The organism is Halopseudomonas sp. (assembly GCF_047631575.1).
In the GTDB taxonomy this organism is placed as follows: Bacteria; Pseudomonadota; Gammaproteobacteria; order Pseudomonadales; family Pseudomonadaceae; genus Halopseudomonas.
Genome location: NZ_JBLIAB010000002.1, coordinates 461372 through 576714 on the forward strand (window position 1 = coordinate 461372; position 115343 = coordinate 576714).

Below are 115343 nucleotides of genomic sequence, written 5' to 3' on the forward strand. Positions count from 1 at the left end.
AGACCGCGGTCGGCTCCGCGGCGGGATCAGAGGGGGCTCCTGCCCTTCGGACCGATACCGAACAGCCAGTACGTCCGGATGTGAGCGACACAGCCGTCAGCGACTCACCTGCCGGGAAGTCGGAGCAAAATGTCATACACCAAGCGCTTGAACCCGAGCAACAGGCCGCATTGCAACAATGGCTGCGTGAAGTGCCAGATAATCCAGCCGATCTCCTTCGCCGTAAGTTTCTCTATCAACGACTTCAGCAACTGGAAGAACGCTCCCGATGAACAGAATTCTACTCTGGCTTTGCACCCTGGCTTTTTCGACACATGCAGCCGCGGTCCTTGAGGCCAGCGTTGATCGGACCCGCCTGATCGAAGGCGAGACACTGCAGTTGACCCTTGAAACGATGGCGACCGACCGTTTCAGCCAGCCCGATCTGACGCCTCTGGAAGAGCACTTCGAGTTAAAGGATAGTCGCCAGTTGAGTCTGGTCAGTCAGCTCGATGGCAAAACCCAGCCAGTCACTCGCTGGGTGATCAGTCTGCTACCCAAGCGCACCGGCTACGTAGTGATTCCCCCGCTGACGCTGAATGATCTGCGCAGCCAGCCGATCAGCCTGCATGTGTTGACAGCCGCCGAAGCGGCACAGGACAACACAGCCCAGATGGCGCCCGTGTTTATTGATGCCGAGGTGGATACAGAAACGCCTTACGTCCAGGCGCAGGTATTGCTGACCTTGCGCGTCTACCACTCAGTATCGTTGTATGATGATTCAACTCTGACCAGTCTGGACATGCAGGATGCTCGAGTTGAGAGCATGGGTCCTCCGCGCAACTATGAAAGACTGATCAACGGCATTCGTCACGGCGTGATTGAAGTCCGCTACGCCCTATTCCCCCAACGCAGCGGCGAGCTCGAGGTTCCTTCACAGCTCTTCAGTGCCACCACCATGCCCTCGCGGACGGGCGACAACGACCGGACAACCCGCGGCAGACTGGTGCAGGTGCGCTCACCGGGTATCAGCTTGCAAGTGCGCCCAATCCCCGCCGAGTACCCACCGGATACTCCGTGGCTACCGGCCAAAAGCGTCACTCTGTCCCAGCGCTGGCAGCCGGACCCCGGACTAAATCTACTCGCCGGCGAATCACTGACTCGAACCCTGGTAGTACTGGCCGACGGACTGAATGCCTCCCAGTTGCCGGAGCTGAACAGTCTGGGCGATCAAGTGATTCAGGGCCTGCGCGAATATGCGGACCAACCCGAGCTTCAGGACCAGGCATTGGATGACGGAGTCCGTGGCCTGCGCCAGGACAGCGCAGCATTACTGGTCCAGCAGGCGGGCAAGTATCAACTACCACAGCTGCAATTGGTCTGGTGGGACACGGCACAGGATCGCTTGCAGGAAACCACACTAAACGCCATCGACTTGAGTGTCATGAGCACCCAGAGTTTCATATCCGGGACTGAGCCCATCGCAGTGGAAGCCAGCCTTGAATCCTCTATGGTCCTCAGGCTCTGGCCCTGGCAACTCGCCACAGCGTTGCTGGGGCTGGCCTGCTTGGTCTGTCTTTGGTACCTATGGCGCTTCAGTGCGGCGCTGAAAGCAATGAAACAGCCCCTTCAGGACGTGGAAATCTTCGACGAGGTGGTGCAGGGCAATCCCCTTTCCGACCTGCAGACTGCCTGTCGCGGCAATCATCCGAGCGATGCCCGCAAGGCGCTTGAGGCCTGGGCTAGGCAACAGGATAGCGAAGGGCTTATCGGCCTCACCCATCACCACGCCGATCTGGCCGAGGCGCTGGATGAACTAAACGCCTGTCTGTTCGGGCAGGCTGAGCATCAATGGCGCGGCAAGCCGCTCTGGCGAGCAGTGCGAATGGTAGTACAAAGCCGAAAGCGTGAGGCCGAGATACTTGAGCCCGGACTCGAGAGTCTTTACCCCAAGGTCTGATTCGGGAGCAAAAAAAACCGCCCCAAGGGGCGGTTTTAGCATTATGCAATTCAGTTATAGCGTAGTTTCTCCGGTCTGATCAGGAAGCGAGCCAATGCTGGCAGCAACCAAAGCGCGCCAAACATGTTCCAGAGGAACATGAAAGTCAGGAGGATGCCCATGTCAGCCTGAAACTTGATAGCTGAGAATATCCAGGTCGCCACACCAATCGCCAAAGTGAAACCAGTGAATGTCACCGCCTTCCCCGTGGTTTTCAGTGTTTCATAATAGGCTTCCTGCAGCGGCAGACCCTGACGCAAATAGGTCTCCAGACGGCTATAAATATAAATACCGTAATCGACACCAATACCCACACCCAACGCGATCACCGGTAGCGTAGCCACCTTGACCCCAATACCCAGAAAGGCCATCAACGCATTGGCCAGAACCGAGGTGAGAGCCAGTGGAATGATGATACAGAGCACCGCCCGTATCGACCGAAAGGTAATCAGACACATGAAGATCACCACCGCATAAACCGTCAGCAGCATCTTCAACTGGGATTTCTCGATCACGACGTTGGTCGCGGCCTCGATCCCGGCATTACCGGCAGCGAGCTTGAATTCCAGCGTCTCAGTGTTGTACTCCTCGGCAAACGCCTCTACCTCACCCGTCGCGCGGGCTAGCGTATCGGCTTTGTGGTCCTCCAAGTACAACATGACAGGGGCCAGAGAACAGGACGAGTTGAACAAGCCACTGGGCGCACGACTGATCGCGTTATTCAGGTTGTCCTGGTTGCGCGACAGCGTCTGCCACCTCAGACTGCCTTCGTTATTACCCATGATCACCTGTTTGGCCACTGTTACCATGGAAACGACAGACTGCACGCCTTCCAGGTTGGTCATGCGCCATTCCAGCTGATCGATCGCCTCCATCGTTTCGTAAGCCGAACACATTTCGTCGGGCGTACTCACCATAACCACCAGAACGTCAGAACTGGTTGAATAGTTATCGATAATGAAAGCGTTATCCAGATTGTAACGCGAATCGGCCCGCAGCTCGGGCGCGCCAGGATCTAGGTCACCGATCTTGACATTCTGACCGTGGTAGATACCGAACGCGAACGCGGCAATCGCCAGAACAATAGATACCGGTGCCACCTTTGGATGAGCAAATTTGGCTACCGTCAGCCAGAGCTTTTGCGGACGCGACGCCAAGTTGCGATTCCGCTCGACGGCCCGATTGCTGATCCCTATATAGGACATCAACACCGGCAAGAGCACCAGATTAGTGAGAATGATCACACCCACACCAACAGACGCAGCAATACCCAGCTCGCGAATCACCTCGATCTCGATCAGCAACAGTGTGACGAAACCCACTGCATCGGAGATAAGTGCGACGATTCCCGGCACGTAGAGTGCGCGAAAAGCACGGCGTGCCGCCGTGTTCGCATCATCGGCGTTACTGTATTCAATGGCCATGCCATTGATGATCTGCACACCATGGGAAATACCGATAGCAAAGACCAGAAACGGCACCAGAATCGAGTAAGGATCAAGCCCGAATCCAAGTGAACGTAACAGGCCCAACTGCCAGATCACTGCGATAACCGAACAGACCAGAGTGGTTATCGAGCTCTTCAGGCACCGGGTGAACATCAGCAACAGCACGAAGGTAATTAACAACGCGGCAGCAAAGAACATCAATACCTTAATAATACCTTCGATCAAATCACCAACCTTTTTGGCGAAACCGACGATATGAATCTTGATATTGGCATTCTCGGCCTGAAATTTCGACCGAATCTTCTCTTCCAGCTGGCGTGAAAACTGGCCGTAGTCCAGGCGCAACAGTTCACTCTGGTTATCGGGGTTCGGATAGAACTCCTGAAGCGGCACTTCGATGATGGTGGACTTGAAATTGTTCGCCACCAGGCGACCAATCTCTCCGGACTTCAGTACATTACCCCTCAGCTCATCGAGATCCTGCTCGGTGGTATACGCCGGCCTGTTTGCTACCGGGCCTCCGTCGAAACCGTATTCGGTCACTTCGGTCCAACGTACGTTGGGTGTCCACAATGAACGCAGATTGGAGCGATCAACCCCCGGCAGGAAGAATACCTCATCGTTAACGCGCTTGAGGATTTCCATGTACTCGGTGGTGAAGATATCGCCCTCTTCGATGGCGACGGCAATGCGGATGGAGTTACCCAGATTGGCCAGATCGTCTTGATGCTCGATCATATTGACAATGTAGGGGTGTTCGAGAGGAATCATCTTCTCGAAACTGGTCTCCGGCCTGACCTGTGCTGCTTGGTATCCAAGCAGCACAGTCACAATGGCAAAGATCAGCAGGACGACCAGCCTGTTCTTGAAAATCAACCGCTCAACTAACGGAACGGTTTCTTGGTGATTTCTGGACATCCAGATTTCTCCCCGGCTTTAACTGTTAATCTTGGCATTCATCTAGACTTGCGCTGGTTCAAGGCGTTAGCTTCAACCCCTCGGGACCTGCCTTGACGGCGCCATACTGACCCATCAACAGAACACTGTCGTCGTCAAGCAAGGTCGCGCTCGCCAACGCAACACGGTCGGCGCGAACTGCAACATTGAAAGACCGTCCGTGATCGTCACTGGTGAGCACAACGCCACCCACACCGACCACGACCAATTTGCCGTCTGCAGAGAGGTTACCGCTGGAAAGTGTTGCCTGGAGCTCGCCACCATCAGGTGTATTCAAATTGATCTGCTGCCAGCTATCACCAAAATCATCTGATCGATACATGTTGCCGCGCAAACCCCAGATAAGCACCTCTTCAGGTTGGCCGGTACCACTGGTTCCAAATAAAGAACCGTCATAGGGCAGATCTTCGATGGTTTCCCAGCTATCGCCCTGGTCGCGCGAGCGATACATGGTGCCCATTTCTCCAACCAGGAATAGACCGGTATCAGCTACGGACGTCATTGCATTGTAATGGAAGCCGAACTCGTTATTGATCAGATCAGGCAGCTCTTCCCAGTTCTGACCACCATCATCAGTGCGCAGGAACAAGCCGTAAGCACCTACCGCAAAGCCGGTTTTGGCATTACGGAACCAGACATCCATCAACGGACGTTCGAGCAAACCGCCAGCCTGTTCGTCACGAGACTCATCAAGAACAGGATCACGGTATTGCACTTCCCAAGACTCACCACCGTCACTGGTATGCAGGATCAACGAATCATGACCAACAGCCCAGCCGTTGAGATCATCTACAAAGTCGACGGCAGTCAGCATTTGACGCGTCGGCACAGGCACCTGAATCCAGGTATCAGCATTATCGTCAGAGTAAACGATGTGCCCGCGGCTACCGACCGCAACCAGTCGCTTTCCAGCCTTTTCCACGTCAAGCAGCAGGACGTGACTGGCTTTATCGGACATAACGGCGGGCAACGCTTCGCCGGCGATGCTGTCCTGCGCCTGAGCAAAGGCGACAGGCGTAAACGCCAGTGCGACCGACAAGCTCAGGGCAGTTAAAATCTGATTGGATACAGAAAAATTGCGGCTTTTGCCGGACACGTTGCAGGCCGTGCCTGACATTAAAGTGTGCCGTTGGATGGGCTCACGCATACACCATTCCCCTTGTTCTTATAGGTACCTGTCATCAGAGACAGGCAGGGCAACCGCTGTAAAGCGGTCTATTGATAGTAACGGCCTTAGACAGGCCGTGCCACCCGGCCTCGGTTATCGCACGTCAATCAGGATCGTGATCGTGACTGACATTCAGGACCGCGGATCAGCTAACGAAAAGTGCTCCCGGCCTGAGCCGGAAGCACTGGCAGTCTTAGTGCTTTATCTTGCTTGGCGCTGACGCGGCAATCTTCGCCGGGTCGATCAGGAAGCGAGCTAGGGCTGGCAGCAGCAAGAGCGCGCCGATCATGTTCACCAGGAACATGAAGGTCAGCATCAGACCCATATCGGCCTGAAACTTGATTGCCGAGAATACCCAGGTAGCAACACCGATCGCCAGACACAGGCCGGTGAACAGAACTGCCTTACCGGTAGAACGCAGTGTCTCGTAATAGGCTTCCTGAAGTGGCATGCCAGCTCGCAGAAACGTCTCCAGTCGGCTGTATACATAGATACCGTAATCCACACCCACGCCCACACCCAAAGCAATGACCGGCAGCGTAGCTACCTTCATGCCAATACCCAAGTAGGCCATCAGTGCGTTACCCAGTACCGAGGTCAAGACCAGTGGCAACAGAACACAGATAGTCGCTGCGAGCGAACGGAAGGTGAAGTAGCACATGATGCCTACCCAGACATAAACCAATAGCAGGATCAGCAGTTCCGAGCTGGCAATCTCATCGTTGGTGGCCGCTTCGATACCGGCGTTGCCGGCCGCTAGCAGGAACTTCATATCCTCGGTGTCGTACTCTGCTGCGAATGCTTCAACGCCCTCGGTAGCTGTCGTTAGCGTCTCCGCTTTGTGATCATTGAGAAAGACCATGACCGGTGCCAACGAACAACTATTGTTGAACATGCCCTCAGGGGAGCGACTGATCGCATTGTTCAGGTTGTCCTGGTTGCGCGACAGGGTTTGCCATTTGAGGTTGCCCTCGTTGTTGCCCATCAACACCTGCTTGGCGACAGTGACCAAGGATACCGCAGACTGAACGCCCGGCAGATTGGCCATGTGCCACTGCAGCTGGTCAATCGCCTCTAGTGTCTCGTAGGCGGAGCACATCTCAGGCGGCGTTTTGACCATCACCACCAACACATCGGAACTGGTCGAGTAGTTGGAGATGATAAAGTCATTGTCCAGGTTATAACGCGAGTCAGGACGCAACTCCGGGGCACCCGGATCAAGGTCACCTACCTGCAAATTGGCTTTCTGGTAGAAGAACGCCCCCGTACCACCTACAAGAGCAATGATAACCAAAAAAGGCGCTACTTTCGGGTGCGCAGTGTAAGACAATGCCCGCCAGAAGGGATGCTCACGCACCGCGTCACGCTTGCTGCGCTCGATCGCCTTCTTGCTGATACCTAAGTAGGAAATTGTTACCGGCAACATGATCAGGTTGGTAAAGACAATCACGCCGACACCAACCGAAGCACCAATGGCCAGCTCGTGAATAACACCGATATCGATAACCAGTAGCGTAATGAAACCTACTGCGTCGGCAAGAATCGCAATCATGCCGGGCACAAACAACTGACGGAAGGTACGACGGGCAGCGATAAGCGCGTTATCCGCCTCGCCTGACTGCAGCGCGATACCGTTGATTTTCTGCACGCCATGGGAGATACCGATAGCGAAAATCAGGAACGGCACAAGCATCGAATAAGGATCCAGCCCAAAGCCGAGCGAGTAGATCAGTCCCAGCTGCCAGACAACCGCAATCAAGGTGGTCATCAGAACAGAGATGGTGCTGCGCAGACACCAGGTAAACCAGTAGAGCAAAACGAAGGTGATCAACAACGCAACGCCAAAGAACATAACCACGGCGCTCAGACCTTCGATCAGGTCGCCAACCTTCTTAGCGAAACCGACCATGTGAATGCTGATATTGGGGTTTTCTTCCTGGAACTGATCTCGGATTTTCTCCTCAAGCAGCAGGGAGAATTTCCCGTAGTCCATTCGCAACAATTCGGACTGATTTTCCGGATTGGGATAGAACTCCTGTAACGGCACCTCGATAATCGACGATTTGAAGTTATTCGCTACCAGACGTCCGATTTCGCCGGACTTGAGCACATTTATGCGCAGGTCGTCGAGCGACTGCTCATCAAGATAGGCCGGGTGACCTGCAACCGGCCCACCGTCAAAACCGTACTCGGTTACTTCGGTCCAGCGCACGTTTGGCGTCCACAATGACCTCAGACCGGAGCGATCTACACCCGGCAGGAAGAACACCTCATCGTTGATCCGTTTGAGGGTTTCCATGTACTCAGTACTGAAAATATCGCCATCTTCGATTGCAACAGCAATACGAATCGAGTTGCCCAGGTTCGCCAGATCGTCCTGATGCTCGACCATATTGACAATATAGGGATGTTGCAGCGGTATCATCTTGGCAAAACTAGTGTCAGGGCGGATCTGACTCGCTTGATAGCCAAGCACAATAGTGATTATGGTAAAGAGCGCAACAACCATCAAACGGTTATTGAACACCAGCCGTTCCATAAAGGTTTCGGCTTCGTGATCATTATTCGACATCCCGATTCTCCCGGCAGACAAGCCATCTAGTATTTATTGTTAGGTCAGGCACGGCTTTTTCCTGCCCGACTTTAAGGGACAGTATCAGCTCAAACACGGTTAAATCCGACCGGAAAGAACATCCCGTCGGTATGCAGTACGGCTTCCAGGTCCGCAAAGCGACTTGCTGCAAGCTGTATTAAAACTGGATCAAGCGCGCTGTCGTTCGCGACGGACACCCGTATGGGTAGACCGGCAGAAAAAACAGAACAGACACGACCTGTATATGGCTCCCCCATACATCTACCTCTTTATTTTTATTGGATGTCACGCTATCTCTACGAACGAAGTAATATTACAGCGCTTTTGCCGACTTCACTAACTCTTGCAAGTTATCTTTTGTGAACCAACACAAAAAAACCGGAAAGGCTCATAATAGAGCCATTCCGGAGGCATTTTAGAGCTACGCTCACACCTTCCTGAGCGCCTTTTCGCAGCCAAAGCCGTGTTACAGAAGCGACTTGCTGACCACCTCGTATACGTCAGGCGAGAGACTTTCCGCCGCCATAATGCGTGATAGCTCGACTTTCAGCAGCTCCTGCCGCGCGGCATCATATTTACGCCAGCGCGTCAGCGGCGTCAACAATCTGGCCGCCACTTGGGGGTTGAGTGGGTCGAGCTGCAATATGCGTTCAGCAAGGAAACGATATCCCGATCCGTCAGCCGCATGGAAATTCGGCAGATTCTGGTTAGCAAACGCGCCAATTACAGCGCGAATCTTATTCGGGTTACGCATACTGAACAACGGATGCTCAAGCAATTGCTCTACCCTCGCCAAACCACCCGGCTGCGCCACGGCCGCCTGAACACTGAACCACTGGTCCATAACCAGCGGATAATCCTGCCAGCGCTCGGCAAAATCATCCAGAGCAGCCTGTTTCTGCTCCTCAAACTCGGAATTGACCAAGCAGACCAGTGCCGCCTGACGATCGGTCATGTTATTCGCCTCTACATACTGTCGGACGCAGGCATCTATAGCCTCTTTTGAGCCGGTCAGCATCAGATAGCTAAGCAACGTGTTTTTCAGGCTGCGCCGCGCCATCGCAGCCGCATCCGGACTATAGGTCGCACCGTCATCCAGTTTTTTATAGAGCGGCCACATGATATCAGCCAGGGTGTTAGCGAGCTCCGCACGCACCCATTCACGTACGCTGTGGATCGCATCCACATCAGCCACTGCAGACACTTCGACCAGATAGGCCTCCGACGGAAGCCTCAACATCTCGGCGACCATCGCCGGGTCCAGCTCGCTGTCAGTGAGCAGCGTATGAAAAACATCACGCAGTCGCTGATCCAGCAGTAATGGACGACCTGCCCGATGAATATCGATCAAGCCCTGTAACATTTCCAGCGCCAGCCCCTGTCCCGCTTCCCATCGATTAAAGCCATCGGGATCGTGCTTGGCCAGGAAGACTCGATCGTCGCGGCTATAGGGATAACTCATTTTGACCGGCGCAGAGAACCCGCGCAGCAGCGACGGCAACGGCTCCTGGATCAGCCCCACAAAGGTGAATACCTGTTCGGCCTCGGCAACGGCCAGTACGCGTTCGTTACCGACCGGAACGGACTCTCCGTCGAGCTGCAGGGGCATCTCATTACCCTTGCTGTCGAGTAGCGCCATGCGCACAGGAATCACTTGCGGCAACTTGTCGGGCTGACCCGGCGTAGGCGGACAGCTCTGCCGAAACAGCAGAGTGAAAGTGCCCGCACTCGCGTCATAACGGCTTTCTACCGCTAGCCGCGGAGTACCGGCCTGGCTATACCATCGCTTGAAAAGCTCCAGATCAGCGCCATTGGCATCTTCCATCGCCTTGATGAAATCATCGCAGGTAACAGCCTGACCGTCGTGCCGCTCGAAATACAGATCGGAGCCCTGACGGAAACCTTTTTCCCCCAACAGGGTATGCAGCATACGCACAACTTCCGAGCCTTTTTCATACACTGTCAGCGTATAGAAATTGGTGATCTCGATGAACGAATCAGGACGTACCGGGTGCGCCATCGGACCGGCATCCTCGGCAAACTGATTGGCCCGAAGGAAACTGACGTGCTCGATACGGCTGACCGTTGGCGAGTTCATGTCAGCGGAAAACTGCGAGTCGCGAAATACCGTGAAGCCCTCCTTCAGCGACAGCTGAAACCAGTCACGGCAGGTCACCCGATTGCCCGACCAGTTATGGAAATACTCATGGGCAACAACCGATTCGACACGCTGGAATGCCATATCGGTAGCGGTGTCGGGATGGGCCAGAACACAACTGGAGTTGAATATATTGAGCCCTTTGTTCTCCATCGCACCCATATTGAAGTCATTCACCGCGACGATCATGAAGATATCCAGATCGTACTCACGACCATAAACCTCTTCATCCCAGCGCATGGACCGCTTGAGGCTATCCATCGCGTGGCCGCACTGCTCTTTGTTTTCAGGCTCTACATAGATGCGCAGATCAATATTTCGATCGCTCATTGTGGTGAAGCTGTCCTGGATCAGACACAGATCGCCGGCTACCAACGCGAACAAGTAAGCAGGTTTGGGGAAGGGGTCTTCCCAGGTCACCCAGTGGCGATTGCCTTTGTTTTCTCCACTGGCAACCGGATTACCATTGGATAACAGAATCGGATAGTCCGTCGAGGCGATCACCGTGGTGGTAAAACGACTCATCACGTCTGGGCGATCTAGGTAATAGGTAATCTTGCGAAAGCCCTCGGCTTCACACTGGGTACAGAACATCTTGCCCGATTGATACAACCCTTCCAGGGCCGTGTTCAACTGCGGTTGGATACGCGTGGTAATCGCCACGACGAATTCCGCCGCGCCGGGCTGCAGGCTCAGAGTATCTTTATCTAACTGGTAAGCGCTAGCATCCAGCGCCTGTTCGTCCAGTGACACACTGATCAGTTCTAACAATTGGCCATCGAGCACCAAAGGCGGTAGCTGCTTGTCGTTACGCTCCTCGTTGCGCCGCATACTCAGGCGGCTATGCACCAGCGCGTGGTCTTCAAACAACTCAAAGGTCAGATGTGTTTCATCTATCCAGTAATTTGGCTGCTGATAGTCCTTGAGGTAGATGGTCTTGGGCTGTTCGGTACGCATGTTGAGCTCCTCAGTACACACTGACGGACAGCGTGTAGGACGTATATTTACGAATATTGATGACGCCGCTATCGAGCAGCAAATATTGCCCTTTGATGCCCAACAGCGTGCCTTCCAGCACAGGCTGTTTATCGAGATTGACCGACTGGGGTTTGGCACTGTACTCCAGAACCGGATAGCTGATATCGACTACCTCAGCGTCTAGGGGTTGGATCGCCTGCAAACCAAACCGGCCCTGTAGCGCGAGAATACCCTCCTGTGCACCCTCCAGCAGGCGATCCCTGGCGGCCAGCATGTCTACTGGATCAGGCACGCCGCGCAACAATGCGCGCCAGTTGGTCTTGTCGGCAACCTGAGCGCGTAAAAGATCCTCTACCAGACCGGATTGTTGACGGGTGGCGACGCGTAAAATCGGTAGTGCCTGGCTAGCACCTTGATCGATCCAGCGGGTAGGAATCTGGCTTGACCGCGTGATACCGACTTTCAGACCCGACGAGTTTGCCAAATAGACGATGTGGTCGGTCATACAGAACTGCTCGCCCCAGATCGGCTCACGACAGGTTCCAAGATGATAATGACACTTCTCGGGGCTCATGATGCAGGTGTCGCAGCGAGCCAGCTTGGTCATACACGGATAACAGTAGCCCTGACTATAGCTCTTTTTGGTGCGTCTTCCACAGTGGCTGCAATGGATAAGGCCGAGCGACTCCAGACGCACCGTACGGCCCAGCCACTCGTTCATCGGCACCAGATGATCACCGATTGGCAGACTGTAGCGCACAGGCGAATCGTGAACACCAACCAACTTGTTGATACTGCCTTGGCCCTGAATAGGTTCAATCAATGCAAAGTGTCCGACTTGGTAGAGAAGAGAATGTTGGGGATAGGTTTCACTTCGGATTTACAATTCTGCGCTCCCATGTAGCCGGTGCGCTCTTCCTCCGGCACGTTCTCCAGTTCCCAGCCGATCATCGCCTGCATGCAGAGCTCTTTCTGTTCCTGAGTCAGGCGTCGCCCATCCGGCCATTTACCGATTTCCAATGCCAGCTTCAGACTGGCATAGACCTCAGGGGTGATATTGCGCAACATTTCGACGAAGGTAGTCATCATAGTCTCCAGAAATTTATCTCGCCAAACCGAACCGCTGAGCTGCTCCGGCTACCAGCCCGGCGGCACAACCCACCAACAAGCCACTGACATGCGCCGCATTGGCTATCGCGCCAAATCCGAGCAAGGTCACCAGCCCCGAAAGACACACAACCAGCCAGACCAGCATCAGCACTACGACGCCTTTGGGCAGATCGAAAAAAACATTGGGCGCCAGCCATTGATATATCCAGCAATAGCCAAGCAGCCCATACAAAACACCGGAAAGACCACCGAAAAACGGCTGACCGGAAATCCACCACTGCACACTGTTGGACACCACAGCAAACAACAAGGTCAAACCCAGCAGCCAGAAAGAACCCGAACGCAGCTCAATCCGCCTTCCGAGCTCCCAGTACCACAGCGCATTGAACACCAGGTGCATCAGGCCGAAGTGCAGAAGCATCGGAGTGATCAGACGCCACCATTGACCACCATCGAATTGGGTAGCCATAAATTCCGCAGACTGCGGCGGCACAAAAGTAAAAAGCACCACGCTGTCAGGCTGACTGCCCAACCCTGTTATCAAGGCTACCACAGCAGTGACTAGCAATACCGCCAGGGTCAGTGGGACACGCCTGAGCGTGACTTGCCAAGTTGCCATCTCGCTCACACGCACTTGCGGCGCCGGCCCAGCGCTGACGGCCTCAGGCGTGCCCTCCTGATAATAATGCCTGACGGCTCGGGCACCAGCTTCGTCCCGTGTCCAGACAACCTGCTGGCCAGACTCTTCAGTCACTCGGTGCACCACGCCCTGACTGCTCAGATAACGGGTAAAGCCAGAAAGATCTTCTTCCAGAGGGCACTGCAATGCACGAAACATGATTACCTCATACGGTGCCAGGCGCGCCGAACGCTCACGCCAGTCTGGGCACATCCACCCAGACAAAATGATCACGGTTCAGACGGTGCTCGCCGTCCCAACGGTAGGCAACTAGTTTGCCATACTTCACCGCGCTGTAATCCAGACAGGCCAGATTTGGTCTGATCGGGTGAGGCTCACCCTGTTGCCAGTAATGACCAACAAAAAGGATAGGTTCATTGCTGCCATAGATTAGCAGCTCGGCTTTCTGGCTATCGGTCAAGGGTCTGGCAGCCACATCCTCCGGCAACGCATCCGGTTGAAATACCAGATCTCCGTAAGTCTGCGGCGCTTCTTCCCAGAACTTGGTGCGGAAAGTGTGTCTGACAAGTCCGTCTTTACTGATCATCTTTCCGCCGTGGGGCAAACGCATCTCACTGCCACGCAGCAGCCGCTCTAGTACCTGCGAAGCAAAACCGCCGTATCTGGCTGCCGACTCGAGAAATTCCCGATCAATCCGACCGTCTGGGTACTGGGCCGCAAAAGGTCGGATGAGGCTTTCGTCCCAGCAAGCGTGCACCAGCCGAATATCCCCAAGATCGATGAATAATGGCAGGGTGTAGAACCAGTCGAGAAAATAAGCCCATTCATCGGGCCATGCAGCCATCTGTTCCAGGGTCGCCTGCAATTGCCGACGACTGCGATCAGTATGCTCTCGGATGAACTGCTTGCCGCTGCCCGCTGGCGCCGGTGTCGACCAGGCCAGTGCATTGATCTCATGGTTGCCCATGATGCACTGAGCACTGCCGGCGTCCACCATGTCGTGCACCAGATGCAAGGATTCGCGAATGCGCGGCCCGCGGTCGATTATGTCGCCCAGAAACAATGCCTGACGCTGCGGGTGCCGCCAGACACCCTGTTGTCGGGAATAACCCATGTTTTCAAGCAAACGCTCCAACGTGTGCGCACACCCATGGATATCGCCGATGACATCGTAACCCCGGCCACTGTGCAGTCCGTCCTGAATCATTGGTCCGTCAGCCTGCTACTCCAACCCAGTTTGCTGCGACAGATGGCGTAAAAGTTGTGGTCCAGCGGATGAATCAGTCGCAGTTTCTGAGGCTTCTTGCGAATAGTGATTGAATCCCCGGGCGCGCAGGCAACGTGCACCTGTCCATCGCAGCTGATCTGCGGATAAATACCGCTTTGATTGGAAATGACAATTTTCAGCTCACTGCCGGCGTCGACCACAATCGGGCGGCTGGACAAGGTATGCGGAGACATAGGGACCAATACTATCGCATCAAGCTTTGGATGCATGATGGGCCCACCTGCCGACAACGCATAGGCTGTCGAGCCAGTGGGCGTGGCAACGATTAAACCGTCGGACTTCTGGCTGTAGACAAACTGCCCGTCGACATATAATTCAAACTCGATCATCCGCGCCGACTTGCCTGGGTGCAACACTACTTCGTTGAGTGCCTCGCTGGTGCCCAACTGCTCATTGTCGCGGCGAACAAACGCGTCCAACAGGAAGCGATTCTCGGACATATAATGCCCTGCCAGCACTTCACCGACCCGCGCTTCAAGCTCATCAGGGGATATATCCGTTAAAAACCCAAGTCCGCCCCGGTTTACGCCCAGCACAGGAACGTTGTAACGACACAATGCACGCGCAGCACCCAGCAGACTGCCGTCGCCACCTACAACAATGACGAGGTCGCATATTTCACCCATCATCTTGCGTGAGCAGACCTGCAGATCGTCGCCCGGCAACAGGCCCGCCACAGTATCTTCCAAGATCACGGTGTATCCGCTATCGATCAGGAATCGCTTTAGACGCTGAAGAGTATCGACCACTCTGTCGCTACCCAGCCGCCCGATCAAGCCGATATTGCGGAAATGATCCATACCACCTCACTGTCATGCCGTTATAAAACAATCAGTGATTATCCGCAGCCAGCAGGGCGCTGGCAAATGCGATGTAGTAAAGGAAGGTGTCTGGACACGTTCTGGATGAGAGGAGCTCCCCTATTCGGCGTCGCTAGCCGAGTGTTTCTGCAACTTTGAAAGATCACGTTTCAGGGACCCATTGATCTTCTGTTGCTGTTCGAGCTCTTTCTTGATATCAAGCAACTCGCCCTGAACGATTGCCAGATGGTCCACATGACGCTGCCGCTCAGTAGCCAATTCGTCCTCACGCAGTTGAAGAAGTTCTTCCAACTGGCGCTTGAGCTCGAATATCTGCTCTTCGTGGGAGACACGCTCCTGCTCCAGTATCCTAGAGGCAGTCGCAACTTTTTCAGCGCTCTGCCTAGCGGTTTCGGGCTCAGCATTGTTGGCACGGACCGGCACATCGATCACGCTTCCATCACCATACCAGGCGTCTTCGGCTGCCATCTGCAAACGCTCGGCCTGGATGACAGCCATGGTCTCGCGATCCTCCCCCAAAATACCCAGAGTGTTACGAGTAACCGCTTCTTTGACCAGCAGCAGGTCTGATCGGCCATCCCGTTGGGCCGGTTTCCACAAATTAGGTCTGAATCGACTTTCGCTACAGAAACCGAGGCACGCCAAGCGGATTGGCCCGCCACCCATGTCGGGACCGCGACCAGCTTTCTCTGCCAGCGCACGTAACGGCATGTCCCACAACGGGTTTATATTACCGTCCAGATCGAAGTCGATGGTAAAGAACACAGCAGCACGCACATGCAGTCGATTGTTGATCTGCAGGAAAACAGCCTCGATCGTCTCTTCGGCAAACTCCGGTGTAACCACCATACCTTCGAGCAAGGCTTCAAACTCGGGATAAAGCATTTGTTTGGCGATGCCGCGATCCGAAAAAAACAGGATCGCTTCCGTCAGCAACGGCTGTAGGCTTGAATTCATGATTATCTCCGTACCGCCCTTTCAGCGCACATAATATCCCAACTTTGCGCTTTTTTTTGCATGATTGCACTTGGCTCAAAAGCCAACAGGAAAGCGCTGACAAGGATTGTGACGGAATTGGCAGTACCAACAGGAAGCGCGACAGATGCCACGCTTCCCAGATCGTCAGATAGCAGCAGACAAGCGTGAGCCCTGATCGATAGCGCGCTTGGCATCCAGCTCAGCAGCCACGTCTGCCCCGCCTACCAGATACACCGGCTTGCCGGCTGACTCAAGACCCGCCTGCAATTCGCGCAGCGGATCCTGGCCGGCACAAATAACGATATTATCTACCGCCAGCACCCTAGGCTCGCCATCGGCAATACTCACGTGTAAGCCCTGGTCATCAATCTTCAGATACTGAACTGCATTAAGCATGTGCACCTGACGGGCCTTCAGGCCGGCACGGTGAATCCAGCCTGTAGTCTTGCCAAGCCCATCGCCTACCTTGCTCGCCTTGCGCTGCAGTAGATACACCTCGCGAGCCGGGGGATGCGGATGCGCCTGAATCCCAGCGATGCCGCCTCGGGCTTCAATAGCCGGATCTATGCCCCATTCGTCCCAAAACATCTCGGTATCCAGACTCGCGCTATCACCCAGTTGGGTAATGAACTCCGAGACATCAAAGCCGATACCGCCCGCCCCTATCACCGCCACACGCTTACCAAGCTTACGGCGTTGCATAATGGTATCCAGGTAGCCCACTACCATCGGGTGATCAATGCCAGGGATGTCCGGCGTGCGTGGCACAACACCCGTGGCCAAAATCACTTCATCGAACCCGAGCAGGTCTTCGACTGTGGCACGCTTGCCTAGTACCCGGTGAACGCCGTATTTGGTCATCATCCGATCGAAGTAGCGCAGCGTTTCGAAAAACTCCTCCTTGCCCGGAATGCGCTTGGCAATATTGAACTGGCCGCCAATTTCGTCAGCTGAATCGAATAGGGTTACATCATGCCCGCGTTGAGCTGCAACAGTTGCTGCGGCAAGACCTCCAGGGCCAGCACCGACCACTGCAATCTTTTTCACCGCAACAGTGGGGATATAGTTCAGCTCGGTTTCGTGACAGGCGCGAGGATTGACCAAGCAGCTGGTCAATTTGCCACCGAAGGTGTGATCTAGGCAGGCCTGATTGCAGCCAATACAGGTATTGATCTCTTCAGCCAGACCCGCTGCGGCTTTATTAACGAACTCCGGATCTGCCAGAAATGGCCGAGCCATTGACACCATGTCCGCATCCCCTTCCGCCAGCACCCTTTCTGCGACCTCCGGTGTGTTGATCCGATTGGTAGTGACCAACGGAATGCCAACCACACCCTTGAGCTTGGCCGTCACCTTGGTAAAAGCCGCCCGTGGCACCTTCGTAGCGATGGTGGGGATACGCGCTTCATGCCAACCAATGCCTGTATTGATAATAGTGGCGCCCGCCTTCTCGACGGCCTTGGCCAGCAACACCACCTCGTCCCAAGTACTGCCTCCCTCAATCAGATCAAGCATCGATAGCCGATAGATGATAATAAAATTGGCGCCTACACCCTCACGCACGCGCCGCACAATCTCCACCGGAAGACGCATGCGGTTTGCGTAACTTCCGCCCCAGCGGTCAGTACGCTGGTTCACATGTTTGACCAGGAACTGATTAATGAAATAGCCTTCTGAACCCATGATTTCGACGCCGTCATAACCAGCGCTCTGAGCCAACTGCGAGCAGGTAACAAAATCCTGGATTTGCTTTTCGATACCGGCTTCGTCCAGCTCCCGAGGAGTAAACGGGTTAATCGGCGCCTTGACCGCGCTCGCCGATACCTGCTTGGGGCTGTACGCATACCGCCCGGCGTGCAGAATCTGCATGCATATTTTACCACCTGCTTCATGCACAGCCTGGGTGACTACCTTGTGGTGCTCGGCTTCTTCGGGGGTACTCATCTTGGCCGCACCCTGGGCGACGCTACCCTCTTCATTCGGTCCGATACCACCGGTCACAATCAGGCCAACACCACCAAGCGCACGCTCGGCAAAATAGGCTGCCATGCGCTCGAAGCCATGCGGGCGTTCCTCCAGCCCCGTGTGCATGGACCCCATGAGAGTGCGATTGCGCAACGTGGTAAATCCCAAATCTAGGGGGGCCAGCAAATGGGGATAGAGTGCGTGCTCGGTCATGATCTTGCTCCGGTCTTATCATCATCAGGAAGTGGTCGGATACAGGTCCGACCTTTGTCTGTGACAAGACAATAGGCCTCAGGCCAGACACGCTCAATCACTTAGAATGACATATGTATGACTTTGGATTACATTCATTCCGCCTTTGATCAGTTGAAACCAGCATAAGGTCTTTCCATACATGAAGCTCGGTGACCTTTCGGTCGGCTATCTGTACAGCCTGCAAGCAACCTTGCGCAGCCTGGGGCATGATCCCGCGGTACTACTACAGCGTTTCGGTATCAGCGCCGATATGCTCACTACGCCACAGGCGCGTATCAGTATTCCGCGATTCATGCGCCTGGGCAATGCAGCTATAGCCCTTAGCGGCCGTGCAGATATTGGCCTGTTAATGGGTGACTACAGCCAACCCAGCCATCTGGGTCTGGCGGGTATGGCCGCGCAATGTGCCGGTAGCCTGCAGCAAGCGTTCGACACGCTCGTCAGATATGAGCGACTGTCGAATCAGAACTACCGGGGCCATTCAAGCTTCAATCCACCGGCGCTGCGTTTTTATTCGATCAGCCCTTACAACGCCTTTAACCTCTTCGTCGTGGATTCGGCGCTGGCATCCCGTGCGCACCTTGGCAGAGAGCTGACTGGGGGCGCCGCGCAACTGGAGGCAGTGCACATCGAGTTCCCCGCACCAGACTACGCCGAAAGCTATGAGCAACTGTTCGGTTGTCCGGTTCTATTCGGCCAACAATATAATCAGTTGATATGGCAGTCGAACAGCCTCGGCCTGTCGCTGCAGCAGTCAGCGCCAGCCACCTTCAGACACCTGGAATCCCTGTGCGAGTCTCATTTACAAGAACTCAGTCGCCACCGTCGCTTAAGGGAAAAGGTCGAGGAAATCGTTTCCCCGCAACTGCACCGGCAACTGCCCAGTCTCAGCGCTGTTGCCCGGGATCTCGGCATGGCGTCTTGGACTCTGCGACGCAAGTTGCAGCAACAGGAGCAAACACGATTTCAGGATATCATCGACGACACCCGCCGCGATCTGGCGCTGACGTATGTGCGCGATACAGACCTGGCACTCGGAGAGATCGCTTTTCTGCTCGGCTTTTCGTCGCCAGCGGCGTTTCAAAGGGCGTTCAAACGCTGGACGGCACAACCTCCCGGAGTATTCCGGCGAGAACAGCGGCAAGTGGCTAACTGATACGGCAGCGCAGGACTGCGGATGGCAGCCGAATCATTGATTTGCAACGTGATAGCAGGATAGTGCGGTAATGCGGAGAAAGTCGGTGCAGCAAATAAAGGGTCAGTAGGCCGAAGCAAGTGCGCCGAAGTGATTACATCTCTTCGGCGTCATCTGCTTCCTGATCCCACTCTTGGGCGCGTTGCTCCATCAATTCTTCTATATAGTCGTTCATGGCTCAGTACCTCTTTTTGATGTGTCAATTGCAAGCGGCCAAACAGGCCTGAATCAAATTTATTGTGCTTGCATGACAATCAGATGAAAAAGGGGCGAAAAAGTTCAGCTATATCGCTCAATACGAAACCGATCAGCGCGTCAAATCGGTGCAACATAGTGCTTACGAGTGCATGTATGGTGCAATTAAACAGTGTCAGGAGTGAGCACGGGCGACTTTTCCTTGCAACAAATCAGCATAATCCAGCAGGGTCTGTGCCACGTCGGCGAGCCGCTGACTGCGTTCCATTGCAGCCGTCTGCAGCATTCGGTACGCCTCGTTCTCGCCGAGGCCGTGTTGCAGCATCAGCAATCGCTTTGCGCGATCAACGAGCTTGCGCTCATTAAGCGAACGGCGCGCCTCTTCGAGCTGCACGCTCAGCTCCTGCAACCGCAGGGTCTGGTTGTGCAATACATCCAGAACCGAGCGATTGAGCTGACAGCCAATATTATCAGTCGGTACAACATCCAGATCAGATGCCTGCACATTGAACAAGCGGGTCGCCGGCCTTTGGTCATCGGCATCCATCCTGGCCAGACGGCTGAGCAATGCGCGATGGTTGTCGAGGTCAGCTCGAGCTTGAGTCGTTTTTTGCCGACACAATTGCTGCAGCTGCTCTGTCATTAAGTCTTCGAGCTGCTTCATCACATCGATACGGCGACTGGTCAGCTCAAACCATATCTCGCCGAGGTCGCCGCCTATTCGGGCACTCCCAGCCGATCGAGTGGCGACCTGACGCAAGCGTCCGATCTCAGCCACCAGGTCTTCAGAACACAGAGCGCTCCAGGCACTCAGTAAAGCTGGACTGGCATACTCTTCGAAGCTTTCGAAACAGCGTTGCTGGGCGTCCCAGAGGAATGTCAGACGCTCGAGCTGCTCGCTGTCAAACCGACCCGCGACAAATCCAGTCACCCCGGTGGCGCGCTCCTGTCCAGCCAGCTCCTTGCCCTGCATGAAGTTGAAAAGCGCGACCAGAGAACGGGTTATATCCGGATCCACCGCGGTATCCGCAGCCTCAAACACCACGCTCAACAGCCCGCCAATCGGCCGAGTAAAAGCCAGAGTGGCATCAAGGGATGTCATCGCCTGTTTGCAAACACGCTCGCGAAGCTCTGGCAAACCTTCAAGACAATGGATCACATAGGCAATCCGGTTAAATAGGCGCGCCTTGTCTCCCCCGCATCCGGCGTCGAGGTCCATCCGGTCGAAGCAGCCAGCAACCTCCGTCTCCATGGCCTGGCTGTCAGCAGCCAAACCTTGCAGCGCGGCCAGATAACGTTGGTCGAGGCTACCCAGATAGATATTGGAAAACCCGCGTTCGCGCTGCAATACATGAACCAGACGGCTCACTCCGCTAACCAGCTCACAGGTCAATTCCAACGCCTGCAGCGCTTGCATTTCACTGCGCCTGGCTGCCAGCATGAAATCCAGTGCTCTGCTCATGGTCATCCCCCTGCAATAAAACCGGCTCCCGTGAGCCCGCCTACTCGCAGAGCCCAAAGCAATAGATGTGCCGCATAACAGAATAACAGCAACAAAAAAGCCCCCGGCATTGCTGCTCGGGGGCTTTTCGGGGATATGGCGCAGTGGACGGGACTCGAACCCGCGACCCCCGGCGTGACAGGCCGGTATTCTAACCAACTGAACTACCACTGCGCATCTAACAGCGGACAAGGTCCGTCTGAACAGGCGCGCATTGTAAACATTCGGCCAGGCTAGTCAAGCACTTGCAGCAGCTTTCGCCTGCTCCGATCCCCGACCAAGCGTCAATCGGCAGACGGCGGGGATCACCAGTAACGTTAGCACCGTCGATGCCAGCAAACCGGATATGATCGCCCAGGCCATCGGCGGCCACAATGTTGAGTCCGAGAATGCCAGCGGCAATAGACCGGCAATGGTCGTTGCCGTGGTCAACAAAATCGGCCGGGTACGCCTTTCTATGGCTTCGGATACCGCTGTCTTGATGTCCATTCCCTCCGCCAGCCGCTGATCGACAACGTCGAGCAGAACTATAGCGTTGTTTACCACAATACCCACCAACGCAATGATCCCCAGTACCGACTGGAAGCCGAAGGGAGAACCGGAGAGCACCAGACCCGGAAACACCCCCACACTGGCCAGCGGCACCGTGAGCAAAATGATGCCTACACGGCGAAAGGAGTTGAACTGCAACAGCAGGAAAAATAGCAGTAACAGCATACCCACTGGCGCCGTAGTGAAAATGGCGCTGTTGGCGTCTCCGGAACCCTCGCTGTCTCCGCCCAGCTCCAGACGTACGCCCGCAGGCAGCGGCACATCAGCCAGACCCCTATTCATCTGATCGAGTATCTGGCTAAAACTGTACCCCTCCTCCAGGCCGGCAGTCACCGTATACACCCGCACACCATTACGCTGGCGAATAGCCGCCGGCTGCCAGCCCGGCTGGATACCCGCCAAGGCAGTCAAGGGAATCGACTCGCCGGCCCCATTGAATACACTAGCTGACATCAGCCTCTCCAGCGATTGCCGGGTACCTTCTGGCGAACGCAGGACCAGGGGTAGCGAGTCGCGCTCCTGACGATATTGTTCGACGGTCAGACCCAGGCTACGGGTATTCAACGCCTGAGCTACATCAGCACGAGTCAGGCCATAACGCGCCGCCAAGGCATCGTCGACATCTACTCGGAGCGTAGGCACACCCAAATCGATGTCGTGACGCACATCAACTGCGCCCTGGCTCGCCTTGAGCAATGCAAACACCTGTTCGGCCGCCGCGATGCGAACACTGTCGTCCGGGTGGTAGAGTCGCACCTCGACGGGGGCCACGCGCGGCGGACCCTGCCCCAAGGTACTGGCAACCACAGCCAGCTCCGGCATGGTGCTGGCCACATGATCCCTGACCCAGTGAATGATGCCGGCAGTCGCGGCCAGATTCTCGGCACGAATAACGATACGCGCCCGGTTGGGAGCCTGGGGCGCGCGCGTGAGATTGTAATAGAAGCTGGGGCCTGCAGAACCGGCGAACCGATGCACCTGCATGACCTGGGGCCGCTGACGGATGCGACTCTCAAGCTCGGCAGCCACATCTTCGGTGCGTTGCTGGTCGGTGCCTTCGCGCATGTACAGCTCGATCACGACCAGCGGTCGATCCGCATTGGGAAAGAACTGCAATTTCAGCTGGGGCAGCAAAGCTAGGCTGCCGCAGACCATCAGCGCTCCCAGTAAAATCATCCAGCCTGGCGAGCCGGTACTGAGTCTGGCCAGGCCTTTACCAATGCTATCCATCGCCTGACTGGAGCGTGTATTGGTCGGTTTGAGAAAGCGCCCGGCGAGCAAAGGTGCGACGCCGATTGCCAGCAGGTAGCTGACTGTCAACGTCAGCATGATCATCACTGGAATACCCCGGGTAAAATCAGCAGTGCCGCCCTTGGCCAGCAATAACGGGGTGAATGCGGCCAGCGTAGTAGCTGTCGAGGCGCCTAGCGGCCCGGCCAATTCGCTAATGGCATGACGCACGGCCTCCGCCCGGGGTTCACCCCGATTGAGCCGGTCTTGCACGTTCTCGACCATGACAATCGCATTATCAATCAAAATACCTAACGAGATGACCAGGCCGATCACCGCGATCTGATGCAGTATCCCACCCCCTAGATCGTAGATACCCAAACTGATGAGCGCCACCAGCGGCAGCATGGTCGCGACCAGAAGACCCATGCGCCAGCCCATGCCAATGAACACCACCAATACAATAATCAACACACTACCGAGCAGGTTCATTTCCAGACCGTCGAGACGGTCCTTTACCTGATCCGGCTGAAAGAACATTTCTTCAATCTGCAGCGGAGCAAACTCCGGGCGCAGCAATTCCAGGCGCTCGCGTACCTGCTGACCAAATCGAATTGCATCCAGCTGACCCCGGACTGCGGTCAGGCTGACCAACACGGCCTGTTCGCCATCAAACCAGGCCTTTGGCTGCGCCGGTTCCAGCGGACCACGCCAGATGTCTGCGATCGCTTCCAGCGGTATATAACCCCCCTCCGGCAGCGGGATTTGTGTCGCGCGCAAGTCATCGATACTGACGAACTCGCTATTGGGCAGCAACCCCATGCGCTTGCCACCCGAAACGATAAATCCCCCGGGAATCACCTGATTGCGCTGGGCAAGAATACCCGCCAGATAGCTGGGTGATATCCCCAGTCGGCTCATCTGGGCATCACGCAGGGCGATGGTCACCTGCTCATCCGCCTTACCATCCAACTCGATACGCGACACACCCGCAATATCCACCATCGCCCGTTTCAGGCGCTCGGCCTCGAGCCCCAGATGTATCAGCGAAGCGTCACCGCGGACCGCTAAAATCACCGCTGGTATATCGATCATGCGATCATCCAGCGAAATCTGCGCAACGCCCTGCGGAAATTCCAGCACGGCCCGCGCCATGGCCTGGCGTACCCGATCCCAGGCGGCGTCAGTGGCATAGATTTCATCCTCGAGACTGAGGCTGATCAACGCCACCCCCGTTCGGGCGGTGGCGTTGAAGTATTGCAGTTCCTCGACCTGAGAAAGCTCGTCGGACAAAGGCTCAAGCACCAGTCGCTCTACCGCTTCAGCCGTCGCGCCAGGATAGATCACCGTTACCAGACCGGCGCGCTGCGGAAAGCTCGGATCTTCCTGACGCGCCATGCTCAGGTACGAGGCGATGCCGAGCAGACAGAGCATCACCACAACCAGACCAATCAGACGCGGCCGTAACAGCCCCAGCACATTCATGGCAGCAGCTCCACGGCATCACCGTCAGCCAGGCGTGTCAGCCCCGCATAGACCACCTGATCACCCTGTTTCAACGTACCCTCACCGAGAATGGCCTGCTCTCCCTGCATGGCATACACCGTGATTGCAACGCGTCGAACATTGCCCTCTTCAGTCACCTGGAAGACTGCCAGACCCGCTGCTGAACGCATCACCGCCGCCAATGGAACGCGCAAAGCATTGCCCATATTGCGTTCGACCCCGACCTCGACTGCATCGCCGGTGCGAAAATCAGATGACTCCAGACTGATCACCATTGGGTATAACACTCCAGCCTGTGAGGCACCCTGCCCCAACTCCAATAGCCGGCCCATTTCCTGCCGTCCGGTCAAGCTGGACCAGACCGGCACCGCTTGACCAACAACCAGTTCGCCCATCAGATGGGCAGGTACACTAACCTCCACCTCTAGCCCATCATTGGAAGCCAGGCGCATAACCACCTGACCCGGTGCAACAAACTCGCCCGGTTCAACCAGTAACGTTTCGATACGACCACTGAAAGGCGCGCGCAACTGACTTTCAGCGCTCAGTTGTTCGGTCTGCTTCAACGTGGCCCTAGCACTGCCAACCCCCGCATTCAGGGCATCGACCCGTGACGTTTGCTGCTCAAGCTGCTGAGCAGAAATTACTCCTCGCTCAAACAGCTGGTCCGCTCTCTGGGCCTCCCGCTCCGCCTGGTCGGCCTGCGTTGCCAACTCTTCAAGACGGGCCCGCGCCGCATTGCGGGTGGGCTCCAGTTCGGGATTATAAAGCGTCGCCAGAATCTGTCCCGCCGTAACCGATTGACCAATGTCGACCGCCCGATTGCGCAACACACCACCTACTTGAAAGGTGAGCTGAGCCCGCTGTCTGGCCCGCACTACCCCAGCGAAACGCAGGGGTAGTGCATCTATACCGGCAGTAACCGGAGTAGCCCGAACAGCCACAGAGAGATCGCTGGCAATCACAACTTGCGCGTCATCCTCATTGCTGCAGCCGCTCACTCCCGCCAGGAGCAAGCCAATCAGCGCAAAGGATAAGATACGAGTATGTTGATAGGTAGTGGACATGGCAGGGCTCCGAGCTTCGGAAAAGAGATTCTTAGCATAATGTCATTTATTGACAGATTGTCAATGCTATCCCAAAATAGCTACACAAACTCTTCACCCCAGGACAACCATGAGCCTAGATCAGCGCCGAGAGCAGGAAAAGCAGGATCGCCGCGATAGCATTCTCAATGCTGCAGAACAGGTTTTTTTTGCAAAGGGATTCGAGAAAAGCTCGATGGGTGAGATTGCCCGCACCGCGCAGCTAAGCCGGGCGCTGCTCTATGTCTATTTCAAAGACAAGGCCGCCATCATGCGCGGCCTGATGCTGCGCGCAGCACAAGCTATCCGTGATCGATTCGCTGCAGCCATCGAGCAGGTCGATCAAGGCGTGGAGCAAATCGACCGAATCGGTCATGCCTATTATCGCTTCAGTCTTGAAGAACCCGACTACTTCGATGTATTGACCCAGGCCAGTACATTCGAACACTTGGCTGACGAAGACGAACAGAGTGCCGCACTCAGGACATGCAGCATTGAAGCCATGGATTTAATGGTTGAGGCGCTACGCAAGGGCGTCGCCGATGGCAGTCTGAGCTCCGATCGTGTCGCTGATCCGGTCATGACCGCTTTCTATCTGCGCGGTGCATTACATGGCGTCATCATGCAGTGCGGCAAAGGCACCCAGATGGACCCCGGGCACCCCGATCCAGAGGCACTAATCACCTATACCCTGCAGATGTTGATGCAGTCGATGCGGCCCTAAATTGCAGATGAAGCGCCGAGCCCCACCAGAAATGCCGAGTTCCATCTCGACAAAATATCGCAATCTACCCTCTGACCCAGATGGAACTCAAGAATAGCGATCAGCTCAACTGTAAGCAAAAGTTGCCTTGTGGAGCTGGATTGCGCATGATCAGAACCACACTGACTTTCCCTTAAGGACAACAGCTATGCCCGTTATAGGCTGGATTTTCGTATTTTTCGCCATACTGACTCTCTTCGGCGTACTCTATAAAGTTTACATAACTGCTTACAAAATGCCCATCAGCAAAGACAAGATGCGTCTCATCAAAGCTAGACAGGCCGAGCTCGAAGCACAGGAAAAGCAGGAAAACGACCGCGATTAAGGCTAGAATGGCCGGCACATTTTCAGCCCGTTACAGGTAGTCCCAAGCATGGTCAACTCATTGCAAGCCCAATTGCTCAAGTCCGGACTGGTCGACGAGAAAAAGCTCAAGCAAGCTCAGCGCGCCAAGAAGAAAACCGCTCGCGCCGAGCCGAACAAGGTTCAGGACAGCACCGTTGCCGTCGAAAAAGCCCGTGCCGAAAAAACTGAGCGCGACCGTCAATTGAACCAGCAGCGTCAGGAAGAAACAGCGCGCAAGGAAGGCGAGGCGCAGGCGCGCCAACTAATAGCACAGAGCAAGCTTGAACGCGCCGGCGGCGAAACGCCTTACCAGTTCGCGAGCAAGAACAAGATCAAGAAGATTTATGTGACCGAAGAACAATTCGGCAAGCTCAGTCGTGGCCAGCTTGGCGTAGTCCGCCTGTCAGGCACTTTCGAATTGATCCCGATAGACATTGCAGCCAAGGTCAGCGAACGAGCACCCCAGTGGCCGGTCCATATTGCTAACGTGGAAACGCAGCCCTCGGCAGAAGATGATCCCTACGCCGCTTTCCAGGTGCCCGACGACCTGATGTGGTAAGGCATCAGGTGCGGGAACACGAGTTTACTCTTCGTATTCCTCTTCAGTTTGATCAGGCTTACCCACTTCACTGTCGTCAATGAGGGTCGAGTCACTGCGCATCCGATCCTGCTTGCTGCGCTCATCGCTTTCAGCCGTTTCAGGGCACTCGAGCTCGACCATGAAAGTGCGGGATACATCAATCAAACCGATATGCTCAATAGTCCGGCGTCCAATCAGCACCGGATAAGTCATATCCCCGCGGTCGCGAAGAGAGAACTGCTCCTCGTAGGTCTGATTGCCAATACACATTCTCATCTTGACTACCGGCCGACGGTCCTCTCCCCCTGCGCCGCGCACCAGGATACGGCGATAGACCGGGCGCTCAAACTTCATGTTCACCTGTTTGCCGGTATCAGCGTCTTTCACCGGCACATCGTAGCGCACCCAGGCTTTACCTTTGCGTGTGAAGTTCTCGATATTGACAGCATGCATAGATGACGTCAGCGCCCCGGAATCCACCTTGATCTTCACGGCCGTGTGCTCAGGTAGAATCCGGCCTTTTTCAATCCAACCGACGATCACCTTGGTATTAACTCGAACCGACTTAGAACCTTGCTGATCGCTGGAGGATCCGCTGGCCAGGGCTAGACTGGAAAAAGAAGCGGCTACAACAAGTATAACCAAACAGGTATTTTTCAAAACTGACAGCATTGGGGATCCTTTGAAATACAGCCAAAAATGAAGGCAATAGGGCGCAAAACAGCCCGGCGACGAGTAACCAGACCAGGCGTTAAAGACGCGCTATTCTAGCTCAACTACTGACGTTGCCAAGGGGCAAAAGGTTCCACCGCCATGCTAATCCTCTGTCGTAACGGACAGGTCATGCCGGACGAACAACTTTTGCAGCTCACCCTCGCCCTGCAGCCGCAACATCAATTCAGATAAGTAATCTAACGGTGGATCACTGCCTTCGCGTTTGATCAGTAGGTACTCGTAATACTGATCGGGCTCATCTGAAATAAGTAACTGCGAGCGGTGTTGCGGAAACGCTTTTAAGTAACTGGCAAGGTACGCCCCAGAAATCACCGCCAACTCAACGCGCCCCCGGAGCACCATCTGCACGCTGCTATCCTGCGAGAAAGTAATAATCGCATTATGCTCGCGCTGGAGGTACTGCTTGTCCCGATTGAATCCAGCAAAGCGATAGTGATAACCGTTGAACAACGCAATGCGTTTACCCTTGCGATTGGCAAAGTACGCCTGACCACGCCCTATCTGAGCGGCAGCAATGAATACCTCTGCCCCAATCACCGGCCCACGCAGACTGACAATCGGCTTATCCTGCCACCCCCAGTGCGGACTTTCGAAAACATCAGATCAAAACGGCCATTGGCAAAATCATGATAACGCCGGGGCGCTGCGGTAGGCATGAACTCGAATTGGTAATCTTTCTGGGATACGTTGAGCAAAGCAATAAGATCAATAATCAAGCCAGACCACTCACCCTTCGAATTCTGCTCGGAGAACGGCGGGAAAACATACCCGCCAACCATCACAGGCTGTGGTGCATCAACCGCAATAGCACCAATCTCCTAGGCAAAAACGCCGGTGGCTGTCAGCCAAAGGCAAAATATAAACAACAATGAACGCATATATTTTCTTCTGAAGGCTTATGGTCCCATAGTGGCTAATGGCCCACACCTTCAGTTTAGCCTGCTTTTCACCAGATTACTCGGCTTGAACCAGCATATTCAATGTCTGCTCTGCCAAATCGTCAAGCGTCAGACTTCCTCCCGGGCGGAACCAGGTAACCGTCCAGGATAAGGTTCCCGTCAGCAGCCGGCGCAGAATAAACGGCTCGACCGCAACCAGACCCTGCTGGCAAACCTGCTGCAGAACCTCAAGCCAGATCGACTCGTAAATCTCGCGTAAACCTAGAATAAGCTGCTGCCCTTCAGCAGACAGCGAGCGCCACTCATAAACCAGGACCGACATCGCTTCGCCGCTCACACCGTTGATCGCCTGCAATTCGCAGCGGATCAACGCTCGCAGTCGTTCTCGCGGATCATCCAGCCCAACCAGAACGGCGCGCATGAGCGCCAAGTTGTAATGAATAGTCTCCTCCATCACCGCCCGCAGAATATCGTCCTTGCTTTTGAAGTGATGAAAGATACTCCCTGACTGAATACCCACCATCGCCGCCAGATCCCGAACCGTTGTGCGATCAAAACCACGACTGCTGAACAGATGCGCGGCAGCCTGCAGCAGCTTGCCACGTGGCGTTGTCGGTTCAGAGACCAGTCCCGTAGCTATTAATCGACGAATTTCTGTCTCAGGAAGTAAATGCGGTGACGACATACTTGATCTTCTGTTGAGAAATGGAGAAAACACGGCATTTACGCCAAACGCCAGTGCCAGCATTAAACGCTATTGCAGAACACTTTTCAAACCAAGCGCTTGCTTGGTAAGGTGCTTGCATCGTCAACGGAGAGGCACATGAATAAAACCATCCGTATCGGCTGCGCAAGTGCGTTCTGGGGTGATACCAGCAGCGCCGCGGCTCAACTCGTGGACAGCGCCTGTAATGAGGCCCCGCTCGACTATCTGGTGTTCGATTATCTGGCCGAGATAACCTTGTCGATTATGGCCGGTGCGCGGATGAAAAATCCCGATGCAGGCTACGCCAGGGATTTTATCGAAGTACTCGAACCCTTGCTGGGAACGCTGGCCAGCCAGGGCATCAAGGTCATCAGCAATGCCGGCGGCATCAATCCCCTAGCTTGTGCAACAGCACTCGATGCAGCCTGCACACGGGCCGGAGTCAACCTCAAAATAGCAGTATTACAGGGCGACGATCTACTTCCGCGGCTCAAGCACCTGGCGGCCGACGGTATCCAGGACATGTTTAGCGGCGCGCCCCTTCCACCCATATGCGTTTCGGCCAATGCATATCTAGGCGCGCCAGGCATCGTTGAAGCACTAGCCCAGGGAGCTGATATTGTCATTACCGGCCGCATTGTGGACAGCGCGCTGGTCAGCGCACCGCTGGTGCATGAATTTGGCTGGTCCTGGGATGACCACGATCTGCTGGCTCAAGCGGCGCTCGCAGGCCACCTGATCGAATGCGGAGCTCAGTGCACCGGCGGTAATTTCACCGATTGGGAGGAAGTACCAGACTATGAACATATCGGCTTCCCGATAGCTGAAATCGATAGCTGGGGCAACATTATCATTACTAAACCCGCAGGCAGTGGCGGTCTCGTTACACCGCTGACCGTCGGCGAGCAGATGCTCTATGAGATCGGCAACCCCCATGAATACCTGCTGCCGGACGTCATCTGTGACTTCTCCAATGTGACCCTGGAACAGCAGGCCCCTGACAGGGTGCATGTGCGCGGCGCAAAAGGTCGAGCGCCGGGTGGGCAATACAAGGTCAGCGCGACCTGGCCCGACGGTTTCAAATGTACTGCCAGCTGCCTTATGGCCGGGATTGATGCGGTGGCCAAGGCGCAGCGGGTGAGTCAGGCGATCCTGACCAAAACCCGCGAAATGTTTCGCCAGCGCGGCTGGGAAGATTATCGCGACACCAACGTGGAACTGCTCGGCAGCGAGGCAACTTATGGCCCCCAAGGCAATCGTGCCGATACCCGTGAGGTGGTCATCAAGATTGCCGTGAGCCATCAACGCAAGGAAGCATTGGTGTTATTTTCCCGAGAAATAGCCCAGGCAGCGACCGGTATGGCCCCGGGTCTGACCGGAATTGTCGGCGGTCGGCCGACGGTATACCCGATGATCCGTTTGTTCTCCTTTCTGATCGAAAAGAGCGCCTGTGTACCAAGTGTTAAGATCGAGGGCCGATCCATTCCGGTGGTGCTACCTGCTCTGGCGTCAATATCCAAAGCCGCTGCAACGGTCGACTTGCCGCAATTCTCCGCCAGCGCCGACATGGAAACCCCCTTAATCCGCCTCGCGGTGGCGCGCTCCGGAGACAAAGGGAATCATAGCAACATCGGGGTCATGGCCCGCCACCCAGAGTATCTGCCGTGGATCGCCGCCAGCCTCAACGAAACGGCAGTCGCCGACTGGATGAGTCACACACTCGACTCTACTTCAGGCCGAGTCAGCCGCTGGTATCTGCCCGGCAGTCACAGCTTGAATTTTCTGCTGGAAAACAGCCTGGGCGGCGGCGGCGTCGCAAGCCTGCGCATTGATCCCCAGGGCAAGGCCTTCGCCCAGCAGCTACTGGAAATGCCCATAGCAATTCCCAGCGATTTGCTCTCCCGGATGGAAAAAATCAATGACGTATAACAGCATATTCAAAGCTGATTTATTTGCCGATCAAACCATTATAGTAACCGGTGGCGGTAGTGGCATCGGACGCTGTACTGCCCATGAACTGGCCGCCCTTGGTGCACACGTGGTATTGGTAGGACGCACGCCCGAAAAACTACAGGAAACCGCAGCGGAAATCTCCGCTGACGGCGGACAAGTGATCTGGCGCGCCTGCGATATCCGTGATGAAGACCGGGTGCGCGAGATGGTCGCTGAAATCATCGCCGAGTGCGGCCCCATCCACGGTCTGGTCAACAATGCCGGAGGCCAATATCCTGCGCCTTTGGCAGCCATTACCCAAAAGGGCTTTGAAACCGTAGTACGCACCAATCTGGTTGGCGGCTTTCTGGTCGCCCGCGAAGTATTCAATCAGAGCATGAACCGCACCGGCGGGCGCATCGTCAACATGCTCGCCGACATGTGGGGCGGTATGCCTGGTATGGGCCACTCCGGTGCTGCCCGGGCCGGCATGGATAACTTTACCAAGACAGCTGCATTTGAATGGGCCCATACCGGCGTCACCGTGAACGCGGTGGCCCCCGGCTGGATCGCCTCCAGTGGCATGGATACCTACGACGGCGCGATGAAGGCGATCATCCCGCGCCTCAAGGACAGCGTGCCGCTCAAACGCCTGGGCAGTGAGGCGGAAATTTCCGCCGCCATCGTCTTCTTACTCTCGCCCGCAGCAGCTTTCATCAGTGGCGCCAGCCTGCGTATCGACGGTGCAGCCAGCTTAGGCAGTGGCGCCTGGCCCTTGCCTCCGGCGAAGAACAACATTCCTTTCGAGGGCTTTCACCGGGCAATCACACCCGACATTCTCAAGGCGAAGGACTGAGCATGGCCGTCATCGAATCCATGCTGGCCCCCACCGATAGCGAGTTCGCCACCAACCGCGACGCCATGCTGGCTGCGATCGACAGCTTCCGGGCAGTCGAACAAGGCGTGATGAACAAGGCACGTGAAGCCAAGGCGAAGTTCAATAAACGTGGTCAGTTATTGCCCCGCGAGCGCCTCGGGCTGCTGCTGGATGCCGGCGCACCCTTTATCGAATTGTGCCCGCTGGCTGGCTACAAGTTGCATGACGACAAGGACGGTACACTGGCGGGTGGCGGACTCATTGCCGGCATTGGCTACGTGAGTTCAGTGCGTTGTATGGTCATTGCCAACAACAGCGCGATAAAGGGCGGCACCATCTCCCCCAGCGGCCTGAAAAAATCCCTGCGCCTGCAGCAGATCGCCGCCGAAAATAAACTGCCCATGGTTACCTTGGCCGAAAGCGGCGGTGCTAACCTAGCCTACGCTGCCGATATATTCATCGAAGGCGCGCGTACCTTTGCCAACCAGGCCCGACTCTCGGCGGCCGGCATACCACAAATCACTGTTGTGCATGGCTCAAGCACCGCGGGTGGTGCCTACCAGCCCGGACTGTCGGACTATGTGGTGGTGGTGCGTGGCAAAGCAAAGATGTTTCTTGCCGGCCCGCCCCTGCTCAAGGCGGCGACGGGCGAGATAGCCACCGAAGAGGAGCTGGGCGGCGCCGAGATGCATGCGCGAACCGCCGGCACCGCTGAATATTTGGCCGAAAATGATGCCGATGGCGTGCGCCTGGCCCGCGAGATTCTCGCCAGTCTACCCTGGAACGAACGCCTCCCGGTGTCATCGCAACTGCAATGGGACGAGCCTTTATACCCAACTGAAGAGCTGTTGGGTGTCGTTCCGGCTGAGTCGAAAACCCCATACGATGTACACGAAATCATCGCCCGCATCGCCGACGGTTCCCGTTTTCTCGACTACAAGCAAGAGTTTGATCAGCAGACCGTCTGCGGCCATCTAAGCATTTATGGACGGCGCTGTGGTCTGATCGGCAACAATGGCCCTATTACCCCGCAGGGCGCCGCCAAAGCCGCACAATTCATTCAACTCTGCGATCAAGGCAACATTCCTCTACTGTTCCTGCACAACACCACCGGCTTCATGGTCGGCACCGAGGCGGAGCAACAAGGCGTGATCAAGCATGGCTCAAAGATGATTCAGGCGGTAGCCAATGCCCGCGTACCAAAGCTTACTCTAGTGGTGGGCGGTTCCTACGGCGCTGGAAACTACGCCATGTGCGGACGCGGACTGGACCCCCGCTTCATCTTCGCCTGGCCCAACAGTCGCACCGCCGTCATGGGTGGTGCCCAGGCCGGCAAGGTGCTGCGCATCGTCACCGAGGCCAAGCACGCGCGCGACGGCAAGACGGCAGACCCGAAGATGCTCGACATGCTTGAACAGGTTACCGCCGAGAAACTCAATAGTCAGTCCACTGCTCTCTACGGCACAGCCAGCCTTTGGGATGATGGCCTGATCGACCCGCGTGACACCCGCAAGCTGTTCGGTCTTCTTCTGGATATCTGCGCTGAGGCCGCGGTGCGGCCGCTGAACCCCAACACTTTTGGCGTAGCCCGCCTATAACGGAGAAAATCCCATGCTGCTGACCCAGGAACACGAAGCACTACGCCGTACTGTCCGTCAGTTCATCGATCGGGAGATCAACCCCCACGTGGACGAATGGGAGGAAGCCGGTCACTTTCCCATGCATGAGATCTTCCGCAAGGCTGGCGATCTAGGCCTGCTGGGCATTTCCAAGCCCGAAGCCTACGGCGGTATGGGGCTTGATTACAGTTATTCTATAGTCGCAGCTGAAGAGTTCGGCACTATCCAGTGCGGCGGTATTCCGATGGCGATCGGCGTGCAGACCGATATGTGCACACCCGCCCTGGCGCGCTTTGGCTCCGACACACTGCGCGAGCAGTTTCTGCGCCCAGCCATCAGCGGTGAGATGGTCGGCTGTATCGGCGTATCAGAGGTTGGCGGCGGCTCAGACGTGGCCAGCATCAAGACTCACGCCCGCAAGGACGGTGATGATTATGTGATCAATGGCAGCAAGATGTGGATCACCAACTCACCGTCGGCCGACTTTATTTGCCTCCTGGCAAACACCTCTGAGGGCAAGCCGCACAGCAACAAGTCACTGATCATGGTGCCCATGAATACACCAGGTATCAGCCTAAGCAAGCATCTGGACAAGCTCGGCATGCGCAGCTCGGAGACCGCCCAGGTATTTTTTGACGATGTGCGTGTACCCCAACGCTACCTGCTTGGTCAGGAAGGTGCAGGTTTCATGATGCAGATGGTGCAGTTTCAGGAAGAGCGGTTGTTTGGTGCCTCCAACATCCTCAAGGGTCTAGAATCCTGCGTGAACAACACCATCGAATACTGTCGCGAACGTCAGACCTTCGGCCAGCCATTGATCAACAATCAGGTCATTCACTTTCGCCTCGCCGAACTGCAAACTGAAATCGAGTGTCTGCGCGCGCTCGTTTATAACGCTACCGAGTTATACGTGTCCGGCAAGGATGTAACGAAACTCGCTTCGATGGCTAAGCTCAAGGCTGGTCGCCTGGGACGTGAAGTCACCGATGCATGCCTGCAGTACTGGGGCGGCATGGGCTATATGTGGGACAACCCGGTCGCACGCGCCTACCGCGATGTGCGCCTGGTTTCGATTGGCGGTGGTGCCGACGAGATCATGCTCGGCATCATTTGCAAACTCATGGGCACCCTGCCCGGCAAACCAAAGGGCTGAACAATGAAGCTGCCAGACGCCACGACTATGCTGCTGGAACGCCGGGAAGATGTGTTATTCATCACCTTGAACAGGCCCGACAGTCGCAATGCGATGAACCTCGTCATGCTCGAAGAATTGCATAGTCTGCTGGCCGCAAGCGACAAAGACCGCTCCCTGCGCGCCATCGTACTTCGGGGGGCCGGCGGGCATTTCTGCGCCGGTGGCGATATCAAGGACATGGCCGCTGCGCGCAGCCGCAACAGACAAGGTCAAGCCGAGATCAACCGCAGCTTCGGCCGGCTGCTCGAGGACGCCGCCAAACAACCCCAGGTGCTGATCACCGTACTTGAGGGCGCCGTATTAGGTGGCGGTCTAGGCCTGGTATCAGTATCGGATATTGCTATCTGCCGCAGCGACTGCCATTTCGGCCTTCCCGAAACCAGCCTCGGCGTCATACCGGCGCAGATCGCACCCTTTGTTGTACGCCGGATTGGACTTACCCAGACCCGCCGTCTGGCATTGACTGCTGCTCGTTTTGATGGTCTGGAAGCCCTTCGACTAGGCCTTGTGCATTACTGCGAAACTGACGCAGAGGCTCTGGAGCAGCAACTGACGAAAACCATCCAGCAGGTGCTGCGCTGCGCGCCAGACGCCAATATCCAGACCAAAGCGCTGCTTCTGGCCAGCAATGAGCAGCCTCTCGAGTCGGTACTGGATCTTGCTGCAAATATCTTTGCAAACGCCGTAACAGGCAAGGAAGCAGCTGAAGGCACGCTGGCTTTCGTTCAAAAACGCAAGCCGGGATGGGCGCCTTAAACCGCCAACTGACCGCCACCACTACCCCGCGCTGAGGATCATCGTCATGCCGCGCTTCAATACTCTGCTGATTGCCAACCGCGGTGAAATTGCCTGTCGCATCATGACAACAGCCTCAACGCTGGGCTTGCGTACAGTAGCCATTTACTCCAGCGCCGACGCCGACAGTCGCCACGTCCAGCTAGCCGATCAGGCCATCTGTATTGGTCCCGCCCCGGCTGCCCAGTCCTACCTCAATATCGATGCCATTCTGGATGCTGCCAAGCGCAGTGGCGCCGAAGCCATTCATCCCGGATACGGTTTTTTATCGGAAAACGCCGAATTTGCTGAGCGTTGCCAGGCGTCTGGCCTGATTTTCGTCGGGCCCTCACCCGAAGCTATTCGTCTGATGGGCAGCAAGCGCCTGTCCAAGCTGGCTATGCTGGATGCGGGGATTCCCTGTATTCCCGGCTATCAGGACGGCGCTCAGGATGACGAGACGCTGATCACTGAGGCCATGCAGATTGGCTTTCCGCTGATGATCAAGGCCAGTGCTGGGGGCGGCGGCCGCGGCATGCGACTGGTAGATGATCCTGCACAACTAGCTGACCAGTTAAACAGCGCCCGTGCCGAAGCACAGGGCGCTTTTGGCAGCGCAGAACTGATCCTGGAAAAAGCGCTGATCCGCCCTCGCCACGTGGAAATCCAGATTTTTGGCGATAACCACGGCAATATCCTGCACCTAGGTGAGCGCGACTGCTCGATCCAGCGTAGACATCAAAAGGTCATTGAAGAGTCGCCCTGTCCCGTGATGACGTCAGCATTGCGCGCAGCCATGGGTGCAGCGGCAATCAAGGCAGCCGCAACAGTGAACTATGCTGGCGCCGGGACAGTTGAATTCATGCTCGACGCCGAGGGCCATTTCTATTTCCTCGAAATGAATACACGCCTGCAGGTGGAACACCCGGTTACCGAAATGGTCACCGGTCTTGATCTTGTCGCCTGGCAGCTGGATGTAGCCTGTGACCTACCTCTACCCCTACGCCAGGATCAAATCGAGCTGCAAGGCCATGCGATCGAGGTACGCCTGTACGCCGAGGACAGCAGCCAGAATTTCATGCCACAAACCGGGCGAATCATGCATTGGCAGCCATTGCAGACTGAGGGCGTTCGTATCGACCATGGACTGCGCGAAGGCCAGCTGATAACCCCTTTTTATGATCCGATGCTGGCCAAGGTCATTGCTCACGGCGCCAATCGCGAGCAGGCACGCACCCGCTTGATGAGAGCGCTGAGCGAGTCGGTTTTACTTGGCGTCAACGCCAATCAACGGTTTCTACTGAACCTGCTTGAGCACCCCGAATTCATCGCGGGAAATACCAGCACAGCATTCATCACCGAGCATTTCAGCGCCGACTCAAGTCTCAGCACACAGCCTCTGGCGCCTGCGGACCTGGCTCTGGCAGCCGCGCTGCTTTACCAGAGCTCTGCGCAGCGCTGCAGCCCTTTGCCTGAAATGCATGGCTGGAGCAATAACACATCCATCCCTTTGCGCCTTGTGCTCGCCCACAATAATGATATTCACACTATCGAGGTAGTAGCCAGTCAGGACATCAGATACCTGAATATGTATATCGGCTCGCACAGTCTGCACATACGTCTGCTCGAAAAACACGGTAGCTCATGCGTCATCGAACTGGACGGAATCCGCCAGCAACGTACCTGTCTTCTTGCAGGCTCTACAGTCTGGCTCTACGGCAAAGACGGTAACGTGCAACTGACTGACGTATCTCATCAGCCAACCGCAGCGGCAGCCAACAGTCTTTCCAACCAGGTACTGGCACCGATGGACGGAGCGGTAACTGAGATCATGGTTGAGGCCGGATCACCCGTGCACAAAGGCCAGGTCCTGGTGCGTATGGAAGCGATGAAGATGGAGCACGTCCTGCGCGCACCAAGGGACGGTGTAGTCAGTCTTTTATGTATTGCTGAAGGACAGCAGGTACGTAATCGCCAGATACTCGTGGAGTTAAGCTGAAGCCGCCAGCCCGTGTTTCGCAATACGCGTTGATACGCCTCATTCATATAGAGATTTAACCTCTTGAATACCTGGCCGAATAACGTCAAATTGACATCAGTGCCGCCAACAAAATAACGCTCAGGTTTTCTGTTGCTCGGCCGACATAACAATAAGATGTACATAGCCATATAAGTGCTTGATAAAAATCCGAATGGCCAAGGTGCTCGGGAGAGGTTGTCGATGAAGTTATTGCGCAAGATGAAAATCAGCCAACGAATCTGGTTGATCCTGATAGTAGCACTGGTCAGCATGACCCTTCTGGCACTGGGAGCTCTGACCACCCTACGCGGAGAATACCGTGAAGCAGAGATCACCAAGGCAACCCACCTGGTCGAGTCCGCCCATACATTGATGGGCGTCTATCACGCCAAGGAAGTGTCCGGCGAATTGACCAGCGAACAGGCGCGCACTCAGGCGCTCGAAGCCCTGCGCGCTCTGCGCTACGATGGCGGTGCTGGCTACTACTGGGTCAATGACATGAACAACATCATGATCATGCATCCCATGGCCCCCCAGACTGAAGGCGTCGATCTCACCTATATCAACAGCACTAATGGCGGTAGCAACGTGATTGTCGAGATGGTTGAGTTGGCCCGCACACAAGGCACGGCGCACATCGAATATACCTGGACGCGACCAGGTCAGGAGCCCAGCGAGGATGTCGGCCTCGACAAAATCGCTGCGTTCACTCACTTCAAGCCCTGGGATTACATGATCGGTACGGGCGTGTTCATCGAAGACATGGAAGCCAAGTTCATCGCCGAAAGCATTCGAGTTTTGGCGTACGTGACCGTTTTGACGCTGATCATGATCCTCATCCTGTTCATCATAGGGCGTAGCATCACAAAACCACTCAACAGCGTGGTAGAGGCCATGCGCCACATCGCCAGCGGCGAAGCCGATCTGACCCGCAAGCTTGATGACGATGCCCACGACGAACTCTCTTTGCTTGCCCATCACTTCAACAGCTTTACCGGTAATCTGCGCTCGATCATCCAGCAACTGGGTGACAGCGCTAGCCAACTGACCAGTGCCGGACAGCAGCTGAATCAAATCAGTAATAAAAGCCTGCATGGCATGACCCGTCAGTCCGAAAAGATGGAACTGATGGCGACCGCCATTAATGAGATTACCTACGGCGTGCAAGACGTAGCGCAAAATGCCAATGCAGCGGCCCAGGAAGTCGAAAATGCCAACGAGGGCGCCAACAATGGGCGGACCCAGGTCACCCGTACCATCGAGCAGATTGGCCACTTGTCTGATAGCGTAAAAACCGCTGTCATGCACATGGAAAGCCTGTCCAGCGATGCCCATGAAATCACATCGGTGCTGGATGTGATTCGCAACATTGCCGAACAAACCAACCTGTTAGCACTCAACGCCGCTATCGAAGCTGCTCGTGCCGGAGAAATGGGGAGGGGGTTTGCCGTGGTCGCCGATGAGGTGCGCAACCTAGCCCAGCGCACCCAGAAGTCGACAGAAGAAATTCACAACATGATCAACAAGTTGCAAACCAACACCCAAGCAGTGGTAGAGGTTATTAACGAGAGTGACCGGTATTCCGCGCTCAGTGTTCAGCAGGCTAATGCCGCGGGTGCTGCATTGGACCAGATCGCAGAGTCGATGCAGCAGATGGTCGCGCTGAACGCCTCGATCGCCAGCGCCACCACCCAGCAATCCACCGTAGTTGAAGATGTGAATCGCAGTGTTACCGAAGCCGCCGAACTGGCCCGTGAGACCACTGATGGTGCTCAGCAAACGGCTCAAGCCAGCGAGCACCTGACCCAGCTGGGCAGACAGATTGATGGGCTGGTCAGCCGCTTCCGGATCTGACCTGCGCGCTCGAGCGGCTTGTCGAGAAACGCCTCAGAGCACCATCACCGCCAGCCAAGGCAATCAGCGGCAGATTGTAATGTAGAAAGGTCGGGACCACCGTATCCCAAATATGGTTGTACTGACCGTCTACATTCAAACCCGCAGTCGGCCCCAGGGTTGAATCCGAAGCAGGCGATCCCGCGTTGCCCAACGCCGCAGCCGTTTCCACCAACGCTAAAATAGCCTACGAACTGAAGCCCATCTACAGCGCCAGCGGTACGTAGATGGCAGCAATGATCGGAATGGTCGAGAACGAGGAACCGATTCCCATCGTAATCAGCAAACCGGCCAGTAACATCGACAGGACCGCCAGCGCACAATGCCCGAAAGAGAAACAATAACAAAGCCGGTCAACGCCCCGATAATCATCGAGTTCAGCCATAGCTGCACCACAAAGGCGGCTACTACTGCGGCTAAGGCAACCAGGAGAGATCGTCCACTGCAACCCTTCTCCAAGCGCCAGACATTCGCCACGACCGCCACGTAATGGTCGTTGAAATGTCTATTGAAAAAATCGACGCCACGCCAGCACTGACCATCCGAAGGGCAAGTACTCTGCCGGATCGGTCAGGTGCAGTCAAAAAGGTCAGATAATTATTCGATATATTCAATTATGATTTTGCGCTGTCGGTGGGCCTCCCTTGGCAGTTAGCATACATTGATTGACAACTACCCGGAGCCCCCATGCTAAAAATTGCCATCGTCGCCGGCAGCAGCCGAAGCAACAGCCAAACATCCAAGGTCGCACGGTTCATGCGTCAAAACTTGATCAACCAGCACGGTCTGGACGCTGACGCCGTATCAGTCATCGATCTGGGCACTTATCCGCTACCCCTGTGGCCAGCTGAAGACGAAGGGCCTTGGGGCATGTTTGAAAAACAACTGGCGAAAGCCGATGCGCTGGTGATCTTGGCCCCCGAGTGGCACGGGATGGCCTGCCCTGCAATCAAGAATTTCTTCCTCTTCGCCACCAAGGCGCAACTGGCTCACAAGCCCGCGATGCTCGGCGGAATTTCGGCCGGCATCGGCGGCGCCTATCCGATCAGTGAGCTGCGGGCCTCCAGTTACAAGAACTGCCGGCTGTGCTACATCCCCGAGCATTTGATTGTGCGCAACGTCGAAAAAGTCCTGAACATGCCCCAACCCGTCGACGAAGATGACCGTCGCATACGCGCCCGCATGGATTACAATCTGGATATTCTGTTGCGTTACGCCCAAGCGCTCAAACCCCTGCGCAGCGAAATCGACATGTCCAACCCGGATTTTGCCAACGGCATGTGATCATGCCAACCGCCCTTTTGGCCGACAAATGGGCGGTCCCTGCTAAAGTCTAATAGCCCCCTTGCAGTCGCCCACGATGCTTTCGCCTGAACCCTCCAGGCCGTCAAAAACAATTCTCTTAGCCCTGCGGACATTCGTGGCGTCACGTGCAAGATGCGACCGAAATGATCCACTGCGACGAATGTCTTAGAGTGCATCTCCAGCTTAAGTGCTTTATTTGTCCACGCTTGATCACACTAGGAGAATAATAATGAAGCAGATGACAACTAACACTCTGGCCGCAGCTGTGGCCCTGGCGCTTATGCCCCCTTTCACAGGCCCTGCAATGGCTGCTGGCTTTGCCGACGATGCCAAGGCCACATTGCAACTGCGCAACTTGTATTTTAACCGCGACTTTCGTTCTACCCCTGCCGCCGCGGCGTCCAAGGCCGAAGAGTGGGCACAGGGTTTTATCTTTCGCGCAGATTCAGGATACACCCAAGGAGCGATCGGCTTTGGCCTGGATGTTTATGGCGCAACGGGGGTAAAACTCCACTCGGAGGATGACACTGGCGGTACCGGACTATTGCCCAACGCTTTTGGAAATGAGGGCCCGGACAGTTATGGCCATGCCTCGGCTACGGCCAAAGCCAAGCTATCCAACAGCGTCCTTAAAATCGGCCATCTAGTCCCGGCTATTCCGATTGCCCAGGCCAGCGATATTCGCCTGCTGCCGCAAACCTATACCGGTGGCGCCCTGAGTATGGCCGAGATAGAACATCTGGACGTCCAAGCCGGCCAACTGCGTGAAGTCAGCTACCGCGCAAGCACCAACCGCGAAGATATTGGCTCAACCGTGGGCGGCACCTCTGATCAGTTCAAGTATCTGGGCGGCACCTACAAGCTGACCCAGAGCAACACCACACTGGGCCTGTGGCGTGGCGAACTGGATAATGTTTATGAACAAAATCTGCTCAACCTGATCCAGAGTATTGATCTGGGTAACTGGAAGTTAGGGGGCAATCTGGCCTATTTCGATACCAGCGACAATGGTGATCAGCCTCTGAAAATCGATCATCAGATGAAGTCGGTGTTGTTATCAGCAGGAACCGGCCCGCACGTCTTCCGCGTGGGCTATCAACACAGTGATGGTGAGACTGCGTTCCCGTATCTAAGGGAGAACAATCCTTATATAGCCAACTACATCCAGATTTTGGACTTCGCTCGTGCGGATGAAAAATCCTGGCAGGCCCGTTACGACTTGGACTTTGCACAATATGGTGTACCTGGCTTGAAAGGGCTGGTCCGTTATGTCAATGGCGACAATATCGACAGAGGTGCAGCCGGCAATGGCAGCGAATGGGAGAGGGATATCGACTTTACCTACACCATCCAGACTGGCGCCTTCAAAAACGTGGCGCTGCAATGGCGTAACGCGATGGTTCGTTCCGACGTTGCTGGCAACATCGACGAAAACCGTTTGATCATCAACTACACCATTGCGTTGATGTAAAGGACCGGTGCCATACTAAAAAGCCCGAGTAAATGCTCGGGCTTTTTGCGATCAGTCGTCCGAGACCGCACCAATCTTGTGGATCGCCAGGTCAGCGCCCATGAACTCGTCCTCTTCGCTCAATCGAATGCCAGTAACCGCCTTGATTACGCCATATACCAATATGCCTCCCGCCAGCGCAAAGGCAGCTCCAGCCATTGAACCAACAATCTGCGACATCAGGCTGACACCACCCAGACCGCCCAGCGCCTGGGCGCCGAAAATACCAGCAGCTACCCCACCCCACACGCCACACAGACCGTGCAGAGGCCAGACGCCCAGCACATCATCGATCTTCAACCGGTTCTGCGTCAGGATAAAGGCCCAGACAAACAACCCGCCAGCCACAATACCGGTCGCCAGCGCGCCGATCGGATGCATCAGATCAGATCCAGCACAGACGGCGACCAATCCAGCTAGCGGCCCGTTATGCAGAAAACCAGGATCAAATCGGCCGACAAAGAGCGCTGCCAGCGTGCCACCAACCATTGCCATTAGCGAATTCACCGCCACCAGTCCACTGATGCCATCCAGCGCCTGGGCCGACATGACATTGAAACCGAACCAGCCAATCGTCAAAATCCAGGCCCCGAGGGCAAGAAAGGGAATATTGGACGGCGGCATAGCCACCACATGTCCATCGCGATAACGACCGCGACGTGCGCCGAGCATCAAAACCGCGCCGAGCGCTAACCAGCCACCAACAGCATGCACTACGACCGAGCCAGCGAAATCATGAAACGGTGCCCCAAAGCTCGATTCCATCCAGTCCTGCACACCGTAATTGCCATTCCATACCAGGCCTTCGAAGAAAGGATAGATCAGCCCCACAATGAGCAACGAAGCAATCAGTTGCGGAGCAAAACGAGCGCGCTCGGCAATTCCACCGGAGATAATGGCCGGAATCGCGGCGGCAAAGGTCATCAGAAAGAAAAACTTTACTAGGGAGTAACCATTCTGCTCCGCCAGCGCTTCAGCGCCATGGAAGAAGGTCACTCCATAGGCAATCCAGTAGCCAACAAAAAAATAAGCGATGCCCGATATAGCAAAGTCACTGATGATTTTGGACAACGCATTGACCTGATTCTTCTGCCGCACCGTACCCACTTCCAGGAACGCAAAGCCGGCATGCATGGCCAGAACCATGACCGCACCCATCAGAAGAAACATTGTATTAGCGCCATGCATCAGTGTTTCCACTGCGCTGTGCAGGTTTTCCATTCGCGGAGCCTCTTTTAAAGAAATGCACCAGATAAACACACAATGAGCATGCAATGATCACTATTGGTGCAATACGCACACAGGATCATGACAATACCAAATGACGCAATGTCTACCCGTTACTTTTTTCTCTTTTTATTCAATTAGTTGAAAGGGGTGTACGCACACCTAGGATAAATACGGCACCTATACGGTGCGAATAACCTGTTTGCACTCACCATTGCAGTGCAATTGACATACCAAGATGACGCGTAACGCACCATCACACGACAGAACATCCGCACAAAGTGCACCTCTAAAAGCTGAGGTATCGATACCCAAGTCCTGGAGCCGTTCTCTGGCTATAATCTTGCATACATCAACGACTACACTGCTACGCGAATGGAGCTTATTGTGTTTAATGGTCAACCACTGCCTTTTTTCCAGCCTCTGATCGATACTGCCACCGGACGGATCGCCGGATATGAAGCTCTGGCCAGACTCAAGGACGACCAGGGTCATATCGTCAGCGCCGGCCCCTTGTTTACTGACCCCACGGTTGATCCCGTCGACCTGTTGGAACTCGACCGCACAATCCGGCGGTTGGCATTCGAGGCCTTTCGGGACAATCCCGCAGGATTTATCAGCGTTAATATTTCTCCGCTATGGGTCAGTCAGCTTGAACCAGGCATGCCGTTGCCCAGTCTGCAGTTGCTGGAAGAGATTGGCCTGCCACCCGAGCAGGTGGTCTTCGAAATAACGGAATTGCAAGGCAGTATTCAGGACCTCAGCGAAGCCGTCCGACGCTACAGGGAGGCCGGTATACGGATTGCAATCGATGATTTCGGGACAGGATCATCGATGCTCGACAGGGTGCTCGCGCTCGAACCAGACATTCTTAAACTGGATATTCAGTTATTCCGTCGCGCAGCTAGTGGCATGGGTAACAGTGGCGATTTCGTCAAGGCATTGGCTTTGATGGCAGAAAAAAGTGGCTGTTGGATCATCGCAGAAGGGGTGGAAACTGAAAAGGAACTACACTTTGCCCTGGAGTGTGGCGCGCGCTACGTGCAAGGGTATCTGTTCGGCCGCCCGGCAGAAAATTTTCTGCCCGTGGGCAGCGTCCAGGCAGAGTTTTCGCGTATGCGCGACGACTACGCCCGAGGCAAGCTGGCTGAGCGTAACCGTCTAGCCGACCTGCGTGAGATTTTGAGAACCCTGTTTACTGAATTGCAACAATGGTTGGACAACGGCGGTGAACCCGCCAACCTGCCCTCACCTGTGGCCTATCCCTGGCTGCTGCGTTGTTTTCTTTGCGATGCGCAGGGCACTCAGATTTCGCCCAATTATGAGTGGCTGGACGGAGGCTGGCACACGGACCCGAGCTACCTGGATCACAACTGGTCATGGCGGCCCTACTTCTATCACATCCTGTCGGAAGCCGGTCAGGGCAGTCGGATCATCATATCCAGCCGCTATCGCGATGCCACCAATAACCAGTATTGCATGACGGCGGGCATGTTCATCGACAACAGTCGCCATTTGTTGTTAGTCGATATCGATACGTCGCACATCTGAGCTCAAAGCGTGCTATGCGGCCAGGAAAAACAAGTTGATCCGCAGGCCGCCCATATATTAATCCATCAGCCCCAACCGGCCCTGGTAGGCGTCCAACAAATTCAATACGATCGCGTCTCTATCGATATTCTCAGCGTAGCGATGACTCAGCGCTGCCAATCATCAAAGCGGCTGCACGGGTAACAGCAATACGATTTTTCATTATTTAAGTCTCCGTTCCTTGAGTACGCTTGTATCCTGTAGGCTAAACCTGAATTGAAACTTAGATCGCAGGCAAGCCAAGCCTGGCCACCTACGCAAGGGACACTGCATGGCCGCTATCCACATCCCGATGCCCGCCCTGACCATTCGCGCCGGACACCAAGCCCTAGCGCACATCCGTAAAAATGGCCTCCAACCTGCCGATGTACACATGATTCCCGGTGCCGCCGGTGGGCCCAAGGCGCTGGGTATCCAAGGCCTGGATCTGGCCCTGTTTGGCGACTGGTTACCGCGCGTTGCACAACCGCGCAGTCTGATCGGCGCGTCAATCGGTAGTTGGCGCTTTGCCAGTGCCTGCCTGCCAGACCCGGTGGCTGGTCTGCGCAAGCTGGGCGAGCTGTATACCGCCCAGCGGTTCCCCAAGGGCATAAGCATTAACAGTATCAGTCAGCGCTGCGCAATAATGCTCGATGACTTGCTAAGCGGTCATACCGACAGCATCCTTGCCAACCCGCTGTACCAGCTCAACATTGTCGTAGTGAAAAGTCTTGGACTGCTGCGCCACGACAGCCATGCCCGACTGGGTCTGGGTCTAGGCGGCGTCATCGGCGCAAACATACTCGGCCGACGCCACCTTAAGCGCTTTTTTGAACGGGTTATCCTGCATGACCCAAGGCAACGACCGCCACTAGCCGATTTCAGCGATTTCATCAGTAGTCATGTCAGCCTTACAGCTGAGAACCTGCGCCCCGCCTTGCTCGCCTCAGGTTCGATTCCGATGGTGATGGAAGCCGTGCGCGAGATTCCCGGTGCCAGCGAGGGCGTATACCGTGACGGCGGTCTGCTCGACTATCATCTCGACCTGCCTTATCAGGCACCGGGTATCGTGCTGTATCCGCACTTTGTCGACAAGATAGTGCCTGGCTGGTTTGACAAGACCTTACCATGGCGTCGCGGGGACCCGCACCAGCTCAAAAGCGTGCTCTTGCTCGCACCATCACGGCAGTACCTCGCCAGCCTGCCCCACGGCAAACTCCCGGACCGCAAGGATTTCACTCGATTCGTTGGCAGAGATGCAGAACGAGAAGCCTACTGGCGCAAAGCAATGAGCGAAAGCGAAAGGCTTGGGGACGAATTTCTCGAACTGGTTGAAACTGGACGACTCATTGATCGCCTACAAACCCTTTAGTGACAAACCATACTGATGCACAGCTCAATCGCTCTCCCTGCAACAAGCCGCCACGCGCTGGATGATGCGCTGATCCTGCTACGCCTTGCGGTCGCTTACGCCGGCCTGACTGCAATCAGTCACTGGGTAGCCGGGCAGATCATGCACCGGATTGGAAATTTCTGGCACATCGACACCCAGTTTCTAATACTTGATGCCCTGTTCACTGCTGTCGTTCTGATTGGCAGCCTGGGAGTTGCCTGGCTATTGCAGCCCCGTGAGCCGTTCAGCTGGATGTTCGGGCGCAACCTCACTTTTGCCGGACTAGTGCCGGCCCTGCTGCTGGCAATAGCGATGGTACTGAGCGCCAATCCGCTGGCCGAGTGGTTCGACCTGCGTTGGCCCAAGGCGGAGTTTATGCACGACGTACACGGCCAGCCACAAATACTCACACCCTTGCTTGATCTTCAGGCCTGGCGGCTGGTTGGAGCGGTTGTAGTGGCTACGCTGTGGGTACCGTTGGCGGAAGAGGTCATTTTTCGGGGTTGGTTATTCAAGGCATTGCAACGCACGCGCCCGGGCTTGTGGTTGGCGCTGCCTGCCAGCACGCTGATCTTCGCATTGCTACATAGCTTCTACAGCGCTGGAGGCGTGATCGTAATTGCCCTGCTGGGCGCCGGATTAGGGTGGCTGCGCTGGAAGTATGATCAACTTTGGTTATGCGTCGTTGCGCACGCGACTTATAACGGTTTGACCCTGTGGATGGTCGCCGTTATTTGATCAATCCAGTACGCGGCGAGCACCCTTGAAGGTACGCTGCCAGTAGCTGGCCTGAAGTTCATCGATACGAACTTTGCCGCCGCTGCTGGGCGCATGCAGGAAGCGGCCTTCGCCAACGTAGATACCGGCGTGATCGATACGATTGCCGCTCATCGCAAACAACACCAGATCACCCGGTAGCAAAGCCTTGGCAGGTGCCTGATCCTTCAGCGCATTCAGACCAGCTGTAGTACGCGGCAAACTGACGCCCGCCGCTTCACGATAAACATAATTGATGAGGCCGCTGCAATCAAAGCCGGTGGCCGGTGAACTGCCACCGAACCGATACGGTGTACCAATTAGGCTAAAAGCACGAAAGATGACTTCGTTGTGTGCAGGCAGCCCAGAACTGGACGCGGCGACGGGTAAGGAAGCATTTGAGCCCAGCGCAGAAAAAGCACCGGCAGGCTGATCAGGTGAACTGGCGCAGCCAACAAGGGTCGCCAGCAGACAAGGAATAATCAGCAATTTCAAACGCATGCGTCGGCCTCATGAGTATCTTTATAGAATACTTAAGGCGACAGAGTGCCCTTGGATGCAGGTCAGGTCAAGTACGCAGACGTCTTCAGTGATTGACGGTATAGGCCAGCATCATTGAAAGTTGGCACATCGGGCGGCCACTAGCAGCGTGCAATTGGTTGAAAAAAGCCTGTGTCGCGGCCAGATCACGCTGGCTGGTGGGTACTTTGTCTACCACGCCGCGCGCTTTCAAAGCGGTGGCCACGTCGTCCGTCACGACGAAACTGTCCTTACCCACCATGCGCAAGAAACGCGGCGCGGACAGTCCGCCCAACTGGTTGCCCTGACGCTTCAATAGCAACCACAGACCGGTAATATCAGTCACCGGCCAGTTCGCAATCAGCCCGCCCATGCTGCCGTACTCGGTGCGTATATCGATCACCATCTGGGCGTTACGGGGCACGCTGCGCAATTTACCCAGGTGTCTTATCAAGCTTTTGTCCTGCATCAGACGCTCGATATGCTCCCCGCCCATCAACACGACTTTGTCCGGATCGAAGCCGAAAAAGGCCTTTTCAAAGGCGGGCCACTTCGCATCGACCAGACTGTGCTTGAGTCCAGCGCGAAAAACCCGCAGAGCCACGGCTGACAGATAGCGGTCATCGCCTATGGTTCGTAGCGCCCTGGAGTCACGCGGCACAGGCAGATTAGCTTCCATGGCCGCGCGCGAACCGAAGCGGTTCAGACAATACTCTTCCAGCTGTTTGTAGCCGTTCACCAGGAGCTCCCCTGTATGGCAATACTAGAAAACGCCTATGGTAACCACAAATTATCTCTGTGAAAAAACAAAACCCCCTGCCGGCCAGATGGCCGACAAGGGGCGATGCTCGATTTGGCATCCTGAGTCGAGATAACCCGAGGATCAGGTTTACCCGTTAACGCAGATAGACTGGACCCACTCCCATGCCCCAAAAAATCACCGACGTCGCCATCATCGCAACCAACACGACCAAGCCAACGGCGAGAATGGAGCTGGAAAACATGAAGCCTTCTTCGCTAGGTATGCCCATGAAGATTGGGATGCCTTGATAGAGGAGATAAACGGTGTAGCAAACCGCCGCAGTACCCACCAGCATGCCTAGCCAGAGGCTCGGATACAGCGCAGCTAGCCCAGCAATAAAAAGGGGCGTAGCCGTGTAAGCCGCAAAGATGATGCAGTCAGACAGTGACGGCGTTGAATGATAAGTCCGGGCCATCCAGTGGATAAAAGTACCCATGACCGCCACTCCGACGAGCATGGCGATATAAGACAGAACGGTCATTTGCAAGGCGCTTGTAGCGGTAAGCCGAACCGCGTCGATACTGCCAATAGCCCAGCCGACATGGGTAGTGCCTATATAGGCCGAAACGGCAGGGATTGCAGCGAGCAGCAGCACATGAGTAAGGTACATGTGACCGATGCTTTCTTCTTCGCCCTTGATCTCGCGCCATTCCTGATCGGGATGGGTGAATAATCCCACTACGTGGTGAATCATGGCCTGGTCTCCGAAGCTTTTTATTCATTCCCGCGGTCCTGACGTAACAGCCGGCCGTGGGTGTATGGGTGCGACGCTTTGTCGCAATACCTTGACCGTGACTATAATCAAAAAAACGCATCAAGTGCGCTTCATGCTTAGAGTGATTGGCAACTTCAAGGCTTCCCGTAATAGCGTTGGAGTATTAGCAAGGCTTCGTTAATCTCTTGAACCACTCTTGTTCTGCCCCCCCGGTCAGGATGATGGAGACTCATCAATTCACGGTAACGCAGCTTGATCCCCCGTGGATCAACCGGCTCTTCCAGCCCAAACACATCAAGTGCCGCGCCTACCTCCTTGGGACTCAGCGCAAAGTTGCCCTGCCGAAAGCCGTTGAGCAAGCGCTCCACATCCTCACCTTGGGTCGTCAACCACTGCTCCCAATCCAGATAATAACTGCGGAGCGGATTGCGCTCTTGCAACAGGGAGCCGGACTTATCTGCAACCAAGCGCGGAAGCATCCGGATACTCAAAGCATGTATCTGCAGCTCAAGATGACGCTTAGCCAGGCGATCAGACAGCCGGTAAAGCGCGTGAAAAAGCAGAAAGTGTGTCTGAAAAAGCAGTAGCGGCTCGCGCAGCGCGCCAGGCACGCCAAACACAGTATCGGGAAAGCGTTCGGCAAGGACCTTGATCAACGAAAACTCGTCTACCCCGCCCGGTGCTTCGGTCAGGCAGGCAAGTACGAAATCATCAAAACCTGCGGGTAGCAGATCGTCAGGAGCGGAAGTCGGCATTGCATCAGTCTAGCCCACTTCCCCGCCCAGCCCCAGTTCCAGCCCAGACCTGTGTGAACTGCAATCAACTTGTCATCTGGATCCGGTATTAGTACAGCACAACCGAATAGCAGAGGAACATTGCAATGAACAAATGGATCATGACCGCAGGCCTCGCCGCCGTATTAGCTGGACTGACAGCCTGCAATGCCGATAGCGAAGACGACCAGGCCGCCACGCCCGAGATGACGACACCCGGTAGTGTGTCGCTGAGTCTGCTTGGCCGATACGAATCAGACGAATTCGGCGTCAGCGCAGCCGAAATTCCCGCTTTTGATCCCGCCAATCGACAGATATTTGTCGTCAATGCGCGCAAAGGTGCCGTCGACGTACTGAATGCTGCAGATATCGCCAACCCGGTATTACTACAAAGTCTGATCGTAGAGAGCGTTGCCCCCGGCGCAATCGTCAATAGCATCGCCTATCGTGATGGTTACCTGGCCGTTGCGATCGAAGCCGAAACCAAGACTAACCCCGGCTTTGTTGCATTGTTCGATGCGACTACCCTTCAGCTATTGGGCTCAGTGCAGGTCGGAGCGCAGCCCGATATGCTGACCTTCACACCCGATGGCAAGTACCTGCTGGTAGCCAATGAAGGCGAGCCAAACGATGATTACAGCGTCGACCCAGTGGGCTCGGTCAGTGTTATCACCCTGGATGATCAAGGCCTAGCACAGGTGTCGACTGCCGGATTTACTGCCTTCAATAGCCAGGCAAATGCATTACGTAATGCTGGCGTACGTGTTTACGGGCCGAATGCGAGCGTCGCGCAGGATCTGGAACCGGAATACATTACCGTGACCGATGACAGCCAAATGGCCTGGATCGCCCTGCAGGAAAACAATGCAATAGCCAAACTCGATATAACCAGTGCCACTATCACCGATGTGCTGCCTTTGGGGTTCAAAGATTATGGACTTGCTACGAACGGTATCGATGCCAGTGATAATGACGGCGTTGTCTCGATTCGCCCGCGCCCCGGCGTATCAGGCATGTATCAACCTGATAGCATTGCCAGCTATAGCGCTAGCGGAAGGACCTACATCGTCACCGCAAATGAAGGCGACGCGCGTGCCTGGGGCGAAGACGACCAGACTTATTGGGACGGCGATGCCAACAAGGGCTTTGTTGAAGAATTCCGGGTCAAGCATCTGGTCAACGTTGACGGTTTTGACCGTCGCGCCGGAGACGACCTGCCGCCGCAACTGCGCGCACTGGGTACTGGCGCATTGCTCGATCCTTCAGTGTTTGGCTATTGCGGCGCTATCGCAGGCGATCCCGGCGAATGCCGCAGTGACGCAGAGCTGGGCCGTTTGAACATCACCTGGGTTGACGGCTATCGCCGCAACACCAATGGCGACCCGCTGATGTTCGATGCCACCGGCACGCAGAACGATGCCGGCACCCTACTGATGTACAGCCGTCTGTACTCGTATGGCGCCCGTTCTTTCTCGATCAGGGATGAGAATGGCGTCCTGGTTTGGGATTCAGCAGATCAGTTCGAGCAGTACCTAGCCGGCGAAGACTGCCGCGCAGCCAACGACCGCTCTATCCCCTGCAGGGACTACTTCAACACCGGACACAACGAGGGGAACGCACTGGACAGCCGCAGCGACGCCAAAGGCCCCGAACCAGAGGGTGTGGCACTCGGCAGGCTGGGCACCAAGACCTTCGCCTTCATCGGCCTGGAGCGTATGGGCGGCATCATGGTCTATGACATCACAGATCCCGCAGCACCCACCTTCGTTGACTACTACAACACCCGCGAAGACTTTATCCTAGACCCCGAGACCAATCTCGCCGCCGTGGGAGATTTGGGTCCTGAAGGACTCACCTTCATCTCTGCGGACCAGTCACCCAACGGCGAAGCACTGCTGGTTGTAGGTCATGAAGTCAGCGGCACCACCACCGTGTATCAAATCAACCAAAGCAACTGAGCCTGACTAAAGTAGATCCCCGCGTTCGTCCACGCGCACGCGGAGACCTATTTTGACCTTGGGATTCAAGCTGCATTGGGATTCAGCACCGACGTAAACGCCCAACCAGAGTGATTGCGGCCAGAATAACCACTCCTGCGACGACCCCTGCGCCGGCATTAATCAGGGTTGGCAGTAGACCGCCCAGCACAATGCCTACATAAGGCAGCCCGTTAGCCAGCTCTGCACTGTTTTGAATCCAATGATGCAACACGCCTACCCCGTGGGTCAGGATGCCACCGCCGACCATAAACATGGCCGCGGTGCCAACCACTGACAGCGTGCGCATCAACCAAGGTGCGAACCAGAGAATACCGGCGCCTATCTTCTGTGCTACGGCACTACCGCGTTGAGCCAGTGCCAAACCAGCGTCGTCCAACTTGACAATACCCGCTACCAGCCCGTAGACACCCGCGGTCATCACCAGCGCGATACCCGATACCACTATTACCTGCTGCAAAAATTCCGCATCGGCCACCGTACCCAGGGTAATAGCGATAATTTCAGCCGAAAGAATAAGATCGGTCCGCACTGCCCCTTTTATTTTCTCTTTCTCCCTAGCGACCACCTCGGCCGGCTCGAGGGACAGACTCTTCACCGTCTCTGCATGCTCGGCTTTGGTGTCATGCAAAAACCGGTGTGCCAGCTTTTCCGCACCTTCATAGCAAAGAAAAGCCCCGCCGAGCATCAACACAGGCGTTATTAGCCACGGGACCACAGCGCTGATTAGAAGCGCTGCCGGCACCAAAATCAGCTTGTTGCGAAAGGATCCCTTGGCAACAGCCCATACCACCGGCAACTCACGATCTGCTTTTACCCCAGTGACCTGTTGCGCATTCAGCGCCAGATCATCACCGAGTACGCCAGCGGTCTTTTTGGCAGCTACCTTGGTCATCAAAGAAACGTCATCAAGAATGGACGCAATATCATCAATCAACACGAGCAAACTGGTAGCCAAGGGCGACACTCCTTGTGTACGGCAATAAAAAAGGACAACAAGATGGGGTACTAGTATGTGCATCCTGCGCGCACACGCACACTACTCCAATGGTAGGCAACCAGCGGCAAAACACCAAAGCAGATTAAAGCTTGACCGGGGCATCACCCGCCGATGGAATAGTCGCCCACCATCAATCTCTGGTATTGGACACCCTCGGACGCCGAATGTTGAAGATCAAACTCACTTTCTCAAGCCGACAATAGATCCCCGCGAACGCGGGAACCTATTTTGACCTAGATCTTCATACCGACATCTCACTCCTGCGCAGCCAGATACTCGACCCCCTCCTGACGACTATCACGCACGGACTGCAGAAAATCGTCACCCCAGCGCTTTATATCGTTGTGCTGAACGATAGCGAACATGGCCCGTATCCGCGATTCACGGTCTGCTTGTCCCAGTGTCAAACCAAGGTACAGCGTGTCGCGTAAATCGTGAGGATCATGGGGGTTGGTCAGCAGTGCACCATGCAACTCGGCCGCGGCGCCGGCAAACTCGGACAGCACTAGCACACCCTTGCCATCACATAGCCCCTGCGTGGCCACATACTCCTTGGCAACCAGATTCAAACCATCACGCAATGGCGTGATCCACATCACATCAGCCATCAAATAGTAGGCAATCAAGTCACGGAACGGAAAAGCGCGGTAGAAAAAGTGCACGGGGGTCCAGCCCACCTGGGAAAAGCGACCATTGATGCGCCCTACCGCTTGTTCAATCTGATGCAAAAGCGTGTCGTAGATGGTCATCTCAGCCGCTGCGGGCACACAAATGGTCACCAGCGACACCTTGCCCATCAGCTCCGGATGCGCCTCAATCAAGGCCTCGAAGGCGAGCAACTTAGCCAGAATACCCTTGGTGTAATCCAGTCGCTCCACCGAAAGCACCACCCGTAGACCCTTAAGCTGTTCGCGCAAGGTTTCCATCTGAGCCTGACACTCGGGCTGATCAATCACTTCACGCACCCGTCCGATATCCAGCCCGACAGGATGCGCGCCAAGACCTATGTGCCGCCCGTGCACCGTCACACTGCGGGTCATACGGTCCAGACCTACTGCGCAACCATAGGTCAGGAATCGGGGGGCGCAGTCCTGACTGGTGAGCATCTCGACTGGCGCCACACCACGTATCACGTCAACAAAGTTTTCCGCCTGCCGCGGAATATGAAAACCGACATAATCACATTGCAACAGACTACCGATGATTTCACGACGCCAGGGCAGCACATTGAATACGTCTGCAGACGGAAAGTAGGTGTGGTGAAAAAACGCAATAGTCAGATCTGGCCGCAAAGGCCGCAGGAAAGCTGGCACCATCCACAGATTATAATCATGCAACCAGACCACCGCGCCTTCCGCAGCCTCGGCTGCGGTACGTTCAGCGAACAGACGATTGACCTTGAGGAACACCGACCAGTCCTCTTCGCGAAACACCGCACGCTCCCAGAAGGTATGCAGCGTCGGCCAGAACGCCTCCTTGGAGAAGCGCTTGTAGAAGACATCCACATCGTTCTTGGTCAAGGCAACCCGCGCGGCAACCAGATTTGCGTATCGATCGCTGTCGACTTTGGTATGCACTTCGAATGCGCGATCCTTGCGCGGGTCATGGATTGACCAGGCGACCCAGGAGCCCTGCTGGCCTTGGGCGAAGAAGCTTAGCAGGGTAGGCAGAATACCGTTCGGCGAGGTCGGCGGTCGACGAATCAAATGGCCGTCCTCGATGACCTCTTCATAGGGCAAACGGTGATAGACCATCACCAGATCCGCCTTACCCTTGATACCCAGTCCCGGTAATTCCGAATCAATGCCCATGGGCCCGAGAAAACCGAAATGACACAGCGCTTCAAGAATCCCGCCACAGCCACTAAGCTTGGCATGCAATACCTTGGCACGATCACTGGTGGCCTGCAGCAAACCCTGCTCGGATTCGCCGACACACACGCCTTTGAAACCCTGCTCATACATCGACAAGTCATTCAGCGTATCGCCAGCGACCAATACCTCGTCGAACTCGGCATCCAGATGTTTGATCAACCGCTTGAGCGTGGTGCCTTTGTTGACCCCGCCGGGTAATAGGTCCAGATACATGCCAGCCGAAAACAACACATCGCAGCCAAGCGCCAGGCCCGCTTCGCGGACTTCATCAGTCACCGCCCCAGGCTCGCAAAAGTAGGAGCAACGCCGTTGCTGCGGCACGTTCTGGCGTTCCAATCCGGCAAAACCGGCCATACGTTGCAGGACCACCTGCTCACCCGGCCAGGTCGACTCGATCTCGCTCTGCAGCGGATAGACCGCCTGCAGGGTCTCGCCGTCCACAACCGTAGCGCCAACATCGCAGATGATGTAATCGGGGCGTGGAATAGCCGGATCCGAGAGCAGCGGCACCACCACTTCCAGTCCGCGCCCAGTGACGAAGACCAGCTTGATACCTGGGTGGGCATCAATCAGTTGGTAAAGCCGCTGGCGATTATCCGGATCGCCGCCGAGAAAAGTTCCATCAAGATCAGTGGCCAGAATCATTGGCATTACTCCTGTTATCGGCTAGGCCAGTGTCGGCATCAATATCATTAATATGGTCCTCGACGTGCTCCGAGTCAGTCGACTCGGCGCCATCAAGCATCATGCCCAGAACCTCGGAAGAGGTCCGAACCATGGGAATATAGTGGGCAGCTTCATCGACGATCTTGTCAGCGCCCCGTCGCGATTGCAGCAGTGCATAAAGCCCACAAATCCCGAACATCACAGCAAAGAATATGGGCAGCGCCAGCGGAGCAGTCAGCCCCATCAGCCAACCCGCCAGCGCCGGGCCAACAGCGGCGCCCAATCCGTGCAGCATGAGCAACGAGGCGTTACCAGAAAGAATGTCTTCCTGGTGCAGGTGATCAATCAGGTGCGCTACGGCAGCTGGATAGACAGCAAAAGAACCCGCCCCGAACACCGCTGCCGCCACCAGCAACCATTGGCCCAACTGACCCAGCAGCGCCATCAACAGTCCGCCGGCAACTGCAATCATCGAAATAATCGCCAGCGCCAGACGTCTATCTGTCCGGTCTGACATCAGCCCTAACGGCCACTGGGACGCAGCGCCAGCGATAATGACCATGGAAACAAATGTCGCGATTTGTGGCGTGTCCATACCCATGCGGGCGGCATACACAGCGCCAAGACCCCAGAAGCCGCCCATCGCCAGCCCCGATAGCAATGCGGCGCCACACGCCACCGGCGCGGCTGTCCAAAGTCGGCGCCAGGACAGTCCCGCAGTGGAACCAATAACCGGCTGGGGGAGTCTGGTCGCAACCACTGGCATAAGTGCAGCGGTCACCAGGATAGCGGTCAACGCAAACAGGCCGAAACCCATTGGACTGTCCAGGCGCAGCAGTTGTTGGGCCAGCGCCAGGGAGCCGAGATTGACCGCCATGTATATGGCAAAAATTTGCCCTCGGCGCTCCGGCGGCGCCTGGGTGTTGAGCCAGCTCTCGATGACCGTGTAAATACCCACCAGCGCAGTACCAGTAATAAATCGCAGGACCAGCCACACCGGTGACTCAACCAGCAGTACATGGACCAGCACGGAGATGCCAACGGCCGCAGCAAAAAAAGCAAAGGAGCGCACATGGCCCATGCGCCGAATCAATTTTGGGCACAGCCATCCACCTAGAATGAATCCCGCGAAATAAGCCGAGCCGAGCAGGCCCAATGTCTGGTCAGTAAATCCTTCTCCGCTTCCCCTCAGGGCAAGCAGCGTATTAAGCAGACCGGTACCCAGCAATAGCAGCGCAATACCGCAGAGCAAAGCTGCAATAGGCAGCAGAATCTTGATCATGAAACTGAATCCCTGTGTAACTAAATGGACTCAGGCAGGCGGGTGTCAAAGAACGCAAAAGTGATTGAAGTTAATGTCTTTGTGTAAAAACCATACCCCAGCTGTAGGAAGGTTACCAGCCTTGAAAATTCCTGCCTGATGTAAAACGCACCTTCAATTATGGGCTGCACAACGGCTACACTGAACATCATACGTACAATTCAACTTCCCTTTTGGATCAACCCATGACGACCCCCAGAACGCTCGCCAGAAAGGTGTTTGCCCCGCTTCTTAATGCCCTTGATGGCGGCAACCAGCCACACCGTTATACACCCAAGGCCCGCTTGATACTGTGGATTACCGGTGGATTATTTCTTGCTCTGGCGACTGGCCTGGCGGTCTTTTTGCCAGAAGGAACCGATCCCGCCGTACTGATTCCGATTGGCATTTTTGGCATGGTGGGTCTGTTTGCCGTCATCGTCGCCTGGCTTGGCTCCGAGCGCGCTGTTGCTCGGGTCTGGGGTTCGCGCTAAGCGTCAACGGCAAAACCAGCCACCGCAATAGGAGACACACTGATGACCGAGAAAACCTTGCTTATCGTCGCCCATGCACCGTCAGACAACACCCGTCGCCTGGTCGAATCGATTCTCACCGGGGCCCGGCAGGGCGCCGGCGATACCGTTGAAGTCGTCTACAAACCGCCGTTGGATGCTACCCCTGCCGATGTCCTGGCGGCTGACGCCATTATTCTCGGCACCACTGAGAATCTCGCGTACATGAGTGGCGCCCTTAAGGATTTTTTCGATCGGTGTTACTACCCCGTACTCGAAGAGAAGCAGGGCATGCCCTGTGCAGCCTATATCCGCGCTGGTCAGGATGGCACAGGTACCTGTCGCGCAATCCAGTCCATCGTTACCGGCTTGCGCTGGTCATGGGCTCAGGATCCGCTGATTCTGCGCGGCGACTGGGATGCCGGATTCCTCGACCAGGTAGATGAGCTAGGCAAATACATGGCGGCCGCTTTAGGCGCAGGCATTATCTGATCATATCCACACCCAGCCGCTGGCGCCGGCGATCACTGCCAAAACAAGGATACTGCTCGCCCAGCGCGCCAACGTCCAACCACCGACAAACAAAACAATCGCAGCCTTGACCAGCGTGTTGGTCAGTGACGCCAACAAAATGCCCCGCGCAGCGACCGTATCGGACAACCCCTCTTTCGCCTGATTGGCAAGGGCGACGGTGATGGCGTCGACATCAGCGATTCCGGACAATACCGCCAATGCATAGATACCCTTGTCGCCAAACCAGTCCTGCGCCGCATTCGACATCACAAAAACCGCCGCCAGAGCCGCACTGATCAGCAACGCAGACTTCAGCTCCAACGGATTGCTTATAACCGGCTCGTGTTCCACCTCGCCGCCCTTGAAGCGCCAGAGCACGACACCCATTGCAACCAACGGAATAATTCCGAGTAACACCATTCCCGGCAGCAGTAACATCAACAAATCACGATTAACCACCGCTACCTCTAGCAGCACCCGAGGCGCCATGGTGCCACAGGCCAGCGCAATGCCCGCGCCTAGTACTGCCTGCCGGCGCGTATCATTGGCGGTCATGCGCGAGAAGCTCAAGGTGAGTGCTGTGCTGGATGTCAGACCACCAAGAAAAGCCGTCAACGTCAGGCCCACCCGATCACCGAGAATGCGCACCGCAAAATAGCCAACAAAACCGATTCCCGCGACCAGTAGAACCAACCAACCGATGACACGCGGATTGAGACTGTCCCATGGCCCCATGGATGCGTTCGGCAACAGCGGCAGCACTACCAACATTATTACCAGCAACTGCAGCGTGGCCGTCAACTCATGCCTGGACAGACTCTGTAGTACCCGTGAATCTCCTGTTTAAAGCCCAGCAACACCGCAGCACCCACCGCCGCGATCACCGCTTCGAGCTGCATATCCAGAACCGCCATGGCACCAAGCGCACAGGTCAGTAATGCAGCCACCTCGGTCGTCGTGCCAATATCACCGGTTGTGCGCACTGTTTGCAGATAACCCACCACCAGCATGGCGGCGACACCGACCAACACGGCCGCCAGCACCCATACCGACGTGGCGGCACTCAGCTGACCGGCAACACCGCCAAGCAGACCAAGCAGACCAAGCAGACCAAGCAGGGCAAAGGTTCGAATACCCATGACGGCCATGCCTGGGCCGGTGATAGAGCCCTTCTTGGGGCTCGTCTCAACCTCGTCGCCGTTCTCATTTTGCCAGCCGCGCTCAAAGCCGATAATTAAACCAACGGCCAGAGCCACTAGCAGTCCAGGAATGTCACCTGCGTATTCCATCATCTGCGCATTGTCCTGATGTTGTTAATAGCAAAAACATAGCACAGGCACGCCGTATTATTACTAAGGCGCGCGCCTCTTCTGCATCGCAGCGTAGCCGATTATACTTAGTACATGGATAAGCTGATGGCACGTGTTGAAGAATGTTACCGACTGGCAGAGAATCGTTTCGAGCGCCCTTTCGATCGGCCGCGGGTGGAACTTGATCTGCGCGGCCAGAAAGCCGGAGTGGCTTACCTGGGACGCAATCTACTGCGCTTCAACGGGCAGATGTATCGCGATCACAACGCAGATTTTTTACTGCAGACTGTCCCCCATGAGGCCGCGCACCTGATCGCCCACGAGCTGTTTGGCTCACGGATTCGCCCCCACGGCCCCCAATGGCAAGCCATCATGACGGACCTGTACCAACTGCCTGCAACCCGCTGCCACGATTATCCAGTGCAGCGCCGCCGGGGCACGCGCTACCTCTACCGGTGCGGCTGCCCGGCGCATATCCCGTTTACACCCCAGCGCCATGCACTGGTCAAACGTGGCCGGCGCTACCTATGCAGGCTCTGCGGCGATATGCTGCATTTCACTGGCAAGCAGGCTGCACAGTAATCAGGTTATTGGCGGTATCTGTGACGGAATTGGGGCTGGCATCCCGGGCTGCAGCGCCTGCAAACCCTCGAGTAATCGCAGATTGAGATCTATCGCCTTGTCCAGACGCGGCGGGTCAAAGCGCCCATCGATGGCAAAACCACCGGCTAGCATATCGCGCAGTAACGCATTGGATGATTCGGTGAGCGCACTGGCATCACGCAATGCCTGCAACAACCCTTCAGCGTATTGGCGCAGATCGCTGTTGACCGCACTGGCTGGTGCCGATTGCCCCGATACCCGCCCATAAGTTTCGCTCGCCTGACGCACGCTTTTTTGGCTTAGATTAAGCGACATCGAGGCCAGCTGACTGCCGTCCATATCCAGAGCCAGAGCCCGATCAAACGCCCCTTCCAGATCCCCGGCATAGAAATCACCCGCCAGATCCTGAACCTGCCCCAAGAGACTTTCCAATGATGAGCGCTCGGCATCACTCAAATCGCCCTGCACCTCGACCTGCCAGACACCTACCTGCAACTGGCTGCTCTGGGCACTCAACGTGACCCTGCTACCCTTCTCGTTGCCCGCCGCTGGTACCTGGCTGCTGGACTGACTGACCGACGCCTGTGCAATATTGATACGCAACAGGTCGCCCTCGCGGGTAGTGACTTCCAGATCGAAGGTCTGCGCCAGCGCAGAAAAGCGGCTGGCACTGGCAGACAGCGATACACCCTCCACACGGGCCTCAGACCCCGGCAGTAGAGGCTCGGCAGGCCCCTGCATGCTAGTCTGGATTCGCTGCCAGGTATCATCGATATCCGCAGCGACCTTGCCTTTGAGCACACCCATGCCATCGAGAATCTTGCGCGCTTCCTCGAAACCCTTTTCCACACCTTTGGCAGCCTGGTCATACATCTTCTGCAGCTCGGTGGTATCAGCGCCATTAGCCCGCGCCGTATCCAGCCGACCACCGATAAAGCCCAACACACGCTCAGCCACCTGGGTCGGCGCAAAGTTCTCGGCTTTACCGTTCAAACTGCCGGGTTTGAGGCCCATCTGTTCGGCCAGCCGGTTAGCCAGGGTTTTCTGCGCGTTGAGTTGCCTTGGCGCAGCAGACGACGACGTGCTGTGACGCAGGCCGCCAGGCGCAATGGAATTGGACTGATTCATCGGATACACCTCCAGTTGATTCCTGTATCGGCCACGCCCTTTAATACTGCAGGACCAATGGTCGGATTACCCCAGAGCCCCCGCGGCGCGCAAGCCTTCGATTTCCTCTACCGCCAGTCCCAGCTCACGTAGGGTGCCCATGGTGTCCTCACCGGGCTGCTTGCCAATATGCCGTGGTGCAGCAAGACCGCTACCAAACACGATAGGACAGGCCATCTGGTCCTGAGCGCGATCTGTGCCAGGCATCGGCACGGACTGCACCAGACCGCGCGCACGCAATTGCGGATGCGCCACCGCTTCGGACAGATTCAAAACCGGCTCCACACAGGCGTCCACCGCAGCAAAGCGGTCCTGCCAGTGGGCGAAATCCTCGCGGGCAAAGGCTTCGGTCAGTGTGCATTTTACCTGCTCTCGATCAGCCGCCAGCGGTGACAAGCCCTTGGCCACCAGCTCCGGGCAACCCAGCACCTGACACAACTGCTTCATGAACTGCGGTTCCAGGCTACCCACGGCCATCCAGCGCCCGTCGCGAGTCTGATAATAATCGTAGAAACTGCCGCCGTTGAGCACTGTAGACTCCAGCGCTGGCTCCTCCCCGGCAGCCAGGCAGGCCGCGCCCGCCATGGCATTCAAACTGAATACGCAATCGGTCATGCTGATATCCACGTGCTGCCCCTGCCCCGTGTGCTCACGATGAATAACCGCCGCCAACAATCCAGCCACTGCATGCATCGAGCCGCCGGCTATATCGGCTACCTGCATCCCAGGCGGCACTGGCCCACTGTCGCGCCGGCCGGTATAGCTGGCCAGGCCCGACAGGGCCAGGTAGTTGATGTCATGTCCGGCACGGTCGCGATAGGGGCCGGTTTGTCCGTAACCAGTGACCGACACATAAATCAGTCGTGGATTGACCTCCTTGAGCGCCGCATAGCCCACCCCCAGCTTGTCCATTACCCCTGGTCGAAACTGCTCCAGTACCACGTCGTACTCCATGACAAGCCGACGCACCACTTCAAGCGCTTCAGGCACCTTGAGATTGAGGCAGATGGATTCCTTGTTGCGATTCAAATACGCATGACTGGCAGAAGTGCCGTCAACATGCGGGGGTAAGACGCGGGTCAGGTCCACGCGGCCGGGCGATTCCACCCGCAGCACCTGCGCGCCCATGTCCGCAAGCAATAAAGAGGCAAAAGGACCGGGCAACAGGGTGGAGAAGTCGAGAATCTTAAGCGAAGCGAGGGGGCCGGACATGAAATCTCCTATTTATTTTTTTAGCAACACCTTGGTGCTTGTAGCTTACCCCGTCGTGCTTGTAGCGTGTAGTCAGGCCTTATCAGGAATCGCCAGCATGACCCAACGTATTGATGTGAACAGTCTTGCCAAGCGGCTGAAAGACCCCGGCGTCTGCGTCTTTGATGTGCGCTTTTATCTCGAGCAGCCGGCCCGCGGACGTAGTGATTTTGCCGCGGCGCATATTCCAGGTGCCCGCTACCTGCGTCTCGACGAGAACTTGTCGTCTTCGATCATTCCCGGCAAGACGGGTCGGCATCCGCTGCCTGACCCCGCACAATTCGAAGCATTAATGCGCCGCAACGGAATCAACCACGACACGCTGATCATCGCATGCGACGACGGCCCGGGGTTGTTCGCCTCCCGACTCTGGTGGCTACTGCGCTGGCTTGGCCACACACAGGTGAAAATCCTTGATGGCGGTTTTAAAGCCTGGCAGGCAGCGGGTCTTTCGGTCACGCAGGAAACACCGCGACCCGTCGCTGAAGGTCATTTTGTCGCCCACCCGGATCACAGCAAATTGATTGATGCCCAGGAAATAAGTCAACGGCTGGATGACCCCTCGCTACAACTGCTCGACGCTCGCGGTCCAGCGCGCTTCAGTGGCGAAAACGAGCCTATCGATCCAATCGCAGGACATATTCCCGGCGCGGCGAACCTGCCCTGTACCTCTAATATCGACAGTAACGGTTTCTGGCTGGACAGCCAACAGCTACGCACACGTTTCGAGCCTTGGATGGCCACCGATATCGAACTGGTCAGCTACTGCGGATCTGGCGTTACCGCTTGCCACAACATTTTAGCCGCAATAGAGGCTGGCTTGCCGGAGCCACGCCTCTACATCGGATCATGGAGTCAATGGATTACCGATCCGGACCGGCCTATAGCAACCGGAGCCTGAAGTGCAGTACGTTTAGCTGTACGCCGGGCCATCCGAGGCCCGGCGCAGTGCTTCAATATAGGGTCGCAAAGAGTAGCCCAACCGCGACTCGATATCGTCAGCCCATTGGCGCAAAGCCAGCTTCTCGAGAAATAGTTGCCCAGACTCTGGGACCAACAGCAGGATATTGCCCTCTTCCACGGGCACCTGCAGGTAGTAATCGCCGAACAACTTCTGCAGCATCCGGCCAGCATAGGGCTGACCGCTTGCGCCCAACTGCCATTGGTTGATCACCAATACTCCGCCCGGTCGCAACGCCTTGTGGCAACGCAGGAAGAACTCGGCTTGCAGTTGCAGGCGTGAAATACCGCCTTCCATATACAGATCGACAAACAACAAATCGCAACTGGCGGGGGCCTGGCTGATGTACTGCTCAGCGCAGCCAATCTTGATTGACAGTCGCGGGTCCTCGCTCAGGCCCAGCCAGCGCCGGCCGGCATCGACCACCGCCGGACGCAACTCCACCGCGGTCACCTGCCCCGGCTCGAAATGCGCCAACACACAGTTTGCCAGGCTACCACCGCCCAGCCCCAAAAGCGTGACCCGCGGTGGCTGCGGCAGCCAGAACAGAGCCAGTAACATGGCTCGCGTGTAATCGTATTCCAGCCAAGCCGGATCGACAGTAAAGGTGCAACTTTGTTCGGTCTGCTCGCCAAAATACAAAAAACGGTAAGCATCAGCTTCGGTCACCCGCAACGTACCGAAGTCGTCACGAATCTCTTCCAGCACCTTTTCTGGCCGGGCGTCCTCCAGAACATCATTACGGGACATGAAACGGCCTCCCCAGGCAGCGGTGAACAGGTGTCGGAGCCGTCGATAAAGCCGCTCGATCGAAGGTATAGGGTGTTTGAATGGCATATCTCAGGTTACCATCGTGGCTCGATACTTACACCCGATACCCCACAGCAGAGACCCCATGACCTCACACTGGACCCCTGACAGCTGGCGCAGTAAACCCATCACGCAGCAACCGACCTACGCTAACGCCGAGCATCTGGCCCGGGTCGAGCAGACTCTGGCCGGATACCCGCCACTGGTCTTTGCCGGTGAAGCACGTGAATTACGCAAGCAGTTTGCCGAAGTCACCCAGGGTCGCGCCTTCCTGTTGCAGGGTGGCGACTGCGCCGAAAGTTTCGCAGAATTTTCAGCACCCAAGATCCGCGACACCTTCAAGGTATTGCTGCAGATGGCAGTCGTCATGACCTTCGCCGCCAGCTGCCCGGTGGTCAAAGTCGGCCGCATGGCCGGGCAGTTCGCCAAGCCACGCTCGGCCAACGATGAGATTCAGGGCGACATCACCCTGCCCGCCTACCGCGGCGATATCATCAACAGCATTGGCTTCGAATCCACCGGCCGCGCCCCGGATCCCGAGCGTCTACTGATGGCCTACCACCAGTCCACCGCCACGCTGAATCTATTGCGCGCCTTCGCCCAGGGCGGCTTCGCCAGCCTCGACAAGGTGCACCAGTGGAATCTGGACTTTATCGCCAGCTCCGCTAACAGCGAACGCTTCGAGAGTCTGGCCGGACGTATCGAAGAAAGCCTCGGCTTCATGCAAGCCTGTGGCGTTGATCTCGAACATAGCGCTCAGCTGCGTGAAACGTCGTTCTTCACCGCCCACGAAGCCTTGCTGCTGAACTACGAACAGGCATTCACCCGCCGCGACAGCCTCACCGGCGACTGGTACGACTGCTCGGCACACATGCTCTGGATCGGCGACCGCACCCGTCAACCAGACGGCGCCCACGTCGAATTCATGCGCGGCATCAACAACCCGATCGGCGTCAAAACCGGCCCCACCACCGACCCCGACGAACTGTTGCGGCTGATCGACACCCTGAACCCGGAAAACGATCCCGGCCGCCTCAACCTCATCGTACGCATGGGCGCCGACAAGGTAGAAGCCCACATGCCCGCCCTTGTGCGCGCCATCGAACGGGAAGGCAAGCAGGTGTTGTGGAGCTCCGACCCGATGCACGGCAACACCATCAAAGCATCCAGCGGTTATAAAACCCGTGATTTTGCGGCGATCCTCGCCGAAGTCGAGCAGTTCTTCGCGGTACACAAAGCCGAAGGCACCTGGGCAGGCGGCATCCACATCGAAATGACCGGCCAGAACGTCACCGAATGCATCGGCGGCGCCACACCAGTCACCGAAGCAGGCCTGTCCGACCGCTACCACACCCACTGCGACCCCCGATTGAATGCCGATCAATCACTGGAGTTGGCCTTCATGATCGCCGAAACCCTGAAAAAGACCAGGCGCTGAAGCACTCCTCGACAACCACTAGATCAGGCGCGAAACACGCTCAAAACGGGTTACCGCGCCCCCCCAATCGTCATCCCCGCGAACGCGGGGACCCATTCCATTGTCGGGATTAAGTAATAGCGAGGTTATGCATTTCCCTGCGGGACCGTGCTGACACCACTAGCGTCAAGATGGATCCTCGCATTCGCGAGGATGACGAGGTGGTTAGCTCAATTCGATGCTCGCAAACACTGCCCGTACAACGTAAACGCCACGCCAAAGCCCCTCAAACGTCATCCTCGCGAACGCGGGGACCCATTTTCAGATTTACAGGACCCATCAGGCACCAACGATTTCATCCCACAAATCCCGCCACTGCGGGTTACACTTTTTCACGAACTCCAGCTTCCAAGCCCGGCGCCACTTCTTAAGTGCTTTCTCCCTTGCAATCGCCTCCTCCATACTGCCATGCGGCTCATACCAGACCAGCTCTTTGACCCCGTAACGCTGAGTAAGACCACCCAGCGTACCCTCCCTATGCTGCCAAACCCGCTGCACCAGATCCGCAGTCACGCCCCCATAAAGGGTGCCCCGACGACCCGACGCCATCACATATACTGCCGGCTGTTTCATGCCAGACCTCCCTGTCTACAACGTTCTCGCAGCTTAGCGCGCAGACCATTGCCGAGCACGGAACCACATCACACAATCGACCACCCAGCCGTCCACCCAGCAACATCCTCACCCACCTGGCCCTTGAGCCAACAACATCTAACCGCGCATAATACTGCCCTCGTTCAAAACACACAGGCCATCTCCATGTTCCGCTGGTTCGAAAAACGACTCGATCCCTTCCCCGTTGAAGAACCCCGCGAACCCCCGGGCACACTGCTCGCGTTCTGCCTGTACTTCACCCGCGGCACCTGGCTCTACCTGACCATAGCTGCACTGCTGATGGCATCAATCGCCGCTACGGAAGTCTGGCTATTCAGTTTTCTGGGCAACATCGTCGACTGGCTATCAGTACAGGACCGCACAACTCTGCTGCAAAACGAAGGTTGGAAGCTCGCTGGCATGGCTGCGCTTGTTATGCTGCTACTGCCACTGATGATTCTCGCCAACTCACTGGTCAGCCACCAGACGCTGATGGGTAACTACCCCATGCGCATCCGCTGGCTGGTGCACCGTTATTTGCTCAAGCAATCCATGGCCTTCTACCAGGACGAGTTTGCCGGACGCATCGCCACCAAACTGATGCAAACCGCATTGGCCGTGCGCGAGTGCGTGATCAAGCTGATCGACGTTCTCAACTATGTGGTCGTCTACTTTCTCGGCACCTTGGTGGTGGTCGGTATCGCTGATTGGCGTTTTACCCTGCCGATGATCGCCTGGCTGATTGGCTACATCCTGTTGATGCGTCACTTTATCCCATTGATGGGCAAAGTCGCCGAAGAACAGGCCGATGCGCGCTCGATCATGACCGGCCGGATCGTCGACAGTTACACCAACATCCAGACGGTCAAACTCTTCTCCCACTCCCGCCGTGAAGCAACCTATGCACGCGAAGGAATGGACGGATTCATGCACACCGTTTACCGTCAGATGCGCCTCGTCACCTGGGTCAACAGTTCGCTCTACATGCTCAATGGCTTACTGCTGATCAGCGTGACTGCCCTCGCCATCTGGCTATGGATCAACGAAGCCGCCACAATCGGCGCTGTTGCCGTAGCAACGGGTCTGGTATTACGTCTGTGGGGCATGTCCCAATGGATCATGTGGGAGCTGTCGGCCTTGTTTGAAAACATAGGCACCGTGCAGGACGGCATCAACTCCATCTCGCGCCCGCAACTGGTCGACGACGCCCCTGACGCCCAGCCGATCAAGGTCGAGCAGGGCGAGATCCGCTTTGAACACGTACGCTTCCATTACGGCAAGGAACAGGGCGTATTCGAAGACCTGCACCTGCACATCAGAGCCGGCGAAAAAATCGGCCTGGTCGGCCGCTCCGGCGCAGGCAAGTCGACCCTGGTCAATCTGCTGCTGCGTTTTCACGACATAGAAGGCGGGCAGATCTTGATCGATGGACAGAATATCGCCGACGTCACCCAGGACTCACTACGTCAGCACATCGGCATGGTCACTCAGGACACCTCTCTACTGCATCGCTCGGTTCGCGACAACATCCTCTATGGTCGTCCCAACGCGGATGAGGACATGCTCATACAGGCGGCCAAGCAGGCAAAGTCCGAGCACTTCATCCACGAGCTGGAAGATGCCAAAGGACGCAGCGGCTTTGATGCCCATGTTGGAGAGCGCGGCGTCAAACTCTCCGGCGGCCAGCGCCAGCGCATTGCTATTGCCCGCGTCATGCTCAAGGATGCACCTATCCTCATCCTCGATGAAGCCACTTCCGCGCTGGATTCGGAAGTCGAAGCAGCCATTCAGGAAAATCTTAATACCCTGATGCAGGGCAAAACCGTCATAGCCATCGCCCACCGCCTCTCCACCATCGCCGCAATGGACCGTCTGGTAGTCATGGATCAGGGTCGGATCATCGAAGATGGTACCCATACCGAGTTACTGGAGCGCAGCGGCTTGTATGCCCAGCTCTGGGCACGGCAGTCGGGTGGCTTTCTGGGCGAGGACGTGGAGTGAGCGACGTATAATGCTTGCCCTCGCCCCGTCATTCTGTACACAACCCACCCTCATTCGCGCCTACGCGGGAATCCATTTTGACCTCCCGCATCTAAATCAATAACCCCCGTCCGAGCAGCAAACCCTATCGCCCATCATCAACCCCACCCATAAAGCCCACCCAAAGGAAAAAACCCGGCTAAGATAGAGCAATTACACTAAAAACAAGGACGCCCTATGAGAGCACTTTTTCCTGTCACGCTTCTGGCAAGCCTGATCTCCGCCAGCGCATTCGCCACTAACTACTCCACCCCAACACCCCTGGTCGCTCCATCCGAATTTAAAGGCGTGCACGGCCTTGCCGTAGATCAACAGGGTCGTTTGCTTGCTGGCAGCGTTGTGGGTAACAGCATCTATCAGGTTGACAAGCAGACTGGGGTAGCCCGCATTCTGGTCGGCCCGGATGAAGGCCAAGCAGACGACATTGCTATCGGCCCCAACGGCGAAATGGCCTGGACCGGGTTCTACCTAGGCAAGGTCATGTACCGCGAAAACGACGATGCTCCCATCAAGGTACTCGTCGAAGGCAAGCCCGGTATCAACTCCATCGCGTTCAACCAGAAAACCGGACAGCTTTACGCCAGCCAGGTATTTCTCGGTGACGCACTCTGGGAGCTCGACCCCAAGGGCGAAAAAGAGCCCCGGTTGATCAACAAGGATATGGGCGGCTTCAATGGCTTCGAGGTCGGAACTGACGGCTCACTGTATGGACCGTTGTGGTTCAAAGGCATTGCGGTCAAGATCGACCCTAGTAATGGCAACATTGAAACCATAGCCGACGGATTTGGTATACCAGCGGCGGTCAACTTTGACTCCAAAGGTAACCTCTACGTCGTCGACACCCTGACCGGAAAACTGATGCGCGTAGACGCTGCCGAGCTCAAATCGGGTGCAGCAGAACCAAAGATGGTCGCGCAGCTCAGTACTGCGTTAGACAACCTGGCCATTGATCCGCAAGACAATATTTTTGTCTCAAACATGGCCGACAACTCGATCCAACAGGTCGATCCGAAAACAGGTGAAGTTCGCGTTATTACCTCGGGCGAGCTTGCAGTACCCGCTGGAACCGCCCTCTCAGACGATGGCAAGACGCTATACGTCGCAGATGTTTTTGCATTTCGCGCGGTCGATACCACCAGCGGGAAGGTAACAGACCTGCGTCGCGCCCACGGCTCCGACGCTGAGTACCCAGTGGCCGTCAACCTCAGCAACGACCTTTTGCTCGCCACCAGCTTTTCGACCGGCACCCTGCACCTCATAGACCGCCTGGACAACACCACAATAGCTATGGTGCACGGGCTCAATGCGCCCTCTGATGCAGTCGAACTGGATGATGGGAGCATAGTCGTCAGCGAAATGGGTAGCGGCTCGCTGATCCACTTGTCTGGCGATGAACTAAAAATCAAACGCACCCTGACCACCGATCTGTTTGGCCCGGTACAGATGATTCGAGGTCAGGATGGACAGATCTACCTCACCGAAGTCGCAGGTTTTCTTACCCGCGTCGATCCCAAAAGCGGTGAAATAACACGACTAGCCAAAGACCTGAAAATGCCCGAAGGACTTGCTCAAGCGTCTGACGGCAGCTTCATCATTGCAGAAACCGGTGTGCGCCGTCTGATCAAGCTGGACGCAACCAACGGCGAACAAACCGTCCTGGCCGACAACCTACCCATCGGCTTCCCCCCCGGCCCAGGCATGCCGCCAAGCGGAATACCGACCGGGGTAGAAATCGCCGATGACGGCACGCTGTATTTCACATCCGATGTGGATAACGGGTTGTACAAGATCATACCCGCTGGAAACTGAGCTCATCTGTTTGTAGTGGTCTACTCAGACAGGCAGTTCTCTGTGTGTCTGAGAAAGCGCTCTCCGCCGAGGAGAAGCATAGTAGTGCTTCTCAAAAAGCAACACCGTGACACCTGAGCAGCGCAGTCCCCGAGTTCAACACAACCACGCTAAACGGGAAAATAATCAGTGCCGCCCAGTTGACCGTCACGCCGAACACGGCTGCAGCAAAAAACATTCGTCTATGGATCGAGGCGCTACGCAAGAACGCTGATCAAAACGCGATGCGCATCCGAGACGTGATTGCGGTCGACCTTCCTGTCTTCATGAGCGAGGCCGAAGCGATCGCCAGAGCTAGAGAACAAATCCCCGCGCTAGCATGACCAGACCTGGGTCTTGGGAGAGTCGACCCTCGCAAGCGCGTTGAACATCCGACGCGACCGTTGCCTAAACATTCGTGATCATGCTGGATACGCAGAGCAAGATCATCGCGCGCGTTGAGAGTGAGCCTGAGCGAAGCTGAGAAGCAGTCCGCTCGACCCAATAGCGCAGCACCCGCAAAAAATGGGAGGACATGGCTGCTGTCGACCCATAATCGAAGGTCGGGGCTTTGTAAAAAATCAGTTATGCGATGCCCCTTGGAATACTTTGCTTCCGAGCGGCCTTAAAGGCACCGTAGAAGCATTGCTAAGAGCCCGTCTGTTGAATGAGGAAAGTATTGTGTCGATTCAGAGTTCAGATTCCGATATCACGATTTGTGTTGCGCGGTTTGATGAAGCCCTAGAACAGCTTGCAGTCGCGCGTCAGATTGATCCCAAAGCGCCCAACACAGATGCACTGGAAGCTGCACTTCATGTTATGCGAGAACCCGACGGGATGAAGGCGCTGTACACCCGGGTTCCAGCGATCGAGGCCAAGGGCGTATTTACTAACGGTGACTGGGGCCGACCAGCCATTCTGCAACCTGCACTGGCTGTCCGAACCCTACGTCAAGGGGCGCCGGATTTCACTGCTATCGAAGCCTTGAGTGAACTGCGCCTGCTCGCCGTGGCGATGGGTGATTACCTCCATCCCGGCATATCAGCGGAGCAGTCCAAAAACTTTCTGACTCAGGTGACGGCGTTGAATCTGGACCTGCTGTCAGGCCAGATGACCGAAGCGGACCGGGAGCGGCCGCATGGGCTTGGGCAAATCGTCACTTCGCTTTATCAGTACCTGCTCAGCAGCCTGGGATATGAAAGTATTCTCGACAGCTTGGTGGATGAGGTGCGTCGTCTACTGGCTCAACGCCCGATACAAACTGACAGTATCAAGCAGATGGTCAGCCAGATTGCCAAATGCCTGTTCGATCCGGCGATAGAGACCTCGGGCATGGACAAAGCGACGCATCTAGTCAGCGCTTTGTTCGGTCCCACGGCGGGCTGTCGCGATGATCCGGGGTTTATAGTCTATGCGGGGCGTCTGGCAGACATGGACGAAACGGCGCTCGCTGAGGAGGCGCAGGACTTTGCTAGTGCAATGCATGGTACCGGCATGGTTTCTCCCTATCACCCCATGCTATTACGGCACCTGCGTGGGTATCGGGATGAACTGATCCCGGTCGCATTGGGCCTGAGCGTCACCGGTATCGACGTGCTCCAATGCTACCGTCAGATTGTATTGGAGCTGATTGACGAAGCCGTTCACCCGGAAACCTCTCAGGCTGTCTATGGCCTGGCAATGTTTCTTGAACGTGCGTCTCTGTTTACCCCAGCAGTGACTGCGGGTCTGTGGCGGCAACTTGAACTGAAATTGTGCCCGTCAGCATCCGAAAACCTGAGCATGATTTTCGGTGATGCACACCCGCCACGGGTGTACTTGCTCGCAGGCGTACTGAGTCTTCTGGGTCAACCGCTGGGTATTGGCCAGGGCAATAACCCGACTTGTCAGTCGGTCATTGGACTTTCCATGTGGGCCTTTAACGATGCTGATTTTTTGTTGCAACTAGTAGCATGGGCTGCCCGTGATGACGATGTCATAATGCGTTTTGAAGGGCAGTGTATTGCCTCACAGCATTTGGAAGCAGGTCTTGCGAAAGCCCCCCCAACCGATGTGGATCCGGTCTCCTTGATTCTGGTGCCTCACCTTGATCGTATTTATGGCGAGATGGGGCGTTTGTGCGGTGTGCGAGACGACGATCTGCACCGCTGGATCAATCCGGAAATGTATGGATGGTGGGTAGGCTATGGGTTTCTCAGTGTCATCAGTCGTGAGACGGGGATGATCCACGATTATTCCTATTTCATCCGTCATTTTTATGCCTGTTATCACCCCTACTACAACGGCAATATTCCGCTTATCCACCCACAACCGGCAGGCATCGCTGTCACTGACAGCGGTGGGCGTCTGGTTGGACGCCATGCCATAACAATCATCCGGGTCAGCCTTGATCGCCTAGACGAGATGCGCATCTACTTTTTCAATCCAAACAATGACAGCGGCCAGGACTGGGGCCAGGGCATTAATTGCTCGACCCAGAGTAATGGCGAGCGTCATGGCGAAGCGTCATTGCCGTTCGCCGAATTTGCCTCACGTTTGTGCGTCTTTCATTACGATCCGCGTGAGCTGGGAGACATGTCAACGGTTCCCGAGACAGACGTTGCACACGCCATAGAATTGGGCCGTGCAAGCTGGGCTGCAGGTTATGAGTAAGATGCAAAGTGTCGGTAGAAATAAATCGTTCTTTACAATACTTCAAAAGGTAGCGTGACTTCTGGGTGTTATTTACCAAGGGCGGAGGTACCAGTGAGGTCAAATAATAACCCGATGTCTGTGGCCTGGAAGTATCAGTAGGCTAAGTAATTAATGACAAAATACCAACGGAATTCGATGCACCGCATGGGCTCGAAGGCACCATAGGATAGTGGTTGTACAACCTGCCTACCAAGCCCCAGAAGAACACAAGGAGCATCTCATAACGACCTGTTTGCAACACTTTACTTGATGCTTAGCAATCCAGCTTCAAACTACCAACTCAAAAAAATGGCCCTCACAATAAAATCACTCGCCAAGACATACAATTTATTGCAACTTTTTATTGCATAACATCGAATGAATGAGATTCATTTCATACTTCCATCGCTGGAAATGTACGCTAAATATCCTGTCCAGCCTCAATGTCAACGATATATGTTAGCCATTGTTTGCGACTGAATCCGAGCTATGCCGTAAAAACCTAAAACAATCTATTCCAATAAAATCAGTTTATTATGGACGTAACTGCCAGCTTTATCACTCCGCGATGGCCGCTAATTAGCATGTCATAAGCGTCAAGTTATGCAGTGATTTAAGCGGCCGATGGGAAACACTCTTAGTCCGTCGCGAACAGTTACACAGTTTATCTTACGGCCTGAATAAGGTGCTTATACTCAGGGCTTCCAAGCCAGCCTAGTTGGATTTTGGAGTCCGCCGACACTTGCAGTTTAAGTATAATAAATGAGAGGAATGAGACCATGCTAGCAATTGAGAGTTTATCAGTTGGTCAATATGGCTTTATAGGAAATGCATTTTCTTTCGGTCTAGCCGTCATGGCGTCGACCACCTTGTTCTTGTGGCTAATGAAATCGCAGGTTGCCCCTGCTTATCAGATGGCTATCACGATCTCCGGCCTAGTGACAGCCATTGCGGCTTATCACTACCTGCAAATCATGCTTTCCTGGGACAACGCAGCAACAGTAAATACTGGGCAAGTACTGGTCACAGGAGAAGGGTTCAACCGGGCTTACCGCTACGTCGACTGGCTACTAACGGTACCGCTGCTCTTGATTGAGCTAATTCTGGTTATGAAGCTCAGTAACAGCGAAACCTTGAGCAGATCCGTCAAACTCGGCGGCGCTGCTGCATTGATGATTGTCCTTGGCTATCCAGGCGAGGTAGCTGAAAGCGCAGGGACTCGGGCGATTTTCTGGGTTCTGTCGATGATTCCGTTCCTCTACATCGTGCGGGAATTGGTAGTGGGTCTGAAAGAGTCCATCTCCAAGCAGCCTGACGCGGTTAAGGGATTGATCAAAGGGGCAGCTTATCTGGTCATTGCTTCCTGGGCCTTCTATCCGGTTGTTTACCTGTTACCGCTGCTTGGTATATCAGGTGGCGCAGCTATCGTTGCGGTAGAAACGGGCTACACCATTGCTGACATCGTGGCAAAAGCTGTCTTCGGCCTGTTGATCTTCACCATTGCCATGCGTAAAAGCGTGGCGGATGCAGAAGAGGCAGCAAAGCAGCCAAAAGCGGCGAAACAAACGATTTGAATGCAGTCTGGAGATCCGTCAGAACGTGACTGCTGATTGCCAGCAACTGTAATCAAACCGACACGGGCCTAGTCCGTGTCGGTCTCGCCCTCACACATGTTGGACCGTGGGGAATTGGTTGCGGTAGTCAGTACTCATCCCGGTGTAGGGAGAATAATAATGACTGTTTTTGTTTCGGACGCCGCTGTACCTTTGAAAGCGAACGTTAGCGCTAATATTGTTCCGGCCCAATCGGCCGCTAATTCGAATCACACCCTGGAACTGGATGAAGTCAGAGCGCTTATGCTCGACACTTTACAGGATGTGATGGAAGGGCCGGCGAATAACGCCAGCCAGTATCAAGTTCGTACCGGTGGAAGTTTGTTGCGGGCTCGCCTAGCGCTAGCCAGCTGCAGGAGCTTTGAATGCTCGCGCGAATATGCAATCGCCGCCGCAGCGGCCTGCGAACTTATCCACAACGCCTCTCTGGTCCACGACGACCTTCTCGATGGTGACGTGCTTCGCAGAGGGCAGCCAACGGTATGGAAGCGACACGGTGAGGGCGTTGCACTGTGCGCCGGTGATCTGCTGCTGTGCTCAGCCTTTGCTGTCGCCGCCGGATTGGAGAACGCCAAACACGCTCGCTCTTTGACGCACTACCTAGCTGCCATGGCCAGTCGTGTCATCGTTGGCCAGAGTATTGAGACTGCACCTCGAGAGCCATGTGCCCTTCCGCGACTCAGGGCTTACCTAGACGCGTCACGCTCGAAAACGGTTCCGCTGATTCAGCTCCCCCTTATGGTGGGTGCCGTAGCCACAAGTGCAGAGCCAATGGTACGCAATACCATAAAACTGTTTGCGGAGGCGGTTGGTCTGGCCTATCAGATCATCGACGATCTGGATGATCTAACTTATATGTCTGAACCGGAGCGCTGCGTTGGAAGCGAAGCAGCGCCATTCCACCCGTTTCATGCCTGGCACCATCATGCAGGCAGACAAGCTGACTGTCTTGCACTGAGAGTTCATAAGGCGACTCGCCACGCGTTGGCTTCATTGTTACGCGCTCGACGCCAGCTTGAGAGTTTGGAGCAACACCTATCCAGATCCATCACGCCAACCTTAGCCCCTTTACTCATGACATTGGAAAACAGAGCACGAGCCCATCGTTACACCTGTCGACTGAACAGAGAGTGGGCCTCATGAAGCCACTGTCTAGGGTTAATGCGACAAAAACCGCCGTGGTCGTTGGCGCGGGATTTGGGGGACTGACAGTTGCATTGCGTTTATTGGCCAGGGGTTACAGGGTTGATTTGCTTGAAAAGCATGGCGATCTGGGGGGACGAGCCAGGACCTTTGAACTTGACGGCCACAACTTCGATGCGGGCCCTACCGTTATCACCGCACCGTTTCTGTTTGCTGAGCTGTTCGAGCGCTTTGGCGAGACACTCGAAGATCATGTGACATTGTTGCCCGTTTCGCCGTTCTACCGAATGGACTTCGCCGATGGCAGCTATTTTGATTACCACGGCACAACTGAAGCGCTGGTTGTGGAAATTGAACGATTATCACCGGGCGAAGGAGCACAATACCCGCATTTTCTGGAGGCCGCCGAAGCGATGTACGCCAGAGGGTTCGTGGAGCTAGCGCAAAGGCCGTTTACCCGGGTCAGGGACATGCTGGAGGTTCTGCCCGACCTCATCAAACTCAGGGCTGATCAAAGCATCTACCAGTTCGTCTCTCGCTTTTTCAGCGATGAGCGCTTACGCAGAGCGTTCTCTGTACCCTCTCTTCTCGTTGGCGGGAATCCGTTCCAGACATCATCCCTCTATGCCTTGATTCATGCACTGGAGCGAAAAAGTGGCGTCTGGTACGTACAGGGCGGGACCGGCGCACTGATTCATGCACTGGCGGAGCTGTTCCAGCGGCACGGTGGCCATCTGCACGCGGGCCAGTCAGTCAAACATCTCGAGATGGACGGCAAGGCGGTGCGCGCGGCGATCACTGATCAGGGCCAGCGTTTCGAAGCCGACTTTTTGGTGAGCAATGCCGACCCCCTATACGTTTATAACCAATGGATCGAAAGAACAATCGTCCAACGTGTGGCCGATAGCCACAGAGCTCGCCTCAAACAATCCATGGGATTGTTCGTGCTTTACTTCACCACCGAGCGCGTTTACTCGGACATCGAACATCACACCATTGTGTTTGGTGAGACCTTTCGGGAGATTCTCACCGAGATCTTCGAGCAGCGGCAGATCCCGGATGACTTGAGCCTGTATCTGCATCGCCCCGGCGCCACTGATCCGACCATGGCGCCCACGAATGGCGACGCCTTCTACGTGCTCGCGCCAGTCCCCAATCTCCAAGGCAACCAGGATTGGAGCACGATCTCATCGGACATTGAGGAGCGAATTATCAATATTCTGACTCAGCGATTGATGCCTGATCTACCGCAGCAGATCCGCGCTAGGCGAAGCATTTCACCTACCTATTTCAACGCTGAGCTGAACAGCCCCTTTGGCAGTGGGTTTTCCATCGCGCCAACGCTCACTCAGTCGGCCGGGCTGCGTTTTCACAACCAGTCGCCGCGATATAAAAATCTGTTTTTTGTGGGTGCGGGTGTTCATCCTGGTGCAGGTGTACCGGGTGTGGTGTGCTCGGCAGGCGTAGTAGAAGCGTTAGTGGTCAGAGCCTATGAAACCAAGGCTGACAGCGAAAGTGAGGCGCCAGACATGTCTATCGGCGGTGTCAAGTGAGCAAATCCGTAGTCGGGCCCGCCGCGTCCGGCGCCGGCGCCGGCGCCGAGGTTTTGCGACGCAAGGGGAAAAGTTTCTATTGGGCCGGCCAGTTACTGACCGGCGCACAACTCGATCGAGCAGCGGACCTGTATCAATTATGCCGTAATATAGATGACCTAGCCGACGAGGCATCAACACCTGCCGAGACCCTTTCAGCAGATCGCCAGCTTCGGGAATTACATGAGGCATTAGTATCCAAACGCTCGCTAACCGATGAAAAAACAGCGCTCTATGAACAGGCCGAATCGTTGCTCGGTACCGACCCCATGGCGCTTAATGCACTGGCCGATCTGGTTGATACGGTTCGCCAGGATCTTGGCCCCGTCAGACTGGCCGATCGTGCGGAGCTTCTACGTTACGGCTACGGCGTGGCTGGGACTGTCGGCGTCATGATGACGTGCCTACTCAAGGCGCGTGAGCGGAAAGAGGCGCTACCCCACGCCATTGATCTAGGCATTGCCATGCAACTGACCAACATCTCGCGGGATGTACTGGAAGATGCGCATCTGAATCGGATGTACCTGCCGGCAAATGGTGTCGCTGGTCATCTTGCGCCGGAAGATATCATCGCAGGAGATCAGGTGGCTCGACACCGGGCCTGGCTGGGCGTACGCGAGCTGTTGGGTATTGCGGAGATCTACTACCGAAGTGGATGGCAGGGGCTGGGCTATCTGCCCTCCAGATCACGCATGGCTATTGCGGTTGCCGCAAAGGTCTATAGGGAGATAGGACAACAGATTCTGCGCAGGGGCGAAGAGCGTTACTGGCAAAGCCGTTGTGTGGTCGGCCCTGCACAGAAACTGAAAGCGTCGGCAGGCGCTTTTGTGCAACTGGCAGCAGGTGCGATCAGCCGCCATCCTGTTCGTCATGATCCAGCGCTGCATCAAAGTCTAAGCATCCGCTTTGATTTGCGCCCACAAGAACAGCGGTGACTCAGTTGTCCGGACCCGAGCTCATTCAAGCGGACACACTCGATGACTATGACCTGATTATTATCGGCGCTGGACTGACCGGGCTCAGTTTGGTCTGTTGGCTCCTGCAATTGACCAAGGAAGCGCAGGTAGAGCTGCCACGAGTCTGTCTGCTTGAACCGCGCCTGTTCTATGGCAACGATCGAACCTGGTGCTTTTGGGATCGTGATCCTCATCCATTTCGTGACCTGATCAGCCACCGCTGGTTTCGTTGGCGTGTCAGCCAGGGCAACCAATCTATTTTCCAAACGGATAAAAGCGTTGCCTATGCAATGCTGCCGGCCGATGCTTTGTATCACCATGCCCTAGCCAAAATAGACAGCACACCGGCCTTTGATTTGTACCTTGGCTTCACCGTTAGCGGCATCGAGCATACCAATAACGGCATGATGGTATCGGCGAATGAGCGCCATTGGCGGGCAAAGGCAGTCATCGATACCCGCCCTCCCGACGCAAATCAGCTTGATTCAGGGGTGGGTGTCTGGCAGATTTTTTCGGGCCTTGAGATTGCTTGCCCAAAACATGGATTTGATACATCGACGGCCACATTGATGGACTTTCAGACAGGGTACCCTTACCCCTGTTTTGTCTATCTGCTGCCCCTGGATGAGGATCATTTTTTAGTTGAATGGACGGCGTTTCAACCGGGAAAAAACGTGGTGCCCGATTATCGCATCGATCTTGAGTCGTGGCTGGAGCGTCAGAATCTGGGTCATTACGAAGTCACAAGAGCGGAATCAGGCATGCTGCCCATGATGCCCCTTCCCGGCTATAACAGTTCGGGACAGCTAATCAGGGCCGGCGTCGGCGCAGGCTGGATGCGAGCAGCCACCGGGTATCACTTTGTCAGTTGCCAAAGAGGCTGCGAAACGCTCGCCCGGCACATTCTTACAGCGCATGCCAGCGGGAACTGGATGCTTCAAAGCCCCACGATCAGAGCGCGCTGGCTGGACTGGATGGACAGCGTGTTTCTGCGTGCACTGAAGCGCCACCCAGACCAGGCGCCGCAATGGTTCCTGGATCTGTTTGCCGCCACTACCGGGGGGCAAATGAGCCGATTCATGAACGATCAACCGCGATGGCATGACGCCTGGGCAGTAGCTAATGCACTACCGCCAAGACCCTTCATACGCGCGGTGTTGCCATGGTAATGCACAACGTCGCCGACAACAGGAATAGGCTGGAAAAGTGCTCTGGCGGACGCCGTCACCAATTACTGGTACTGATCATTGCCAGCCTGTCGCTGGTCGCTAGTCTTGCCTTGCCCGTGCTGACCATTGAACAACAATTCTGGATTGTGCTTATACCCATTGGCATCTTCGGTCTATCACACGGTGGCGCTGACCCTATGATCCTGAAAACGCTGACTACGACGACATCCGTTGGCGTGATTGCTGTCATGTGCGCCTACGTACTAGCCTCGCTGATGTTCATTACACTTATTTGGGCGCTGCCGATTGTGGCACTGCTGGCGTTCCTGAGCTTGTCGGTCTGGCATTTTGGCTACACCGACGAGGCTTTCCTGAGTCCGACGAAAACCCCCCTCCTACGCTGGCTGGCTGGCAGCATGCCCATTCTGGGCCCGATGCTTGGCCATCCACATCAGACAGGCGAGCTGTTTGCCTGGCTCATCAAGCTCGACGCGGCGCAGGTTGTGGGTATGCTTGTGTGGCTTGGACCGGCATTGGCTGTACTTTGGGTTCTAGCCTTCGGGTGTCTGTTGTTCAGTAACTCAAAACGGCCAGACCTGCGCGTATTTGCCGAGTTGCTCCTGGTGGGCGCAGCATTGATCGCATTGCCGCCGCTTCTGAGCTTCGCATTGTATTTTTGCGTGATTCACAGCGTGCGTCATTTTTTATCAATTGCAGAACACCGTCTTTTAGCCCATCAAAAACGACCCTCACTGACGTTATTTCCTGCCCGGAAAATACTGCCTGCAACGCTGATCGCAATTGCAATGGCCGGTATTGCCTGGATAGCGATTGTGTTCCTGGAGCCCGCGTCGAATATGTTGATTGAGGCCGTCAGAGTCATGTTCTGGGCACTGGCTGCACTCACCCTCCCACATACCATAATCGTCAGACTATGGTGGAACCGTGAATCAAACCGGATACTCTAGACACTCCTATAGGTTACTGCCGGGCGAGCCCATGTAAAAACTAGGCCTAGGTGTGGTAGAACCCAGCGCCACTGACAAGCACCTGACGGTAGTTATTCTGTTGTTGGCAGCATACTTGGCTCAGGGGTCCACTGTCTGTGTGTCAAAGAAGCTGACAAGAGGAGCTTAAACGCAACCTCGGAGCACCATCGAACCATGGCATTTGAAACCTGGTTGATCTACCTGCTGGCAGCAACTGGCCTGTCTCTGTCTCCTGGCCCTAACGGCTTGCTGGCGCTAACCCATGGCGCCCTGCATGGCCGTTGCATGACGCTCTACACCATACTCGGGGGCTGCATTGGTTTTGTCGTAGTCATAGCGCTGTCGATATTCGGTATCGGTGCACTACTAAAAGCATCAGTGGTCTGGTTCAGCGTGCTGAAATGGATGGGTGGGGCTTATCTTGTCTGGCTTGGAATACAGGTCTGGCGCTCGCCGCCCATAAGTATATCAGCCCACACAGCGGTAACTCCGAGGGCTGCGGGCTCACTGTTCCGACAGGGCATGCTGGCTGCGATCAGCAATCCTAAGGTTATTTTGTTTTTCGCCGCATTCCTGCCCCAGTTCATCGATCCAGCACGCAGCTTGCTGATCCAGTTTGCTATTTTAGCGGTTACCTTCGCTGTCATCGAGTTCAGCGTAGAATTATTAGTTGCCAGTTTGGCCAATCGAATCAGCACGTGGCTGACCAAGGTAGGGCGTCGATTCAACCAGGGGTGTGGCGCTGCATTTATCGCCATTGGCCTGGCGCTTCCGCTGCGCAACTCGCTCGCATAGTGCATTAATCGCATTCAACCCAGGCGTCTTTTTTATCGAGATGCTCATTGTGACGTCGAGCAAATCTGACTGGTACGTCATGGCTTAATTTTTAACGTAGCCAAAAAGGTCAGATTGCCCTTATGCGCAATCAGGGAAACACGTCTGCTTTCTGGTAAACTACACCCTATTACACATGCTTTGATAGCTCAGAAAAAGGGCCAGGAATAGCAGCAAACACGCACTGTAAAGGCAATCGATATGCAGCAGGAAAATCCCTCAAATCCAATCATCACGCGGCCTGGCCCCTCCCGGCGCTTTTGCGTGGCGCCGATGATGGACTGGACTGATCGCCACTACCGTTTTTTTGCGCGGCTAATCAGCCAGCACGCACTGCTGTACACCGAAATGGTGACCACAGGTGCGGTAATCCATGGTGACCAGACGCGATTTCTTGGTTTTAATGCAGCAGAGCAACCGCTTGCATTGCAGCTGGGCGGGAGTAATCCTGCGGAATTGGCTGCCTGCGCTAAGCTGGCCGAACAAGCTGGTTTCGTCGAAGTGAATCTGAATGTTGGCTGTCCCAGCGACCGTGTGCAGAACAATATGATCGGCGCTTGCCTGATGGCTCACCCCGCCTTGGTGGCCGAAGGTGTGAAGGCAATGCATCAAGCATGCAGCATTCCGGTCACCGTCAAGCATCGAATCGGCATCAACGGTCATGATAGCTATGATCAGCTTTGCGATTTTATCGGACAAGTGCATGAGGCTGGTTGCGATACCTTTATCGTGCATGCGCGCATTGCAATTCTCGAAGGTCTATCGCCCAAGGAAAATCGGGATGTCCCGCCGCTGCGTTATGGCGTTGTGCATCAGCTCAAAGCAGACTTCCCGCACCTGGAAATTATTCTTAATGGCGGCCTGACCGATCTGGACGAGATGCAGGCGCACATGCGTACTCTTGATGGTGTCATGGTGGGCCGGGAGGCTTATCACAACCCCTATCTGCTGGCTGAGGTAGACCATCGTTTTTATGTGGATAGCCAGCCACGGCCGGACCGCATCGCCGTACTGGAGGCGCTTCGCCCCTATATTGTCACCCATCTGGACCAAGGCGGCGCGATGAACCACATTACCCGGCATATCCTCGGTCTGTTTCAGAGTTTACCGGGCGCGCGGCATTTTCGTCGTCAGTTGAGCAGCACGCTGCATCAAACTGACAATCCTCTTGCCCTATATGATGAGCTGATGACCGATATGGAGCACCGTCTGCAACCACGGGATTGCCCACTCCAACCAGCTTGAGTTATGGTCAGGGCAACCTTTTAAGAGAGTCTGTCCTTTCATGCCAAGCAAACTCGAAAGCCTCCGCAAACACACTCTGATTGTCGCCGACACCGGTGATATTGCAGCCATTCGCAAGCTGCAGCCGGTCGATGCCACAACCAACCCCTCGCTCCTGCTCAAAGCCGCCCAGCAAGAGGCCTACAGCCTTATGCTGGACCAGGCTTTAAGAGCCTCTGCCGGCAATTTCGATCCAATCGCCGATGCCTGTGAATCCTTTGCGGTCGCACTGGGCGCCGAGATTACCAAGCTCGTGCCCGGACGCGTGTCCACCGAAGTCGATGCACGCCTATCATATGATCGCCGCGCCACTCTGGCCAAGGCCAGACGCCTGATCGAGCGCTATGAAGAAGCAGGGATTACCCGTGATCGTGTGCTGATCAAGATCGCTGCAACCTGGGAAGGGATTCAGGCCGCTGCCGAACTGGAAAAGGAAGGCATTCAGTGCAACCTCACCCTGCTTTTCTCATTTGCTCAGGCCCAAGCCTGTGCTGACGCAGGCATATATCTGATTTCGCCGTTCGTCGGTCGTATCTACGATTGGTACAAGAAAAGCGAGGGGCGTGATTTTCAGGGTATCGAGGATCCGGGGGTGCAGTCGGTAGCCCGTATCTATCGCTACTACAAGCACCATCTGTACAGCACAGTGGTGATGGGCGCGAGCTTTCGCAATAGCGGGCAGATCGAAGCGCTGGCAGGCTGTGATCGACTGACCATCAGTCCCGCGCTCCTCGAGCAACTGGCACATGAGGAAGGCAACCTACCGGTATCGAATATTCTGAAGCAACCCTCATCCGACCCGCTCGAAACGCTGAACGAGAGTACGTTCCGCTGGGCAAATAATGAAGATGCGATGGCCACCGAGAAGCTTGCCGAAGGAGTTAGAGCCTTTGCTGCAGATCAGGCCAAGCTTGAAGATTTGATGCGACTACGCTCGGTACACGCCTGACTCCAGGGCCAAGCGCAAGGTAGCCCGTCAGGACATCACTGAATTCAACTGGATTCCAGCGCGCTGACCAGATCGCGGAAAGCTTCCCGATTGTGCTCATTGAGGTTCATCAAGATACGATGCGCCTCGAGCACCTTGTCCTTGACCAGCTCTTCGGACAACTCCTGACCAGGGAGATCTTCCAGCTCGGTAGCCGTCGGCGTGAGCTGAGAAACGATATTGAATACCTGATCAAATCCCATGCTCTGTAATAACCGGTTCATGTCATCCTGGGTGGATACCAGAGTGGGCAGAAAACCCACCTTTTGGCGCGACAAAATCGACAACTTCGCCAGCAATCCCAGCGAAGTACTATCAATGCCGTCGGTTTCGGTCAAGTCGATGATGATCGCGTTGAAAGTCAGCACGCTGAATATCTTTTCGATATAGGCATCCAGTGCCCCACATAGGGTTAGCCGCACGTTACCGATGAACTTGAGTACGAAGGTCCCTTCCGACTCTGCAAACTGGATCTTACCAGTAGTCATCATTCGCGGTTCCTGCTGAGTACCATGAGTGAAATATCATCCGGCATTACCTTGCCAGGCTGCAGACCAAAACTGCCCAGCAGCGCACGCATATTGCCCTGGCTCTTTTCCACAATCCCCGGCAACTGTGCTTCCTTGTTTCTAAGCGTAGTTCCTTCCACGCAATCGAGCACGCCATCGGAGCACAAAACCAGACTGAAGGCGTCAGGCAGATCAATCTTGTGATCCTCGTACTGAGCATCAGCGAACAACCCTACGGGCTTACCCTTGCCATCCAGATAGCGCGCCGTGCCATCGGCATACAGCAGCGGCAGTGGCAAATGCCCGCCAATACTATAAATGAGGGTGTTCTCCGACTCGTTAATCACGCCGCCCAGCATCGTCACATGCTTGCCCAGCTTGCAGCTAATCAAGCCTCGATTGATATGCCCCAGCACGTCCGAAGGTAGGAACTTGATCGGCGTGGTTTCCCCCTGGCGCCGTTGCTGATACAGAAGTCGTGTCGTCATAAACTTCAGGAGCACCGTAGCGAATGCCGAAGAGGCCCCATGACCAGACACATCCGCCAGGTAAAAAATGATCTGAGTATCGGAAATTCGAAAGTAATCGACGAAATCACCCGACAGATACAACGACGGGATGACCTTGCTCTCGAAGGTATATTCACCACTGACCCAAGGGCTTTGCGGCAGCATATTGAGCTGCACCTGATGACCCGCAGACTGGTCGTCCTTGAGCACCTGCAAGCTGTTGTTAAGCTCGCGATTGGCCGACTCAAGCCGTTCTCGGATCCGACGATTTTCGTTAAGCAAGTGACGCTGGTCCAGGGTACGCCTGACGACTAATTCAACCATTGCCGAATCAAGCATGGGCTTGATCAGATAGTCATGCGCACCCGTGCGCAAAGCCTCAACTACCCGCGACATGTCGGTGGAGGGTGCGATAACAACAATCGTGCTGTCGGGAACCGAAGAAACAGCGCGCATCAGGGATGCAAAGCCATCGCTTTCCGGCAGATGCAGCGCGCAAAGCACTAGCTCGGGCCGTTGCGACGAGAACTGTTGGAGTCCATCAACTGCACTGTCGGCCTGAAGCACATCAAAGCCGCAGTTCTGTAATCGTATGACAATGTCACGCCGAAAAGCGTCATCATTGTCGATAACCAGCAAAGTCGTGCCAGTAAGCTGCATAGAGCCCCTACGTCGATGCCGTACAGCTGAACTGGCTGCAGGCCACAGGGTGTGTGATTGTTGAAGCCAGATAACCTGACGTTTTCAAGGGGGAAACACTACTCCCATCCGTCTGTTCAGGCAACCATCATGGCACGTTGCCAGAATGCTTGTGCAAGGCAAGGTGGGGAACTACGATAGAGAAGGAATGCAAAACCCGGTGGCATGCTATCCGGATTAGCCAACGTATACCCGTCGCGGAAGCCAGCCATGTCGTTTCATGACCAGCAATACAATGAAAAGCGTGATTTCATACGGATGAAGGTAGAAGCCCGTGCCATCCTGGTACTGCATGACAGCGGCGACCGGATAGAAGCGGATTGTCAGGATCTATCGAGCCAGGGTGTGCAGCTCGTCATGGATCAACCCTTGGCAGAACAGTCTCACCTCAGCGTCTCGATACCCTCCCCTACTCCCGGCCTCTTGGGCCTGGAAGCCGAAGGCCAGGTAATGCGCTGTCAGGCAATCGATAATGACCAGTTCATCGTGGGCGTCCACTTCAACGCCCTGAAATAAACAGCTGTGCCGATCAAAACGGGTCTTCTACTGCCCCGTCCTTGACCTGATATTCACGGTTCTGCAAAAAGGCATCGCGAATAAAGGCATAGCGATCACCCCTAATCATCTGCTCACGCGACAGCAGGGCTGCCCGCGTATCTAACAAATCAGTGCCAATAGCCGTATTGCGGGTAGGTACATGGTCTATCTGATCATTGTAGCTATAGCCGATAAAACTCTCCGGGACCCGGGAGCTGCCATCTCGTACGGTGCTGGGACCCAATAATGGCAGCACCACATAAGGACCGCTGGGCACTCCCCATGATCCCAGGGTCTGACCCAGATCTTCATCGTTGCGCTGCAGACCCATCCGCGTAGCTACGTCAAATACGCCGACCACACCCACAGTTGTGTTAAGCAGAAAGCGTGCGATATCAATACCCGCGTCCCGGTACTTGCCCTGCAGGGTATCGTTTACCAGGTTGCGCGGCTCGCCCAGATTGCTGAAAACATTACCGATGCTGTCACTGACCGGTTCGGGAACAAAGCGGTCGTAGACTTTCGCGGCGGGCTTGAGGGTAAAACGATCAACGGTATCGTTGAAACTAAAAATCGCCCGATTGACCGGCTCCCAAGGATCAGAATCAGCCGACTCTACGGCATAGTCATCATATTTTTCCTGCGCTAGGACAGGTCCTATACTCGCAATCGACGCGAGCCCGACCAGCAGGACTGGCAACGCAAACGGTAACACCTTCATATGGAGCTCTCCCTGATTCTGGATCCGGCGAAAACGCGACGGCGATTTCCAACGATCTAAAAGAGATAGTGTAATGCAAAACCAATCGCTATTTAACCGGTTTCATAGACGCCATAAACGATGAGATAACCATGCGGTCAAGCGAGACGTAAGCGCTGCAGACGACTATAGTGACCATAGGCCATGAACACCAACAGGAGCAGCTGATGCCCATGCAAGAACTGAAAAGCCAGCTAGACAGTTTGCACGCCATACTCGCCGATACCGATCAGTCTCTGTCCGTTGAAGAGCGCCACTCTCTGCAGCAATTGGCTGATCGGATAGAAGCTCGCTTATTGAGAGCACAGCAAGAGATTAACGTCGAGGTGGAAGACGTAAACCTTGCCGACACCGTCAATTTATCCATTGAGCATTTTTACGCACGTCATCCGGCAGTAGCGGGCACCCTGCAGCGCGTGATGCAGGCGTTATCCGATATGGGTATCTAAGGTCACTGGCGCGCCACTCGAAGGTTTTCCGGAAAACTGGCCGCAGTGGATCTGTAAGGGTTTATATCCAGACCTCCACGACGGACATAACGGGCATAAACAGTCAATTCTGCTCGCTCCCCCAACAATGGCAACAGATCAGTGAATATCCTTTCAACACATTGCTCATGAAAATCCGCGTGCTGACGAAATGAGATCAGATAGCGCAACAACGCCGAATGATCCAGGCGCCTACCACTATAGGTTATCGCAATACTGGCCCAGTCCGGCTGACCGGTGACTGGACAATTGGACTTGAGCAGATGACTATGCAGTACTTCTCGCGCAAAACCACCCGCACTGGCCAGCTCCAACAACGACGCGTCGTACTCGTAGCAGTCAATGGCGAGATCGACGTCATCAATGCATTCACCTGGAAACTGTGCCATTCCCGCGCCATGTAGCTGATCCATTGTGAGCAAGCGCACCATTACCGGACCCTGGGCCGCCACGCTCAAATCGGACTCCAAGGTATGCAGCACTTCGGCTCGATCGCGGAAAACGGTCTGATTGAATGAGTTGAGATACAGCTTGAACGACTTCGATTCAACAATGCGCTTGGCCTTGAGCGGAAATACAAATTCGGCCGCAGCGACTACCGGCTTGCCCGATGGTGCCAGCCACGACAGCTCATAGCAGTTCCAGACATCCGCTCCATGGAAAGGCAGATTATCAGCCTCCAGACCCAGCTCCTGCCATTTCGGTTCGCGTGGAATCGGATACAGCAACGAGGGTGTGTAAACGCTTACATAGGCGCTACTTTTACCCAGGGGCGAAAGGTCAGCGGGATGCTGGGTCATGTCTTATCTCCTTATAGACAAGGAGAAATTATACCCCCCGCCCTGCCTGCAAGCCAACATAGTAGGTGCCTGAAGCTATTGCCGCATACCGATACCACGCGCCAAAAGCCAATAGCTGAACGAATACAGCAGCACAATGAATACGCCCATAAGCGTTAACGCCACCCCGATTGGGATGTCCGATACGCCAAGGATGCCGTACCGGAACGCGTTGACCATGTGCAGGATCGGGTTAACCATCGAGACCTTTTGCCAGAACTCCGGCAGCATGCTGATGCTGTAAAATACGCCACCCAGATAAGTCAATGGTGTGAGCACGAAAGTAGGGATGATCGAAATATCATCGAAGGTCTTGGCGAAAACCGCGTTGATGAAACCGCCCAGGGCAAAGACCAGTGAGGTGAGGAAGACCACTATTATCGTCAAGCCGAGATGCTGCACCTGCAGACGGGTGAAAAACAGCGACATGATCGTTACGATCAAACCCACAGCCAAGCCCCTGGCTACCCCGCCGAAGACATAGCCAAGCAAAATAGTGTGCGGTGACACCGGTGCAACCATCAACTCCTCGATCGAGCGTTGAAATTTGGTACTGAAGAAGCTCGACACAACATTGGAATAACTGTTGGTAATAACCGACATCATGATGAGCCCAGGCACGATGTAATCGATATACGCGTAACCATCCATAGTGCCGATGCGGCTACCGATCAAGTTACCGAAAATGACGAAATACAGAGCCATGGTAATACCCGGTGGCAACAGAGTCTGTGGCCAGATACGCGTAAAACGACGAATTTCCTTGTGCAGGATGGTATGAAACGCTACCCAAGTCGTACGCCAGTGATTCATTAGGCAGCCCCTCGCTCTTTTTCAGTATTTTCATCGACCAACGCCAAGAAAAGCTCCTCCAGTCGGTTACTGCGGTTGCGCATGCTAAGCACATGTACTCCCTTCTCGATTAACTGGGCAAAGAGCGCATTGAGTCCCTGACTCTTCTCGACCTGCACCGCCAACGTATGCTCGTCGATAAGACTGCAGGGGTAGCCTTCCAGCTTGGGCGCTTCATCCATTATCGTCTGACAATCAAGCAGGAAGGTCTCGGTATGCAACTCCATTAGAAGCTCGCGCATACTGGTGTTGTGGATAATCCGGCCCTTGTCGATAATCGCAATGTTCTTGCACAGCTGCTCTGCTTCCTCCAGGTAATGCGTGGTGAGAACAATGGTGATGCCACGAGCATTAATTTCCTGGAGGAACTGCCACATCGATCGCCGAATCTCGATATCCACGCCAGCGGTGGGCTCATCAAGGATCAACAGTTTTGGCTCGTGGATTAGCGCACGGGCGATCATCAGTCGACGCTTCATACCGCCAGAGAGCATGCGCGAAGGCTCGTTGCGCTTTTCCCAGAGTCCCAGACGCTTAAGATAACGCTCGGCACGCTCTTTAGCATCACGCAACGGAATCCCGTAATAGCCAGCCTGGTTAACTAGGATATCCATGGTCTTTTCGAATTGACTGAAATTAAATTCCTGCGGAACGACACCGATACAGCGCTTGGCGTCCATCAAGTCGGTATCAAGATCATGACCGAACACGCTGACCTTGCCAGCGGTCTTGTTCACCAACGAACAAAGAATCCCGATAGTAGTCGACTTACCCGCACCGTTGGGTCCCAGCAGAGCGAAAAAGTCGCCCTGCTGCACTTCCAGGTCGACGCCCTTGAGCGCCTGAAAATCATTCGCGTAGGTCTTCTGCAGACCCCGAATACTAATAGCTGACGTCATGCATGGCTTCCCGTCTGAACAATCTAGTCAATTTATATGGGGCCGTACATAGAAAAAATCAAGGGAGAAGCAAGCCTCCAGCCCTGCTGCCGACTACAAATATGACTGGCCGGTCAGTTTTGTGCCTGAGCATCCAGGCCTATCCTGAAAGCATAAAAAAGAGTGTCCCAATAATAATCGGAGACATGCATGACACCCTCGTCAGAATCAACAGAAGCCGTTGTAGAAATCACGCCAGCCTATCGCCGCTATGCCCTTTTCCTGCTGGTCGTTGCCTATACCTCCAGCCACGTCGATCGCAATATCGTCGGCATCCTGATCGAGCCACTCAAGGCTGATCTTCTTCTCTCCGATACCCAGCTGGGATTTTTATCCGGTATCGCTTTCGCACTGTTTTACGCCACTCTCGGGATTCCGATAGCCGTATGGGCCGACCGGTCCAACCGCCGTAATATCATCTCCTGGTCGATTGGTATCTGGAGCGTGATGACCGCGATATGTGGTTTAGCGCAGAACTTCTGGCAGCTTGCTGCCGCGCGAGTAGGCGTCGGTATTGGTGAAGCAGGCTCCAGCCCGCCGTCGCACTCGATGCTGTCGGACCTGTACCCGAAAGAGCAGCGTTCCAGCGTCATGTCGATATACGCGCTGGGCGTCTATTTCGGCATTATGATCGATTTTATGGTCGGCGGCTTTGTCGCAGAATGGTGGGGCTGGCGCGCAGCATTCTTTGTTGTAGGCCTTCCCGGCCTGGCCATTTCGTTGTTGGTCCGTTTCACCATGATCGAACCACCCCGCGGCCACGCCGACGGTGGCGCCAAACCGGCTGCACTGGCCAAGGTCAACGTCAAGGCGGGCTTTTCCGTACTCTGGCGGGTGCGTACAACCCGCCACGTGGTCATAGGTGTCACTCTGACCGCTCTGGTCGGCTACGGCAGCATTATCTGGGGCCCTGCGTTTCTGATTCGCAGCCACGGCCTCACACCGAGCCAGGTGGGTATGTTCCTGGGACCAGTAATGGGGATCGTCGGCGGCTTGGGCGCCTACATCGGCGGTATCCTGGCAGATAAGCTAGCCGCTCGCCGCCAGGCATGGAACGCCTGGATCGTTGGCCTGGCCAAGATTCTGGCGATTCCTTTTATTGTGTCCTTCTACTTGATCGACAGCACCTTCTGGGCACTGGTGGTCTACATGCCCGCAGCGTTCCTTGGTGCCTTTTATCTAGGCCCCAGCTTCGCGATGATTCAGAGCCTTACACCCCTGCGCAGTCGTGCACTGGCGTCAGCCATCATGCTATTTGTGCTCAACCTGGTTGGTCTGGGCTTCGGTCCACAGTTGATTGGTATCGCCAGCGACCTGATGCGTGTCTGGTTCGATAACGACAGCTTGCGCTACGCGCTGCTGGGCGCTGCATTCATTAATATCTGGGCAGCCACACACTATTATCTGGCCGGTAAAACCATCGAGTCCGATACCGCCAACCTGGCTATTCCTAACTAACACCCGGACGGGGTGCGCTTAAAATGTAAGCGCATTCCCACCTCGGAGCTTTACCCCTTTCCTGCGGCAAAGAGTTCATCCTATTACATCAGACGGTTACCCTTGTTGGCTCAAGCAGCTATGCTAAAAGCTGAAATAACACAATCAAGGAGTGTTGAATGATCATCCTTCTATGGCTTATCGGCCTTATATTGGGTATTGCCGTACTGGCCTACATGCGCGCCGGACTGCTGAACAGCTGCATTGCTGTTGGCGTCTACCTACTCGCGATGACCTTATTTTCATCCGCTCATTGGCTAGTCTATCTGGTGGTCTGGGCAATATTCCTCGGTATTGCAATACCCCTCAATATGCCTGACTGGCGGCGCGCAACTATCAGCAAACCGTTATTCAAATGGTTCAAGACAGTGCTCCCACCCCTTTCCGATACCGAGCAGGAAGCGCTCGACGCGGGAACCGTATGGTGGGATGGCGAACTGTTCAGCGGCCGTCCGAATTGGCACAAGCTGCATAGCTTCCCCAAGCCAGTCCTGACCGAAGAAGAGAAAGCCTTTCTCGACGGGCCGGTAGAAGAAGTCTGCCGCATGACCAACGAATGGGAAGTGACCACCGATCTGCAGGATCTGCCGGCTGACGTTTGGGAATACATTCGCAGCAACGGCTTTTTTGGCCTGATTATCCCCAAGCAGTATGGTGGTAAGGAGTTCTCCGCCTACGCCCACTCGCAAATCGCCATGAAACTGGCCAGTCGCAGTGGCGACCTGGGCACGACTGTCATGGTACCCAACTCCCTCGGGCCGGCAGAGCTGCTGCTGCAATTCGGCACCGATGAGCAGAAAAATCATTATTTGCCGCGCCTGGCTAATGGTCAAGATGTGCCTTGTTTTGCCCTCACCTCTGCCGATGCAGGCTCTGACGCTGGCGCCATGCCGGATCGAGGGGTTGTCTGCAAGGGCCAGTGGCAGGGTGAAGAAGTCATTGGCTTGAGTGTTACCTGGGAAAAGCGCTACATCACCCTGGGCCCCGTAGCGACTGTGCTCGGACTGGCATTCAAGGTGTTCGACCCCGATCACCTGTTAGGCGATAAAGATGAACTGGGTATCAGCCTGGCGCTGATTCCCACCGAAACTCCCGGCGTAGAAATCGGCAATCGGCACTTTCCGCTCAACGCGGCCTTCATGAACGGACCTAACTCTGGCAAGGATGTATTCATTCCGCTGGATTATCTGATTGGCGGTCAGGAAATGATCGGTAAGGGCTGGGTGATGCTGATGAACGCCCTGTCTGTTGGCCGGTCGATCTCATTGCCCGCAGGCGCCACCGGTGGCGCCAAGATGGCCAGTATGACGACCGGCGCCTATGCCCGCATTCGGAGTCAGTTCGGCTTGCCCATCGGTGAGTTTGAAGGGATTCAGGAAGTGCTTGGCCGCATCGGTGGCAACACCTACGTGATGAACGCGGCGCGCACCATGACTGCAGGCGCGGTCGATCTGGGCGAGAAGCCCTCGGTCCTGTCTGGCGTAGTCAAGTACCACCTGACAGAGCGTATGCGTGAGTGTATGAACGATGCCATGGACATACATGGCGGCAAGGGCATCTGTATGGGGCCAAAGAACTATCTAGGCCGAGCCTATCAGGCCGTGCCCATTTCAATTACCGTCGAAGGCGCCAACATTCTTACACGCAACATGATGATCTTTGGTCAGGGCGCGATCCGCTGTCATCCGTACGTGTTGAAAGAGATGCAGGCGACCCAGGATGAAGATCAAACTCGAGCTCTCAAGCGCTTCGACAACCTGCTGTTTGAACATATTGGGTTTGCTTTGGGTAACGCATCCGGCAGCCTGTTGCTGGGCCTAACTAGCGGGCGCCTGCTGAAAACACCTGGCAACAAACACACCCGTCGTTACTACCAGCAACTTTCTCGTCTAGCAGCGTCCTTCGCTACCCTGACGGACGTTACCATGCTCATGCTTGGTGGTGAACTCAAGCGACGCGAACGGATATCAGCCCGTCTGGGCGACATCCTTAGCAATCTGTATCTTGCCAGCGCTACTCTCAAGCAATATCAAGATCAAAATTGCCCGGAGGAGGATTTACCCTTTGTACAATGGGGCGTGGAAGACCTGCTGGCGAAAACAGAGCAAGCGATGCATGAGATCATCCATAACTTTCCGGATAGCCGCGTAGGCGTCCTGCTCCGCGTGTTGGTATTCCCCCTCGGACGCCACATGTCGCCACCGGCTGATCGCATCACAGCCGAAGTAGCCAGGCGCCTGATGACGCCGAGTGCCGCCAGAGACAGGTTGCTCGATGGCTGCTATCAGAGCGAGGACCCGGAGGACGTCACCGGGCTGGTAAACACCGCTCTGTTCAAAGTCATTGCCGCTGAGCCACTTGAACTACGGATCGCCAAAGCAGTACACAAGGGTGAACTGACAGTCAGCATGGGCGCAGATGAAATTCAGGCAGCGGTCGATGCCGGGGTGGTCACCGCCGATGATGCCTGTATTATCCGTGAGGCACGGGTTGCAAGGGATGCTGTTATCGCGGTGGACGAGTTCACCAAGCAAGAGATGACACCTAACCGCAAGAAATCCAAAACCGCCAGCGCCAAACAGGCCTGAGCATACTGGCCGGCTCTCTCGGGTCGGCCAGGCTTTAATCCCGGCGTCGATGCAAGCCATCTCCGATACTTTTTGTTAGACTCCGCCGCAACGTCACAGGAGTCCCCCATGAATCCCGATCTACCCTATCATCGCTATCACATGGCTCTGCTCAAGAGCCTGTTCGACACATTGCGCGCGCAATCGGTGCTCATGGAGCAGGTGCCCGAAGAGAGCAATATCTTGTTTCTGGAACGCTTTGACGAAATGATTGGTCAACTGGAAGCGGGCGATCACGACAGCCTGTATACCGGCCAGGAAATCCTCTGCCAGATCATCAGCCGCTACCCCCAGATCGGACATCTGATACCCCGCGACCTGCTCTGGTACTTCGGTGGCGACTGCTTGCACTTTATGCCCGATGAAGAAATCGCTCAGTATCAGCTGATCGATGAGCATCGCGCTTCTGCTGAAGAGCGTGGCGAGGAATTTAACTGGGAACAGGCAAGACAGCTAATCCAGAGTTCCTAAGACGCAAGGAACGTCAAGCTCTACTTGGACGAAATACCTTCCTTAAACGCCGCTGGGCGAGATGGGACTCGATTATCCAATTCGCCCAAGAACCAAATCCCAGACACAAAAAAACCGCTCTTGAGCGGTTTTTTTGTTACATATGGAGCGGGAAACGAGACTCGAACTCGCGACCCCGACCTTGGCAAGGTCGTGCTCTACCAACTGAGCTATTCCCGCAAAATTGACGCCGAAGTGGCGTCCCCTAGGGGACTCGAACCCCTGTTACCGCCGTGAAAGGGCGGTGTCCTAGGCCACTAGACGAAGGGGACATACCCGGACTTCATTCACTAGGGCATTCAACCCTAGCTAACTTGCGGCGTATTGTTCGCTGCAAGTGGCGCGCATTTTAGGCATGCCCTGAATTATCGTCAACCCCTAAGCCCATCTTTTTCCAGTTTATTTCCATACCCATGCCCGACCCAGGCAACCGCTCTGGAACAAGGACAGCACTGGAGCTATTGTAAATACTCGCCGCGCTTGAAACAGAGCGACTACGGGCAGCTGACGAAGCAGACTGCGTCGCTTCTCCTGTGGGCGACTACTCTGATAAGCAATTAGAGCAGCAGATCATGCGAGAAATGCCCCAATTGACAGTACACCTACTAACCCTGAGAGCCTGAAAAATCTTGTTGCAATATGGTAATGCCTAGATGATTCTAAAACGCTGTTCGGGTAAAGTTGGATATTGAAGACCGTCTTTGCAGGCAACACATAGAAATGTTGCAAATCAAACCGGTGGCACTGGCGCGATCATAGCCAGGCGCCAATAGCCAAAAAGAGAGATTGATCATGTCTCCGTTATTAATAGGTTCCCTTGTTGCGGGTGGCGTACTTATCCTGTTGAGTATCGGTTTTATAAGCCACAGTCTGGAACGAGCACGCATCGAACGCGCTCGCGCCATAGCAGAACTCGGGTCGCGACTGAAGACTTGCCGCACCATCAATGCGCAACTCCCCGGTCAATACATGAGCGCAGAGCTCAATGTGTTGTTGACCAGCCTGGAAATCAGTCTGCTGGAAAAGCTCACTCGCCTCGATCGCAAGGACGAACGCGCTCGTAAAATGCTCGAAAGCGCTCGGCAGGAATTGAAAAATGCGGAGCCCGCTATCAGCAATCCGCCCGTGAAAATGGAAAGTGAGATTCAGGCCAAGGAAGCCCGCCTGATGCTGGAGAATCTGCAAACCTTGCTCGTGCATGCTCACAGGGAGGGCATGATCGACAAGCTTGCCTTACAGCAATGGTCCGCACAGATCGCTGAATACCTATTCGTCACCTCCCTTGAAGTTTTTGAGGTCCTGGCCATACAAGGCATACGCCAGGGCAAGCCACGCGTGGCAAAACTGCAATACGAGCGCGCCATAACCTACCTTCAACAGCAAAACAATCCGGCACTGATTGATCAGATCCTGCGCTTCAAAGAGCTACTCAAGCAAGCTTCCGACGCGATCGTGCAAAGCGAACAGACTATCAGCGCCGATTCGAACGAACTCAGCGCCGGACTGCAGGAGCTGGAAAAAACGGATGCCGAGTGGAAGAAGAAAGCCGTCTACGACGATTGAACCAGTAACGACTGAGCGCGTTATCCAGTCGTTACGCTGATTTCACCCCCCTCACCTGGCATTTTCCAACACGGATACCTCAACATGTCTCTGACGTTGTACGGAGCAATACTCTCCCCTTTTGTGCGCAAAATCCGCATACAGCTGGCCGAGCAGGCGATTAACCACGAGCACGTCGTTGTTCCCCCTTTCAATCAGCCGGTCTGGTATTTTGATATTAGCCCGCTTGGACGCATCCCAGCCATTCAGGATGGCGATCTGAAACTCGCGGACTCGGCCGTTATTGGCCAATACCTGCAAGATACATACGGAGGCACTTCCCTGTTTGGTGATTCACCAGCTGAAGCTGCGCGTGTGCGCTGGCTGGAAAAATATGCCGACTATGAACTCGCGCCCTACGCGACCTTCACTGTCTTCGCCCAGCGTTTTCTGGAACCGCTCAAAGGCGATCAATGCGATGAACAGGCGGTACAAAAGGCGCTCACTGAGCATCTCCCACCGATGCTGGACTACCTCAATACGCAGTTGAATGGCAAAGCGTTTTTCCTCGGTGACCGCATGAGCATGGCAGACATAGCCGTGACCTCCCAACTGATCAACATGGCCCATGTCGGCGAATTGATCGACGAGGACCGCTGGCCCTGTCTTTCGTCATTACTTGCACGTATGACCGCACGCTCCAGCTTGAGCGCCCTGCTACCAGCCGAGCACCAGCTGGTAGCCAAAATGAGTAATCGCTAACGGTGCTGCTCCAGTAACTGGCTACCAACCCAGGAGCGGGCAAACTGATACGCGCAGCGACCATTGCGGTTACCCCGTGACAGTGCCCAACGCAGGGCCTGCTGTTTCAGCGATTCAGACCATTGCCATTGAAGTTGGTGCTCGGCTGCCAGTGTCGACAGCCAGTGCTGCACCACCTCAAGATAATGCTCCTGGGAGAAAGGGTAGAACGAGACCCATAGACCAAAACGATCAGACAACGCGATTTTTTCCTCGATCGCTTCGCCGGGATGTAGCTCACCCTCTACCATACTCGCGCCCAGGTTATCGCTGTGTTGTTCCGGCAATAAATGACGCCGATTTGAAGTGGCGTAAAGCAGCAGGTTATCTGGCGCGGCCTCAACAGTTCCGTCGAGTACCGTTTTAAGCGATTTATACGCACTGTCGTCCGCCTCGAAAGCCAGATCATCGCAGAACAACAGGAATCGCCAGGGCGCGTCACGGATATCGCGCACCAGCGCAGGAAGGTGCAGCAGATCGCTCTTGTCGATTTCGATCAACCGCAAACCATCACCGGCGTATTCGGCTAGCAGCGCACGAATCAAGGATGATTTCCCGGTACCGCGTGCACCCCAAAGCAACGCATTGTTGGCCGGCAGGCCGCGCACGAACTGCAGTGTATTAGCTTGCAGGGCTGCTTTCTGCCGGTCCACCCCGAGCAAGTCGGCAAGACGAATATCCTGACTCACCATCAGCGGACGCAGCCACCCCTCGCCACCCTCGCAGACCCAGCGCGCAGCGGTCACCGCCGCCCAGTCAATCGGCAATCGGCGCTTGTCGGCACCCACTTCCAGTCGCTCGATCAGACTCAGGACACGCTGCATGAATTGTTGAGGTGTAACTTCTGACATACTGGTCTCCAAATAACCGAACAATGCCACGCATCGACCGGACTCTCCAGCCAGAGTTGGGCTAACATGAAAGGCAGACGACAGCGGCAGGACGCCCTATGAATATCCGCTTTACCGATCGCCTATCCTTCAAACAGACCCGCCTGGGTGTGCTTGCAGCGTTTATCCTCGGCACGCTCCTGGGCCTGGCCCAGGTGACAGTCGACTATCGCGCTCAAAAGGCCGCAATCGACGAGGAGATCCGGGCACAAATCAATGTCAGTATGGGTCCCGCCTCACGCATCGCCTACAACATCGATACCGAACTCGCTCTGGAGCTGGTCAACGGCCTGCTCAAGGCCCCGCCGGTCGTGCGCGCAGAAATAATAGACGACAACGGCATCGCCCTGGCCAGTGTCAGCAGGCCTATGGCCAATAGCCCCTACAGGCCGGTCAGTGATGCGTTGTTCGACCGTCGCCGCAGCTACTCCCGCCCCTTGTACGTCAGCCACGCATCGGACGAGTTGCTGGGTTATCTGGTCATCGAGGTAGACACCTTCCACCAGGGCGCCAATTTTCTGCGCCGCGCCGGCCTTACCATGCTCTCGGGCTTCATTCTCAGTCTGATCCTGTCGCTGGTCCTGATGGTACTGTTCTATGCAATGCTGACCAAACCGCTGGTTCGCCTGATCGACGACTTGTTGAATATGAAGACCGGTGACGACGACCGTAGCCGTCTGCCCTGCCCCGCCCATCATGAACGCGACGAAATTGGCGCGCTAGTCGAGGTGACCAATCGTCAACTGCAGAGCATCGACGTAAACATGCGTCAGAAATTACGTGCTGAAGAGCGTCTGCGACAGTATCTGGAGGAACTGGAGATCATTGTCGAAGCGCGCACCACCGAACTGCAGGAAACTAACTCCCAGCTGCGCCGCTCCAACCAGGACCTGGAGAACTCCCGTGAAGAAGCGCTGAGCATGGCACGGGCGCGTTCCGCCTTCCTGGCCAGCATGAGTCATGAAATCCGAACCCCAATCAACGGTTTGCTGGGCATGATTGGTCTAACCCTCGACAGCCCGTTGCAAAGCGAACAACGCCAGCAGTTAACCATCGCCAACGATTCCGGCAAGATATTGATCGCACTACTCAACGATATCCTAGACCTGTCCAAGTTCGAAGCCGGCAAATTCCAGCTGGAACAGATTCCCTTTGATCTCGGCGCGCTGCTGGAAGACACCGCCAGTCTGCTCTCCCAAAACGCCGGAAAGCGAGACGTCGAACTGACCTGTCGCATAGACCCCCTGCTGCCCGGTTTACTGCTGGGCGACCCGACCCGCATTCGCCAGATCGTCAGCAACCTGCTCTCCAACGCGCTGAAATTTACTGAGCACGGGCACGTCAGCCTCCGACTTGATCTGGAGCTGGGCCCAAATAGCGTCCAACAGGTGTGTATAACCGTGAGTGATACCGGCATTGGTATTGCCAAGGATGCGCTAAAGGGCATTTTCTCCCCATTCACCCAGGCTGACGCACAGATTTCCCGACGCTTCGGCGGTACCGGTCTGGGCTTGGCGCTGTGCAAGAGCATGACGGATGCCATGCAGGGCAAGCTACAGGCGGAGTCGCGCTTCGGCGAGGGCAGCACTTTTACCGTCACCCTGCCCGCCACGCCCCATCAACAACAGCCCAATTATGTGTACCCCAAACGCTGCCGCGTCGTCATCTGGAGCCTTCGGGGTCAGTTTCAGGGCGAGGTCTTACTGGAACTACTGCGTCACTGGAAGATAGACTGCCAAATCAACGAATATGAGTCGGATGCATCATCCATCCCATTACCCCAAAAAGATGCCGATCTTTGGCTACTGGACAGCACCGACCTGGCCCACCGACTGCAGAATCAGCAACCCCGAATACCGCGTATTCTGGTATGCCCCTACCCGGAGCAACTCGGTGTAGACGCCGTACAGCAGCTGGGCATCTGCGAGCAAGCTGCCAGCCCGCCGCCACGAGCCCGTCTGGCCCGCGTGATCGACCGCTGCATGGGCATAGCCGACCAGGAGCAGGAGACACTGACCAGCCACCAACACCCCACCGGACAGCGAATCCTGCTGGTCGAAGACAATAGCGTGAATCAACTGGTAGCCAAAGGCATGCTGACCCGGCTGGGATACGAAGTCGAGATCGCCGAACAGGGCGAGGCAGCTCTGGCGCGGCTAGAACGGGAGGACTTCGACCTAGTACTCATGGATTGCAACATGCCAGTGATGGATGGCTATGAAACCAGCCGTCGCATGCGCGCCGACTTACGCTGGAAAGATCTCCCGATCATTGCCCTGACGGCTAATGCCCTGCACGAAGACCGTCAGCGCTGCGAACAGGCCGGCATGAACGACTACCTTGCAAAGCCGTTCAAGCGCGAAGACCTGCAAGCTCTAATGATCAAATGGCTGGAGCCTTCACGCCAGCAATGAAACGCAGACCATATAAGGAGCACGATTTAGCTCAGTTCAGTATCGTCTCTATATCCTTCGCCATATCAGCCGGCGACGTCGCGGGCGCATAGCGCTTGATCACTCTACCCTCCCCATCGACCAGGAATTTAGTGAAGTTCCACTTGATCCCTTCACTGCCGAGCAAACCCGGAGCTTCTGTCTTGAGCTGCTGGAAGAGGGGATGGGCAGACTTGCCATTGACCTCGACCTTGGCAAACAACGGAAAGCTGACGCCGAAATTGAGCTCGCAAAATTCGGCAATCTGCTCTTCATTATCCGGCTCCTGGGCGCCAAACTGATTGCACGGAAAAGCAGCAACCTGCAGACCCTTATCACGATAGTCCTGCCACAGGGTTTCAAGCCCCTTATATTGCGGAGTGAACCCGCATTTGCTTGCGGTATTAACCACCAGATAGGCCTTCGCGCCCAGCTCGCCTAACGTGGTTTCACGGTTATCAATTGTTTTTACCGGAATATGCAAAACACTGGTTGGCGCGTCGCTATTGTTGGAATCACTCATACTTGCTGCTCCCGAATCAAGGATCAGGCCCGGGGCTCAAGCCTCAGGGCCACTGAATTAATACAATAACGCAAGCCAGTGGGCTGCGGCCCATCTGGAAAAACATGGCCCAGGTGCGAATCGCAACATGTACAAACCACTTCTGTGCGATGCATGCCATGGGTGGAATCATCAATCTCAGTCACCACATCCTCGCTTACCGGCGCGGAGTAACTTGGCCAGCCGCAACCTGCATCAAATTGTGTCTGCGTATCGAACAGTTCAGCGTCACAGGCCACGCAGTGGTACACCCCCGGCGTGCTGTTAGCGTAGTAAGCACCCGTAAATGGGCGCTCTGTAGCCTTGACCCGACACACCTGATACTGCTCCTCATCCAGCTGCTCGCGCCAGGCTTGCTCGCTCTTGGTAATCTTGTTCATGTCTACTCCAACGAAGGTCAATAACGGACTTTCCCACTCAGGGCCGCACAACGTATGATGCGGGTTTTATTCCCATTCGCACAGCCCTAGGAACGCACCATGCAGGTTAGCAAATCGCACAAGTTGGCCAATGTCTGTTATGACATCCGCGGGCCCGTTCTGCGTCATGCCAAGCGTCTAGAAGAAGAAGGCCACCGGATTCTCAAACTGAATATCGGCAATCCGGCACCGTTCGGCTTCGAGGCGCCCGAGGAAATCCTACAGGATGTGATCCTGAACCTGTCTACCGCACAGGGCTACAGCGACTCCAAAGGGCTATTCTCAGCACGCAAAGCAGTCATGCATTACACCCAGACCAAGAACATCCCGAATGTCAGCATCGAGGATATCTATCTGGGCAACGGCGTTTCCGAGCTGATCGTCATGGCGATGCAAGCACTGTTGAATGATGGCGACGAGGTACTTATCCCAGCGCCCGATTACCCGTTATGGACTGCCGCGGTGAGCCTTTCGGGTGGTAAGCCGGTGCATTACCTGTGCGACGAACAGGCCGATTGGTACCCGGATATCGATGACATTCGCGGTAAGATCACCCCTAGTACCCGGGCCATCGTGGTCATTAATCCGAATAACCCGACTGGCGCGGTCTATTCCCACGACATGCTCGAGCAGTTGGCCCAGATTGCGCGCGAGCACAATCTGATCATGTTTGCGGACGAAATCTACGACAAGATTCTCTACGACGGCGTTGAGCACGAGTCTGTTGCAGCGATCGCACCGGATTTATTGTGTCTGACGTTCAACGGGCTATCAAAATCTTACCGCATCGCCGGATTTCGCTCTGGCTGGCTGATCATCAGCGGCGCAAAGCACAAGGCACAAAGTTATATTGAGGGCCTCGACATCCTCTCGTCGATGCGTTTGTGCGCCAACGTTCCGGCTCAGCATGCAATTCAGACCGCACTGGGGGGTTACCAAAGCATCAATGACCTGATTCTGCCCGGCGGCCGTCTCCTGGAACAGCGCGACACAGCCTGGGAACTACTCAACGAGATTCCCGGCATAAGTTGCACCAAGCCCAAGGGCGCACTCTATTTGTTCCCTAAGCTCGATCCAAAAGTCTACCCGATCCACAACGATGAAAAGATGGTGCTCGATTTGTTGCTGCAGGAGAAGATCCTCGTGGTGCAAGGCACTGCTTTCAACTGGCCCTGGCCGGACCACTTCCGCATTGTATCGCTGCCACGCAAGGATGATCTGGAAATGGCCATAGGACGGATCGCTAACTTCCTCAAGCACTACCGTCAGTAGCAGCGCTGCGGATAGCGGAGACAGATATGGCCGACCTGCATATCGATGACTTTTATCACGACGTTGCCAGCATTTTGCTCGGACTGTATAACAGCTTCCCGCGGCTGACCACGCTGTTTGTCGCAGATCTGATCGGCGAACACGAGCCGGATGCGTTTGGTGTGCCAGCGCCACGTCATCAGGCCTGTTTCAGTGCGATGCTCTGGTTGGCAGAAGAGGGTTTTCTGCGTTATTCGGATGTAATCCGCCAGGAAGCGATAGATCAATGCTGCCTTAGCGAGCGCGCTTTCGTGCTCCTTAGCCGTCCCGCGCAAGATCTGTTTGACCATAGCCTGCCGATCAGCATAGCGCGTCAAAGGGCAACACTGGCGCAGCAGCTGCGTGATGCAAAAGCCAGCGGTTCATCAACCCGTATCGCAGAAATCACCCATCTCTGCTTCGTGCGCTAGGTGAACCCGAGCATTTAGGCCAACACGATTTGCAACAGATAAGCTATTGAAAGCCGCCACAAAACACCCATTATTAATTCTCAAAAATCAGCTTCTAAAAGGAGTTCCTAATACATGATGCGCATTGTTTTATTCCTGGCAACCAATCTGGGCATATTGCTGGTAGCCAGCGTAACCCTTAGCTTGCTGGGTATCGGCACGCGTGATGCAGATGGGGGCATGAACCTGACTGGACTATTGATCTTCTGCGCGATGTTCGGCTTCGGCGGCGCTTTTATCTCGCTGTTTCTATCCAAGTGGATGGCCAAGCGCAGCACCGGCGCGCGCGTCATAGAGAAGCCGCAAAGCCGTCAAGAGCAGTGGTTGATCGACACCGTTGCCAGTCTGGCCAAGCAGGCCAATATCGGTATGCCAGAGGTGGCCATATTCCCTTCGCGCGCACCCAATGCCTTCGCCACCGGTTGGAACCGTAACGCCGCCCTGGTAGCGGTATCCGACGGGATGCTGGAACGCTTTAGTCCAAATGAAGTGAAAGCCGTCATGGCCCACGAGATCGGCCACGTCGCCAACGGCGATATGGTCACCCTGACGCTAATTCAGGGTGTGGTAAATACTTTTGTAATGTTCTTTGCACGCATTATCGGCAGCTTCGTGGACCGGGTCATCTTCAAGAATGACAGCGGTGCACCAGGATTCGGCTTCATCATTGCGACTATTTTTGCCGAGATTGTACTGGGCATTCTGGCCAGCATTATTGTCATGTGGTTCTCGCGTCAGCGGGAGTTTCGGGCCGATGCGGCCTCAGCTCAACTGGCCGGCACAGGCAATATGATTGCAGCGCTGGAGCACTTGCGCGCTGAACAGGGTCAGCCGGTCGAACTACCTGGAGAGATGACTGCGTTCGGTATCAATGGTGGACTACGCACGGGTCTCGCGGCTTTGCTTATGACTCATCCTCCATTGGAAGAGCGTATCGCTGCCCTGCGATCGGCTAACCGCTAACCGCTAAAATATATCGCAGACCAGCGAGCCGTCATGGCTCGCTGGTCTGCGATCCGGCGAACCAACTAGCCGGGTACAACATTTCTTCGCGATAACCACTCACCACCCGGCGTAATCCGGTGAGTTCCTGGTCCAGTTCGGCATCACCACTATCGAGAAGGAACGGCCGCCCAGCCAGGGTTTTCAATTTGGTTTTCGTGGCAACCACCATCAGGTTGTCGAGTCCAACCGCTCGCACTACGCGCGGTGAAATCTGCTGATTGCCTCGGCCCAGAATATGTCCTTGCCCGCCGATCGCGGTAACCAGAATGCGCCAGTCTTCGCCGCTTTCGAGCAAGTCCCAAAGCTGTTTTTCTGTTGCGTCAGTCGCCAGCAGTTGTCCATCGCGCAATACATCAACACCCAGCAGCGTACCCGCCAAACCCATTGCTTCAAGCACACCAATATTGGTCGAGCCCGGCCCCATGATCCAGCCAATCTGCGGCTCCGACTCCTGCAACCAGGCTGCGATATCATCAAGCACCAGGGTTTCGGTCTCCCGTCCGCTCTGCTTGACCTGTTGCACGAATCGACCCTCCTCCGGAATTGCCAGTTCGCCAAAATGCCGCGTCCGGACCTTGCCCTGGCGAAAAGCCTCCTCGTCAATATCGCGTACCTCCGCTTCGCCCAGGCGCACCAGATCACCGCTTACCAGCAGTGATACCAGCTCGCCGGCTGCGCGGGGATTAACCGCGTAGACACCTGAGTGAATCTTGACCCCAGCCGGTATACCCAATACCAGCTGACCGACTGGAATGCTGCTGCAGATATCCCGCGCTGTGCCGTCACCGCCGGCGAACAACAGTAGATCAACACCCTCGGCGACCAGCTCAGCGGCAACACGTTGGGTATCCTGCGCACTGGTGTGCTCGGCATCCAAACTGCCCACTACACGGTGTTTAAACCCCATATCGACAGCCAGGCTCTCCCCCATCAGCCCCGGCGCAGCTAATAACTCGATTCGTTGCGAGTGGGGCAACAACACCTCGAACGCCTGGCGTACACGGGCGATAGCAAGCGGTTTAACGCCCATCGCCAACGCCTGTTCAGCGACGTTGTCCGAGCCCTTGAGGGCTGCCTCACCGCCCAACCCCGCAAGCGGATTGATGAGCAGGCCAATGCGAAAACGCGGAGTCGTATCTGTCACGGTATCAGGAACCCCGCTGCCAATATCAAGGAGCAGGTGTCCGCCGACAGTTCGGCGCTGCTGGCTATCGTCAGTAGGCCAGCTTCGCGGCGCAGGGGATACTCCTTGCGTAACCGATCAAAGCCCGCCCGCCGCTCAGCCTCACTTGCAGCAAGGGAGAGACTGCTGCGCATGCGAGCGTCGTCGTCACGCACATCGTAAACCCAACGCAAAGCCCGGCCCAGCAGCCACTCAGCCGGCACATCGGGGTGCACCATGAGCTGGACTCGACCAGTATCAGGCGCCAGATCTGCCAACTGCACCAATGTCGGCTGCTGCAAATACGCACAGAGCGCTGCATAAATTTGCGCCGTGCCACGTAGTTTGCCATCAAGGCTGTAACCGGCGATGTGCGGGGTTGCCAGCGCGCATAGCTGCATCAGCGACAGATCAACCTCCGGCTCATGCTCCCAGACGTCCAACGCGACCTGCAGATCATTACGCTGGCTCAGGACCTCGGCGAGTGTCTGGTTATTGATCACCGGGCCGCGGCTGCTGTTAATCAACCAGGCGCCTTGACGCAGAGCCTTCAAGCGCGTGTAGTCGAATAAGTGAAACGTAGGATATTTACCTTCTCGCAGCAGGGGCACATGACAGGTAATCACGTCGGCCTCGGCAATTAATGCATTCAGCGGAATCAAGCCGGCCTCCCCCTTTTCAGCCCGCGGGGGATCGCACCTCAGACAGCGAACGCCCAGCGCCTCCAGCGTATTGACCAGACGACCGCCCACTTCACCGACACCGACTACACCCACGGTTTTGTCACGCCAGGATTGGCCGGTGCGCTCAGACAGCGTTAGCAGGCAACTCAGTACATACTCCACGACGCCGCGAGCATTACAACCGGGCGCACTGGCAACCGTCACACCAGCGGCGGCTAATCCGGACACATCCAGATGGTCTGTGCCGATAGTGCAAGTACCGACAAAACGCACCGGTGTGCCAACCAAAAGCGCTGCGGTGACGGCAGTGACAGAACGCACCAGCAACACATCTGCGTCCAACAGGACAGTGCGGTCAATCTCTCTGCCGGGCAGGCGGATAATCTGACCTAGCGGGCCAAAGAACGCATCGAGGAGCGGGATATTTTCGTCTGCGATTATTCGCATGTACTAAAACCTATCATTCTCAAAATCGGCTCCCACCAGTTCGTCAGTTGCAGAACATAACACGTACGGCTGCTCTCTCGGAGCAGCCTATCGGTATACCCATAACGAAAAACCATATTGCGAGGGTGACTCAGCGAGCGCTTTTCAATTCTTCGGAATCAGCCTCAAGCTTACTGGCTAGCACATAACTGACCTCACGGGACTTAGCTTGATACAGGGCTTTATCTGCAAGGGGCAGAAGTTGTTCCGGCGTCAACGTATTGGTCGCATCTGCAACTGCAACTGCAACTGCAACACCCAGACTAACGCCTATGGTGAAACTGTTTTCGGCTATCTCCATGGGCTGTGTAAGAGCAAACACAACTTTTTCTGCCAGAAGATCGACAATATCTTTTGAGGTATCAGGGAGTAAAGCGACGAATTCGTCGCCTCCTTGGCGAGCGACGGTGTCAGTGCCGCGCAGCGAGCAACGAAGCCTCTCTGCAACCGTTTTTAGTATCTGATCGCCCGCAGCATGACCGTAGGTTTCGTTCAAGGCTTTGAATTTATCCAGATCAAGCATAAATAATGTGTAGGGCGTACCCACGCGGGCGCGCTCAAACTCAGCGCGCCGCATGGCTACCCCAAGTAATCTTCGGTTTGCCGACCCTGTCAGGCTGTCCAGATGAGCCAAGCGATTGAGCGCTGCAATCATATTACGGGTAACGAAATACACCGCCACAGACGACAGTAAAAGACCCGTGACAAGCATCATCAGTATGACGCGTTCCATCTTCTGATAAGGAGCCAGTGATCGCTCCAACGAGAGACCCAGCACCATGACCAACTCGGCTTCACCCTTGGCATGCAACGGCACACTGAGCATCTGATAGCGCTCGCCGGTCGCTAACAGCTGCTAGGCAGACTCGGTATGCCGCATCAAGTAGTGGCAATCTGTTCGGTGACACTCTCGGGTTGTGTGCTTGCTCGCCCTTCCCAGACGCCAATCTCCGATCGTGCTAGCAAGCTGATCTCTATATCGTTCAGGTCACCGCGATCACTTAAAAGCACAGTATCCATAGCAAAGCCCATCGTCAGCAATGAGGTCAGTTTCGGCGACATGACCGGGGTGCTGACCTACTGATAGACCTGCCCTGAATCGCGACCCAGTGCAGCTATATGTGCCCCGGCGCTGGCCAACTTCAACACGTGCGGGTCAACACTTACAGGAGGTGCTCCCATAGGCATGAGCAGCGTGATGGGCTGATGCCTATGGGAGCACTCAGAATGACAAGCGAGACATCAGTGCGCTTGCCGTGATTATCAAGCATGGAGCGGATTGTCGGTAGTTCGCCGCTGGCGAGTGTCTCGCGAGAGCAAAGTCTCTGACGAGCACTTGCACTGACTGTTGGAACCGCTCGTGCCGCATGGCAAGCAGGCGATAAACCACCTGCGAACCGGTGCCCAGTTCATCAACCAGCGTAGCCGCAGCAATCGTCCTGTTGGACTGCAGCACGACGAAGTAGCCACCCACTTGAATCAGCAGCAGAATCAGAATCAGAATCAGGCTCAGGCTCAGGCTAACAATGATTCTTTATTCGAAGGAGCGATAATACATTATGTCTCCAGTTCAGAGTAAAGGGAGCAGGGGCACATGAAAGTCATTCTAGTCAGGAGAGAGGGTCAGGAACAGTGAACACTCGTGCTTGGGCTTGGGCTTGCGTTTGCGTTTGCGTTCGGTCTGTATCCGCAAAAAACCCAAATTCTTCCAGTCCGTGTCTCGGACGATAGGTATCGATCAATGCCTGTATAAACGACCCAGGACGCTCCGCAATACCGGCTTCAAGGTGGAGTAAAACCTGTTTGCGTACTGCGCTCTGAAAGGGGGCCGCGTCAGCCTGCTCTCCATTCAGATTATCGAGACTCACGCTGAAGGGATGCGCTGCCGCAGCACAGAACAGCCATTCCAGTGCCTGCGGCTTCACTTCCACCTGTTCAAATGTACGCTGCTGCGTGGCGTTGCGGCCATCAGGCGCGTACCAGTAACCAAAATCCGCGAGCAAGCGGCGCTCAGCTCCAGCGACGCACCAATGAGCTATCTCGTGCAGTGCGCTACGGTAATAGTCCCGGGTGAAAATGATCCGATGCTGCGTATGCGTGACATCCGCCGGCAGGTATTCAGGCTCCGCTCCCCCGCCCACCAGCACGGTGTTGTAATCGCGAGCGAAACAGCTTTCAAAGAGGCGGATCAGATCCTGGCAATCATGAGTCATGGACGTCTGGACAATGTCGGGCAAGTTGTTAGGATGAGGCGCTTTTCTTCGGACTAACCGGCTATGACCAGCAGCAAATCCGGCACCTACAGGCGCCGCAGTGTAACAGAATTGCGTTCCTTGATCTGGCTAGCCCTGCCAATCATTGCCGCGCAAATGTCGCATACGCTGCTTGGCTTTGTTGATGCGGCTATGGCCGGACGAGTCAGCGCGGTTGACCTGGCAGCAGTGGCCCTGGGCAACGCCTTCTGGGTACCGACCTTTCTATTTCTTACCGGCGTCTTGATGATCGTCACCTCCAAGGTGGCGGCAGCCAATGGCAGCGGTAATCTTTGCGACGCTGGCAGTCTGGTTCGCCAGGGTGCTTGGCTGGGATTCAGCATTGGCTGTCTAAGTGCACTCTTTCTCTGCTCGGTTGAGCCGATCATGCGCTGGATGAATGTGGAAGCTCAGCTGATTCCGATCACCGTGGATTATCTGATCGCCGTGGCCTTCGGCTTTCCCGCCGTAGCTCTGTTCCAGGCATTGCGCGGATTGACCGATGGCATGTCGCAAACCAAACCAACCATGTTGATCGGCTTTATGGGGCTGGCATTGAACGTGCCCGCCAATTACGTGCTGGTGTACGGCAAACTGGGCTTTCCGGAAATGGGCGCCGTTGGTTGCGGGGTCGCTACCGCACTGGTGATGTGGTTCATGCTGGGTTGCATGCTGATCTATCTCAAACGCTCGAAACGCTATGCGGTAACCGGCCTGTTCGAGCGCTTCGACTGGCCGCGCTGGACAGAGCAAAGGCACCTGCTAGGGCTCGGATTGCCCATTGGCATGGCACTGTTTGCCGAAACCAGCATGTTCTGTGTGATAGCACTGATGATTGGCGGTCTGGGCGCCGTAGTTGTCGCCGGACATCAGATCGCCATGAACTTTTCATCGCTGACCTTCATGGTACCGTTTAGCCTGGGACTGGCCATCACGGTGCGTGTAGGTCATAACCTTGGCCTTAATGGCGCGCGCGCAGGTCTATTTGCGGCAAAAATGGGGCTGGGGGTTGCACTGGTATTTGCGTTTATCGCTGCCGCTATCATGCTCGGGTTAGCCGAATGGATACCCCTGCTCTATACCAACAATCCACAGGTCATCCAGCTCGCCACACAGCTATTTTTCTACGCCGCACTGTATCAGTTCTCCGATGCGATCCAGGTGGCCTGTGCAGGCGCCCTGCGTGGCTATCAGGACACCCGTATGCCCATGATTCTGACGATAACAGCCTACTGGGCTGTCGGACTTCCCAGCGGCTATGTACTCGGCATGACCGATTTTCTCGGCCCTGCCCGAGGCCCTGCGGGCTTCTGGCAGGGTCTGATTTTAGGCCTGACAACAGCGGCGGTTTTTTTGTCTGTGCGTCTGGCCTGGGTCAGTGCCAAACGCAAGCGCCAGCAGCCCTGGGGCAGCGCAGGAAAACTCCGGTAACGGCTACCGCTCACGCGATGCAGTGCAGCGTGGCATAATACAAACCAAATGCTGCAAGGACTATACATGCGTCTGTTGACGGTTATCATCGGACTCTGCCTGCTGCTCACCGGCTGTGAGCGCATGCCTCTGGCTGTCCGTCAGATGGACAACTACCTCGACCGACTCGGGCGTGTACTCGAGCAACAACACGCGCACTATGATGTCACTCAGTTGAGTCGCTACCGACTGCCTGAACGTCGGGACCGGTTGCTGGATATTGCCCCCATGCGTATCAGCCTAATCGAACTGCTGGTTGATACCCAACCCTGCAAGCCTATGCAACAACGGGTCAGCGAACGCAACAGCATCCTCGGCAAAGTCATGCCTTGGTCCCATCGTCTGGCGTTCGAGGGTGAACTCATCCGCGCGATCGAAGACTGCATCACCACGTTAAAAGACGATCCCGACCGCGATGAGCTGATCGTCGAACTGAACCAGCTCGTCACCGAGAAACGCGCACAGCTCCACGGCGTATTCTGGAATGCAATCAATGCCAGCGAAGAATTTGAATATTATCTGCGATTCGCCAACGAACCATTGCCGGTGCAGGATCAACCGCTTGAAGACCGCTTGGGCGCTCAGGCGCTGCAGCAACTCGCCATGGTGGGTCAATCCATGCCCGCCCAGCTGCCGCCTTCCCGACCGGATCTGGATGCGCACTTTCTAGCGCTATATCAAAGCGATCGCAGCAGTCAGCTGATCCACAGCCTGAGCCGTTTGACCCATACTCTGCAACAGGCAACGACCATGCTCGGCGACCCCTCAGTAGCCAAGCTGTGCCCCATGGGCCAGCCCACAAGCCAGTCACGCATTCTGCTCAATGTGTTCGTGCTGTTTTACGCAGGAGAAATTCAGCCCCAGATGGCGCAAGTGCAGCGCCTGGGTCGACCCTGGGCAGAGGGTGTTATGCAGCTCTCCAGCGTGCCCGAGATCCCATCCGCCACTGCCGATTACCTAGCAGTGCTCGCAGCCGGTGAAAGTTCGCTGTGGACGCATTACCAGCGTCAAATAACTGCGCACAGCGAAGCTTGGCAAAGGGTACTGGGCAACTGCGGCATGCGCCCGGGCCAGACCGGCTGGCAAGGCCCTGCGCCTGACGCCTGAATTTCAGTCCTGCTTGCGAATCAGGTAACGGTATACACCATCACTCTCACCGCTCTCCACCAATTCATGACCGAGAAAGCTGCAAAACCGGGGGATATCACGCTGAGTAGAGGGGTCAGTGGCCAGCACCTCGAGCAGATCGCCACTATCGGTGTCGCGTACCGCGTTGTGCAACAACATGACCGGTTCAGGGCACATCAGCCCACGCGTATCAAGTTGCCTAGGAGAAGTTGCTTCGCTCATGGTCAGCCTGCCGAAGAAAAAAACCATTATCCGTAAAAGACCGGCCCCTTGCCAGCAGGGCCGCAAGCACCGACACTATATGTAGAAGCGCCAATCGAGACGCCATAAACACCCGTATCAAGGATTATTTGATGATCAAAGTACTGATCGAACGCGTTATTGCCGAAGGCCTTGAACAGCCTTACGAAGAAGCTGCCCGCAAAGTCATCCAGCAGGCTATTCAATCGCCCGGGTTTATTTCCGGCGAGTCATTCCGTGATCTGGAACGTCCCAACCAACGTATTGTGATGGTCACGTGGCAAAACCGGCATTCCTGGGAGCGTTGGGAGCACTCTCAGGCACGTTTTGACAGCATCAGTGCATTTGCACCGATGCTTGAAAAAGAAGAGCGCATAACCCTGCTTGAGCCATTGTAAGAGCTTAGCTCACCGTCTGAATCTTGAAACTGCCTGCGTGCAAGACGCGCACGTGGCAAGTCACTTCTTCGCGGTCGCTGTATAGTTGCTTACAGGAAATAGTCGCTTTGATACCGGCTGCATCCAAGTCCGCCTGCACGTGATCGATGCACTGCATGACCTCCTGATAACGCCGTTTCATGGGTAGTTTGAAGTTGATGATTGCCTCACGACACCAGCCCCGTCCAACCCAGCGTCCGAGCAATGCGCTGGACCTGGCTGGTTTGTCGACGATATCGCACACCATCCAGTGCACGGTTTTCTTCGGCTTGAACAGATAGCCGTCCGCCTGGATATGCTCGACCTGGCCACTGTCCATAAGACTTTGCGCCATAGGTCCATTATCTACCGCGATCACGTCCATGTGACGATTGACCATTTGCCATGTCCAGCCACCTGGCGCCGCACCCAGATCGACCGCGGTCATGCCCGGCGCCATACGACTATCCCATTCATCCCGCGGGACAAAATGATGCCACGCCTCCTCGAGTTTCAGAGTGGAGCGGCTGGGTGCCTCGCGGGGCACCCTCAAGCGCGGAATACCCATCGGCCAGGGCGCAGCATTGTTCACCCACGACCAGCCAACAAAGACGCGCTGGCCGCTCTCGAAACACAGGTGCAGACGCGGTGCGTCGGTTTTAGCCGGGCGCACGAATCGTGTTTTGGTCAGCGCTCGTTCCAACGGGCCAGACAACTTCTTGGTCAGCGCCGCCATGGCCTTGCCATCATTTGTATCGGCAGTCTCAAGCCACATGCTCGAGGCAATTGGACCCTTGGAGCAGGCAGTGATGATCGGTGAAATGCGATCTTCCACCGGCACGTCCAGCCATTCGCCCAACGCCCACTGCCGGGTAAAGATCAGCTGACGGAAATTCAGCTTGACCATCAGCTGATCAGCGGCCCCCTCCTCGGGACAGACGAAGCGAACCAGCGCCGAGCCTTCCTTGGTGACGGCATAGCCGGCGATGCCCCTGGCAGCTGACAGCTCCTGCATCTCCGCAGCCGCTTCGCCCTCGAAACCAGGACGGCAGTGCAACAACAACTCGCGCATGTAACGCTCCAGCAAAATGACCGGTCGCTACTTTACAGGCTACCCGGCAGGCTGCGCTAGCTGATTGGCAGCGGTTTGCGACCGAGGGTTAACCGCCACGGTGACTTCCTCGCTGCGCAGCTGCCGCGTGGCCTCGACCATCGCCGTCAAAGCGGTCCGGGTCTCGGACCAGCCACGGGTCTTCAAACCACAATCGGGATTGACCCAAAGCCGCTCGGCAGGAATGACCCGTGCGGCTTTGCGCAACAACCGCACGATCTCGGCTACCTCGGGCACCCGAGGCGAATGGATGTCATACACGCCCGGCCCGATGGCGTTGGGGTAGGCATAGCCGGAAAAGGCCTCAAGCAGTTCCATGTCCGAGCGCGAAGTCTCGATGGTGATCACATCCGCATCCATATCAGCAATGGAATCAAGGATGCCGTTGAACTCGCTGTAGCACATGTGCGTATGGATCTGCGTAGCATCCCCTATACCGCTAGCACTGAGCCGGAATACTTCCGCAGCCCAGCCCAGATAGTCTCGATGGGCGGCAGCACGCAACGGCAAACCCTCACGAAACGCTGGCTCATCGATCTGAATAATCGCAATGCCCGCTGCTTCCAGGTCCACTACCTCGTCGCGAATCGCCAGTGCCAGTTGCCGCGCACTCAACTCGCGGCTCACGTCCTCTCGCGGAAACGACCACATCAGCATGGTGACCGGACCTGTAAGCATACCTTTGACCGGCTTGTCCGTCAGGCTCTGCGCGTACCTCGCCCACTCCACCGTCATGGGTGCGGGGCGGCTGATATCGCCATAGATAATGGGTGGCTTGACGCACCGCGAACCGTAACTCTGCACCCATCCAAAACGGGAAAATGCATAGCCCGAGAGTTGTTCGCCAAAGTATTCGACCATGTCATTGCGTTCAGCCTCGCCATGCACCAGCACATCGAGACCCAGTGCTTCCTGCTCGCGAATCACGTGGGCAATCTCTTCACGCATCTCGGCCACGTAATCTGCCTCTTCTATAAGGCCCTGTTTATAAGCCTCACGGCTCGTACGAATTTCTTGAGTCTGTGGGAATGAGCCAATTGTTGTTGTCGGCCAGGCGGGCAACCCAAGACGCTGTTGCTGCAGTTCAGCACGCTGCGAGTAAGGCGTAGTGCGCTCACTGTGCAGCGCTTCAATCTCTGACAGCCTGTTGCTCACCGCTGGATTATGAATACGTGACGAGGACTGTCTGGCAAGCTGTACAGCATCTGAAGCAGTCAAGGCAGCACGCACCTCCAGCGCATCAGGCGCCCTCAGGGCATGGGTCAATAGCGCTACTTCCCGCACTTTTTGCGTGGCAAAGGCCAGCCAGCCAAGCAGTTCCTCATCCAACCGATCTTCCCGATCCAGATCAACCGGACTGTGCAATAAAGAGCAGCTAGGCGCTACCCAAAGCCGTTCGCCCCAGCGTTCTTCAGCCTGACGCAAACTCTCCAGAGCGTCGCTCAAGTTGCAACGCCAGATGTTACGGCCATTAACCACCCCCAGCGACAAAACCTTGTAGCTCGGTAACCGGTCCAGCACGAACGACAACTGCCCAGGCGCTCGTACCAGATCCACATGCAGCCCATCCACCGGCAGACTGCAGGCCAAACCTAGGTTATCTTCAAGGCCTCCAAAGTAACTGGTCAGCAGCTTTTTCAATGGCGCATGCTGCAAACGGTTAAACACGCTTTCATAAGCCGCTTTCCAATCCGCGGGCAAGTCCATCACCAGCGCAGGCTCATCTATCTGCACCCACTCCACACCCTGGGCAGCAAGACGATTGAATATCTCAACATACACCGGTAGCAATGCTTCCAGCAGCTCAAGCTTATCGAAATCCTCTCCCTTGGTCTTGCCCAACCACAGATAGCTCAGCGGCCCGAGTACCACCGGCTTGATTTTATGACCCAGCGCCAACGCTTCATCCACCTCGTCAAACAACTGTGTCCACTGCAGGCTGAACGTCTGGTCACGGCTGAACTCCGGCACCAGATAGTGGTAATTGGTATCAAACCATTTGGTCATTTCACAGGCAAAGGTCTGCTTGCCGGACCGGCTCACGCCCCGCGCCATGCGGAACAAAGTATCAAGATCAGGACAGCCCTCCTGGTTGAACCGGTCCGGGATGGCGCCTACCATCAGGCTATGGGTCAGTACCTGGTCGTACCAAGCAAAATCGCCTACCGGCAGGAGATCGATCCCGGCCTCACGCTGCAATTGCCAATGCGTGGCGCGTAATTCACGTCCTGCCTGCAACAAGGCATCCTGCTCAATGCTCCCGGCCCAGAAAGCTTCTAACGCTTTTTTCAATTCGCGGTCCCGGCCAATGCGCGGGAATCCCAGATTGTGTGCAAGTGCCATAACGTGCTCCATCGTGTTCTGTTTTGTGACCACCATGGTCTGCCTGGTCAAGCACTGAATCAAACTCATCCTATTAATGCTAAACTTCGATTTCATTCATGTTAGAGAATCACCTCCATGCTTGAGCTACGCCACCTGCGCACACTGGCTACCCTGCGCGAAGCCGAAAGCCTGGTCGAAGCCGCAGAACGCTTGCATTTGACCCAATCGGCACTGTCGCATCAG

At 55.6% G+C, this 115343-nt stretch carries 101 protein-coding genes, 3 tRNA genes and 1 pseudogene (2 of these 105 running past the window's edge); 52 read left to right on the top strand and 53 right to left on the bottom strand.

All coding sequences use genetic code 11. The annotated features are described in order from the left end of the window. Together ACJAXR_RS06165 and ACJAXR_RS06170 are read left to right on the top strand one after the other, a co-directional pair. On the top strand, positions 1 to 272 hold the 3' end of the coding sequence (locus tag ACJAXR_RS06165) for a VWA domain-containing protein (RefSeq protein WP_415057368.1). The gene continues 1600 nt to the left of window position 1, outside the view; only the last 272 of its 1872 coding nucleotides appear in the window; its start codon lies off the left edge, out of view; the stop codon is at positions 270 to 272. After that, positions 269 to 1939, top strand: coding sequence for a BatD family protein (locus ACJAXR_RS06170; protein WP_415057369.1), 1671 nt, complete (start codon positions 269 to 271; stop codon positions 1937 to 1939). Before ACJAXR_RS06165 ends, ACJAXR_RS06170 begins: the two co-directional genes overlap by 4 nt. A 50-nt stretch (positions 1940 to 1989) precedes the next feature. On the opposite strand, the gene ACJAXR_RS06175 is transcribed toward ACJAXR_RS06170, so the two are convergent. From ACJAXR_RS06175 to ACJAXR_RS06225, 11 genes are all read right to left on the bottom strand, one after another. Then, entirely contained in the window at positions 1990 to 4344 is a 2355-nt protein-coding gene (locus tag ACJAXR_RS06175) for an efflux RND transporter permease subunit (RefSeq protein WP_415057370.1), read from the bottom strand. A gap of 58 nt (positions 4345 to 4402) precedes the next feature. After that, positions 4403 to 5530: a WD40/YVTN/BNR-like repeat-containing protein gene (locus ACJAXR_RS06180; protein WP_415057371.1), complete on the bottom strand. Its 1128-nt coding sequence runs from the start codon at positions 5528 to 5530 to the stop codon at positions 4403 to 4405. A gap of 214 nt (positions 5531 to 5744) precedes the next feature. Then, positions 5745 to 8123: an efflux RND transporter permease subunit gene (locus tag ACJAXR_RS06185; protein WP_415057372.1), complete on the bottom strand. Its 2379-nt coding sequence runs from the start codon at positions 8121 to 8123 to the stop codon at positions 5745 to 5747. 487 nt (positions 8124 to 8610) lie between these two features. Further along, positions 8611 to 11259 carry an aminopeptidase N gene (pepN, locus tag ACJAXR_RS06190; RefSeq protein WP_415057373.1) on the bottom strand — a complete coding sequence of 883 codons (2649 nt, stop codon included), beginning with the start codon at positions 11257 to 11259 and terminating at the stop codon, positions 8611 to 8613. A 10-nt stretch (positions 11260 to 11269) separates the two neighbouring features. After that, the gene (locus tag ACJAXR_RS06195) at positions 11270 to 12100 is read right to left on the bottom strand and encodes a DUF2797 domain-containing protein (RefSeq protein WP_415057485.1); all 831 of its coding nucleotides are present in this window, start codon (positions 12098 to 12100) and stop codon (positions 11270 to 11272) included. After that, entirely contained in the window at positions 12100 to 12366 is a 267-nt protein-coding gene (locus ACJAXR_RS06200) for a YeaC family protein (RefSeq protein ID WP_415057374.1), read from the bottom strand. Before ACJAXR_RS06200 ends, ACJAXR_RS06195 begins: the two co-directional genes overlap by 1 nt. A gap of 16 nt (positions 12367 to 12382) precedes the next feature. Beyond that, complete coding sequence (locus ACJAXR_RS06205) at positions 12383 to 13228, bottom strand: rhomboid family intramembrane serine protease (protein WP_415057375.1); 846 nt, start codon at positions 13226 to 13228, stop codon at positions 12383 to 12385. 34 nt (positions 13229 to 13262) lie between these two features. Next, on the bottom strand, positions 13263 to 14237 hold the full coding sequence (locus ACJAXR_RS06210; RefSeq protein ID WP_415057376.1) for a metallophosphoesterase: 975 nt from the start codon (positions 14235 to 14237) through the stop codon (positions 13263 to 13265). Continuing rightward, a complete protein-coding gene (locus ACJAXR_RS06215) occupies positions 14234 to 15118 on the bottom strand; it encodes an NAD(+) kinase (protein WP_415057377.1) in 885 nt (294 codons plus the stop codon). Before ACJAXR_RS06215 ends, ACJAXR_RS06210 begins: the two co-directional genes overlap by 4 nt. Positions 15119 to 15238: 120 nt before the next feature. After that, on the bottom strand, positions 15239 to 16096 hold the full coding sequence (locus tag ACJAXR_RS06220; RefSeq protein WP_415057378.1) for a hypothetical protein: 858 nt from the start codon (positions 16094 to 16096) through the stop codon (positions 15239 to 15241). Positions 16097 to 16261: 165 nt separating this feature from the next. Then, the gene (locus tag ACJAXR_RS06225; protein WP_415057379.1) at positions 16262 to 18295 is read right to left on the bottom strand and encodes an FAD-dependent oxidoreductase; all 2034 of its coding nucleotides are present in this window, start codon (positions 18293 to 18295) and stop codon (positions 16262 to 16264) included. A 181-nt stretch (positions 18296 to 18476) separates the two neighbouring features. Here ACJAXR_RS06225 and ACJAXR_RS06230 point away from each other — a divergent pair, with 181 nt between their 5' ends. Continuing rightward, positions 18477 to 19493, top strand: coding sequence for an AraC family transcriptional regulator (locus ACJAXR_RS06230; RefSeq protein WP_415057380.1), 1017 nt, complete (start codon positions 18477 to 18479; stop codon positions 19491 to 19493). Between the two features lie 409 nt (positions 19494 to 19902). Here the strand turns inward: ACJAXR_RS06230 and ACJAXR_RS06235 are convergent, their stop codons facing one another. From ACJAXR_RS06235 to ACJAXR_RS06250, 4 genes are all read right to left on the bottom strand, one after another. Beyond that, positions 19903 to 21189 carry a nitrate- and nitrite sensing domain-containing protein gene (locus tag ACJAXR_RS06235; RefSeq protein WP_415057381.1) on the bottom strand — a complete coding sequence of 429 codons (1287 nt, stop codon included), beginning with the start codon at positions 21187 to 21189 and terminating at the stop codon, positions 19903 to 19905. Between the two features lie 136 nt (positions 21190 to 21325). Continuing rightward, positions 21326 to 21402: transfer RNA gene (locus tag ACJAXR_RS06240), tRNA-Asp, on the bottom strand. Positions 21403 to 21465: 63 nt separating this feature from the next. Beyond that, positions 21466 to 24495, bottom strand: a complete 3030-nt coding sequence (locus ACJAXR_RS06245; RefSeq protein WP_415057382.1) for an efflux RND transporter permease subunit — start codon at positions 24493 to 24495, stop codon at positions 21466 to 21468. Continuing rightward, positions 24492 to 25583 (bottom strand): efflux RND transporter periplasmic adaptor subunit, encoded by a 1092-nt coding sequence (locus ACJAXR_RS06250; RefSeq protein WP_415057383.1) that lies wholly within the window; start codon positions 25581 to 25583, stop codon positions 24492 to 24494. The genes ACJAXR_RS06245 and ACJAXR_RS06250 overlap by 4 nt, the downstream gene beginning before the upstream one ends. Before the next feature lie 109 nt (positions 25584 to 25692). On the opposite strand from ACJAXR_RS06250, the gene ACJAXR_RS06255 reads away from it, so the two are divergent. The 3 genes from ACJAXR_RS06255 to ACJAXR_RS06265 all read left to right on the top strand — a co-directional run bounded on the left by ACJAXR_RS06255 (position 25693) and on the right by ACJAXR_RS06265 (position 27268). Next, positions 25693 to 26325: a TetR/AcrR family transcriptional regulator gene (locus tag ACJAXR_RS06255; protein WP_415057384.1), complete on the top strand. Its 633-nt coding sequence runs from the start codon at positions 25693 to 25695 to the stop codon at positions 26323 to 26325. A gap of 187 nt (positions 26326 to 26512) precedes the next feature. Further along, the gene (locus tag ACJAXR_RS06260) at positions 26513 to 26689 is read left to right on the top strand and encodes a DUF2897 domain-containing protein (protein WP_415057385.1); all 177 of its coding nucleotides are present in this window, start codon (positions 26513 to 26515) and stop codon (positions 26687 to 26689) included. 48 nt (positions 26690 to 26737) lie between these two features. Then, positions 26738 to 27268, top strand: a complete 531-nt coding sequence (locus ACJAXR_RS06265; RefSeq protein ID WP_415057386.1) for a DUF2058 domain-containing protein — start codon at positions 26738 to 26740, stop codon at positions 27266 to 27268. Between the two features lie 24 nt (positions 27269 to 27292). Here the strand turns inward: ACJAXR_RS06265 and ACJAXR_RS06270 are convergent, their stop codons facing one another. From ACJAXR_RS06270 to ACJAXR_RS06285, 4 genes are all read right to left on the bottom strand, one after another. Further along, positions 27293 to 27961, bottom strand: a complete 669-nt coding sequence (locus tag ACJAXR_RS06270) for an ATP-dependent zinc protease (RefSeq protein ID WP_415057387.1) — start codon at positions 27959 to 27961, stop codon at positions 27293 to 27295. Positions 27962 to 28105: 144 nt separating this feature from the next. After that, positions 28106 to 28561, bottom strand: coding sequence for a hypothetical protein (locus ACJAXR_RS06275; RefSeq protein WP_415057388.1), 456 nt, complete (start codon positions 28559 to 28561; stop codon positions 28106 to 28108). Continuing rightward, the gene (locus ACJAXR_RS06280) at positions 28558 to 28803 is read right to left on the bottom strand and encodes a transporter substrate-binding domain-containing protein (protein WP_415057389.1); all 246 of its coding nucleotides are present in this window, start codon (positions 28801 to 28803) and stop codon (positions 28558 to 28560) included. The genes ACJAXR_RS06275 and ACJAXR_RS06280 overlap by 4 nt, the downstream gene beginning before the upstream one ends. Before the next feature lie 175 nt (positions 28804 to 28978). Beyond that, entirely contained in the window at positions 28979 to 29608 is a 630-nt protein-coding gene (locus tag ACJAXR_RS06285) for a TetR/AcrR family transcriptional regulator (protein WP_415057390.1), read from the bottom strand. Between the two features lie 138 nt (positions 29609 to 29746). Between ACJAXR_RS06285 and ACJAXR_RS06290 the strand changes: the two genes are divergently transcribed. The 7 genes from ACJAXR_RS06290 to ACJAXR_RS06320 all read left to right on the top strand — a co-directional run bounded on the left by ACJAXR_RS06290 (position 29747) and on the right by ACJAXR_RS06320 (position 39900). Next, entirely contained in the window at positions 29747 to 31558 is a 1812-nt protein-coding gene (locus tag ACJAXR_RS06290) for an acyclic terpene utilization AtuA family protein (protein WP_415057391.1), read from the top strand. After that, positions 31548 to 32417 carry an SDR family oxidoreductase gene (locus ACJAXR_RS06295; RefSeq protein ID WP_415057392.1) on the top strand — a complete coding sequence of 290 codons (870 nt, stop codon included), beginning with the start codon at positions 31548 to 31550 and terminating at the stop codon, positions 32415 to 32417. The genes ACJAXR_RS06290 and ACJAXR_RS06295 overlap by 11 nt, the downstream gene beginning before the upstream one ends. Before the next feature lie 2 nt (positions 32418 to 32419). Further along, the gene (gene atuC, locus ACJAXR_RS06300; protein ID WP_415057393.1) at positions 32420 to 34036 is read left to right on the top strand and encodes a geranyl-CoA carboxylase subunit beta; all 1617 of its coding nucleotides are present in this window, start codon (positions 32420 to 32422) and stop codon (positions 34034 to 34036) included. Positions 34037 to 34049: 13 nt separating this feature from the next. Next, a complete protein-coding gene (gene atuD / locus ACJAXR_RS06305; RefSeq protein WP_415057394.1) occupies positions 34050 to 35210 on the top strand; it encodes a citronellyl-CoA dehydrogenase in 1161 nt (386 codons plus the stop codon). Positions 35211 to 35213: 3 nt separating this feature from the next. Next, a complete protein-coding gene (locus ACJAXR_RS06310) occupies positions 35214 to 36008 on the top strand; it encodes an enoyl-CoA hydratase/isomerase family protein (RefSeq protein WP_415057395.1) in 795 nt (264 codons plus the stop codon). 46 nt (positions 36009 to 36054) lie between these two features. Then, positions 36055 to 38025, top strand: coding sequence for an acetyl-CoA carboxylase biotin carboxylase subunit (locus tag ACJAXR_RS06315; protein ID WP_415057396.1), 1971 nt, complete (start codon positions 36055 to 36057; stop codon positions 38023 to 38025). 222 nt (positions 38026 to 38247) lie between these two features. After that, positions 38248 to 39900, top strand: a complete 1653-nt coding sequence (locus tag ACJAXR_RS06320) for a methyl-accepting chemotaxis protein (protein WP_415057397.1) — start codon at positions 38248 to 38250, stop codon at positions 39898 to 39900. On the opposite strand, the pseudogene ACJAXR_RS06325 reads toward ACJAXR_RS06320, so the two are convergent. After that, a pseudogene (locus ACJAXR_RS06325) lies at positions 39881 to 40356 on the bottom strand (Na+/H+ antiporter NhaC family protein); the annotation flags it as partial. The gene ACJAXR_RS06320 and the pseudogene ACJAXR_RS06325 sit on opposite strands and share 20 nt — an antisense overlap. Before the next feature lie 270 nt (positions 40357 to 40626). On the opposite strand from ACJAXR_RS06325, the gene ACJAXR_RS06330 reads away from it, so the two are divergent. Together ACJAXR_RS06330 and ACJAXR_RS06335 are read left to right on the top strand one after the other, a co-directional pair. Continuing rightward, positions 40627 to 41223: an NADPH-dependent FMN reductase gene (locus ACJAXR_RS06330; protein WP_415057398.1), complete on the top strand. Its 597-nt coding sequence runs from the start codon at positions 40627 to 40629 to the stop codon at positions 41221 to 41223. 250 nt (positions 41224 to 41473) lie between these two features. Further along, a complete protein-coding gene (locus tag ACJAXR_RS06335) occupies positions 41474 to 42715 on the top strand; it encodes an OprD family porin (RefSeq protein ID WP_415057399.1) in 1242 nt (413 codons plus the stop codon). 51 nt (positions 42716 to 42766) lie between these two features. On the opposite strand, the gene ACJAXR_RS06340 is transcribed toward ACJAXR_RS06335, so the two are convergent. After that, positions 42767 to 43975, bottom strand: coding sequence for an ammonium transporter (locus tag ACJAXR_RS06340; RefSeq protein WP_415057400.1), 1209 nt, complete (start codon positions 43973 to 43975; stop codon positions 42767 to 42769). 393 nt (positions 43976 to 44368) lie between these two features. Between ACJAXR_RS06340 and ACJAXR_RS06345 the strand changes: the two genes are divergently transcribed. The 3 genes from ACJAXR_RS06345 (at position 44369) to ACJAXR_RS06355 (ending at position 47681) form a co-directional block, all read left to right on the top strand. Continuing rightward, entirely contained in the window at positions 44369 to 45532 is a 1164-nt protein-coding gene (locus ACJAXR_RS06345) for an EAL domain-containing protein (protein WP_415057401.1), read from the top strand. Between the two features lie 310 nt (positions 45533 to 45842). Next, positions 45843 to 46922, top strand: coding sequence for a patatin-like phospholipase family protein (locus ACJAXR_RS06350; protein WP_415057402.1), 1080 nt, complete (start codon positions 45843 to 45845; stop codon positions 46920 to 46922). A 15-nt stretch (positions 46923 to 46937) separates the two neighbouring features. After that, on the top strand, positions 46938 to 47681 hold the full coding sequence (locus ACJAXR_RS06355) for a lysostaphin resistance A-like protein (RefSeq protein ID WP_415057403.1): 744 nt from the start codon (positions 46938 to 46940) through the stop codon (positions 47679 to 47681). Here the strand turns inward: ACJAXR_RS06355 and ACJAXR_RS06360 are convergent, their stop codons facing one another. From ACJAXR_RS06360 to ACJAXR_RS06375, 4 genes are all read right to left on the bottom strand, one after another. Beyond that, positions 47682 to 48200: a C40 family peptidase gene (locus ACJAXR_RS06360; protein WP_415057404.1), complete on the bottom strand. Its 519-nt coding sequence runs from the start codon at positions 48198 to 48200 to the stop codon at positions 47682 to 47684. It lies immediately after the preceding gene. Between the two features lie 85 nt (positions 48201 to 48285). After that, positions 48286 to 48957 (bottom strand): DNA-3-methyladenine glycosylase I, encoded by a 672-nt coding sequence (locus ACJAXR_RS06365; RefSeq protein WP_415057405.1) that lies wholly within the window; start codon positions 48955 to 48957, stop codon positions 48286 to 48288. A gap of 157 nt (positions 48958 to 49114) precedes the next feature. Continuing rightward, on the bottom strand, positions 49115 to 49714 hold the full coding sequence (locus ACJAXR_RS06370; protein WP_415057406.1) for a Yip1 family protein: 600 nt from the start codon (positions 49712 to 49714) through the stop codon (positions 49115 to 49117). Between the two features lie 155 nt (positions 49715 to 49869). Next, positions 49870 to 50490: a DNA-J related domain-containing protein gene (locus tag ACJAXR_RS06375; RefSeq protein ID WP_415057407.1), complete on the bottom strand. Its 621-nt coding sequence runs from the start codon at positions 50488 to 50490 to the stop codon at positions 49870 to 49872. Between the two features lie 125 nt (positions 50491 to 50615). Here ACJAXR_RS06375 and ACJAXR_RS06380 point away from each other — a divergent pair, with 125 nt between their 5' ends. Further along, positions 50616 to 52466: a choice-of-anchor I family protein gene (locus ACJAXR_RS06380; protein WP_415057408.1), complete on the top strand. Its 1851-nt coding sequence runs from the start codon at positions 50616 to 50618 to the stop codon at positions 52464 to 52466. An 82-nt stretch (positions 52467 to 52548) separates the two neighbouring features. Here the strand turns inward: ACJAXR_RS06380 and ACJAXR_RS06385 are convergent, their stop codons facing one another. The 3 genes from ACJAXR_RS06385 to ACJAXR_RS06395 form a co-directional block, all read right to left on the bottom strand. Next, positions 52549 to 53463: a DUF808 domain-containing protein gene (locus tag ACJAXR_RS06385; protein ID WP_415057409.1), complete on the bottom strand. Its 915-nt coding sequence runs from the start codon at positions 53461 to 53463 to the stop codon at positions 52549 to 52551. A 296-nt stretch (positions 53464 to 53759) separates the two neighbouring features. After that, positions 53760 to 56024: a glucosylglycerol-phosphate synthase gene (gene ggpS, locus ACJAXR_RS06390; protein WP_415057410.1), complete on the bottom strand. Its 2265-nt coding sequence runs from the start codon at positions 56022 to 56024 to the stop codon at positions 53760 to 53762. Beyond that, positions 56008 to 57327 carry an MFS transporter gene (locus tag ACJAXR_RS06395; RefSeq protein WP_415057411.1) on the bottom strand — a complete coding sequence of 440 codons (1320 nt, stop codon included), beginning with the start codon at positions 57325 to 57327 and terminating at the stop codon, positions 56008 to 56010. Before ACJAXR_RS06395 ends, ggpS begins: the two co-directional genes overlap by 17 nt. A gap of 224 nt (positions 57328 to 57551) precedes the next feature. On the opposite strand from ACJAXR_RS06395, the gene ACJAXR_RS06400 reads away from it, so the two are divergent. Beyond that, on the top strand, positions 57552 to 57839 hold the full coding sequence (locus ACJAXR_RS06400; protein ID WP_415057412.1) for a hypothetical protein: 288 nt from the start codon (positions 57552 to 57554) through the stop codon (positions 57837 to 57839). A 42-nt stretch (positions 57840 to 57881) separates the two neighbouring features. Beyond that, a complete protein-coding gene (locus ACJAXR_RS06405; RefSeq protein ID WP_415057413.1) occupies positions 57882 to 58349 on the top strand; it encodes a flavodoxin family protein in 468 nt (155 codons plus the stop codon). Here ACJAXR_RS06405 and ACJAXR_RS06410 read toward each other — a convergent pair whose 3' ends face one another. Together ACJAXR_RS06410 and ACJAXR_RS06415 are read right to left on the bottom strand one after the other, a co-directional pair. Continuing rightward, positions 58350 to 59171 carry an MgtC/SapB family protein gene (locus ACJAXR_RS06410; protein ID WP_415057414.1) on the bottom strand — a complete coding sequence of 274 codons (822 nt, stop codon included), beginning with the start codon at positions 59169 to 59171 and terminating at the stop codon, positions 58350 to 58352. It lies immediately after the preceding gene. After that, the gene (locus ACJAXR_RS06415) at positions 59168 to 59662 is read right to left on the bottom strand and encodes an MgtC/SapB family protein (protein WP_415057415.1); all 495 of its coding nucleotides are present in this window, start codon (positions 59660 to 59662) and stop codon (positions 59168 to 59170) included. Before ACJAXR_RS06415 ends, ACJAXR_RS06410 begins: the two co-directional genes overlap by 4 nt. A 111-nt stretch (positions 59663 to 59773) precedes the next feature. Between ACJAXR_RS06415 and ACJAXR_RS06420 the strand changes: the two genes are divergently transcribed. Further along, the gene (locus ACJAXR_RS06420; protein WP_415057416.1) at positions 59774 to 60262 is read left to right on the top strand and encodes a SprT family zinc-dependent metalloprotease; all 489 of its coding nucleotides are present in this window, start codon (positions 59774 to 59776) and stop codon (positions 60260 to 60262) included. Here the strand turns inward: ACJAXR_RS06420 and ACJAXR_RS06425 are convergent, their stop codons facing one another. Both ACJAXR_RS06425 and ACJAXR_RS06430 read right to left on the bottom strand, forming a co-directional pair. Beyond that, positions 60263 to 61411, bottom strand: a complete 1149-nt coding sequence (locus tag ACJAXR_RS06425; RefSeq protein WP_415057417.1) for a DUF5610 domain-containing protein — start codon at positions 61409 to 61411, stop codon at positions 60263 to 60265. Positions 61412 to 61477: 66 nt separating this feature from the next. Next, positions 61478 to 62662, bottom strand: a complete 1185-nt coding sequence (locus ACJAXR_RS06430) for a CaiB/BaiF CoA transferase family protein (RefSeq protein ID WP_415057418.1) — start codon at positions 62660 to 62662, stop codon at positions 61478 to 61480. A 97-nt stretch (positions 62663 to 62759) separates the two neighbouring features. On the opposite strand from ACJAXR_RS06430, the gene ACJAXR_RS06435 reads away from it, so the two are divergent. After that, positions 62760 to 63602 carry a sulfurtransferase gene (locus tag ACJAXR_RS06435; protein WP_415057419.1) on the top strand — a complete coding sequence of 281 codons (843 nt, stop codon included), beginning with the start codon at positions 62760 to 62762 and terminating at the stop codon, positions 63600 to 63602. Between the two features lie 12 nt (positions 63603 to 63614). On the opposite strand, the gene ACJAXR_RS06440 is transcribed toward ACJAXR_RS06435, so the two are convergent. Continuing rightward, the gene (locus ACJAXR_RS06440) at positions 63615 to 64412 is read right to left on the bottom strand and encodes a spermidine synthase (protein ID WP_415057420.1); all 798 of its coding nucleotides are present in this window, start codon (positions 64410 to 64412) and stop codon (positions 63615 to 63617) included. Positions 64413 to 64557: 145 nt separating this feature from the next. Here ACJAXR_RS06440 and ACJAXR_RS06445 point away from each other — a divergent pair, with 145 nt between their 5' ends. Next, positions 64558 to 65910, top strand: a complete 1353-nt coding sequence (locus ACJAXR_RS06445; protein ID WP_415057486.1) for a class II 3-deoxy-7-phosphoheptulonate synthase — start codon at positions 64558 to 64560, stop codon at positions 65908 to 65910. Between the two features lie 318 nt (positions 65911 to 66228). Here ACJAXR_RS06445 and ACJAXR_RS06450 read toward each other — a convergent pair whose 3' ends face one another. Then, positions 66229 to 66522, bottom strand: coding sequence for a GIY-YIG nuclease family protein (locus tag ACJAXR_RS06450; RefSeq protein ID WP_415057421.1), 294 nt, complete (start codon positions 66520 to 66522; stop codon positions 66229 to 66231). Positions 66523 to 66708: 186 nt separating this feature from the next. Here ACJAXR_RS06450 and ACJAXR_RS06455 point away from each other — a divergent pair, with 186 nt between their 5' ends. The 12 genes from ACJAXR_RS06455 to tal all read left to right on the top strand — a co-directional run bounded on the left by ACJAXR_RS06455 (position 66709) and on the right by tal (position 83612). Then, on the top strand, positions 66709 to 68544 hold the full coding sequence (locus ACJAXR_RS06455) for an ABC transporter ATP-binding protein (RefSeq protein WP_415057422.1): 1836 nt from the start codon (positions 66709 to 66711) through the stop codon (positions 68542 to 68544). A 216-nt stretch (positions 68545 to 68760) separates the two neighbouring features. Next, positions 68761 to 70392 (top strand): SMP-30/gluconolactonase/LRE family protein, encoded by a 1632-nt coding sequence (locus ACJAXR_RS06460; protein WP_415057423.1) that lies wholly within the window; start codon positions 68761 to 68763, stop codon positions 70390 to 70392. Positions 70393 to 71091: 699 nt separating this feature from the next. Next, complete coding sequence (locus tag ACJAXR_RS06465) at positions 71092 to 73062, top strand: hypothetical protein (protein ID WP_415057424.1); 1971 nt, start codon at positions 71092 to 71094, stop codon at positions 73060 to 73062. A 746-nt stretch (positions 73063 to 73808) separates the two neighbouring features. Further along, entirely contained in the window at positions 73809 to 74657 is an 849-nt protein-coding gene (locus ACJAXR_RS06470; RefSeq protein WP_415057425.1) for a bacteriorhodopsin-like, read from the top strand. A 159-nt stretch (positions 74658 to 74816) separates the two neighbouring features. Next, entirely contained in the window at positions 74817 to 75839 is a 1023-nt protein-coding gene (locus ACJAXR_RS06475) for a polyprenyl synthetase family protein (protein WP_415057426.1), read from the top strand. Further along, positions 75836 to 77392, top strand: a complete 1557-nt coding sequence (gene crtI / locus ACJAXR_RS06480; protein WP_415057427.1) for a phytoene desaturase family protein — start codon at positions 75836 to 75838, stop codon at positions 77390 to 77392. Before ACJAXR_RS06475 ends, crtI begins: the two co-directional genes overlap by 4 nt. Then, entirely contained in the window at positions 77389 to 78366 is a 978-nt protein-coding gene (locus ACJAXR_RS06485) for a phytoene/squalene synthase family protein (RefSeq protein ID WP_415057428.1), read from the top strand. The genes crtI and ACJAXR_RS06485 overlap by 4 nt, the downstream gene beginning before the upstream one ends. Next, positions 78363 to 79556: a lycopene cyclase family protein gene (locus ACJAXR_RS06490; RefSeq protein WP_415057429.1), complete on the top strand. Its 1194-nt coding sequence runs from the start codon at positions 78363 to 78365 to the stop codon at positions 79554 to 79556. The genes ACJAXR_RS06485 and ACJAXR_RS06490 overlap by 4 nt, the downstream gene beginning before the upstream one ends. Then, positions 79550 to 80524 carry a Brp/Blh family beta-carotene 15,15'-dioxygenase gene (locus ACJAXR_RS06495; RefSeq protein WP_415057430.1) on the top strand — a complete coding sequence of 325 codons (975 nt, stop codon included), beginning with the start codon at positions 79550 to 79552 and terminating at the stop codon, positions 80522 to 80524. The genes ACJAXR_RS06490 and ACJAXR_RS06495 overlap by 7 nt, the downstream gene beginning before the upstream one ends. Positions 80525 to 80719: 195 nt before the next feature. Further along, positions 80720 to 81340 carry a LysE family translocator gene (locus ACJAXR_RS06500; protein ID WP_415057431.1) on the top strand — a complete coding sequence of 207 codons (621 nt, stop codon included), beginning with the start codon at positions 80720 to 80722 and terminating at the stop codon, positions 81338 to 81340. A gap of 240 nt (positions 81341 to 81580) precedes the next feature. Then, positions 81581 to 82624: a tRNA dihydrouridine(20/20a) synthase DusA gene (dusA, locus tag ACJAXR_RS06505; RefSeq protein ID WP_415057432.1), complete on the top strand. Its 1044-nt coding sequence runs from the start codon at positions 81581 to 81583 to the stop codon at positions 82622 to 82624. A 40-nt stretch (positions 82625 to 82664) separates the two neighbouring features. Continuing rightward, entirely contained in the window at positions 82665 to 83612 is a 948-nt protein-coding gene (gene tal / locus ACJAXR_RS06510) for a transaldolase (RefSeq protein ID WP_415057433.1), read from the top strand. A gap of 44 nt (positions 83613 to 83656) precedes the next feature. Here the strand turns inward: tal and rssC are convergent, their stop codons facing one another. Then, entirely contained in the window at positions 83657 to 84139 is a 483-nt protein-coding gene (rssC, locus tag ACJAXR_RS06515) for an anti-sigma factor antagonist RssC (protein ID WP_415057487.1), read from the bottom strand. Next, positions 84139 to 85329, bottom strand: a complete 1191-nt coding sequence (locus ACJAXR_RS06520; protein WP_415057434.1) for a PP2C family protein-serine/threonine phosphatase — start codon at positions 85327 to 85329, stop codon at positions 84139 to 84141. The genes rssC and ACJAXR_RS06520 overlap by 1 nt, the downstream gene beginning before the upstream one ends. 249 nt (positions 85330 to 85578) lie before the next feature. Here ACJAXR_RS06520 and ACJAXR_RS06525 point away from each other — a divergent pair, with 249 nt between their 5' ends. Next, positions 85579 to 85884 carry a PilZ domain-containing protein gene (locus tag ACJAXR_RS06525; protein ID WP_415057435.1) on the top strand — a complete coding sequence of 102 codons (306 nt, stop codon included), beginning with the start codon at positions 85579 to 85581 and terminating at the stop codon, positions 85882 to 85884. A 13-nt stretch (positions 85885 to 85897) separates the two neighbouring features. Here ACJAXR_RS06525 and ACJAXR_RS06530 read toward each other — a convergent pair whose 3' ends face one another. Further along, complete coding sequence (locus ACJAXR_RS06530) at positions 85898 to 86626, bottom strand: VacJ family lipoprotein (protein ID WP_415057436.1); 729 nt, start codon at positions 86624 to 86626, stop codon at positions 85898 to 85900. Between the two features lie 206 nt (positions 86627 to 86832). Between ACJAXR_RS06530 and ACJAXR_RS06535 the strand changes: the two genes are divergently transcribed. Next, complete coding sequence (locus tag ACJAXR_RS06535; RefSeq protein ID WP_415057437.1) at positions 86833 to 87114, top strand: DUF4404 family protein; 282 nt, start codon at positions 86833 to 86835, stop codon at positions 87112 to 87114. Between the two features lie 2 nt (positions 87115 to 87116). On the opposite strand, the gene queF is transcribed toward ACJAXR_RS06535, so the two are convergent. The 3 genes from queF to ACJAXR_RS06550 form a co-directional block, all read right to left on the bottom strand. Continuing rightward, positions 87117 to 87953 carry an NADPH-dependent 7-cyano-7-deazaguanine reductase QueF gene (queF, locus tag ACJAXR_RS06540; RefSeq protein WP_415057438.1) on the bottom strand — a complete coding sequence of 279 codons (837 nt, stop codon included), beginning with the start codon at positions 87951 to 87953 and terminating at the stop codon, positions 87117 to 87119. Positions 87954 to 88028: 75 nt separating this feature from the next. After that, positions 88029 to 88805, bottom strand: a complete 777-nt coding sequence (locus ACJAXR_RS06545; protein WP_415057439.1) for an ABC transporter permease — start codon at positions 88803 to 88805, stop codon at positions 88029 to 88031. Next, complete coding sequence (locus tag ACJAXR_RS06550; protein WP_415057440.1) at positions 88805 to 89743, bottom strand: ABC transporter ATP-binding protein; 939 nt, start codon at positions 89741 to 89743, stop codon at positions 88805 to 88807. Before ACJAXR_RS06550 ends, ACJAXR_RS06545 begins: the two co-directional genes overlap by 1 nt. A gap of 189 nt (positions 89744 to 89932) precedes the next feature. On the opposite strand from ACJAXR_RS06550, the gene ACJAXR_RS06555 reads away from it, so the two are divergent. The 3 genes from ACJAXR_RS06555 (at position 89933) to ACJAXR_RS06565 (ending at position 94377) form a co-directional block, all read left to right on the top strand. Continuing rightward, positions 89933 to 91240, top strand: coding sequence for a spinster family MFS transporter (locus ACJAXR_RS06555; protein WP_415057441.1), 1308 nt, complete (start codon positions 89933 to 89935; stop codon positions 91238 to 91240). A gap of 161 nt (positions 91241 to 91401) precedes the next feature. Next, on the top strand, positions 91402 to 93867 hold the full coding sequence (locus tag ACJAXR_RS06560; RefSeq protein ID WP_415057488.1) for an acyl-CoA dehydrogenase: 2466 nt from the start codon (positions 91402 to 91404) through the stop codon (positions 93865 to 93867). A 108-nt stretch (positions 93868 to 93975) separates the two neighbouring features. Beyond that, positions 93976 to 94377 carry a PA2817 family protein gene (locus ACJAXR_RS06565; protein ID WP_415057442.1) on the top strand — a complete coding sequence of 134 codons (402 nt, stop codon included), beginning with the start codon at positions 93976 to 93978 and terminating at the stop codon, positions 94375 to 94377. A 143-nt stretch (positions 94378 to 94520) separates the two neighbouring features. Here ACJAXR_RS06565 and ACJAXR_RS06570 read toward each other — a convergent pair. Continuing rightward, a tRNA-Gly gene (locus tag ACJAXR_RS06570) sits at positions 94521 to 94596 on the bottom strand. Positions 94597 to 94612: 16 nt separating this feature from the next. After that, positions 94613 to 94688: transfer RNA gene (locus ACJAXR_RS06575), tRNA-Glu, on the bottom strand. Between the two features lie 520 nt (positions 94689 to 95208). Between ACJAXR_RS06575 and ACJAXR_RS06580 the strand changes: the two genes are divergently transcribed. Further along, a complete protein-coding gene (locus ACJAXR_RS06580) occupies positions 95209 to 95979 on the top strand; it encodes a hypothetical protein (protein ID WP_415057443.1) in 771 nt (256 codons plus the stop codon). A gap of 84 nt (positions 95980 to 96063) precedes the next feature. Continuing rightward, positions 96064 to 96720, top strand: coding sequence for a glutathione S-transferase family protein (locus tag ACJAXR_RS06585; protein WP_415057444.1), 657 nt, complete (start codon positions 96064 to 96066; stop codon positions 96718 to 96720). On the opposite strand, the gene ACJAXR_RS06590 is transcribed toward ACJAXR_RS06585, so the two are convergent. Then, a complete protein-coding gene (locus ACJAXR_RS06590) occupies positions 96717 to 97610 on the bottom strand; it encodes an ATP-binding protein (RefSeq protein WP_415057445.1) in 894 nt (297 codons plus the stop codon). The two genes, ACJAXR_RS06585 and ACJAXR_RS06590, sit on opposite strands and share 4 nt — an antisense overlap. Positions 97611 to 97708: 98 nt before the next feature. Here ACJAXR_RS06590 and ACJAXR_RS06595 point away from each other — a divergent pair, with 98 nt between their 5' ends. Then, on the top strand, positions 97709 to 100063 hold the full coding sequence (locus ACJAXR_RS06595) for an ATP-binding protein (protein ID WP_415057446.1): 2355 nt from the start codon (positions 97709 to 97711) through the stop codon (positions 100061 to 100063). Between the two features lie 31 nt (positions 100064 to 100094). Here ACJAXR_RS06595 and ACJAXR_RS06600 read toward each other — a convergent pair whose 3' ends face one another. Together ACJAXR_RS06600 and msrB are read right to left on the bottom strand one after the other, a co-directional pair. Continuing rightward, entirely contained in the window at positions 100095 to 100604 is a 510-nt protein-coding gene (locus ACJAXR_RS06600) for a glutathione peroxidase (protein ID WP_415057447.1), read from the bottom strand. Between the two features lie 23 nt (positions 100605 to 100627). After that, the gene (gene msrB / locus ACJAXR_RS06605; protein WP_415057448.1) at positions 100628 to 101023 is read right to left on the bottom strand and encodes a peptide-methionine (R)-S-oxide reductase MsrB; all 396 of its coding nucleotides are present in this window, start codon (positions 101021 to 101023) and stop codon (positions 100628 to 100630) included. Positions 101024 to 101122: 99 nt separating this feature from the next. Between msrB and ACJAXR_RS06610 the strand changes: the two genes are divergently transcribed. From ACJAXR_RS06610 to htpX, 3 genes are all read left to right on the top strand, one after another. Next, entirely contained in the window at positions 101123 to 102334 is a 1212-nt protein-coding gene (locus tag ACJAXR_RS06610; RefSeq protein ID WP_415057449.1) for a pyridoxal phosphate-dependent aminotransferase, read from the top strand. A gap of 26 nt (positions 102335 to 102360) precedes the next feature. Then, positions 102361 to 102783, top strand: a complete 423-nt coding sequence (locus ACJAXR_RS06615; RefSeq protein ID WP_415057450.1) for a hypothetical protein — start codon at positions 102361 to 102363, stop codon at positions 102781 to 102783. A 114-nt stretch (positions 102784 to 102897) separates the two neighbouring features. Then, on the top strand, positions 102898 to 103785 hold the full coding sequence (gene htpX, locus ACJAXR_RS06620; RefSeq protein ID WP_415057451.1) for a protease HtpX: 888 nt from the start codon (positions 102898 to 102900) through the stop codon (positions 103783 to 103785). 31 nt (positions 103786 to 103816) lie between these two features. On the opposite strand, the gene ACJAXR_RS06625 is transcribed toward htpX, so the two are convergent. The 4 genes from ACJAXR_RS06625 to ACJAXR_RS06640 form a co-directional block, all read right to left on the bottom strand. Beyond that, the gene (locus ACJAXR_RS06625; RefSeq protein ID WP_415057452.1) at positions 103817 to 104971 is read right to left on the bottom strand and encodes an ATP-NAD kinase family protein; all 1155 of its coding nucleotides are present in this window, start codon (positions 104969 to 104971) and stop codon (positions 103817 to 103819) included. Further along, positions 104968 to 106119, bottom strand: coding sequence for a 4-phosphoerythronate dehydrogenase PdxB (pdxB, locus tag ACJAXR_RS06630; RefSeq protein ID WP_415057453.1), 1152 nt, complete (start codon positions 106117 to 106119; stop codon positions 104968 to 104970). The genes ACJAXR_RS06625 and pdxB overlap by 4 nt, the downstream gene beginning before the upstream one ends. Positions 106120 to 106249: 130 nt before the next feature. Further along, positions 106250 to 106984, bottom strand: coding sequence for a GGDEF domain-containing protein (locus ACJAXR_RS06635; RefSeq protein ID WP_415057454.1), 735 nt, complete (start codon positions 106982 to 106984; stop codon positions 106250 to 106252). 53 nt (positions 106985 to 107037) lie between these two features. Continuing rightward, positions 107038 to 107220, bottom strand: coding sequence for a hypothetical protein (locus ACJAXR_RS06640; protein ID WP_415057455.1), 183 nt, complete (start codon positions 107218 to 107220; stop codon positions 107038 to 107040). 298 nt (positions 107221 to 107518) lie between these two features. Between ACJAXR_RS06640 and ACJAXR_RS06645 the strand changes: the two genes are divergently transcribed. Next, a complete protein-coding gene (locus ACJAXR_RS06645; protein WP_415057456.1) occupies positions 107519 to 107737 on the top strand; it encodes a hypothetical protein in 219 nt (72 codons plus the stop codon). 31 nt (positions 107738 to 107768) lie between these two features. Here the strand turns inward: ACJAXR_RS06645 and ACJAXR_RS06650 are convergent, their stop codons facing one another. Then, the gene (locus ACJAXR_RS06650; RefSeq protein ID WP_415057457.1) at positions 107769 to 108371 is read right to left on the bottom strand and encodes an elongation factor P hydroxylase; all 603 of its coding nucleotides are present in this window, start codon (positions 108369 to 108371) and stop codon (positions 107769 to 107771) included. Between the two features lie 63 nt (positions 108372 to 108434). On the opposite strand from ACJAXR_RS06650, the gene ACJAXR_RS06655 reads away from it, so the two are divergent. Both ACJAXR_RS06655 and ACJAXR_RS06660 read left to right on the top strand, forming a co-directional pair. Further along, on the top strand, positions 108435 to 109841 hold the full coding sequence (locus ACJAXR_RS06655) for an MATE family efflux transporter (RefSeq protein WP_415057458.1): 1407 nt from the start codon (positions 108435 to 108437) through the stop codon (positions 109839 to 109841). A 66-nt stretch (positions 109842 to 109907) separates the two neighbouring features. Beyond that, positions 109908 to 110987 (top strand): DUF3080 family protein, encoded by a 1080-nt coding sequence (locus tag ACJAXR_RS06660; protein WP_415057459.1) that lies wholly within the window; start codon positions 109908 to 109910, stop codon positions 110985 to 110987. A 3-nt stretch (positions 110988 to 110990) separates the two neighbouring features. On the opposite strand, the gene tusA is transcribed toward ACJAXR_RS06660, so the two are convergent. After that, positions 110991 to 111230 (bottom strand): sulfurtransferase TusA, encoded by a 240-nt coding sequence (gene tusA, locus ACJAXR_RS06665; protein ID WP_415057460.1) that lies wholly within the window; start codon positions 111228 to 111230, stop codon positions 110991 to 110993. Positions 111231 to 111361: 131 nt separating this feature from the next. On the opposite strand from tusA, the gene ACJAXR_RS06670 reads away from it, so the two are divergent. Next, positions 111362 to 111646 carry an antibiotic biosynthesis monooxygenase family protein gene (locus tag ACJAXR_RS06670; RefSeq protein ID WP_415057461.1) on the top strand — a complete coding sequence of 95 codons (285 nt, stop codon included), beginning with the start codon at positions 111362 to 111364 and terminating at the stop codon, positions 111644 to 111646. A gap of 4 nt (positions 111647 to 111650) precedes the next feature. Here the strand turns inward: ACJAXR_RS06670 and rlmM are convergent, their stop codons facing one another. Both rlmM and metE read right to left on the bottom strand, forming a co-directional pair. After that, positions 111651 to 112736 carry a 23S rRNA (cytidine(2498)-2'-O)-methyltransferase RlmM gene (rlmM, locus tag ACJAXR_RS06675; RefSeq protein ID WP_415057462.1) on the bottom strand — a complete coding sequence of 362 codons (1086 nt, stop codon included), beginning with the start codon at positions 112734 to 112736 and terminating at the stop codon, positions 111651 to 111653. 39 nt (positions 112737 to 112775) lie between these two features. Next, the gene (gene metE / locus ACJAXR_RS06680; RefSeq protein ID WP_415057463.1) at positions 112776 to 115118 is read right to left on the bottom strand and encodes a 5-methyltetrahydropteroyltriglutamate--homocysteine S-methyltransferase; all 2343 of its coding nucleotides are present in this window, start codon (positions 115116 to 115118) and stop codon (positions 112776 to 112778) included. Positions 115119 to 115235: 117 nt separating this feature from the next. On the opposite strand from metE, the gene ACJAXR_RS06685 reads away from it, so the two are divergent. Then, positions 115236 to 115343, top strand: partial view of a LysR substrate-binding domain-containing protein gene (locus tag ACJAXR_RS06685; protein ID WP_415057464.1) — the start only. The gene runs 822 nt beyond the window's last position; the window shows 108 of its 930 coding nt (coding positions 1-108); it begins with the start codon at positions 115236 to 115238; its stop codon lies beyond the right edge, outside the window.

Excerpts from the sequence above, each read along its gene's own strand:
- ACJAXR_RS06170 (WP_415057369.1), top strand. The coding sequence starts at position 269 with ATGAACAGAATTCTACTCTGGCTTTGCACCCTGGCTTTTTCGACACAT.
- ACJAXR_RS06175 (WP_415057370.1), bottom strand. The coding sequence starts at position 4,344 with ATGTCCAGAAATCACCAAGAAACCGTTCCGTTAGTTGAGCGGTTGATT.
- ACJAXR_RS06180 (WP_415057371.1), bottom strand. The coding sequence starts at position 5,530 with ATGCGTGAGCCCATCCAACGGCACACTTTAATGTCAGGCACGGCCTGC.
- ACJAXR_RS06185 (WP_415057372.1), bottom strand. The coding sequence starts at position 8,123 with ATGTCGAATAATGATCACGAAGCCGAAACCTTTATGGAACGGCTGGTG.
- pepN (WP_415057373.1), bottom strand. The coding sequence starts at position 11,259 with ATGCGTACCGAACAGCCCAAGACCATCTACCTCAAGGACTATCAGCAG.
- ACJAXR_RS06200 (WP_415057374.1), bottom strand. The coding sequence starts at position 12,366 with ATGACTACCTTCGTCGAAATGTTGCGCAATATCACCCCTGAGGTCTAT.
- ACJAXR_RS06205 (WP_415057375.1), bottom strand. The coding sequence starts at position 13,228 with ATGTTTCGTGCATTGCAGTGCCCTCTGGAAGAAGATCTTTCTGGCTTT.
- ACJAXR_RS06210 (WP_415057376.1), bottom strand. The coding sequence starts at position 14,237 with ATGATTCAGGACGGACTGCACAGTGGCCGGGGTTACGATGTCATCGGC.
- ACJAXR_RS06215 (WP_415057377.1), bottom strand. The coding sequence starts at position 15,118 with ATGGATCATTTCCGCAATATCGGCTTGATCGGGCGGCTGGGTAGCGAC.
- ACJAXR_RS06220 (WP_415057378.1), bottom strand. The coding sequence starts at position 16,096 with ATGAATTCAAGCCTACAGCCGTTGCTGACGGAAGCGATCCTGTTTTTT.
- ACJAXR_RS06225 (WP_415057379.1), bottom strand. The coding sequence starts at position 18,295 with ATGACCGAGCACGCACTCTATCCCCATTTGCTGGCCCCCCTAGATTTG.
- ACJAXR_RS06230 (WP_415057380.1), top strand. The coding sequence starts at position 18,477 with ATGAAGCTCGGTGACCTTTCGGTCGGCTATCTGTACAGCCTGCAAGCA.
- ACJAXR_RS06235 (WP_415057381.1), bottom strand. The coding sequence starts at position 21,189 with ATGAGCAGAGCACTGGATTTCATGCTGGCAGCCAGGCGCAGTGAAATG.
- ACJAXR_RS06245 (WP_415057382.1), bottom strand. The coding sequence starts at position 24,495 with ATGAATGTGCTGGGGCTGTTACGGCCGCGTCTGATTGGTCTGGTTGTG.
- ACJAXR_RS06250 (WP_415057383.1), bottom strand. The coding sequence starts at position 25,583 with ATGTCCACTACCTATCAACATACTCGTATCTTATCCTTTGCGCTGATT.
- ACJAXR_RS06255 (WP_415057384.1), top strand. The coding sequence starts at position 25,693 with ATGAGCCTAGATCAGCGCCGAGAGCAGGAAAAGCAGGATCGCCGCGAT.
- ACJAXR_RS06260 (WP_415057385.1), top strand. The coding sequence starts at position 26,513 with ATGCCCGTTATAGGCTGGATTTTCGTATTTTTCGCCATACTGACTCTC.
- ACJAXR_RS06265 (WP_415057386.1), top strand. The coding sequence starts at position 26,738 with ATGGTCAACTCATTGCAAGCCCAATTGCTCAAGTCCGGACTGGTCGAC.
- ACJAXR_RS06270 (WP_415057387.1), bottom strand. The coding sequence starts at position 27,961 with ATGCTGTCAGTTTTGAAAAATACCTGTTTGGTTATACTTGTTGTAGCC.
- ACJAXR_RS06280 (WP_415057389.1), bottom strand. The coding sequence starts at position 28,803 with ATGGTTGGCGGGTATGTTTTCCCGCCGTTCTCCGAGCAGAATTCGAAG.
- ACJAXR_RS06285 (WP_415057390.1), bottom strand. The coding sequence starts at position 29,608 with ATGTCGTCACCGCATTTACTTCCTGAGACAGAAATTCGTCGATTAATA.
- ACJAXR_RS06290 (WP_415057391.1), top strand. The coding sequence starts at position 29,747 with ATGAATAAAACCATCCGTATCGGCTGCGCAAGTGCGTTCTGGGGTGAT.
- ACJAXR_RS06295 (WP_415057392.1), top strand. The coding sequence starts at position 31,548 with ATGACGTATAACAGCATATTCAAAGCTGATTTATTTGCCGATCAAACC.
- atuC (WP_415057393.1), top strand. The coding sequence starts at position 32,420 with ATGGCCGTCATCGAATCCATGCTGGCCCCCACCGATAGCGAGTTCGCC.
- atuD (WP_415057394.1), top strand. The coding sequence starts at position 34,050 with ATGCTGCTGACCCAGGAACACGAAGCACTACGCCGTACTGTCCGTCAG.
- ACJAXR_RS06310 (WP_415057395.1), top strand. The coding sequence starts at position 35,214 with ATGAAGCTGCCAGACGCCACGACTATGCTGCTGGAACGCCGGGAAGAT.
- ACJAXR_RS06315 (WP_415057396.1), top strand. The coding sequence starts at position 36,055 with ATGCCGCGCTTCAATACTCTGCTGATTGCCAACCGCGGTGAAATTGCC.
- ACJAXR_RS06320 (WP_415057397.1), top strand. The coding sequence starts at position 38,248 with ATGAAGTTATTGCGCAAGATGAAAATCAGCCAACGAATCTGGTTGATC.
- ACJAXR_RS06330 (WP_415057398.1), top strand. The coding sequence starts at position 40,627 with ATGCTAAAAATTGCCATCGTCGCCGGCAGCAGCCGAAGCAACAGCCAA.
- ACJAXR_RS06335 (WP_415057399.1), top strand. The coding sequence starts at position 41,474 with ATGAAGCAGATGACAACTAACACTCTGGCCGCAGCTGTGGCCCTGGCG.
- ACJAXR_RS06340 (WP_415057400.1), bottom strand. The coding sequence starts at position 43,975 with ATGGAAAACCTGCACAGCGCAGTGGAAACACTGATGCATGGCGCTAAT.
- ACJAXR_RS06350 (WP_415057402.1), top strand. The coding sequence starts at position 45,843 with ATGGCCGCTATCCACATCCCGATGCCCGCCCTGACCATTCGCGCCGGA.
- ACJAXR_RS06355 (WP_415057403.1), top strand. The coding sequence starts at position 46,938 with ATGCACAGCTCAATCGCTCTCCCTGCAACAAGCCGCCACGCGCTGGAT.
- ACJAXR_RS06360 (WP_415057404.1), bottom strand. The coding sequence starts at position 48,200 with ATGCGTTTGAAATTGCTGATTATTCCTTGTCTGCTGGCGACCCTTGTT.
- ACJAXR_RS06370 (WP_415057406.1), bottom strand. The coding sequence starts at position 49,714 with ATGATTCACCACGTAGTGGGATTATTCACCCATCCCGATCAGGAATGG.
- ACJAXR_RS06375 (WP_415057407.1), bottom strand. The coding sequence starts at position 50,490 with ATGCCGACTTCCGCTCCTGACGATCTGCTACCCGCAGGTTTTGATGAT.
- ACJAXR_RS06380 (WP_415057408.1), top strand. The coding sequence starts at position 50,616 with ATGAACAAATGGATCATGACCGCAGGCCTCGCCGCCGTATTAGCTGGA.
- ggpS (WP_415057410.1), bottom strand. The coding sequence starts at position 56,024 with ATGATTCTGGCCACTGATCTTGATGGAACTTTTCTCGGCGGCGATCCG.
- ACJAXR_RS06395 (WP_415057411.1), bottom strand. The coding sequence starts at position 57,327 with ATGATCAAGATTCTGCTGCCTATTGCAGCTTTGCTCTGCGGTATTGCG.
- ACJAXR_RS06400 (WP_415057412.1), top strand. The coding sequence starts at position 57,552 with ATGACGACCCCCAGAACGCTCGCCAGAAAGGTGTTTGCCCCGCTTCTT.
- ACJAXR_RS06405 (WP_415057413.1), top strand. The coding sequence starts at position 57,882 with ATGACCGAGAAAACCTTGCTTATCGTCGCCCATGCACCGTCAGACAAC.
- ACJAXR_RS06415 (WP_415057415.1), bottom strand. The coding sequence starts at position 59,662 with ATGATGGAATACGCAGGTGACATTCCTGGACTGCTAGTGGCTCTGGCC.
- ACJAXR_RS06420 (WP_415057416.1), top strand. The coding sequence starts at position 59,774 with ATGGATAAGCTGATGGCACGTGTTGAAGAATGTTACCGACTGGCAGAG.
- ACJAXR_RS06425 (WP_415057417.1), bottom strand. The coding sequence starts at position 61,411 with ATGAATCAGTCCAATTCCATTGCGCCTGGCGGCCTGCGTCACAGCACG.
- ACJAXR_RS06430 (WP_415057418.1), bottom strand. The coding sequence starts at position 62,662 with ATGTCCGGCCCCCTCGCTTCGCTTAAGATTCTCGACTTCTCCACCCTG.
- ACJAXR_RS06435 (WP_415057419.1), top strand. The coding sequence starts at position 62,760 with ATGACCCAACGTATTGATGTGAACAGTCTTGCCAAGCGGCTGAAAGAC.
- ACJAXR_RS06440 (WP_415057420.1), bottom strand. The coding sequence starts at position 64,412 with ATGTCCCGTAATGATGTTCTGGAGGACGCCCGGCCAGAAAAGGTGCTG.
- ACJAXR_RS06445 (WP_415057486.1), top strand. The coding sequence starts at position 64,558 with ATGACCTCACACTGGACCCCTGACAGCTGGCGCAGTAAACCCATCACG.
- ACJAXR_RS06450 (WP_415057421.1), bottom strand. The coding sequence starts at position 66,522 with ATGAAACAGCCGGCAGTATATGTGATGGCGTCGGGTCGTCGGGGCACC.
- ACJAXR_RS06455 (WP_415057422.1), top strand. The coding sequence starts at position 66,709 with ATGTTCCGCTGGTTCGAAAAACGACTCGATCCCTTCCCCGTTGAAGAA.
- ACJAXR_RS06460 (WP_415057423.1), top strand. The coding sequence starts at position 68,761 with ATGAGAGCACTTTTTCCTGTCACGCTTCTGGCAAGCCTGATCTCCGCC.
- ACJAXR_RS06475 (WP_415057426.1), top strand. The coding sequence starts at position 74,817 with ATGACTGTTTTTGTTTCGGACGCCGCTGTACCTTTGAAAGCGAACGTT.
- crtI (WP_415057427.1), top strand. The coding sequence starts at position 75,836 with ATGAAGCCACTGTCTAGGGTTAATGCGACAAAAACCGCCGTGGTCGTT.
- ACJAXR_RS06495 (WP_415057430.1), top strand. The coding sequence starts at position 79,550 with ATGGTAATGCACAACGTCGCCGACAACAGGAATAGGCTGGAAAAGTGC.
- ACJAXR_RS06500 (WP_415057431.1), top strand. The coding sequence starts at position 80,720 with ATGGCATTTGAAACCTGGTTGATCTACCTGCTGGCAGCAACTGGCCTG.
- dusA (WP_415057432.1), top strand. The coding sequence starts at position 81,581 with ATGCAGCAGGAAAATCCCTCAAATCCAATCATCACGCGGCCTGGCCCC.
- tal (WP_415057433.1), top strand. The coding sequence starts at position 82,665 with ATGCCAAGCAAACTCGAAAGCCTCCGCAAACACACTCTGATTGTCGCC.
- rssC (WP_415057487.1), bottom strand. The coding sequence starts at position 84,139 with ATGACTACTGGTAAGATCCAGTTTGCAGAGTCGGAAGGGACCTTCGTA.
- ACJAXR_RS06520 (WP_415057434.1), bottom strand. The coding sequence starts at position 85,329 with ATGCAGCTTACTGGCACGACTTTGCTGGTTATCGACAATGATGACGCT.
- ACJAXR_RS06525 (WP_415057435.1), top strand. The coding sequence starts at position 85,579 with ATGTCGTTTCATGACCAGCAATACAATGAAAAGCGTGATTTCATACGG.
- ACJAXR_RS06530 (WP_415057436.1), bottom strand. The coding sequence starts at position 86,626 with ATGAAGGTGTTACCGTTTGCGTTGCCAGTCCTGCTGGTCGGGCTCGCG.
- ACJAXR_RS06535 (WP_415057437.1), top strand. The coding sequence starts at position 86,833 with ATGCCCATGCAAGAACTGAAAAGCCAGCTAGACAGTTTGCACGCCATA.
- queF (WP_415057438.1), bottom strand. The coding sequence starts at position 87,953 with ATGACCCAGCATCCCGCTGACCTTTCGCCCCTGGGTAAAAGTAGCGCC.
- ACJAXR_RS06545 (WP_415057439.1), bottom strand. The coding sequence starts at position 88,805 with ATGAATCACTGGCGTACGACTTGGGTAGCGTTTCATACCATCCTGCAC.
- ACJAXR_RS06550 (WP_415057440.1), bottom strand. The coding sequence starts at position 89,743 with ATGACGTCAGCTATTAGTATTCGGGGTCTGCAGAAGACCTACGCGAAT.
- ACJAXR_RS06555 (WP_415057441.1), top strand. The coding sequence starts at position 89,933 with ATGACACCCTCGTCAGAATCAACAGAAGCCGTTGTAGAAATCACGCCA.
- ACJAXR_RS06565 (WP_415057442.1), top strand. The coding sequence starts at position 93,976 with ATGAATCCCGATCTACCCTATCATCGCTATCACATGGCTCTGCTCAAG.
- ACJAXR_RS06580 (WP_415057443.1), top strand. The coding sequence starts at position 95,209 with ATGTCTCCGTTATTAATAGGTTCCCTTGTTGCGGGTGGCGTACTTATC.
- ACJAXR_RS06585 (WP_415057444.1), top strand. The coding sequence starts at position 96,064 with ATGTCTCTGACGTTGTACGGAGCAATACTCTCCCCTTTTGTGCGCAAA.
- ACJAXR_RS06590 (WP_415057445.1), bottom strand. The coding sequence starts at position 97,610 with ATGTCAGAAGTTACACCTCAACAATTCATGCAGCGTGTCCTGAGTCTG.
- ACJAXR_RS06595 (WP_415057446.1), top strand. The coding sequence starts at position 97,709 with ATGAATATCCGCTTTACCGATCGCCTATCCTTCAAACAGACCCGCCTG.
- ACJAXR_RS06600 (WP_415057447.1), bottom strand. The coding sequence starts at position 100,604 with ATGAGTGATTCCAACAATAGCGACGCGCCAACCAGTGTTTTGCATATT.
- msrB (WP_415057448.1), bottom strand. The coding sequence starts at position 101,023 with ATGAACAAGATTACCAAGAGCGAGCAAGCCTGGCGCGAGCAGCTGGAT.
- ACJAXR_RS06610 (WP_415057449.1), top strand. The coding sequence starts at position 101,123 with ATGCAGGTTAGCAAATCGCACAAGTTGGCCAATGTCTGTTATGACATC.
- ACJAXR_RS06615 (WP_415057450.1), top strand. The coding sequence starts at position 102,361 with ATGGCCGACCTGCATATCGATGACTTTTATCACGACGTTGCCAGCATT.
- htpX (WP_415057451.1), top strand. The coding sequence starts at position 102,898 with ATGATGCGCATTGTTTTATTCCTGGCAACCAATCTGGGCATATTGCTG.
- pdxB (WP_415057453.1), bottom strand. The coding sequence starts at position 106,119 with ATGCGAATAATCGCAGACGAAAATATCCCGCTCCTCGATGCGTTCTTT.
- ACJAXR_RS06635 (WP_415057454.1), bottom strand. The coding sequence starts at position 106,984 with ATGCTCAGTGTGCCGTTGCATGCCAAGGGTGAAGCCGAGTTGGTCATG.
- ACJAXR_RS06640 (WP_415057455.1), bottom strand. The coding sequence starts at position 107,220 with ATGTCGCCGAAACTGACCTCATTGCTGACGATGGGCTTTGCTATGGAT.
- ACJAXR_RS06650 (WP_415057457.1), bottom strand. The coding sequence starts at position 108,371 with ATGACTCATGATTGCCAGGATCTGATCCGCCTCTTTGAAAGCTGTTTC.
- ACJAXR_RS06655 (WP_415057458.1), top strand. The coding sequence starts at position 108,435 with ATGACCAGCAGCAAATCCGGCACCTACAGGCGCCGCAGTGTAACAGAA.
- ACJAXR_RS06660 (WP_415057459.1), top strand. The coding sequence starts at position 109,908 with ATGCGTCTGTTGACGGTTATCATCGGACTCTGCCTGCTGCTCACCGGC.
- tusA (WP_415057460.1), bottom strand. The coding sequence starts at position 111,230 with ATGAGCGAAGCAACTTCTCCTAGGCAACTTGATACGCGTGGGCTGATG.
- ACJAXR_RS06670 (WP_415057461.1), top strand. The coding sequence starts at position 111,362 with ATGATCAAAGTACTGATCGAACGCGTTATTGCCGAAGGCCTTGAACAG.
- rlmM (WP_415057462.1), bottom strand. The coding sequence starts at position 112,736 with ATGCGCGAGTTGTTGTTGCACTGCCGTCCTGGTTTCGAGGGCGAAGCG.
- metE (WP_415057463.1), bottom strand. The coding sequence starts at position 115,118 with ATGGCACTTGCACACAATCTGGGATTCCCGCGCATTGGCCGGGACCGC.